This is a genomic window from Herminiimonas sp. NPDC097707, from assembly GCF_044761395.1.
Classification (GTDB): Bacteria; Pseudomonadota; Gammaproteobacteria; order Burkholderiales; family Burkholderiaceae_D; genus Oxalicibacterium.
Genome location: NZ_JBIWCI010000001.1, coordinates 1 through 115,343, shown reverse-complemented (window position 1 = coordinate 115,343; position 115,343 = coordinate 1). Strand labels below are relative to the sequence as shown.

The 115,343-nt window shown below is 54.6% G+C and carries 108 protein-coding genes, 2 tRNA genes, 1 other RNA gene and 1 pseudogene (1 of these 112 running past the window's edge); 55 read left to right on the top strand and 57 right to left on the bottom strand.

Annotation, left to right across the window (positions count from 1 at the left end; all coding sequences use genetic code 11):
- Positions 1–1,797: the 5' portion of a pyruvate dehydrogenase (acetyl-transferring), homodimeric type gene (gene aceE / locus ACIQW9_RS00560; RefSeq protein WP_402331568.1), read on the bottom strand. It extends 900 nt beyond the left edge of the window; the window shows 1,797 of its 2,697 coding nt (coding positions 1–1,797); it begins with the start codon at positions 1,795–1,797; its stop codon lies off the left edge, out of view.
- A 326-nt stretch (positions 1,798–2,123) separates the two neighbouring features.
- On the opposite strand from aceE, the gene folD reads away from it, so the two are divergent.
- The 6 genes from folD to ACIQW9_RS00530 all read left to right on the top strand — a co-directional run bounded on the left by folD (position 2,124) and on the right by ACIQW9_RS00530 (position 8,176).
- A complete protein-coding gene (gene folD / locus ACIQW9_RS00555) occupies positions 2,124–2,975 on the top strand; it encodes a bifunctional methylenetetrahydrofolate dehydrogenase/methenyltetrahydrofolate cyclohydrolase FolD (RefSeq protein ID WP_402331565.1) in 852 nt (283 codons plus the stop codon).
- Positions 2,975–5,050 (top strand): M3 family metallopeptidase, encoded by a 2,076-nt coding sequence (locus tag ACIQW9_RS00550; protein ID WP_402331562.1) that lies wholly within the window; start codon positions 2,975–2,977, stop codon positions 5,048–5,050. Before folD ends, ACIQW9_RS00550 begins: the two co-directional genes overlap by 1 nt.
- A gap of 110 nt (positions 5,051–5,160) precedes the next feature.
- Complete coding sequence (locus tag ACIQW9_RS00545; RefSeq protein WP_402331559.1) at positions 5,161–5,775, top strand: DUF4124 domain-containing protein; 615 nt, start codon at positions 5,161–5,163, stop codon at positions 5,773–5,775.
- A 49-nt stretch (positions 5,776–5,824) separates the two neighbouring features.
- The gene (locus ACIQW9_RS00540; protein WP_402331556.1) at positions 5,825–6,250 is read left to right on the top strand and encodes a DNA polymerase III subunit chi; all 426 of its coding nucleotides are present in this window, start codon (positions 5,825–5,827) and stop codon (positions 6,248–6,250) included.
- Entirely contained in the window at positions 6,247–6,714 is a 468-nt protein-coding gene (locus tag ACIQW9_RS00535; RefSeq protein ID WP_402331554.1) for a hypothetical protein, read from the top strand. Before ACIQW9_RS00540 ends, ACIQW9_RS00535 begins: the two co-directional genes overlap by 4 nt.
- Before the next feature lie 145 nt (positions 6,715–6,859).
- The gene (locus ACIQW9_RS00530; protein WP_402331551.1) at positions 6,860–8,176 is read left to right on the top strand and encodes a D-amino acid dehydrogenase; all 1,317 of its coding nucleotides are present in this window, start codon (positions 6,860–6,862) and stop codon (positions 8,174–8,176) included.
- 89 nt (positions 8,177–8,265) lie between these two features.
- On the opposite strand, the gene ACIQW9_RS00525 is transcribed toward ACIQW9_RS00530, so the two are convergent.
- Positions 8,266–8,775: an Lrp/AsnC family transcriptional regulator gene (locus tag ACIQW9_RS00525; RefSeq protein ID WP_402331549.1), complete on the bottom strand. Its 510-nt coding sequence runs from the start codon at positions 8,773–8,775 to the stop codon at positions 8,266–8,268.
- Between the two features lie 135 nt (positions 8,776–8,910).
- Here ACIQW9_RS00525 and ACIQW9_RS00520 point away from each other — a divergent pair, with 135 nt between their 5' ends.
- The gene (locus tag ACIQW9_RS00520) at positions 8,911–10,056 is read left to right on the top strand and encodes a branched-chain amino acid ABC transporter substrate-binding protein (protein ID WP_402331546.1); all 1,146 of its coding nucleotides are present in this window, start codon (positions 8,911–8,913) and stop codon (positions 10,054–10,056) included.
- A gap of 161 nt (positions 10,057–10,217) precedes the next feature.
- Here ACIQW9_RS00520 and ACIQW9_RS00515 read toward each other — a convergent pair whose 3' ends face one another.
- On the bottom strand, positions 10,218–10,526 hold the full coding sequence (locus ACIQW9_RS00515; protein WP_402331543.1) for a c-type cytochrome: 309 nt from the start codon (positions 10,524–10,526) through the stop codon (positions 10,218–10,220).
- Positions 10,527–10,683: 157 nt separating this feature from the next.
- Between ACIQW9_RS00515 and ACIQW9_RS00510 the strand changes: the two genes are divergently transcribed.
- Entirely contained in the window at positions 10,684–10,899 is a 216-nt protein-coding gene (locus ACIQW9_RS00510) for a TIGR04438 family Trp-rich protein (RefSeq protein WP_011870271.1), read from the top strand.
- Positions 10,900–10,981: 82 nt separating this feature from the next.
- Here ACIQW9_RS00510 and ACIQW9_RS00505 read toward each other — a convergent pair whose 3' ends face one another.
- Together ACIQW9_RS00505 and ilvD are read right to left on the bottom strand one after the other, a co-directional pair.
- On the bottom strand, positions 10,982–11,290 hold the full coding sequence (locus tag ACIQW9_RS00505) for a hypothetical protein (protein WP_402331541.1): 309 nt from the start codon (positions 11,288–11,290) through the stop codon (positions 10,982–10,984).
- A 550-nt stretch (positions 11,291–11,840) separates the two neighbouring features.
- Positions 11,841–13,514: a dihydroxy-acid dehydratase gene (ilvD, locus tag ACIQW9_RS00500; RefSeq protein WP_402331538.1), complete on the bottom strand. Its 1,674-nt coding sequence runs from the start codon at positions 13,512–13,514 to the stop codon at positions 11,841–11,843.
- 238 nt (positions 13,515–13,752) lie between these two features.
- Here ilvD and ACIQW9_RS00495 point away from each other — a divergent pair, with 238 nt between their 5' ends.
- The 3 genes from ACIQW9_RS00495 (at position 13,753) to ACIQW9_RS00485 (ending at position 16,132) form a co-directional block, all read left to right on the top strand.
- On the top strand, positions 13,753–14,646 hold the full coding sequence (locus tag ACIQW9_RS00495) for a LysR substrate-binding domain-containing protein (RefSeq protein WP_402331535.1): 894 nt from the start codon (positions 13,753–13,755) through the stop codon (positions 14,644–14,646).
- Positions 14,647–14,649: 3 nt separating this feature from the next.
- Positions 14,650–15,447 (top strand): prolipoprotein diacylglyceryl transferase, encoded by a 798-nt coding sequence (lgt, locus tag ACIQW9_RS00490; protein WP_402331532.1) that lies wholly within the window; start codon positions 14,650–14,652, stop codon positions 15,445–15,447.
- 61 nt (positions 15,448–15,508) lie between these two features.
- Positions 15,509–16,132 carry a phosphatase PAP2 family protein gene (locus ACIQW9_RS00485; RefSeq protein WP_402331529.1) on the top strand — a complete coding sequence of 208 codons (624 nt, stop codon included), beginning with the start codon at positions 15,509–15,511 and terminating at the stop codon, positions 16,130–16,132.
- A gap of 16 nt (positions 16,133–16,148) precedes the next feature.
- On the opposite strand, the gene ACIQW9_RS00480 is transcribed toward ACIQW9_RS00485, so the two are convergent.
- From ACIQW9_RS00480 to ACIQW9_RS00355, 26 genes are all read right to left on the bottom strand, one after another.
- Entirely contained in the window at positions 16,149–17,594 is a 1,446-nt protein-coding gene (locus ACIQW9_RS00480; protein ID WP_402331526.1) for a lipopolysaccharide biosynthesis protein, read from the bottom strand.
- Complete coding sequence (locus ACIQW9_RS00475; RefSeq protein WP_402331523.1) at positions 17,591–18,805, bottom strand: hypothetical protein; 1,215 nt, start codon at positions 18,803–18,805, stop codon at positions 17,591–17,593. Before ACIQW9_RS00475 ends, ACIQW9_RS00480 begins: the two co-directional genes overlap by 4 nt.
- A complete protein-coding gene (locus ACIQW9_RS00470; protein WP_402331521.1) occupies positions 18,802–20,220 on the bottom strand; it encodes a mannose-1-phosphate guanylyltransferase/mannose-6-phosphate isomerase in 1,419 nt (472 codons plus the stop codon). The genes ACIQW9_RS00475 and ACIQW9_RS00470 overlap by 4 nt, the downstream gene beginning before the upstream one ends.
- Entirely contained in the window at positions 20,217–21,401 is a 1,185-nt protein-coding gene (locus ACIQW9_RS00465) for a sugar phosphate nucleotidyltransferase (protein ID WP_402331518.1), read from the bottom strand. Before ACIQW9_RS00465 ends, ACIQW9_RS00470 begins: the two co-directional genes overlap by 4 nt.
- An 81-nt stretch (positions 21,402–21,482) precedes the next feature.
- Entirely contained in the window at positions 21,483–22,502 is a 1,020-nt protein-coding gene (gene galE / locus ACIQW9_RS00460) for a UDP-glucose 4-epimerase GalE (protein WP_402337792.1), read from the bottom strand.
- Between the two features lie 236 nt (positions 22,503–22,738).
- A complete protein-coding gene (locus ACIQW9_RS00455) occupies positions 22,739–23,962 on the bottom strand; it encodes a WecB/TagA/CpsF family glycosyltransferase (protein ID WP_402331515.1) in 1,224 nt (407 codons plus the stop codon).
- On the bottom strand, positions 23,952–25,139 hold the full coding sequence (locus tag ACIQW9_RS00450; protein WP_402331512.1) for a glycosyltransferase family 2 protein: 1,188 nt from the start codon (positions 25,137–25,139) through the stop codon (positions 23,952–23,954). The genes ACIQW9_RS00455 and ACIQW9_RS00450 overlap by 11 nt, the downstream gene beginning before the upstream one ends.
- Positions 25,133–26,380, bottom strand: a complete 1,248-nt coding sequence (locus ACIQW9_RS00445) for a glycosyltransferase family 4 protein (protein WP_402331509.1) — start codon at positions 26,378–26,380, stop codon at positions 25,133–25,135. Before ACIQW9_RS00445 ends, ACIQW9_RS00450 begins: the two co-directional genes overlap by 7 nt.
- A 32-nt stretch (positions 26,381–26,412) precedes the next feature.
- Positions 26,413–26,979, bottom strand: coding sequence for a serine O-acetyltransferase (locus tag ACIQW9_RS00440; RefSeq protein WP_402331506.1), 567 nt, complete (start codon positions 26,977–26,979; stop codon positions 26,413–26,415).
- Between the two features lie 8 nt (positions 26,980–26,987).
- Positions 26,988–28,418: an Atrophin-1 multi-domain protein gene (locus tag ACIQW9_RS00435; protein ID WP_402331503.1), complete on the bottom strand. Its 1,431-nt coding sequence runs from the start codon at positions 28,416–28,418 to the stop codon at positions 26,988–26,990.
- An 11-nt stretch (positions 28,419–28,429) separates the two neighbouring features.
- Complete coding sequence (locus ACIQW9_RS00430) at positions 28,430–29,416, bottom strand: acyltransferase family protein (protein WP_402331501.1); 987 nt, start codon at positions 29,414–29,416, stop codon at positions 28,430–28,432.
- Positions 29,413–30,882, bottom strand: a complete 1,470-nt coding sequence (locus ACIQW9_RS00425; protein WP_402331498.1) for an O-antigen ligase family protein — start codon at positions 30,880–30,882, stop codon at positions 29,413–29,415. Before ACIQW9_RS00425 ends, ACIQW9_RS00430 begins: the two co-directional genes overlap by 4 nt.
- Before the next feature lie 16 nt (positions 30,883–30,898).
- Complete coding sequence (locus ACIQW9_RS00420) at positions 30,899–31,975, bottom strand: glycosyltransferase family A protein (protein ID WP_402331495.1); 1,077 nt, start codon at positions 31,973–31,975, stop codon at positions 30,899–30,901.
- Positions 31,976–31,986: 11 nt separating this feature from the next.
- The gene (locus tag ACIQW9_RS00415) at positions 31,987–33,018 is read right to left on the bottom strand and encodes a polysaccharide pyruvyl transferase family protein (RefSeq protein WP_402331492.1); all 1,032 of its coding nucleotides are present in this window, start codon (positions 33,016–33,018) and stop codon (positions 31,987–31,989) included.
- Positions 33,019–33,022: 4 nt separating this feature from the next.
- On the bottom strand, positions 33,023–33,922 hold the full coding sequence (gene epsG / locus ACIQW9_RS00410; protein ID WP_402331489.1) for a chain length determinant protein tyrosine kinase EpsG: 900 nt from the start codon (positions 33,920–33,922) through the stop codon (positions 33,023–33,025).
- A 47-nt stretch (positions 33,923–33,969) separates the two neighbouring features.
- On the bottom strand, positions 33,970–35,364 hold the full coding sequence (gene epsF / locus ACIQW9_RS00405) for a chain length determinant protein EpsF (RefSeq protein ID WP_402331485.1): 1,395 nt from the start codon (positions 35,362–35,364) through the stop codon (positions 33,970–33,972).
- A gap of 13 nt (positions 35,365–35,377) precedes the next feature.
- Complete coding sequence (epsE, locus tag ACIQW9_RS00400; protein ID WP_402331482.1) at positions 35,378–36,181, bottom strand: polysaccharide export protein EpsE; 804 nt, start codon at positions 36,179–36,181, stop codon at positions 35,378–35,380.
- A gap of 35 nt (positions 36,182–36,216) precedes the next feature.
- The gene (locus ACIQW9_RS00395; protein ID WP_402331479.1) at positions 36,217–37,620 is read right to left on the bottom strand and encodes an undecaprenyl-phosphate glucose phosphotransferase; all 1,404 of its coding nucleotides are present in this window, start codon (positions 37,618–37,620) and stop codon (positions 36,217–36,219) included.
- Entirely contained in the window at positions 37,610–38,815 is a 1,206-nt protein-coding gene (gene epsL / locus ACIQW9_RS00390; protein WP_402331476.1) for an XrtB/PEP-CTERM-associated polysaccharide biosynthesis outer membrane protein EpsL, read from the bottom strand. The genes ACIQW9_RS00395 and epsL overlap by 11 nt, the downstream gene beginning before the upstream one ends.
- Positions 38,805–38,960, bottom strand: a complete 156-nt coding sequence (locus ACIQW9_RS00385) for a hypothetical protein (protein ID WP_402331473.1) — start codon at positions 38,958–38,960, stop codon at positions 38,805–38,807. The genes epsL and ACIQW9_RS00385 overlap by 11 nt, the downstream gene beginning before the upstream one ends.
- A 589-nt stretch (positions 38,961–39,549) precedes the next feature.
- Positions 39,550–40,023 (bottom strand): EVE domain-containing protein, encoded by a 474-nt coding sequence (locus ACIQW9_RS00380; protein WP_402331470.1) that lies wholly within the window; start codon positions 40,021–40,023, stop codon positions 39,550–39,552.
- Between the two features lie 123 nt (positions 40,024–40,146).
- A non-coding RNA gene (gene ssrS, locus ACIQW9_RS00375) (6S RNA) lies at positions 40,147–40,325 on the bottom strand.
- A gap of 48 nt (positions 40,326–40,373) precedes the next feature.
- Positions 40,374–40,685, bottom strand: a complete 312-nt coding sequence (locus ACIQW9_RS00370; protein WP_011870245.1) for a cell division protein ZapA — start codon at positions 40,683–40,685, stop codon at positions 40,374–40,376.
- Positions 40,682–40,918 carry a DUF904 domain-containing protein gene (locus ACIQW9_RS00365; RefSeq protein WP_402331467.1) on the bottom strand — a complete coding sequence of 79 codons (237 nt, stop codon included), beginning with the start codon at positions 40,916–40,918 and terminating at the stop codon, positions 40,682–40,684. Before ACIQW9_RS00365 ends, ACIQW9_RS00370 begins: the two co-directional genes overlap by 4 nt.
- 154 nt (positions 40,919–41,072) lie before the next feature.
- The gene (locus ACIQW9_RS00360) at positions 41,073–44,363 is read right to left on the bottom strand and encodes a UvrD-helicase domain-containing protein (protein WP_402331465.1); all 3,291 of its coding nucleotides are present in this window, start codon (positions 44,361–44,363) and stop codon (positions 41,073–41,075) included.
- Positions 44,363–47,059, bottom strand: a complete 2,697-nt coding sequence (locus tag ACIQW9_RS00355; RefSeq protein WP_402331462.1) for a PD-(D/E)XK nuclease family protein — start codon at positions 47,057–47,059, stop codon at positions 44,363–44,365. The genes ACIQW9_RS00360 and ACIQW9_RS00355 overlap by 1 nt, the downstream gene beginning before the upstream one ends.
- Positions 47,060–47,356: 297 nt before the next feature.
- Here ACIQW9_RS00355 and trxA point away from each other — a divergent pair, with 297 nt between their 5' ends.
- Positions 47,357–47,683 (top strand): thioredoxin TrxA, encoded by a 327-nt coding sequence (trxA, locus tag ACIQW9_RS00350; RefSeq protein ID WP_011870241.1) that lies wholly within the window; start codon positions 47,357–47,359, stop codon positions 47,681–47,683.
- 115 nt (positions 47,684–47,798) lie between these two features.
- The gene (gene rho, locus ACIQW9_RS00345) at positions 47,799–49,064 is read left to right on the top strand and encodes a transcription termination factor Rho (protein ID WP_011870240.1); all 1,266 of its coding nucleotides are present in this window, start codon (positions 47,799–47,801) and stop codon (positions 49,062–49,064) included.
- Positions 49,065–49,193: 129 nt separating this feature from the next.
- Here the strand turns inward: rho and ACIQW9_RS00340 are convergent, their stop codons facing one another.
- Positions 49,194–49,802: a trimeric intracellular cation channel family protein gene (locus tag ACIQW9_RS00340; protein ID WP_402337790.1), complete on the bottom strand. Its 609-nt coding sequence runs from the start codon at positions 49,800–49,802 to the stop codon at positions 49,194–49,196.
- 218 nt (positions 49,803–50,020) lie between these two features.
- On the opposite strand from ACIQW9_RS00340, the gene ACIQW9_RS00335 reads away from it, so the two are divergent.
- The 4 genes from ACIQW9_RS00335 to ACIQW9_RS00320 all read left to right on the top strand — a co-directional run bounded on the left by ACIQW9_RS00335 (position 50,021) and on the right by ACIQW9_RS00320 (position 55,043).
- Positions 50,021–50,287, top strand: a complete 267-nt coding sequence (locus tag ACIQW9_RS00335) for a type B 50S ribosomal protein L31 (protein ID WP_011870238.1) — start codon at positions 50,021–50,023, stop codon at positions 50,285–50,287.
- Between the two features lie 104 nt (positions 50,288–50,391).
- A complete protein-coding gene (locus tag ACIQW9_RS00330; RefSeq protein WP_402331457.1) occupies positions 50,392–52,128 on the top strand; it encodes an ArnT family glycosyltransferase in 1,737 nt (578 codons plus the stop codon).
- Between the two features lie 143 nt (positions 52,129–52,271).
- Positions 52,272–52,356, top strand: a tRNA-Leu gene (locus ACIQW9_RS00325).
- A 1,022-nt stretch (positions 52,357–53,378) separates the two neighbouring features.
- A complete protein-coding gene (locus ACIQW9_RS00320; RefSeq protein WP_402331455.1) occupies positions 53,379–55,043 on the top strand; it encodes a methyl-accepting chemotaxis protein in 1,665 nt (554 codons plus the stop codon).
- A gap of 178 nt (positions 55,044–55,221) precedes the next feature.
- On the opposite strand, the gene hmpA is transcribed toward ACIQW9_RS00320, so the two are convergent.
- Both hmpA and ACIQW9_RS00310 read right to left on the bottom strand, forming a co-directional pair.
- Positions 55,222–56,415, bottom strand: coding sequence for an NO-inducible flavohemoprotein (gene hmpA / locus ACIQW9_RS00315; protein WP_402331452.1), 1,194 nt, complete (start codon positions 56,413–56,415; stop codon positions 55,222–55,224).
- A gap of 100 nt (positions 56,416–56,515) precedes the next feature.
- The gene (locus ACIQW9_RS00310) at positions 56,516–56,971 is read right to left on the bottom strand and encodes an RrF2 family transcriptional regulator (protein WP_402331450.1); all 456 of its coding nucleotides are present in this window, start codon (positions 56,969–56,971) and stop codon (positions 56,516–56,518) included.
- A 182-nt stretch (positions 56,972–57,153) separates the two neighbouring features.
- Between ACIQW9_RS00310 and ACIQW9_RS00305 the strand changes: the two genes are divergently transcribed.
- Positions 57,154–57,411 carry a hypothetical protein gene (locus ACIQW9_RS00305; protein ID WP_041322157.1) on the top strand — a complete coding sequence of 86 codons (258 nt, stop codon included), beginning with the start codon at positions 57,154–57,156 and terminating at the stop codon, positions 57,409–57,411.
- Positions 57,412–57,472: 61 nt separating this feature from the next.
- On the opposite strand, the gene ACIQW9_RS00300 is transcribed toward ACIQW9_RS00305, so the two are convergent.
- On the bottom strand, positions 57,473–57,847 hold the full coding sequence (locus ACIQW9_RS00300; protein ID WP_402331446.1) for a YkvA family protein: 375 nt from the start codon (positions 57,845–57,847) through the stop codon (positions 57,473–57,475).
- Between the two features lie 157 nt (positions 57,848–58,004).
- On the opposite strand from ACIQW9_RS00300, the gene ACIQW9_RS00295 reads away from it, so the two are divergent.
- Positions 58,005–58,934: a 5'-nucleotidase gene (locus ACIQW9_RS00295; RefSeq protein WP_402331443.1), complete on the top strand. Its 930-nt coding sequence runs from the start codon at positions 58,005–58,007 to the stop codon at positions 58,932–58,934.
- Positions 58,935–58,998: 64 nt separating this feature from the next.
- Here the strand turns inward: ACIQW9_RS00295 and ACIQW9_RS00290 are convergent, their stop codons facing one another.
- Positions 58,999–61,311 carry an NADP-dependent malic enzyme gene (locus tag ACIQW9_RS00290; protein ID WP_402331440.1) on the bottom strand — a complete coding sequence of 771 codons (2,313 nt, stop codon included), beginning with the start codon at positions 61,309–61,311 and terminating at the stop codon, positions 58,999–59,001.
- Positions 61,312–61,911: 600 nt separating this feature from the next.
- Between ACIQW9_RS00290 and ACIQW9_RS00285 the strand changes: the two genes are divergently transcribed.
- From ACIQW9_RS00285 to ACIQW9_RS00265, 5 genes are all read left to right on the top strand, one after another.
- Entirely contained in the window at positions 61,912–62,076 is a 165-nt protein-coding gene (locus ACIQW9_RS00285; RefSeq protein WP_402331437.1) for a rubredoxin, read from the top strand.
- A gap of 97 nt (positions 62,077–62,173) precedes the next feature.
- Positions 62,174–63,385 carry an FAD-dependent oxidoreductase gene (locus tag ACIQW9_RS00280; protein WP_402331435.1) on the top strand — a complete coding sequence of 404 codons (1,212 nt, stop codon included), beginning with the start codon at positions 62,174–62,176 and terminating at the stop codon, positions 63,383–63,385.
- 156 nt (positions 63,386–63,541) lie between these two features.
- Positions 63,542–64,504 (top strand): thiamine-phosphate kinase, encoded by a 963-nt coding sequence (gene thiL / locus ACIQW9_RS00275; protein ID WP_402331432.1) that lies wholly within the window; start codon positions 63,542–63,544, stop codon positions 64,502–64,504.
- 1 nt (position 64,505) lies between these two features.
- Complete coding sequence (locus tag ACIQW9_RS00270; protein ID WP_402331429.1) at positions 64,506–65,030, top strand: phosphatidylglycerophosphatase A; 525 nt, start codon at positions 64,506–64,508, stop codon at positions 65,028–65,030.
- A gap of 12 nt (positions 65,031–65,042) precedes the next feature.
- A complete protein-coding gene (locus ACIQW9_RS00265; protein ID WP_402331427.1) occupies positions 65,043–65,531 on the top strand; it encodes a CinA family protein in 489 nt (162 codons plus the stop codon).
- Between the two features lie 18 nt (positions 65,532–65,549).
- Here the strand turns inward: ACIQW9_RS00265 and pyrF are convergent, their stop codons facing one another.
- Entirely contained in the window at positions 65,550–66,365 is an 816-nt protein-coding gene (gene pyrF / locus ACIQW9_RS00260; RefSeq protein ID WP_402337787.1) for an orotidine-5'-phosphate decarboxylase, read from the bottom strand.
- 59 nt (positions 66,366–66,424) lie between these two features.
- Here pyrF and ACIQW9_RS00255 point away from each other — a divergent pair, with 59 nt between their 5' ends.
- The 4 genes from ACIQW9_RS00255 to ACIQW9_RS00240 are packed head-to-tail and all read left to right on the top strand — an operon-like array spanning position 66,425 to position 69,280.
- The gene (locus tag ACIQW9_RS00255; RefSeq protein WP_402331424.1) at positions 66,425–67,315 is read left to right on the top strand and encodes a DMT family transporter; all 891 of its coding nucleotides are present in this window, start codon (positions 66,425–66,427) and stop codon (positions 67,313–67,315) included.
- Between the two features lie 37 nt (positions 67,316–67,352).
- The gene (locus ACIQW9_RS00250; protein ID WP_402331422.1) at positions 67,353–67,946 is read left to right on the top strand and encodes a LemA family protein; all 594 of its coding nucleotides are present in this window, start codon (positions 67,353–67,355) and stop codon (positions 67,944–67,946) included.
- Between the two features lie 9 nt (positions 67,947–67,955).
- Positions 67,956–68,777, top strand: a complete 822-nt coding sequence (locus ACIQW9_RS00245; protein WP_402331419.1) for a TPM domain-containing protein — start codon at positions 67,956–67,958, stop codon at positions 68,775–68,777.
- Positions 68,777–69,280, top strand: coding sequence for a TPM domain-containing protein (locus ACIQW9_RS00240; RefSeq protein ID WP_402331416.1), 504 nt, complete (start codon positions 68,777–68,779; stop codon positions 69,278–69,280). The genes ACIQW9_RS00245 and ACIQW9_RS00240 overlap by 1 nt, the downstream gene beginning before the upstream one ends.
- Before the next feature lie 48 nt (positions 69,281–69,328).
- Here ACIQW9_RS00240 and dacB read toward each other — a convergent pair whose 3' ends face one another.
- The gene (dacB, locus tag ACIQW9_RS00235; RefSeq protein WP_402331413.1) at positions 69,329–70,753 is read right to left on the bottom strand and encodes a D-alanyl-D-alanine carboxypeptidase/D-alanyl-D-alanine-endopeptidase; all 1,425 of its coding nucleotides are present in this window, start codon (positions 70,751–70,753) and stop codon (positions 69,329–69,331) included.
- Positions 70,754–71,149: 396 nt separating this feature from the next.
- Here dacB and ACIQW9_RS00230 point away from each other — a divergent pair, with 396 nt between their 5' ends.
- Together ACIQW9_RS00230 and ACIQW9_RS00225 are read left to right on the top strand one after the other, a co-directional pair.
- Entirely contained in the window at positions 71,150–72,193 is a 1,044-nt protein-coding gene (locus tag ACIQW9_RS00230; protein ID WP_402331410.1) for a HEAT repeat domain-containing protein, read from the top strand.
- Complete coding sequence (locus ACIQW9_RS00225) at positions 72,190–73,575, top strand: glycosyltransferase family 2 protein (RefSeq protein ID WP_402331408.1); 1,386 nt, start codon at positions 72,190–72,192, stop codon at positions 73,573–73,575. The genes ACIQW9_RS00230 and ACIQW9_RS00225 overlap by 4 nt, the downstream gene beginning before the upstream one ends.
- 40 nt (positions 73,576–73,615) lie before the next feature.
- Here ACIQW9_RS00225 and ACIQW9_RS00220 read toward each other — a convergent pair whose 3' ends face one another.
- The 7 genes from ACIQW9_RS00220 to rpsP form a co-directional block, all read right to left on the bottom strand.
- Positions 73,616–76,489, bottom strand: coding sequence for an EAL domain-containing protein (locus ACIQW9_RS00220; protein WP_402331405.1), 2,874 nt, complete (start codon positions 76,487–76,489; stop codon positions 73,616–73,618).
- Between the two features lie 285 nt (positions 76,490–76,774).
- Positions 76,775–77,731: a CobD/CbiB family protein gene (locus tag ACIQW9_RS00215; protein WP_402331403.1), complete on the bottom strand. Its 957-nt coding sequence runs from the start codon at positions 77,729–77,731 to the stop codon at positions 76,775–76,777.
- Positions 77,732–77,834: 103 nt separating this feature from the next.
- Positions 77,835–78,500: a CoA pyrophosphatase gene (locus tag ACIQW9_RS00210; protein WP_402331400.1), complete on the bottom strand. Its 666-nt coding sequence runs from the start codon at positions 78,498–78,500 to the stop codon at positions 77,835–77,837.
- 198 nt (positions 78,501–78,698) lie between these two features.
- Positions 78,699–79,085 carry a 50S ribosomal protein L19 gene (rplS, locus tag ACIQW9_RS00205; protein ID WP_011870166.1) on the bottom strand — a complete coding sequence of 129 codons (387 nt, stop codon included), beginning with the start codon at positions 79,083–79,085 and terminating at the stop codon, positions 78,699–78,701.
- Positions 79,086–79,218: 133 nt separating this feature from the next.
- Entirely contained in the window at positions 79,219–79,965 is a 747-nt protein-coding gene (trmD, locus tag ACIQW9_RS00200) for a tRNA (guanosine(37)-N1)-methyltransferase TrmD (RefSeq protein WP_402331397.1), read from the bottom strand.
- Between the two features lie 26 nt (positions 79,966–79,991).
- On the bottom strand, positions 79,992–80,525 hold the full coding sequence (gene rimM, locus ACIQW9_RS00195) for a ribosome maturation factor RimM (RefSeq protein WP_402331394.1): 534 nt from the start codon (positions 80,523–80,525) through the stop codon (positions 79,992–79,994).
- Positions 80,526–80,552: 27 nt separating this feature from the next.
- Positions 80,553–80,804, bottom strand: coding sequence for a 30S ribosomal protein S16 (gene rpsP, locus ACIQW9_RS00190; RefSeq protein ID WP_011870163.1), 252 nt, complete (start codon positions 80,802–80,804; stop codon positions 80,553–80,555).
- A 268-nt stretch (positions 80,805–81,072) separates the two neighbouring features.
- Between rpsP and ACIQW9_RS00185 the strand changes: the two genes are divergently transcribed.
- On the top strand, positions 81,073–81,492 hold the full coding sequence (locus ACIQW9_RS00185; RefSeq protein ID WP_402331391.1) for an NINE protein: 420 nt from the start codon (positions 81,073–81,075) through the stop codon (positions 81,490–81,492).
- A gap of 54 nt (positions 81,493–81,546) precedes the next feature.
- Here the strand turns inward: ACIQW9_RS00185 and ACIQW9_RS00180 are convergent, their stop codons facing one another.
- From ACIQW9_RS00180 to ugpQ, 6 genes are all read right to left on the bottom strand, one after another.
- Complete coding sequence (locus tag ACIQW9_RS00180) at positions 81,547–83,337, bottom strand: acyl-CoA dehydrogenase (RefSeq protein ID WP_402331388.1); 1,791 nt, start codon at positions 83,335–83,337, stop codon at positions 81,547–81,549.
- A 146-nt stretch (positions 83,338–83,483) separates the two neighbouring features.
- Positions 83,484–84,413 (bottom strand): electron transfer flavoprotein subunit alpha/FixB family protein, encoded by a 930-nt coding sequence (locus tag ACIQW9_RS00175; RefSeq protein ID WP_402331385.1) that lies wholly within the window; start codon positions 84,411–84,413, stop codon positions 83,484–83,486.
- Positions 84,414–84,485: 72 nt separating this feature from the next.
- Positions 84,486–85,235 carry an electron transfer flavoprotein subunit beta/FixA family protein gene (locus ACIQW9_RS00170; protein ID WP_011870159.1) on the bottom strand — a complete coding sequence of 250 codons (750 nt, stop codon included), beginning with the start codon at positions 85,233–85,235 and terminating at the stop codon, positions 84,486–84,488.
- A 273-nt stretch (positions 85,236–85,508) separates the two neighbouring features.
- The gene (locus ACIQW9_RS00165) at positions 85,509–85,736 is read right to left on the bottom strand and encodes a sulfurtransferase TusA family protein (protein WP_402331382.1); all 228 of its coding nucleotides are present in this window, start codon (positions 85,734–85,736) and stop codon (positions 85,509–85,511) included.
- 175 nt (positions 85,737–85,911) lie between these two features.
- On the bottom strand, positions 85,912–88,521 hold the full coding sequence (gene alaS, locus ACIQW9_RS00160; RefSeq protein WP_402331380.1) for an alanine--tRNA ligase: 2,610 nt from the start codon (positions 88,519–88,521) through the stop codon (positions 85,912–85,914).
- A gap of 139 nt (positions 88,522–88,660) precedes the next feature.
- Positions 88,661–89,431, bottom strand: coding sequence for a glycerophosphodiester phosphodiesterase (gene ugpQ / locus ACIQW9_RS00155; protein ID WP_402331376.1), 771 nt, complete (start codon positions 89,429–89,431; stop codon positions 88,661–88,663).
- 219 nt (positions 89,432–89,650) lie between these two features.
- On the opposite strand from ugpQ, the gene ACIQW9_RS00150 reads away from it, so the two are divergent.
- The 7 genes and pseudogenes from ACIQW9_RS00150 to ACIQW9_RS00120 all read left to right on the top strand — a co-directional run bounded on the left by ACIQW9_RS00150 (position 89,651) and on the right by ACIQW9_RS00120 (position 96,864).
- Positions 89,651–91,249 carry a gamma-glutamyltransferase family protein gene (locus ACIQW9_RS00150; protein ID WP_402331374.1) on the top strand — a complete coding sequence of 533 codons (1,599 nt, stop codon included), beginning with the start codon at positions 89,651–89,653 and terminating at the stop codon, positions 91,247–91,249.
- A gap of 41 nt (positions 91,250–91,290) precedes the next feature.
- Positions 91,291–92,083: pseudogene (locus tag ACIQW9_RS00145) on the top strand (aminoglycoside phosphotransferase family protein).
- Between the two features lie 125 nt (positions 92,084–92,208).
- Positions 92,209–93,957: a glutamine--tRNA ligase/YqeY domain fusion protein gene (locus ACIQW9_RS00140; protein WP_402331371.1), complete on the top strand. Its 1,749-nt coding sequence runs from the start codon at positions 92,209–92,211 to the stop codon at positions 93,955–93,957.
- A gap of 64 nt (positions 93,958–94,021) precedes the next feature.
- A complete protein-coding gene (locus tag ACIQW9_RS00135) occupies positions 94,022–95,128 on the top strand; it encodes a ParA family protein (protein WP_402331368.1) in 1,107 nt (368 codons plus the stop codon).
- Positions 95,129–95,130: 2 nt separating this feature from the next.
- Positions 95,131–95,796 carry a RelA/SpoT domain-containing protein gene (locus ACIQW9_RS00130; protein ID WP_402331365.1) on the top strand — a complete coding sequence of 222 codons (666 nt, stop codon included), beginning with the start codon at positions 95,131–95,133 and terminating at the stop codon, positions 95,794–95,796.
- A gap of 57 nt (positions 95,797–95,853) precedes the next feature.
- Positions 95,854–96,309 (top strand): DUF2214 family protein, encoded by a 456-nt coding sequence (locus ACIQW9_RS00125; protein WP_402331362.1) that lies wholly within the window; start codon positions 95,854–95,856, stop codon positions 96,307–96,309.
- Between the two features lie 174 nt (positions 96,310–96,483).
- Entirely contained in the window at positions 96,484–96,864 is a 381-nt protein-coding gene (locus tag ACIQW9_RS00120) for a glutathione S-transferase N-terminal domain-containing protein (protein WP_402331359.1), read from the top strand.
- Positions 96,865–96,881: 17 nt separating this feature from the next.
- Here the strand turns inward: ACIQW9_RS00120 and ACIQW9_RS00115 are convergent, their stop codons facing one another.
- Positions 96,882–97,556, bottom strand: coding sequence for a phosphoribosyltransferase (locus ACIQW9_RS00115; protein WP_402331356.1), 675 nt, complete (start codon positions 97,554–97,556; stop codon positions 96,882–96,884).
- A gap of 228 nt (positions 97,557–97,784) precedes the next feature.
- Here ACIQW9_RS00115 and ACIQW9_RS00110 point away from each other — a divergent pair, with 228 nt between their 5' ends.
- The 4 genes from ACIQW9_RS00110 to bla all read left to right on the top strand — a co-directional run bounded on the left by ACIQW9_RS00110 (position 97,785) and on the right by bla (position 100,505).
- Positions 97,785–98,168: a VOC family protein gene (locus tag ACIQW9_RS00110; RefSeq protein WP_402331354.1), complete on the top strand. Its 384-nt coding sequence runs from the start codon at positions 97,785–97,787 to the stop codon at positions 98,166–98,168.
- A gap of 370 nt (positions 98,169–98,538) precedes the next feature.
- The gene (locus tag ACIQW9_RS00105) at positions 98,539–98,967 is read left to right on the top strand and encodes a VOC family protein (protein WP_402331351.1); all 429 of its coding nucleotides are present in this window, start codon (positions 98,539–98,541) and stop codon (positions 98,965–98,967) included.
- A 193-nt stretch (positions 98,968–99,160) separates the two neighbouring features.
- The gene (locus ACIQW9_RS00100) at positions 99,161–99,550 is read left to right on the top strand and encodes a hypothetical protein (RefSeq protein WP_402331348.1); all 390 of its coding nucleotides are present in this window, start codon (positions 99,161–99,163) and stop codon (positions 99,548–99,550) included.
- 55 nt (positions 99,551–99,605) lie between these two features.
- On the top strand, positions 99,606–100,505 hold the full coding sequence (gene bla / locus ACIQW9_RS00095; protein ID WP_402331345.1) for a class A beta-lactamase: 900 nt from the start codon (positions 99,606–99,608) through the stop codon (positions 100,503–100,505).
- Between the two features lie 36 nt (positions 100,506–100,541).
- On the opposite strand, the gene ACIQW9_RS00090 is transcribed toward bla, so the two are convergent.
- A tRNA-Pro gene (locus tag ACIQW9_RS00090) sits at positions 100,542–100,618 on the bottom strand.
- 158 nt (positions 100,619–100,776) lie between these two features.
- Here ACIQW9_RS00090 and ACIQW9_RS00085 point away from each other — a divergent pair.
- From ACIQW9_RS00085 to ACIQW9_RS00075, 3 genes are all read left to right on the top strand, one after another.
- The gene (locus ACIQW9_RS00085; protein ID WP_402331343.1) at positions 100,777–101,424 is read left to right on the top strand and encodes a LysE family transporter; all 648 of its coding nucleotides are present in this window, start codon (positions 100,777–100,779) and stop codon (positions 101,422–101,424) included.
- Between the two features lie 211 nt (positions 101,425–101,635).
- Positions 101,636–102,037, top strand: coding sequence for a DUF2721 domain-containing protein (locus ACIQW9_RS00080; RefSeq protein WP_402331340.1), 402 nt, complete (start codon positions 101,636–101,638; stop codon positions 102,035–102,037).
- A gap of 117 nt (positions 102,038–102,154) precedes the next feature.
- The gene (locus tag ACIQW9_RS00075) at positions 102,155–102,550 is read left to right on the top strand and encodes a DUF2237 family protein (RefSeq protein ID WP_402331337.1); all 396 of its coding nucleotides are present in this window, start codon (positions 102,155–102,157) and stop codon (positions 102,548–102,550) included.
- A 43-nt stretch (positions 102,551–102,593) separates the two neighbouring features.
- On the opposite strand, the gene ACIQW9_RS00070 is transcribed toward ACIQW9_RS00075, so the two are convergent.
- A complete protein-coding gene (locus ACIQW9_RS00070; RefSeq protein WP_402331335.1) occupies positions 102,594–103,130 on the bottom strand; it encodes a DUF3617 domain-containing protein in 537 nt (178 codons plus the stop codon).
- A 185-nt stretch (positions 103,131–103,315) separates the two neighbouring features.
- On the opposite strand from ACIQW9_RS00070, the gene ACIQW9_RS00065 reads away from it, so the two are divergent.
- From ACIQW9_RS00065 to ACIQW9_RS00030, 8 genes are all read left to right on the top strand, one after another.
- The gene (locus ACIQW9_RS00065; RefSeq protein ID WP_402331332.1) at positions 103,316–104,488 is read left to right on the top strand and encodes a GGDEF domain-containing protein; all 1,173 of its coding nucleotides are present in this window, start codon (positions 103,316–103,318) and stop codon (positions 104,486–104,488) included.
- Positions 104,489–104,626: 138 nt separating this feature from the next.
- Positions 104,627–104,947: a hypothetical protein gene (locus ACIQW9_RS00060; protein ID WP_402331329.1), complete on the top strand. Its 321-nt coding sequence runs from the start codon at positions 104,627–104,629 to the stop codon at positions 104,945–104,947.
- Complete coding sequence (locus ACIQW9_RS00055; protein ID WP_402331327.1) at positions 104,944–105,819, top strand: HDOD domain-containing protein; 876 nt, start codon at positions 104,944–104,946, stop codon at positions 105,817–105,819. The genes ACIQW9_RS00060 and ACIQW9_RS00055 overlap by 4 nt, the downstream gene beginning before the upstream one ends.
- 10 nt (positions 105,820–105,829) lie before the next feature.
- A complete protein-coding gene (locus ACIQW9_RS00050) occupies positions 105,830–106,798 on the top strand; it encodes a GGDEF domain-containing protein (protein WP_402331324.1) in 969 nt (322 codons plus the stop codon).
- A gap of 35 nt (positions 106,799–106,833) precedes the next feature.
- The gene (gene sbcB / locus ACIQW9_RS00045; protein ID WP_402331321.1) at positions 106,834–108,267 is read left to right on the top strand and encodes an exodeoxyribonuclease I; all 1,434 of its coding nucleotides are present in this window, start codon (positions 106,834–106,836) and stop codon (positions 108,265–108,267) included.
- 78 nt (positions 108,268–108,345) lie between these two features.
- Positions 108,346–108,732: an MAPEG family protein gene (locus ACIQW9_RS00040; RefSeq protein WP_402331318.1), complete on the top strand. Its 387-nt coding sequence runs from the start codon at positions 108,346–108,348 to the stop codon at positions 108,730–108,732.
- Positions 108,733–108,768: 36 nt separating this feature from the next.
- Positions 108,769–109,050 (top strand): hypothetical protein, encoded by a 282-nt coding sequence (locus tag ACIQW9_RS00035; protein WP_402331315.1) that lies wholly within the window; start codon positions 108,769–108,771, stop codon positions 109,048–109,050.
- A 39-nt stretch (positions 109,051–109,089) separates the two neighbouring features.
- A complete protein-coding gene (locus tag ACIQW9_RS00030) occupies positions 109,090–109,311 on the top strand; it encodes an RNA-binding S4 domain-containing protein (RefSeq protein WP_402331313.1) in 222 nt (73 codons plus the stop codon).
- An 18-nt stretch (positions 109,312–109,329) separates the two neighbouring features.
- Here ACIQW9_RS00030 and ACIQW9_RS00025 read toward each other — a convergent pair whose 3' ends face one another.
- Positions 109,330–111,417: a methyl-accepting chemotaxis protein gene (locus tag ACIQW9_RS00025; protein ID WP_402331312.1), complete on the bottom strand. Its 2,088-nt coding sequence runs from the start codon at positions 111,415–111,417 to the stop codon at positions 109,330–109,332.
- A gap of 188 nt (positions 111,418–111,605) precedes the next feature.
- Here ACIQW9_RS00025 and ACIQW9_RS00020 point away from each other — a divergent pair, with 188 nt between their 5' ends.
- Both ACIQW9_RS00020 and ACIQW9_RS00015 read left to right on the top strand, forming a co-directional pair.
- A complete protein-coding gene (locus tag ACIQW9_RS00020) occupies positions 111,606–112,187 on the top strand; it encodes a PolC-type DNA polymerase III (protein WP_402331310.1) in 582 nt (193 codons plus the stop codon).
- 80 nt (positions 112,188–112,267) lie between these two features.
- A complete protein-coding gene (locus ACIQW9_RS00015) occupies positions 112,268–112,906 on the top strand; it encodes a DsbA family protein (RefSeq protein ID WP_402331309.1) in 639 nt (212 codons plus the stop codon).
- A 42-nt stretch (positions 112,907–112,948) separates the two neighbouring features.
- On the opposite strand, the gene phbB is transcribed toward ACIQW9_RS00015, so the two are convergent.
- A complete protein-coding gene (phbB, locus tag ACIQW9_RS00010; protein ID WP_402331307.1) occupies positions 112,949–113,689 on the bottom strand; it encodes an acetoacetyl-CoA reductase in 741 nt (246 codons plus the stop codon).
- A gap of 47 nt (positions 113,690–113,736) precedes the next feature.
- Positions 113,737–114,912 (bottom strand): acetyl-CoA C-acetyltransferase, encoded by a 1,176-nt coding sequence (locus tag ACIQW9_RS00005; protein ID WP_402331306.1) that lies wholly within the window; start codon positions 114,910–114,912, stop codon positions 113,737–113,739.
- Between the last annotated feature and the right edge of the window lie 431 nt (positions 114,913–115,343).

The window sequence follows — 115,343 nt, the reverse complement described above, 5'->3', positions numbered from 1 at the left end:
GCGGTTGTTGGTCGAGTACGAGGTTGCCGCCGCAATCCACGATGCCATCGCACCCGCTTCGTTAATGCCTTCCTGCAGAATCTGACCGGCTTTATCTTCGCGGTAATAGCTGACCTGGTCTTTATCGACCGGCTCATACAACTGGCCTTCGCGGTTGTAAATACCGATTTGACGGAACAAGCCTTCCATACCGAAGGTACGCGATTCATCCACCAGAATCGGCACCAGACGTTGGCCCAGATTTGCGTCGCGCAACAGGATAGAGATCATGCGCACATACGCTTGCGTGGTCGAGATTTCGCGACCTTCTGCGGTTGGATCGAGCACTGCCTTGAATGCAGCCAATTCCGGCACCGGCAATTTTTCATCCGCATGCATGCGACGTTGCGGCAGATAGCCGCCAAGCGCCGCACGACGTTCGTGCAGATACTTCATCTCAGGCGCATCGTCGGCCGGTTTGAAGAATGGAATGTCGGCCAGATGTTCGTCAGCGATCGGCAGTGAAAAGCGGTCGCGCATTTCGCGTACTGCCTCGTCGTCGAGCTTTTTGGTTTGATGCGCAGTGTTGCGCGCTTCGCCCGATTTGCCCATGCCATAACCTTTGACGGTTTTGACCAGCAGTACGGTCGGCTGACCTTTGTGTTCTTGCGCTTGCTTGAAGCCAGCGTAAACCTTGTGTGGATCATGACCACCGCGCAGCAGATGCCAGATGTCGTCGTCCGACATGCGCGAAACCATTTCCAGCAATTTTGGATGCTTGCCGAAGAAATTCTTGCGCACGTATGCGCCATCCTTGGCTTTGTAATTCTGGTATTCGCCGTCCAGCGTTTCCATCATCACGCGCTGCAAGATACCTTCTTTGTCTTTCGCCAGCAGCGGATCCCAGTTTGAGCCCCAGATGATCTTGATGACGTTCCAGCCGGCACCGCGGAATTCGCCTTCGAGTTCCTGAATGATCTTGCCGTTGCCGCGTACCGGGCCATCCAGACGTTGCAGGTTACAGTTGACGACCATGACCAGGTTGTCGAGTTGTTCGCGACCTGCGACGCCGATTGCGCCCATCGATTCGACTTCATCCATTTCGCCATCGCCGCAGAATACCCAGACTTTGCGGTTATCGGTTTTCGCGATGTCGCGTGCGTGCAGATATTTGAGGAAACGCGCCTGATAGATTGCCATCAGCGGGCCGAGGCCCATCGACACAGTCGGGAACTGCCAGAAGTCCGGCATCAGTTTCGGATGCGGATAGGAAGACAAGCCATGACCATCGACTTCACGACGGAAGTTGATCAATTGTTCTTCGCTCAAGCGACCTTCAAGAAAGGCGCGCGCATAGACGCCAGGCGATGAGTGACCTTGAATATAGAGCAGGTCGCCGCCGTGATCTTCAGTCGGCGCGTGCCAGAAATGGTTGAAGCCGGTGCCCAGCATGTTCGCCAGCGAGGCAAAGCTGGAGATATGGCCGCCCAAGTCGCCATCAACGCGGTTGGCCTTGACCACCATCGCCATCGCATTCCAGCGCATCCATGAGCGCAGACGCTCTTCGTATTCGAGGTTGCCGGGCGAGTTTTCGCCAAGATCGGCAGGAATGGTATTAACGTATGCAGTCGTGCTGGAGAATGGAACCTGCGCACCGCGACGACGTGCCAGATCGATCAAACGCTCCATCAGATAATGGGCCCGCTCAGGACCCTCGTTTTCAATAACGGATTCGAGGGCATCAAGCCACTCTTGTGTTTCCATTACATCTGGATCGTTGGCGGCTTGCGCCAGTACTTGGTCGATTTGGGCGGACATCGTTTGTCTCCTGATTTATCTAATGCCGTTTTTTGTAAAAACGGACGTCATTTTTAAAGTCAATAACACGTATAGTCGTGCAGATTGACTTGAGTTTAACAGCTGTTTTTGTTATTTTCAAATGGCGATATCATTTATCATAATGCGAAATTATGTGGCATAGCAGCATTTTTAAAGGCTTTTAGTCCATTTTGATCTATTAGCCACGCATGGCAGGTAAATCGACCTGGAAGCCGCCTGCATACGCCTTTCGCCTCCACCTTTGCATCCTCTGCTTTTCAGTCCCTTATAATCAGTCTTTCTCTTCTATTTCTATTATCAAATTCATGAGCGCACACATCATTGACGGCAATTTGCTTTCCCAACAACTTCGCCAGGACGTAGCAAGCCGTGCGGCAGCACTGAGCGCCAAGGGCAAACAGCCAGGCCTGGCCGTGATTCTGGTCGGCGCCGATCCGGCTTCGCAGGTTTATGTGCGCAACAAGGTCAAGGCATGCGAAGACAACGGCCTGTTTTCCCTGCTGGAAAAATACGAAGCCGATATGACCGAGGCCGCCTTGCTGGCGCGCATTGCTGCACTGAACAACGACCCTGCAATCCACGGCATTCTGGTCCAGATGCCATTGCCGAAACATATCGATCCGACCAAAGTAATCGAAGCAATTTCGCCGCGCAAGGACGTGGATGGCTATTCCGTCCTGAGCGCCGGCGAACTGCTGACCGGCCTGCCCGGCTTCCGTCCATGTACACCGTACGGCTGCATGAAGCTGATCGAAAGCACAGGCACCAAAATAGCCGGCAAGCACGCCGTCGTCATCGGCCGCAGCAATACCGTCGGCAAACCGATGGCATTATTGCTCTTGCAAGCCAACGCCACCGTCACCATCTGTCATAGTGGAACCGCAGATCTCGGTTACCACACACGCCAGGCCGATATCGTCGTGGCTGCAACCGGCCGCCGCAACACGCTGACCGCCGACATGATCAAACCCGGCGCCATCGTGATCGACGTCGGCATCAACCGCGATGACAACGGCAAACTGTGCGGCGACGTCGATTTCGCTGCAGCCAAGGAAGTCGCCGGTCACATCTCGCCAGTACCGGGCGGTGTCGGCCCCATGACCATTACCATGCTTCTGGTGAACACCATTGAAGCAGCAGAGAGAGAAACCAACTGATGAATATTGCCCTGAACCCGCTGCTGGATTTTTCCGACCTTCCACAATTCGAAGCCATCAAACCTGAACACATCGGTTCGGCGATCGACAGCCTGCTCGACCAAAGTCGCACTGTCGTCAAGGAACTTGAAGAGCCGATTGCACAAGTGACATGGGAAAACTTTGTCGAGCCTTTGGAAAACGTCACCGAAAAACTCAGCCGCGCGTGGGGCATTGTTGGACATTTGAATGCAGTCGTCGATACACCGGAACTGCGTGCTGCCTATAACGAAAACCAACCGAAGATCACCGAGTTCTGGACTGCGCTGGCGCAAAACCTGACGCTGTTCACCAATTACAAAGCGCTGCAACTGGGGCCGGATTACGCCGGCTATTCAGCTGCGCGCAAGAAAATCATTGAAAACGCCATACGCGACTTCCGCCTTGGCGGTGCCGAACTGTCGGAAGAACAAAAGCCACGCTTTGCCGAAATTCAGGAAAAGCATGCGGCACTGACCACCAGGTTTTCTGAAAACATACTCGACGCGACCAATGATTACGCTCTGTTCGTTGAAGACGAAGCAGAACTCGCAGGCTTGCCTGACGATGCGAAGCAGGCCGCGCGCGCTGCGGCAGAGAAGGATGGCAAGACCGGCTATAAATTCACGCTGCACTTCCCATCGTATTTCCCTATCCTGCAATCCGCTGACAAGCGCAGCCTGCGTGAAACGATTTATCGCGCCAACGCCACCAAGGCATCCGAGCTTGCCGGCAAACCGGAATGGGACAATACGCAAAATATCGTCGACATCCTGAAACTGCGCGACGAAGAAGCCAAACTGCTCGGCTATAAAAATTACGCTGAAGTGTCGCTAGTATCGAAAATGGCGCAAACGCCGGATCAGGTCATCACCTTCCTGCAGGACCTGGCCCAACGTGCCCGTCCATTTGCAGAAAAGGATCTGGCGGAACTACGCAGCTTTGCACAAAAAGAACTGGGCATAGAAAAACTGGAAGCGTGGGATGTCACTTACGCGTCGGAAAAACTGCGTGAACAGCGTTATGCGTTTTCCGAACAGGAAGTAAAACAGTATTTCCCGGAACCGAAAGTCATTGCCGGCCTGTTCCGCACGATTGAAACGCTGTTCTCTGTCGCCATCAAACCGGACACAGCCCCCGTCTGGCATCCGGATGTGAAATTCTTCCGTATCGAAAAAGACGGTGCGCTGATCGGCCAGTTCTATATCGATCTGTACGCACGCCAGGGCAAACGCGGCGGCGCATGGATGGACGATGCGCGCGGTCGCCGTCGTCTTGAAGGCACGAAGGACGGCATCCAGACCCCGGTCGCCTACCTGACCTGCAACTTTACCGAACCGGCCGTCATCGATGGCAAGACCAAACCGGCGCTGTTCACGCATGATGAAGTGATCACGCTATTCCATGAATTCGGCCACGGCTTGCATCACATGCTGACGCGCGTGGAAGAGCTCGGTGTATCCGGCATCTCCGGCGTGGAATGGGATGCGGTCGAACTGCCATCGCAGTTCATGGAAAACTTCTGCTGGGAATGGGATGTGCTGCAGCACATGACAGCGCATGTCGATACCGGTGCCGCCTTACCGCGCGCCTTGTTCGACAAGATGATCGCCGCAAAGAACTTCCAGTCCGGCCTGCAGACCTTGCGTCAGGTCGAGTTTTCATTGTTCGACATGCACCTGCATTACGATTACCAACCTGACGGCAAGCAAAGTGTGCAGGATGTATTGAACGCAGTACGCGCGCAAGTCTCGGTCATGACGCCGCCGGAATTCAATCGTTTCCAGCACTCGTTCGCGCATATTTTTGCCGGCGGCTATGCGGCCGGTTACTATAGTTACAAATGGGCGGAAGTCCTCTCTGCCGATGCCTACGGCGCCTTTGAAGAAGCAGGAAAAGCCAGCGGCAATGTTTTGTCCGGCGATACCGGTGCACGCTTCCTGCGCGAGATTCTGGCGATGGGCGGATCGCGACCGGCAATCGATTCCTTCAAGGCCTTCCGCGGCCGCGAACCGACGATCGATGCCTTGCTGCGACACAGCGGCATGGCGGCCTAATCGTGCAAAAACAAGCGGGTCATTCAATGAATGACCCGCTTGTACAATAAAGCTGCAATGCAAAAGCTCACATGCAATACGTTTTATAAAACGATACCCGGGACAACAAAATGAAAAAAGGTTTGCTGCCGCTGTCGCTACTGATCACATTGCTGGTGTCGGCCAATGTCCATGCCCAGCTATATAAATGGGTCGCGCCCGACGGCAAGATCACATATAGCGACACACCGCCGCCATCCTCCGTAAAAAAAGTGGAAGAGAAGGCACTCGCTACCGGCCCTTCTACTGTCGGGTTCCCGTTTGAACTTGCACAAGCCGTCAAAAGCAGCCCGGTCACGCTGTATACAACAGCCAAGTGCGAAGCCTGCACGGACGCTCGCAATCTGCTGAGTACACGCGGTGTCCCATACACGGAAAAAACCGTCAACAGTAATGATGACATCGCACGCCTGAAACAGGCTGGCGGCGACAGACAATTGCCATTCGCGACGATAGGTTCACAAAAACAAGCCGGTTTCAATTCCGAGTTATGGGATACCGCATTGAGCAGCGCCGGCTACCCAGCCAGCAGCCAATTACCGAAAAGCTATCGCAATCCGGCGCCAGAACCTGCCGCACCGAAACCAAAGGTGGTAGAAGCCAGGACCGCTGACAATAAGCCTGCTGCACCACTTACCGATACCCTGCCCGCTACCGGCAATGCGCCGCCGGGTTTCCGTTTCTAAATCTCAGTTTCTGAGCGAGAAATTTCTGATTCACATTTAGCCTGATCTTATGACGCGTATCGACTTTCACAGCAATGTCCCAGACAAAATCGCGTATGCATGCCGCCTTGCGCGCAAAGCACGCAAGGCGGATTTCCAGGTAGTGATACTAGCCAGGGATAGCGCGCAACTTGCCGTACTGGATGAAGCGCTATGGACGTTTTCCGAACACGACTTCCTCCCGCATGTCGCGATGGATGATCCTTTGGCTGCGCAAACGCCGATTCTGCTGACCACCGAACAGGCGATGGAGTCGCCGCATCACCAGATCCTGATCAATCTGTCGGATACACCGCCCGAGCACTTTGCACGTTTCGAGCGGATGTTTGAAGTGGTATCGTCCGACGATGCCGATAAATCTTCCGGGCGCGAACGCTATGCTTATTACAAACAGCGCGGCTACCCGCTAACCCATTTTGTGGCCGAACACTCATGAATAAATCCCCGCCAGATTCCGGCATCCCCGTCCTGACCGAAGTCATCCTGACACCGCCACGCGTATCAAACGCGGCATCAACACCCGTACCGCCTCCTGCTCTTGCACCTGCTCAGGTATTTTTCCCTGCCTCAACGCCGACACCAGAGCCTGAAGAGTTGCCAGAGATCCCTGTGCTTCAGGTCGAAATCGAATCCACACTGACACCAATAGAACATGCTCCGATTACCGGCTGGCTGGATGAAGAATGGACGCGCCTGGAACAGAAGATAAGTGAGCGCGTGCTCACACAAATTATGGATCGTATCGATACCGTGCTCGAACAACGCATCAGGGAAAGCCTTGCCGACAGCGTGCAACTGGCCGTGAACGAATTACGGCAGGGTTTGCATGAGACGCTGGAAGAAGTCATCAGCGACGCCGTGGTGCAGGAAATAGACAAAATTCATTTTTCAAAAAACTAAATTTATATTTAATATTTTGTTTTTTAAAACAATTAATAAAAATTAATGTAATTAAATATAAATTATTGCCATCATTATGAACACATAAAAAATAGATAATTTTCTACAATTGAGTCATTGCACAACAACAATGGCGGAAATTGAAATGAAAGTAATTGTCTTGGGTTCAGGCATCATCGGTACTGCATCTGCATGGTTTTTAAACAAGGCCGGACATGATGTAACCGTCATTGATCGTCAGCCTGGCGCCGCACAGGAAACCAGCTTTGCCAATGGTTGCCAGATTTCCGTCTCGCATGCCGAGCCATGGGCCAATCCGGCCGCGCCTATGAAAGTCTTGAAATGGCTGGGCAAGGAAGATGCGCCTTTGCTGTATCGCTTCCGTCCCGAATGGCTGCAGTGGAAGTGGGCCCTGAACTTCCTGCGTGAATGCACGCCGGGCCGCACCAATGAAAATATCCATCAGATCGTCGCCCTCTGCGAATACAGCCGCCAGACTCTGGTCGGTTTGCGCGCAGAAACCGGGATCGAATACGACAATCTGAATCGCGGCATTCTGCATTTCTATACTGATCAAAAAGAATTCGACGATTCGCTGCCGGCAGCCAAACTGATGCGCGATCTGGGTTGTCCGCGCGATTCCATCAGTACGGATGAAGTCATCAGGATAGAACCTGCATTGGCCCGCATACGCGACAAGATCGTCGGTGGCGACTTCACTGCCAACGACGAATCCGGCGATGTCTACAAATTCACTTCCGGCCTGGCAAAAAAGTCAGCCGAAGCCGGTGTGAATTTCAAGTTCAATACCACGGTCACCCGCTTGATCACCGAAGGTGCCGGCGCCAGCGCCAAGATCACCGGCGTGGAAGTCATCACACCGGAAGGTCGCCACGAAGTCCTGCACGCCGATGCATTTGTATTGGCAATGGGCAGTTTTTCTACCGCACTGGCAAAACCATTGGGCATCGATCTGATGATTTATCCGGGCAAGGGTTATTCGGCAACCTACACCGTGATCGATCCGTCCGCCGCGCCATCGGTATCGCTGACCGACGACGGCTACAAACTGGTGGTCTCGCGTCTGGGCGATCGCTTGCGTGTCGCCGGCACTTGCGAATTGAACGGTTACACGCGCGACTTGAATACCGCACGTTGCGAAGCCATCACGCGCCGCACGCGCGAATTATTCCCGGATGCCTGCGATTACGATAATCCGGTGTACTGGACCGGCTTGCGCCCATTGACGCCATCCAATGTGCCTTACATCGGCAAAACCAAATTCAGCAATCTGTTCCTGAACACCGGCCACGGCACACTGGGTTGGACCATGGGCTGCGGTTCGGGCCGCGCCCTGGCAGATATCGTTTCCGGACATCAACCGGAAGTGAATTTCCGCTTCACCGGCATGCCGTATCGATCATCCGATCGCATCATCACGCCGCAATCGATCACCGCCTAAAAAACGAGTCTCAAAAAAAACGCTGCATGAAATAACATGCAGCGTTTTTTTATGCGCGAAGAAAATACCTGCGCTTTTCCCCTGTACTCTTATTTATCGATACGCACCTGTAACGCACTGACCTTCTCGTCCAGCGCAATGCGCGTATCGAACTTCGCCCGCTTCATCGGGAAACGCGACTGAAAATGCCGTACATTGCCGGAGCCCGAAATCGCGCGACGCACAAACTGGTAATAGGCGTCCATGTCCACTACATGCACCACCAGAAAATAATCGTAATCGCCGGAAACGAAATAACACTGCATCACTTCCGCTTCCTTGTTCATGCGTGTTTCAAATTCCAGCATATGTTCGTCGGATTGATTCGCCAGCGACACTTCCAGAAACGCCAGCATCCCGTAGCCAAGTGCAAACGGATCGATCATCGCCACATCGGCGCTGATGATGCCGGCATCGCGCATGTCGCGTATGCGCCGCAGACAGGTCGGCTGCGAAATATGCACCTTGTCCGCCAGGATGCGTGTCGGCATCTGATTATCCTTCTGCAGAAGGTTTAAAAGCTTGCGATCGACTTTGTCTAGGGTGTGAAGTTTGGACATGGGAGCTGTGTAAATCTGGGAAATCGCGCAAAAACGCTTTGCGTCGTATTTTCTTCTGTTGTAAGGTCATCATCTTGAGATGCATGCTCAGTGTTGCAGCTACTCTGTATTTTTACAATCCTCAGGAGAAAATATATGCAGTTCAAGAGCAAAATGATTCCACTGGCAGGCGCACTTGCATTTGCCCTGGCAGGCGGCGCTGCAGCACAGGAGCAGATCATCAAGATCGGCAGCGTGGCGCCGATCACCGGCACCGATGCGCACATGGGCAAGGATAATGAAAACGGTGCGCGCATGGCCGTCGAAGACCTGAATACCAAAAGCATTACGATAGGCGGCAAGAAAGTGAAATTCCAGTTGCTGGCCGAAGATGATGCATCCGATCCGAAACAGGCCACAGCCGCTGCGCAAAAACTCGTCGATGCCGGCGTTGTCGCAGTGATCGGCCATTTGAATTCCGGCACCACGATCCCTGCCTCCAGAATTTATGCCAACGCAGGCATCCCGCAAGTATCACCATCTGCAACGAATCCGAAATATACACAGCAGGGCTTCAAGACCGCCTTCCGTGTGGTGGCCAATGATGCGCAACTGGGTCAGGTACTGGGCCAGTACGCAGTCAAGACACTGGGCGGAAAAAGCGTTGCCGTGATCGACGACCGTACCGCATACGGCCAGGGCGTAGCCGATGAATTTGCCAAAGGCGTGAAAGCAGCCGGCGGCTCCGTCGTTGCCAGCCAATACACCAACAACAAGGCAACCGACTTCAACTCGATTCTGACCTCGATCAAGGCCAAGAAGCCCGACATTATTTTCTTCGGCGGCATGGATGCGGTCGGCGGCCCGATGTTGCGCCAGATGAAGCAGTTGGGCATCAATGCCAAATTCATGGGTGGCGACGGCATCTGCACCGGCTCGCTGCCGGGTCTGGCCGGCACCGCGCTGGGCGATAACCAGGTCGTTTGCGCCGAAGCCGGTGGCGTACCGGAAGCGCGCAGAAAAGGCGTGGAAGATTTTCGCGCCGCCTACAAAAAACGCTTTGGCGTAGAAGTGGTCTACACCGCGGCCTATGCCTACGATGCGACCAACGCCGTCGTCGAAGCAATGAAAAAAGCCAACTCGTGGGAACCTGCCAAATACCTGCCCGAACTGGCAAAGAGCAATTACCCCGGCATTACCGGCACCATTGCCTTCGATGCCAAGGGCGACATCAAGGACGGCACCTTGACGCTCTATACATTCAGGGGTGGCAAACGCGAAATGCTGGCAGTGACCAAGTAATCGGCAAACAGACGCTTCTTTAAAAGCCTCGCGATTTTTCCGCGAGGCTTTTTTATTTCCCACGCTACGACACAATACGCACAGCCAAAAATAAAGCGCTCCGAAGAGCGCTTTATTTTTATCATCGAAACGCTGAGCTCAGCGCGTCCATTCAGGACGGTTTATTTCAACGACAGTATCCATTTCACCAGTGTGTGCGCCTCAGCGTCACTCACTTGCGCATTGGCCGGCATAGGCACGGTGCCCCAGGCGCCACTGCCTCCCTTGATTATTTTTTGCACCAATTTGTCTTCGGCGCCTTTTTGTCCGGCGTATTTGGCACCCACATCCTTGAACGACGGGCCCAATACTTTATTTGTCACTGAATGGCAGGCCATGCAGTTTTTTGCTTTTGCCAGATCAGCGTTTGCCAGCGCAACATTCGACACGCCCGCAGCCAGAACCAGACCTACCAACAAAGAACTTTTCATGCTTTTCTCCACAAGTTTGATCGTCGCCATTCTACCGTGTTTCAGTCGCACGATACATTGCCCGGCATGAATACAACGCGAACATACCATCAGGGTTGACGACAGCAATTGACCGTTACACTTTTTCACAATATGCTGCTGCGAAAAGGGAGAAGACATGCCGCTCATTATCATCATCGTATTGCTATCGGTTTTGAAATACCTGGAAATCGGCCCGCTCGAAAATATGTCATGGTGGTGGATCGTCGGCCTGTTTATAGTCGCTTTTCTCTGGTTCGAATTTTTTGAACGCATGCTCGGTCGCGACAAGCGGAAAGCCCATGAGCAGCTGGAAAAGGCACGCAAGGAACGCGTCAATAAAACGTTCAAATAAGGCATCGTATTTACCTGCCTGCTACCGACCTGGATCATTACTATTGCGCGGTAGACAATTGCCTGCCTGAGTCAAAGAGTCATCATTTAACTTTCCCGGCCAGGCAATCCAGGCGCACCTGATTGCCGAACTCCGGACCTCTGGCATTTGCCAGCGCCTTGTCAAAATAAACTGCCTTGATGGATTCCTGCTTTACCTGAAGCGGGATGCCTTTCACTCCTCGTATCAATTCCAGAGTTTTCTCAGGCTGCACACCTTGATCGCGCCAGGCGGCAATTGATTTAAACATGCCCGCATAACTGGAGCAGTACGATTGCCTGTCCATATTGGCGTCGGCATGCGCAGCTGCAGAAGCCAGTGTCAGTATGATTACTGCGATGATTGTTTTCATGGATTCCCAATTTAATCGGCCACTATACAGACATCATTCCCAGCATCACTGCACGAGACGAAATTGGCAGGCCCTTGCAATATGCGCAAGATGCTTGATCGCCATATGGGCGGCCGGTGTGGATTCGGCAATATTGCTGTCGCTTTCATAACGATTTTTCTCTTTTATTGTTACAACAGAAGGTAATTACCATATCCAAGCTTGAAAACACGAAAAACCATTGACTCTTTTAGAATTAAGTGGATAATGAATTTGTGCGGGTAAAACCGCCTGAGGTTTGTCACTTTCCACTATAGGACTGGACGAATCAAAATATTAGCCTGCTCCCTTTATCGGTTGCGGGCTTTTTGCATTATGGGCCCTGTATTGCAAGTGCCGCCCTGCCATCCCGACACGGGAAGTTTGTATTTCCGCCTACCCGAATCCCCTTGCATGCCATCAGCGTTATTGAACATGCCGTTATTGAGAATACGCTGGCAAAATAAAAAATCCCGCACCAGGCGGGATTTTTTATTTGAAACAATATTAAAACGATTACATCGTGTGAGCATCAGCCGGTAACGGCGCCTTTGCTTGCCGTCGATGCCAGCGCCGCATATTTTGCCAGCACGCCACGCGTATAGCGCGGTGCCGGCTGCTTCCAGTTGGCACGACGGCGTGCAATTTCCTCTTCCGATACATTCAACTGAATCAGCAATTGACGCGCATCGATGGTGACGGAATCGCCTTCTTCCACCAGACCGATGGTGCCGCCGACAAATGCTTCCGGCGAAACGTGGCCAACGACCATGCCCCAGGTACCGCCGGAGAAACGGCCATCGGTGATCAAGCCAACTGATTCACCCAAGCCCTGACCGACCAGTGCGGAGGTCGGTGCCAGCATTTCCGGCATGCCCGGGCCACCTTTTGGTCCGAGGTAGCGCATGACGAGCACATCGCCAGCCTTGATCTGGTTCGCCATGATCGCGTCCATCGCCGAGTATTCATCGTCGAATACGCGCGCTGGGCCGGTGATCACTGGATTTTTCAGTCCGGTGATTTTTGCTACGCAACCTTCTGGCGACAGATTGCCTTTCAGGATCGCGAGGTGACCTTGTGCGTACAAAGCCTTGTCGATGGTGTGGATCACGTCCTGGTCGGCACTTGGGAGCGATGGGATGTGCGCCAGCGCTTCTGCAACGGTCTGGCCGGTGATCGTCATGCAATCGCCGTGCAACAAGCCTGCGTCCAACAACACTTTCATCACTTGCGGAATGCCGCCGGCTTTATGCAGATCGGTCGCCACGTATTTACCGGATGGCTTCAGATCGCAGATGACCGGGACTTTTTTACGCATGCGTTCGAAGTCATCGATGGTCCAGTCGATTTCTGCTGCGTGTGCAATCGCCAGGAAGTGCAACACGGCATTGGTCGAACCGCCGGTTGCCATGATCACGGCTACTGCGTTTTCTATCGATTTACGGGTAACGATGTCGCGCGGCTTCAAATCCTTCTTGATCGCTTCGATCAGCACGCGCGCGGATTCTGCAGCGGAGCCGACTTTTTCATCGTCAGGATTGGCCATCGTCGACGAGTACGGCAAAGCCAGGCCCAATGCTTCGAACGAAGACGACATGGTGTTCGCTGTGTACATGCCGCCGCAGGAACCGGACGATGGACAGGCATTGCGCTCGATACCGTCAAAATCTTCTTGCGACATGCGGCCGGCAGTAAATTCGCCGACAGCTTCAAATGCGGAAACGATGGTCAGGTCTTTGCCTTTCCAGTTGCCCGGCTTGATGGTGCCGCCGTAGACATAAATACTAGGTACGTTGGTGCGCAACATGGCGATCATGCCGCCCGGCATATTCTTGTCACAGCCGCCGATGACGAGCACGCCATCCATCCATTGGCCGTTGACGGCGGTTTCGATACAGTCGGCAATGACTTCGCGCGAAATCAGCGAATACTTCATGCCTTCGGTGCCCATGGACATGCCGTCGGAAATCGTCGGCGTACCGAATACCTGCGGATTACCGCCTGCATCCTTGATGGTCTTGATCGCGATATCAGCCAGTTTTTGCAGGCCGGAGTTACATGGCGTAATCGTCGAGTGGCCGTTGGCGATGCCGACCATAGGCTTGTCGAAATCGGCCTTTTCGTAACCCATGGCGTAATACATGGAACGGTTAGGACTGCGGGACACGCCTTGCGTGATGTTTTTCGAGCGGCGATTGAATGCCATGATGACTCCAGAAAGAATGCAAATCGGTAGTTCATTGCAATAAGGGCTGCAACGATTGCCTGCCCGGTAACAGGGCAAATCCTTGAAAAGAGCGCCTAGATTGCCTTGCGGTGGGCCATGTGTCAAATATATGATTCCATCATGATCAATATGTATAAGATATTGATTGAGAGTGAATTTAAACAATAATCCTATTGCCGATCAGCCATCAATGCCCATGAATTACACTATCTAAGCCATGAATATCGAGCTCAGGCAATTACGCTATTTTGTCACCGTCGCCGAAGAAATGCATTTCGGCCGCGCGGCAATCCGGCTGCACATGACACAACCGCCGCTGTCGCAAGCGATCCAGTCGCTGGAAGCGATGCTGGGCGTGCAGCTCTTTCGCCGCACCAGTCGCAGCGTCGCCTTGACGCCGGCCGGAAACGCGCTGCTGCCGGAAGCGCAACGCATCCTGCAGCAAACTGCCGCGCTGCCTGATCTGATGCGCCGCGTCACATCCGGCGCATCCGGTCGCCTGTCGCTGGCCTTTGTCTCGACAGCCGATTACAGCGTACTGCCGCCTTTTCTGCGCGAATTCCGCGAATCGTATCCCGGTGTCGAGATCGATTTGCGTGAAGCGACGACTGACGTGCAGCTGGACGATTTGATGCAGGGCCGCATCGACGTCGGTCTTTTGATCCCGCCTTTACCGGACAAGGCAAAATTGCAACTGGATTATTTACCGGTGTTATCGGAACCTTTGATTCTCGCTGCACCTAAGGGATTGAAGGCGCTGCGCGGCAAGCAGAGCGTCGCCCTTCAGGCACTGGCTGAATTACCGCTGATTATCTTCCCGCGACGTATTGCTCCCGCTTTCCACGATGCGATTCTGGCTTGCTACCGCGATGCCGGCCTGACACCGCATATCGGACAGGAAGCGATCCAGATGCAAACCATCATCGGGCTGGTGTCGGCCGGCATGGGTATCGCGCTTGTGCCACAATCCGTATCGAATTTAAAACGGCCTGGCGTCGACTACAAACCGCTGGCGAATAAAACGCCGCTGGTCGAAACCGGTCTCGCATGGCGACGCGATAATGCCTCGCCGGTGCTGAAGGCTTTTCTTGAACTGTTGCGAAAGAACTAGAACATGTGGATACATCCTATGCCCGATCCGATTGCACTCTCCATCGGTCCGCTCGCCATACGCTGGTACGGTTTGATGTACCTCGCCGCATTTGCGCAATTCATCTGGCTCGCGCGCATACGCATCAAGCAGCCGCATATTGCCCGCGCCGGCTGGAAGAAGGAAGACATCGATGACATGCTGTTCTACGGCGTGCTCGGCGTCATCGTCGGCGGCCGGCTGGGCGAAGTAATTTTCTACGATCCAGCATACTATTTCTCGCATCCACTGGAAATCTTCAAGATATGGAAAGGCGGCATGTCCTTCCATGGCGGCTTCCTCGGCGTGCTGTTTGCGATGAGCATCTGGGCCCGCAGGCAGGGACGCAATGTGCTGGACGTATGGGATTTCATCGCGCCCATGGTGCCTCTCGGCTATGCATTCGGCCGCCTGGGAAATTTCATCAATGCCGAACTGCCCGGTCGCGTCGCCGACGCATCGCTGCCGTGGGCAATGATCTGGCCGAATGTAGATAATCTGCCGCGTCATCCATCGCCCTTGTATCAGGCGCTGGTCGATGGCTTGCTGATGTTCATCCTGCTGTGGATATTCTCGCGCAAAGCACGACCACGCATGGCGGTCGGCGGCATGTTCGCGCTGCTGTATGGCTCGGCACGCTTCTTCACCGAATACTTCCGCATGCCGGATTACGAAGTCCATTTCGCCGGGATCACGATTTCTGCCGGGCAGATGCTATCCGTACCCTTAATCGTATTGGGTATCGTCATGTTGGTGCTCGCATACCGGAAGAAGGCTGCATGAGGATGCAGACAAGCAAGCACATAAAAAACTCAATATCAATATTCCGTGATGGGCAGCAACAATGATTTCCTGGGCTGCCTTTACCAAACTTGCAGACAGCAATTTCACGATGCCGGTCGCTGCCTTGCTGGCAGTCTGGCTGGCCGGTGCCCGCACATGGAAGCCATTTTTTCTATGGTGTTTTTTGTTCGGTTCTGGAATTGTGCTGGTCGTTGCCACCAAAATTGCCTATATCGGTTGGGGCCTGGGGATAGCTTCGCTTGATTTCACCGGTATCAGCGGGCATGCGATGCGCGCCACCGCGATTGCGCCGGCGTTGATGGCGATCCTGCTGCAAAAACAAGCACGCCAGATACAGCAACTCGGTTTGCTGGCCGGACTCGTTTTTGGCATTGCCATCGGCATTTCACGCCTCGCCATACATGTGCATTCGGTTTCTGAAGTTGTCAGCGGCTGTCTGTTGGGCGCTGTCGTCGGTGTGGGCTTTGCATGGCTGATACGCAACAGACCTGTCGTCTTTGATCGCAAGCTATTGGTGATCGGTGTCGTCGCCTTGCTGCCGATACTCACTTTGAAGCCGGCACCGACCGAATCATGGCTGGAAGGCGTTGCCTATTACCTGTCCGGTAAAGAGCGGCCCGCACAGACAACGAATCTGGAATCAGTAACGACTGAATACCGCTAAGCCGCAAGCTTCCGGCCTAGCGGCTCTTCAATGCAGTGCCGCGCCAGTTCGCCAGCATATCCGGCAAGGCCTTGCGATACATCAGCAATACGACAGCAGCGTAACTGATCACCCCGACGGTCACCGACAGCATCAGCACCGCAAGATTCGACCATCCGGCACGCGCAATCGCCATCTGCGCCGCTTCCACACAAGCCGCCATGACCAACACGCAAAAGAACGGTGTCAGCAATGGCTGCAACTGCCGGCGGAAACTGATGTGCGCATATTTACGCAACAGATAAAGTCCCAATGGATACGTCACCGCGACACGACATGACCATGCTGCGATGATGTAAATCGCCGATTGGTTCGCCGTCAGAAACACCGCTGCTATCGTGCAGGCACTCGCACACACTGCCGGCAACAGCAAGGCGCGCGGATAGCCCAAGGCACGCAAATACGGACTGACAAACACGCGAGTAAAGCTGATCGCCCACACCAGACACAGAATCACGATCATCGGAATGGCTTCCGACCATTTATCGCCGAGCAGCAGCGGCACCCACTGTCCGGTCGTCAATGCCAGGCCGACAAAGATAGGCGTCGAAACAAAAGCCATCACTTCGGTCACTTGCAGGAAAGAACCCTGCAGACGCTCCCTGTCTTTCTGCATCGACGAAAACAGCGGCAAGCCTATGCGACCGGCTACGCTACCCACAATATTCGACAGCGCATCGGTCGCCTTGAATGCCACGCTGACAAAACCCAGCATGCTCAAGCCGTGCATTGCACCGATCAGTAAACTGAACACGCGTGTCAGGAAAGCCCACAAAGCGCCTTCCAGCATCACCGGGAAGCCGAACACGATCAGCTGCCTTGCATGCGCCCATGAAAACCGGCGCAAAGGTTTGCGTTTGTGGCCGTGCCAAAAAATCAGCGTCAACAGAATGTTTTGCACGATGCCGGCAGCCACGATGCTCCAGACACCAAAGCCCGCCAGCGCCAGGCCGATGGCGACAAAGCAGTAACTCAACTTGCCTGCCACCGTGCGTCTGGCGATTGCCTTGGTACGCAGCTTGCGATCCAGCATCGCCGACGGCAACAGATTCAAACCGGTGAACAAGCAGGCACTGCCTTCGGCGATCAGGATGGTCCCGACCAAAGGCTGCTGCATGAAGTAAATGAAGTACAGGCCGACCAGCAGACAGAATACGAAACCGGCCAAGCCGAGCAGGATGGACATCCAGAACGCGCTATCGATATGCAGCATGTCTATCGGCCGGCGCTGGATCAGTGCTTCGTTAATGCCGAGGCCGATCACCAGTTGCGTCAGGACGACGATGGATTGCGCAAACGCGACGCTACCGAAATCGGCAGGCGTCAGTACGCGCGTCATGATCGCCAGCGTCAGGAAACCGAGCAAACCGACGCCGACGCTATCGACGATCGCCCACGGCACCACGCGCCGCATATTTTTCATCGCGGCACCAGTTGGCGTTTTATTTTTCCCAGCGTTCGTCTGATTGCACTGAAGATAGAAAATTGATTCAGAAAGCGATTCTTGCGTATCGTCAGCTTCAATGCGTTTAGCCACGGAGCCTTGATGTTGCGTTTTTCGGCAATCTGCACGATCTCGTCGAGCAACACCAGCTGCGCATGATTGCCTGCGCGCAGCGCACGTATTTGCGCCTCGCTGGGCTTACCGGCCAGCGATTCCGGCAACTCGGCACCGACTGCCATGAAGTTGAGTTTGGTGCGCAGGCATTTTTCACAGCGACCGCAATTCCGTCCCGTGATCGGCCCTTCCCAGCACACGCGCAGATTGCGCAAACCGGTTTCCCAATCGAGGATGCGTTCGGCTTTTTCAGTACGCGCAAATTCGCCGCCGTCATACACGACCTGAAAATCGCGGCTGGACAACATCGCATACGTAATCGGATTGCCGCCCCACGGCAATACCAGTCGTGTGTAATCTTCATCGGAACCGACCAGGCCGGCATGCGCGCTGCCCTGCCAGTTACGCAGGCAAGTTGCGACGCCGTTACCGAATTCCATTTCCCAGTTGACGCATGCAACATCGCGCCAGTTTGTTTTCAGCGTCACCATGGGAACGTTAATCGATTGCAGGGAATCTGCGGCCGAAGCCACCGTGATATTGAATGCGGCATCCGCATTCAATGCAATATCGAAACCCTGTATCAGCACCCCAGCCAGCAGATGATAACTGCGACGGCCGGCGCGGCCGGTCACATGCCGCCACGCAGTAAAGGATGCATCCAGCCCACCGGAAAATGCCGCCACCGCTTGCGGCATAGGCGGCAGGCGGAGTGCATCATCCGCCAATTCATGCGCAGCGCTGACATGAATGTGTTTGTACAGATCGGGACGCCATGCCACCCAGCATGCAATCAGATCTTCCAGATTCTTCAATAACGAAAATGTCACCGGGCCGTCAATATACATATCCTGCCCGCGATGCATGGCGACAAACACCAGCGCCGTTGCCGCCATATCGTGCACCTGCAAGGGTGCCGGCATATACTCATCCTGCCCGGTCAACTCCCACCACACCTGTTGATCGCCAAAACTTGCGATGCGCTTGACCTGGCCGGCGCTGCGTACTTCGCGCAATTGCACGACCAGTTTTCCGCTCGCGGCTTTTATGAAAGGGATATCCTGCTGATCCATCATGCGCGTTGATACACATCGTCGAAACGCACGATGTCATCTTCTCCAAGGTAGGCGCCCGACTGCACTTCGATCAGGTGCAGCGGCATCTTGCCGGGATTTTCCAGCCTGTGCGTCATGCCGATCGGGATGTAGATAGATTCGTTTTCCGTCAGCAGCCTGACGGTTTCGCCGCAGGTGATGCGCGCAGTGCCGGTCACGACGACCCAGTGTTCTGCCCGATGATGATGCATCTGCAGCGATAATTTTTCGCCCGGATCGACAGTGATGCGCTTGACCTGAAAGCGCTCGCCCGCATCGATGGGTTCATACGATCCCCACGGTCGATACACGCGCGTGTGATTCAAATGCTCGCAGCGTTTTTTCTGTTTCAGGAAGTCGACCACATTCTTGACGCGCTGTACCTGATCCTTGTTGACGATCAGCACGGCATCCCTGGTTTCGACCACCACCACGTTGTCGAGCCCGATCACGGCAACGAAACGACTTTCGGCGCGTATCAGCGAATTCTGTACATTGTCTGTGTACACATCGCCCTGCAACACATTGCCTTGCGCATTGCCATCCTGCATTTCGGACAACGCCGACCAGGAACCGATATCGCTCCAGCCTATATCGACCGGGATCACAATCGCCTGTTGCGTATGTTCCATCACCGCAAAATCTATCGACTGCGATGGACATGCTACATATGCCGCTTCATTCAAACGGCAAAAGGACAAATCGCTGTAAGCATCCTGTACCGCAGCCTTGCTGCAAGCCGCCATCTGCGGCTGCAGTCGTTCAAGCTCGGCAAGATAGGTATCGGCGCGGAACAGGAACATGCCGCTATTCCATGAATAATGCTCATCTTCGACGAAGGTTTGTGCCGTCGCCAGATCCGGTTTTTCCACAAAGCGCTCGACCGCAAAACATGTTTCAGAGCGATCTATCGCCGCACCGCGCCGTATATAACCGTAACCGGTTTCCGCAGCCGACGGCAGGATGCCGAACGTCGCCAACCCCTGCTTGCCGACAGCATGCGCGGCCACCAGCACCGCGTCATGAAATGCATCGACATCGACAATCAAATGATCGGCCGGCAACACCAGCATCAATGCATCGGCATCAAGCGCCAATAAATAATTGGCCGCTGCGGCAACTGCAGGCGCAGTATTGCGCCCTTCCGCTTCCAGCAGGATCGCGGTTGGCTGGATATCGATCTGGCGCAACTGTTCTGCCACCAGAAAGCGGTGATCGTCGCCGCACACAATCAGCGGTGGTGCGATCTCGGGCCAGCCGGCAACGCGCAATACCGTTTCCTGCAGCATCGTGCGCTCGGAAACCAGCGGCAGCAATTGCTTGGGCAAGGCTGCTCGCGATAAAGGCCACAAGCGACTGCCCGAACCGCCCGACAGAATGACGGGATAAATTTTCACGCGGCATCCTCTAGCTTGCGTACCGGCGTATCCGGCGTATCCGGCGTGGCCGACGAAGCCGTTGGACGTGTCTGGCCGCGACGGTCGCGCGCATCGCGCCAGGAGTCCTGCACGCAGTCGGATACATGACGCATCTTGCCTTCACGGCTGACGCAGTAGTCGGTGCACACCACCAACTCGGACATGCTGGAATGCGGCGATACGCGTGTGTATGCAAACAGTATGCTGCGTTCAACTTTGGAGCCGCTGCAGATCTGGCTGCCATGACCTATCCAGGTCGGCCCTATGATGGTGCTGCCGGCTTCTATCGTGCTGCCGGAACCGAGATAGACCGGCCCTTCTATCGTCGTGCCTTCCCAGTCGATACTGGTGTTGAGGCCGACCCACAAACCTTCCGCAATTTGCGTACCCGGCATCGTCATGTGCGCCATCTCGCCCAGCATCACGCTTTGCGACACCGCCCAGTAATCCTTGACGTTGCCGATATCTATCCAGTTGAAAAAACGCTTTTGCGCAAAGAAGGGCACACCCTTTTCCACCAGCAAAGGAAACAGCTGCGAACCGATATCGAATTCCTCGCCGGATGGAATCAACTCCAGCACTTCCGGCTCAAAGATGTAAATGCCGGTGCTGGCCAGATTGGATAAGGCCTCTTCCGGTTTGGGTTTTTCCTGGAATGACAGGACACGGCCTTCTTCATCGGTGACCACCATACCGTAATCAACGGTTTTTTCAGGCGCGACTTCTTTCGTGATGATGCTGACCAGCGCACCTTTTTGCCGGTGTTCAAACAGCGCCGATTTGATATCCAGATCGATCAGGGCATCGCCGCAAATCACCAGCGTGGTTTCATCAAAGAAGCCGCCGAATTCCTGAATTTTTTTCAAACCGCCGGCAGAGCCGATAGGCTTGGGCATGACTTCGCCGTCGTCGGTCATATAACCTTCGAAGGAATAACCGATCTGTGCGCCGAAACGCTGCCCTTCGCCAAAGTAGTCTTCTATTTTCTGGTGCAGATAGCTGACGTTCACCATGATTTCCGTGATGCCGTACTTGACCAGATGCTCGACCAGATATTCCATCACCGGCTTGCCAAGTATCGGAATCATCGGCTTCGGTAATTCATAGGTAAGAGGCTGGACACGCGTTCCTTTGCCTGCCGCAAGGATCATTGCTTTCATGTTTTCCCTGTGTAATGTGATTGACTGAAAATGCAGAAATAAAATGGATAGAAGTAAAACGAAAAGCCGGAACCGGCTTGTTCAGGCATAGGCAAAGCGTTCTTCCGACATGCTTTGCCAGCGCCAGGTATCGACGCACATCTGTTCTATGCTGCGCTCGGCGCGCCAGCCTAGTTCACGTTGCGCCAGAGACGCATCGGCGTAACACACGGCAATATCGCCAGGGCGTCGCGCCACTACGCGATAGGGAACGCGTCGCCCGCTCGCCCGCTCAAAGGCCTGAATCATTTGCAGTACGCTGCTGCCGCAACCGGTGCCGAGGTTGTAAGCCTGCACTCCGGCTACACTGGCCAGCAGTTTTTCCAGCGTCTTGACGTGTCCTATCGCGAGATCCACCACATGGATGTAATCGCGCACACCGGTGCCGTCGTCAGTCGGATAATCGTCGCCGTATACCGACAGTAAATCGCGGCGACCGGATGCAACCTGCGCCACGTAAGGGAAAAGATTATTGGGAATATCGTTCGGGTCTTCACCGATCAAGCCGCTCTCATGTGCGCCGGCCGGATTGAAGTAACGCAGCAAGGCAATGCACCATGCCGGATCGGAATGCGCCAGATCACGCAGCATTTCCTCTATCATCAATTTGCTGCGGCCATAGGGATTGGTTGCCGCCAGCGGAAAATTCTCCAGTATCGGCACCGTTGCCGGATCGCCGTACACGGTCGCCGATGAACTGAAGACCAGGCTCGTCACATCGTGCTTCGCCATCACCTGCAACAGCACCAGACTGCCTTCGACATTGTTGTCGTAGTAGCGCAGCGGCTCCGTCACCGATTCTCCGACTGCCTTCAGTCCGGCAAAATGCATGACGGCATCAAAATTGTATTGCGCGAATATTTTTTCGATTGCATTGCGATCACGCAGATCGGCTTGAATGAATGGAATGGTCGCGCCAGTGATGCCAGCGACACGTTCCAGTACCGATGCCTTGCTGTTGCACAGATTATCGACCACCACGACTTGATAACCGGCATTGATCAGTTCTACGCATGTATGTGAGCCTATATAACCGGCTCCTCCCGTTACCAATATTTTCATCATCAATTTATCCAGGAAGCTCCACGAGCGTACCTTTACAAAGAGACATCAGCGGCTGCGAAGTTCACTTTTAGACAAGAGAAATTCGTAACAAAAAGTGTCCTTGTAAAATATGCACGGATAGATGCACGAATGATTTTTTTTTGAAAGTTTTTCAGGACGAGGAAACATTTTTATTCGGAAATGTTTCATGCAATCGAAGAGAGAAATGAGCAGCCTTGATCCTGTGTTCCTACTCAACGCACGGCCATTTTTACAGACTTGTTCGGTTCGAAACGACCACTCGTGATCAGATAATCGGCACAGAATAAATGCAATAAACGTTGCACTGCAGGCTGCACATTGCATAGGGAAAATTCGCAGCCGATTTTCGATTGATGTCCGAACAGCAGCATCAGCAGCGCCATGCAGGCACTGTCGATGTATGTCACGTCAGTGAAGTCGAGCCGGATATGAAATGGTCTTGCAGTCGCGCTGGCAAATACCTCGCGCAGAGCTTCCAGATTGCCATCTTCCCATGCGCCACTGGCTGTGATGGTGCAATTGTTTCCCTCCACTGCCAGAGATACGCGCGCAGTTTTGACTGCATTGCCGTCACGCTTGTGTAAACGCATGGCCACTGCGCACGGAATCACATGCAGCGTCATCAGCTTGAGAAAATTTATTCCATCATTGAAGTAGCGCTTCCACAATGCCGGCTCTTCCTTGATTCGCCATAGCCATTCACCACCCAGCCGGCCTACCCATGCCGGTGCGCGCTTGACGGTGCCTGCGACAAAATTCACGACTGCGCCCAAATGACTGACGACTGGTACCTGAAGTCGCGGCAGATTATGTTCTATCCATGCCTGACCTTTTTTTGCGCCCAGCGCCACCACCAGAAAATCCGCCTTGCTGCCATTGATATCGTCAATGACAGCGTCGCTACTCATCTCTTCTACACTGGCAAAACCCGGCGACTTGCATCCAACACAGACTAAACCGGATGCAGTCGCATTCAATTTATTCGCCGCAATCTCGGCGACACCATCCGGCCCGCCGAAGAAATACACCAGCAATACTTTTCCCGGTCGATGACGCAAAGCCTCGAACAAGGTCGAGCCGGCAACCCGCTCGCTGATCGGCAATCCCAGCAATTTGGCAATCCAGACCAGCGGCATGCCATCGGCCACCGACAAATCACTGCGTATGACAGAATCGCGAAACGCGCCGCCATCCAGGCTGGCAACCGCAAAGTTCAGATTCGGTGTGGAAAAGAAGCAGCGCTGGTGGCTGCGTGCTGCATCGGTAATTTTTACCGTCGCCTGCTCCATCGAAATCGCATCGAAGGGAAGACCGAGGATGCAGTAAACAGGACGCTGAAAATCGGTGCTGATCTTGCTGCTGGTGCTGATTGCAACATTCTCGATGTCTGTATCAAGCTCGGCTTCAGCTTGCCGTCGCAGGCGATTAGTCTGCATCGCGTTTGGCCCTCACCCATTCGACCTGGCGGCTGACAAAGAACTTCAGATACAAAGGCAGCTTCCAGAACACATATGTCACTGTGGAAAACAGATCCTTAAGACTGAGCACATGCCGACCGAAGCGCCGCCATGCGAGCAAGACCGCCAGCATCAATCCCGACAGACTGCAAGCAGCCAGTATCAGTGGCGCGATCCAGGCGAACATGAAATACGCAGCGGCAGCAACAATGAATAGCGCGAAGGTAAGCAGCGTCAACAAGGCTACAGGTGGCACGCACATATCCAGTGCCAGCGCGATCAACATGCGATCGCCCCGCCGCAGGCCTTGAATCAACAAAGGCAAACCGTCGTGCAAAATCATGCTCATGTGCCCGTGTTCCCAACGCGTTCTTTGCATGCGCACCGCTTCTTCACCGACCGGGAAATAACTGATCACGCAAGCCTCAGGGCAAAAAATAGGGGCCGCATTCTTGCGCGCCATCTCTATCCCCAGTTGCATGTCTTCCGCCAGATTGCCATTCGCCAGGCTGGCCTGGTGTATCAGGCTCCAGGGGAACGCCATACCGGTTCCCATTAACTGGCAAGGCAAACCCAATCTGAGAAAACCTAATGGTCGCACATGGTTTTTGACTATCCATGCGAACTCGGCGATCCGCATTTTCAGACCGGAATTTTTCTTGGCTTGCATCAGATCCAGCGCCTGTACCGGTCTTTGCGCGGTCATCGCCAGACAGGCGAGTCTGTCTACAGTCCCTTCAAGCAAGCGGCAATCGGCATCGATCATGATCACGACTTCCGGTGGACTGTGTGCAAGCTGCTGCATGCCATAATCCAATGCATAGCCCTTGCCGCGCTGCTCCAGATTGCTGCGCTCCAGCACAGGTGCACCGGCCGCAAGCGCCACGGCGACCGTATCGTCCGAACAGTTATCTGCAACGACAAGGATGCGATCGCCGTCACGCAGTTGTTCGCGTATCGAAGCAATCGTGGCGGCAATACCTTGCGCTTCATTATGTGCCGGCACTAACACCGCAACGCTGGGTCGCCAATGAGTAGTAATAGACATCACACGCGTCTGTTTCAATGCCGCCAGAGTCTGAGTCAGCAACACGGCAACCGGTAGTGCCGCCAATGCCAGCACGATGATCAATGCGATATGCAACAAGCTCACCATTTCACCACTCCTGTCAGTCGGTTTTTATCGTCATCGGCCTGCTGAAACAGCGCATGCAGCTTGTCCGCCTCATGATCGATATCGTGGCGTTCCAGCACACGGGCACGCGCCAGCCGCCCCATCCGCGATAAGTCTTCGATCGAACTTGTCAGACAGCGCTCCATCGCCAGCGATAACTCTTCCACCGAACCCGGCGGATACAGCCAACCGTTTTCGCCGTCTATCACCAGCTCCGGCACGCCTGTAATCCATGTACTCAGAATCGGCCGCTGCAGCGACATCGCTTCCATGATCACGACCGGCAAGCCTTCGGCGAAACTCGCCATCACCATCGCGCGTGCATCCAGTATTTCCTGCTTGACCTGATCGCTGCTGATCCAGCCGGTAATGCGCACGTGTGATTCCAGATTGCATTTGGCAATCAATGCTTCGATTTCCTTGCGCATTTCGCCATCGCCTGCCAGCACCAGTTCAAACGCGATGCCTTTTCTTGCAAGCATGGCCGCTGCCTCAATCAGGATCAGCTGGCCTTTTTGTTCGCACAGCCGACCGACGCAAATGAAACGCGGGCGCGCAGGCAAGCTCATGTAGACATTGTTGTAAAAAGCCGGCTCCAGCCCGCAATGCACGACATGTACCTTGTCCCATTGCGCATACGGCAGGCTGCGATACAACTGACTGCGGCAAAAGGAAGTGATAGCCGCAACAAAGGTCGCGCGTCGCAATTTTTCAGGCAGGCCGATGAATTCCGGCTTGTCGAATTCTTCCGAGCCATGAATCATCAGGCTGTATGGTATGCCGCTCAATTCACTTGCCAGCATCGCGACTTCGGCCGAGTTGGTGCCGAAATGAACGTGCAGATGCGTCACGCCATCACGCTTCAACCAAAGCGCAAGACGGCATGCTTCAGCCAGATAGATCAGGTGATACGGCAAGGGACGATCAGCGCGCCGGCTCATGCGAAAGGCCAAAGCCAAAGCCTTGATGTATCTGATGGGCGAGGTTAGCTTGATCTGAAGCACAGAAAGCAGCAGCCCCAATACGCCACGCTGCAGGATGTAGCGCGTGCGTTCACGCTCGACGAAATCCTCGGCATCCACCAGATCGCCTTCCCAGCCGCGCAGGGCAAATCGATTGATCACAAGACCCTGCCGTTCCAGCGCCAGGATTTCCCGGCGGATGAAACTATGGCTGACCTTCGGGTACTGATTGATCAGGTAGGCTATACGTAGTTCGCTCAAACCAATTCCTCTCACCATTCTTTATTATTTCTTTATGCTGCTTCGTTTTCCGCTGTAACTTGCGCCTGCTGCACGACAGCGGACTTCGGAATTACTCTGGCCGGTACGCCCACTGCGGTTGCGCCATCCGGCACATCGCACAAGACCACCGACATCGCACCGATATGGCAACCGTTGCCGATACGCACACCACCCAACACCTGCGCATATGCACCGAAATCAACGTCATCACCAATGACCGGCACCGGACCGTCTGCGACGCGATTGCCTATCGTGACGCCTTGCCGTAATGTGCAGTTCGCTCCCATGCGTACCCCGGGATGCAAAAAAATCCCGCCGAAATGCCATATCCTCAAGCCGGGGCCGATCAGCGCAGCCTTCGGCAGGCTGATGCCGACTGCCGTTTCAATCAGGCGAAACCACAACCAGTAAAAAGAGGTAAGCACCTTCTTTTCCAGGCCGGCCGACATGCGATCGACACGACGGCCAAAGCGATAGGCCCACACCGCCCAGATCGACTGCTCTTTTAAAAATGGACGGCGCAAGGCATATCGCTGCACATCAGCTTGCCAATCGCTATCTTGTGAAGATCGGTTCATCTGATAGCTCAATCCTGTTGCAGTAACTCGCCGCGTACCGTCGATGGCCCGCCCACGCCGCTGATTGCATATACATACACAATCGCCGTCTTTGAAGGCCAGCTAAAACTTTTACTCTCGCCGTTGCCCAGCTCACCGCTATCGAAATGCACGGATGTGCCGGACGGTTCACGTACCTGCAGGCGCAGTTTTGCATCGCCCGTCGTCTTCGCAGTCAGCCTGTATGTCTTGCCGACTTCCACTGCTGCCCACGCCAGGGAATGCAAGCCGCGCGAAGAATAATTGCCTTGCGCGATGCGCGTGCCGGTGGCCGGGAAAACCACCGCCTGCTGCCATGTATCGAACGTCCCGGCAGTGCCGCCTGTCTGCAATTGCCACGGACCGCGCATGGAAAGGAGATTCATTTTTTTCTGCGGCACTACAGGCTTGCCGTTGCCATCCAGCCAGCCCTGAACCGCAGTAACCTGGCGCATCGCAACACGCATGCGTTCCAGATCGTCGGCCACCGTCTTGTTCCAGCCGCCCTTGTGCAAATCAAAACCTGCACCGTTTTCCACATAGATGAAGAATGGCGTACCGAAGTTGCGATCGACTACATAGGCACCGTAGGTTTTCAAGGTCTCTGCCACTTTGCGCAAATCCGGATTAATGATTTTTTGCGTGTCGTAAGATGCCGGCAACATCATCAATGCGCCTTCGGGAATCTTGCCCGTATTGGTCTTGGCAGCATCGGTATCCGCTGAGGTAGCGGGAAAGATGTAAGTCGGATTCGGCGACAAGGCGTTATAGGTCAGCGACATCGCCAGCGCATGGCGATACATCGTGTCGCCATCATTGATTTCATGTTTGCGTATCAGGCCGGCCGCCGTCGGCACTCCCGCTGCCCGCGAACCCTGGAAATACTGCGCCGGATCACCCCAGCCGCGGCCGTCTATACGCGTCCATGCATATTGCGCAGCGACCCATTTCCCGTTTACTTTTTTGAGTTGCCAGAACGAGTGGACGATGCCGGTCACAGGATCGACGATATCGGCATGACCATCGCTGGCGCTGGCCGCCACTACGTCAGCCGGCCAGCGCGGTACGGTCACATCATGAAAGGCTTCTGCATCCGGATCCCACAAACCCTGGGTTTTCGGCAAACCGGTGACGGTCACCGGCGCATCGCCGGCATGAGCGAGAAAAACGCCGGTCGACCATTCACCGCCAGCCACGCCAGGTTTATAGGTCGAAGCGGGAATGACGAAATCGTCGAAGACAGGCGCCACCGGGCGACTGTTCCAGGGTGAAGTGGCAGCAAACGGTTTGCCATACGTTCCCCACTGCGCAGTGTCGGCTGCATGCACAGGAACGGCAAACAGCAAACCGGCCAGCACTGCTGCGGAAGCGAAAAAGACGGACTTCAAATGAGATTGACTGCATACAAATGTTTTTTTCATGGAGTTTGGCTTCAGGCTGTATTGAGTTTCAATTTTTTTATCAGGGTCTTGCCGCTTCCCGTCCACCAGCTTTCGTAATAGAAAGTGGAGACATGCGCGAGCGCAAAGAGGACGACAAACAATAGTGGGCGCTTCAGGTATTTGATGATCACGTCGCCGCTGCCCAGCCAGGTACCGACGGCCAGCATCGGATGGATGACGTACAGCGCATACGAAATTGTTGCCAGATAAACCAGCACGCGATTGTCCAGCAGCGACGCCATTGCACGACCCGGATTCAGGATGGTGGTGCCGATCAGTAAAGCCGCCAGATACGGCCGCAGATAATTCAGCGCTGCGCCCTGCTCGTGACAGGAAATCAGCAGCAGCAGCAAGAGTGGCCATTGCGGTATCCGTTGCAGCCATGCCAGCAAACGCGATCCTAGGCGATGATGAATAATCAGGGCGAGCGTGCAACCGGCCAGAATTTCATCCATGCGGTAATAACTGACACTGGATGCATACACGCCGTCCGTCACGCGCAGCAAGGTGAACAGCAAGCCGATCAATGGAATTGCCAGCAGGCTGCGCACGCCGAACACGGAAAACATCAGGGCGATGCCGATATAGAACTGCATCTCCATGCACAGGCTCCAGATATGCTCGGTCAGGCTTACCAGATGCGTGGGCGGCAGGTTTGCATAGAAAAAATAATGCGCCAGCCAGATATCCGACGATGCACCGGCCATACCCAATGCAATCGCCAGATACAACCACGCCAATGGAATGATGCGAAAGAAACGACGCACCAGAAAATCGAGCGTGGATGGATTCTTCAGCAGGAAGGAAGTGATCAGGAATCCGGACAGCGTGAAAAACAATGCCATCCCCAACAGGCCGAACATCGCATTGAGTTGCAGGGATTTCGGCCCGACCGGCAGCAGATGCGCCGCCAGCACGCACAGGATGCTGATGCCGCGCCAGCCATCCAGCACTTTCAGATGCGGGGTTGATGTCATGGCTGCTCCAACGGACGCGCTTGCCGGCCGGCCTTGTTATCGGGCAAGGTGACACTCGTTGCCAGCGCACAGCCTATGCCGACACTGAACCAGAAGTACCAGTTGAAAACCAGGTAGCCGAATATATTGTCGGACGACGATACGAGCAGATAGCTGAACACCAGAGCCAGCGTGACAAAGGCTGCCAGCCTGTCGATACGCGTCAGCGATTTGAGCATCAGCGCTACCCTCGCATACAACCAGAGATAGGCCAGCAAGCCGACCATGCCGGCATCGAAGAACCATTGCACGTACACATTGTGCGCACCCCAGTTCATGTGATTGGCCGCAGGAAAAAACGTTTGCGAATAATGGCGGAAGGCCTCAAGGCCGTAGCCGAACAGATAATGGCTGGGCCGCATCCACTGCAAGCCGCTTTCCCATATCGAAAGCCGCCACGCAAATGAATTCAGCTTCGCATAAGCGACCGCTGTCGTGCCGCTGCCCAGATCGAGCAGGCGCTCGCGTATTTCCGGCACCAATAGCGCCACCACCGGCAGCAGCATCAGGTATAGCAGGTAGCGGCGCTCGAACAGCAAGGCATACGCGAAGAAAACGATCATGCAGGCCAGCCACGCACTTCTGGTTTGCGTCAGCACCAGCAGCGCCAGCAGATAGAACAGATACAGCGTCAGTACAATGCGGCTGCCGCTACCCAGGACCGTCGTCTTGTCCTTGAGCACATACAAGGTCAGCGGAATGATCAGCGTCAGGTAGAAGGCAAAAATATTCGGATGGGTAAATGTCGATTGCAGACGAAAACCTTCTGCACCGCCCGCTGCACCGTGCAGGGCGATATCCACCAGCGCATACGCAGCCGGCAAGACGGACGACCATAAAACCAGTTTCACGCAACGCCGGAAATCCTGCGCCGAGCGCACGAAATAGAAGGCGATGATAAACATCGCAAAGTAGGACAACAGGGTCAGATAGCTGCGGATGGCATCGCCCTTTTCAGGCGAAATCACCAAGCCGAACAATGCCACCAGCAGGAAAGGCAGCCATGCCATCGTCATTTTTTTCGGCAGGCGGGACGGCTTTTCAAAGACCAGCATGCACGCCAGCATGATCACGCACAGATTGATGAGGCCGCCTATGCCGGTTTCATAGCCGCCTATCGAAAAACGCGTGGAGTCGAGAATCACGTCGCCGGCCGAGCGGAACACAATAATCAGCGCCAATAGCAGCAGACGGTTGAACAGTAGCAGCAGGCCGAACACCAGCACGGCCGGCAAGGCCAGCAAGCGCGCCGGCTTGTAATCCATGAGCTCGGCATAAAACGGCACGATGACGCCGATCGCCAGCGCCAGTGCAACAACGACAAATAGCGCGACGTACAGCGTATGCGCATCGCCGGCAGCAGGCAGCCAGCGCGTATGCACTTTGGCGCTGCCGGATTGCATGGCTGATTCGGTTGGCATATTCATCGCAGCATGCATCCCGTCATGCGGCCAGCTCTTGCGCCACGCTCATTTGATCCTTGCCGGGAAAATGCCGGATCAGCCACGAACGTATCGCATTCCACTCACCGGTTTCCGGTGCATTGCGCGACTGGAAGCGGAAGTAACGCCACAACAGGCGCGCTTCCTGACGGGTGCTCGCCATTTTTCTGAACGCCAGTTCGCGCTCCAGCTCCTCCGAATCGCCGAGGCCGCGCCGCAAGGTATACGCCATGCGCTCGAAGTCATCGGAAAAATCCGTTTGCCCGGCCACATCGAACAGGATGCCGCCGTGATTGCAGAACGGCGCAGGATCGAAGTACGGCAAGCCGTGCATGATGCTGAACGAGCGCGCCAAATAACGCGAAATATCCAGCGACACCTCCACCTGTTCGCGGAAGCGGGTCGCGCTGACGTTGCTGCCGTGCCAACGATACTGAATCAGCTGCGACGGTACATTGGTGCATTTCCCGAGTATCGCCAGCTGGCCGAACAGGAAGTAATCTTCGGCCAGTGCATTGACGGTCAGGCGTTTCCCGGCCGGCATGACATTCAGAAAATCGGCGCCGTAACGCACGCCCAGCTTTTGTATCGCGGGAAAATCCATCATGGCTGCCGGATGCGTGATCGGATTGCGGAAAAAACTCGCAGCCGCCACACGCTGTCGGCCGATAGGCATTTTGATATTGCCGCTCACGGCGCCGCTGCCATCAATCACTTCCGATTGCCCGCTAATGGCGATGCAGTCCGGCTGGCGCTTGAAGGCAGCCAATACAATTTCCATGCGATCGACGAAACACACATCGTCGGCATCATGCCGCATCACATATTTGCAATCGCTGATCTCCAGACCGCGATTGAGCAAACCGGCCAGACCTTCCGCCTCGGGAAAACTGTGCACCTGTATACGTGCATCACGACGGTGATAATCCTCTGCCAGTTCCAAGCTACCGTCGGTAGAGCCGTGATCCAGCACCAGCAAACGCCAATCCCTGAAGGTTTGCGCACAGATGCTATCGAGCGAAGCCGCAAGAAAATCGATGCCGTTTTTTACCGGCAGTAATACATCGATGGTTGCCAAAATAATGTTCCTTATATTGCGGCCGGCATCTGGCCGGTCCGTGTCGTAGACGATGCCGATTTTGATTTCTGCAACATGACCAATTCGCTGCCGCCTGTCCATGCTTCGACGTAACGCGAATTTTTTCCGTAGCTGTTGTCCAGCACGATGTTTTTCCTGCGCAGCAGGCAGGCCAGAATATGACCGTGCAGGCGGTCAGTAACGATCAGCTCATGCTGCGCAAAAAGCCGCGCGGCATCCGCAATCAGGCGTCCCGAATAGGCTATCCATAAAGGCACCAGAAGACGATTGGCCTGCCGGCCCAGGCCGCGGCGAAAGAAAGCACCTATGGCACGCCGGAACAAATTGATCTGCGCTTCGCGCGCACCGACAAACTGCGGCCAGTCCGTGACCGTGCTAGACACCGTAGACAGCATACGGCTGTGATCGCTGCTTTCGTCATCGACTCGACTGATGCGCAAACTGCCTTCGCCTGACGGCAGCCCATGGACATCCATCGGATGCAACTGATGCGCCATATCCGGCAATAAATAAACGTGGTCGGTGAATTCCTGCGCCATCGCGAACGAAACCTTGTCGCGCACACAGAGATGCATATCGGCATGCGAGCGAAATATTTTTGCCGACTGCGCCATCTTTTCCGGCGTGGAAAAATGCAGCGACTGCGGCAAGACGATGATGCGGTTCTCCGGGTGACTCTGCACGATCCGCTCTCTCAATTCCTGGAAATACGGATACAGATCGCCGAAGTTGCCGCCGCCGTGGAATACGATCACATCTTCCGGTGCAATCCAGCACGCATCGTAGGCAAAGTAAGGGGCAATCAATTTCGGCTTCAGTCCCTGCTTGCGAAAAAATGCCAGCGTGCCGTGCATGATCAGCAAGTCGCCGATATTTCCGTGCACAGGAATATCGACGTAATGGAAAGGTGCGCAACCGATCAGATCGCGCAGCACATCGTGTCGGGCCATCAGTTCTGCACTCAGTTTTTCGTGCGTGCTTTCAGCGTGATGCGATTTCGCTGCCTGCGAGGCAATGCTCATGAAACTAGTATTCATTCAGGACAGCTCCCACCACCATCACACCGGCATGCTTCATCGAATCAACCAGATTGCTGATCGCGCCGGCATGGCTGATATCCTTGCGCGCCACCACCAGCGCAGAGCCGGCCCGTGCAGCGGCAGTCTGGCTGTCGGCATAATCATGATCGGGCGGCGTATCGATCAGGATCACGTCGAATTCAGTGCTGAACTCGCGCAGCATGTGCGGAAACGCCGCACGTCCCAGCAATTCCTGAGGATTTGGCGGCGTGGCGCCGCTGGGCAAAATGGAGAGATCAACCAGCGATGCAATCCGGTGCACGTCGGCTACGCCGCTGCGACCGGACAGGATGGAAGAAAGGCCGCTGCGGTTTTCAATACCGAACAATTGATGCTGGCTCGGGTTGCGCATGTCTGCATCGATCAGCAAGGTGCGCTGGCCCAGCTGCGAAAACAGCACCGCAAGATTGGCTGCAATAAAGCTGCGACCGTCACCGCGTTCGGCACTGGTGATGGCCATCGTCGAACGTTTTTCGCCGGCGTCAAACCAGCGCATGACCAGCTGGCTGCGCAAGGCGCGCAAGGCCTCGACCTGCTTGCTGAACGGATCGTAGGCAGCAATCACATCTTCACTGACATTGCTTTGACCGCGTATCAGATAGGGATAGGAAAACTGGTTCGACAAGGCAAAGTCGATATCGGCCGGCGTCAGCAAACCCAGGGCAATCCCTGCATCGCCAAAGCGCTGGCGACCAATGGACTGTTCCTGCAAAATTCTCTGCATTTCATCGGCAGTCAGACGGCCGTTATCGACCAGAATGCTGCCCATCTGACTGCTCGTAAGACGCGCGGTCTGCTGATGCTGCAACCTGGTCGCATCCTGCAATTGATTCGATGTTCTGAACATAATGTTTTCCTTATTTCAGATGTTTACTATCGGCAAAACGCGCCTCGTCAAGCCGGCAGGAGGCCGCCCGGACGACGTTGCGGTCGATGTTTTATGGTTCGCGATTTTTCGATCACGCCCAGTAGCGGCAAATCGAACAGCAATGTCAGGTCTTCTGCCGAACGCACCCGATGATCGAACAGCTCCATCGCAATCGCCGCGGCGATACCGAGTATGCTGCCCACGACAAGCGCAACCAGCAGGTTCAGCAGCAAGCGCGGCGAAGCAGGACTGCGCGGTACGGCGGCAGCGGTCAGTACCGAAATATCCGATTGCGTCGATTGCGCTTCCAGGCTGGTTTGCGTCAGGCGCTGCGATGCAGTTTCATAGGCACGTTTGGCGTTTTCCATTTCATTGGCCAGCACGCTCAACTCGTCGCGCGCACTATTGAGGGCCAATACCTTGGCCTTTTGCGCATCCAGTGCAGCCCGCACTTCCGCTTCACGTTGCTGCAGAATGCGCGCGTTGCTGGCAACGCCGGTTGACGCCAGTCCTATCTGCTGATTCAGGTTGGCGCGCAACTGATCCACTTCGGATTTGGCGGCGATATATTGCGGATGATTGACATTGAGTCGCGCTGAAGTATCGGCAAACTTGGCTTCTGCTTCCGACAATCTTGACTTCAGCGACTGGATCAGCGGATTACTCAGCACATCGGGCGAACCGCCTGCATTTTTTTGCACCTGACGCTGACGCGAACCTGCTTCCATCGATTGCCCTTGCGCCATCACCAGCTGACTGGACAATTCATTCAAACGCGCAGTCTCGACATCCAGCTTGTTGTCGCTGCTAAAAATATTGTTTTTCTTTTGATAGGCAGACATCCTGTTTTGCGCAGCCTCGAATTTTTCGCGCAGCAGCTTGATCTGTTCGTTGATGTAACCGCTGGCTTTTTGCGCCGGCGCCACCTTCAGATCAACGCTGACCTGCTGATATGCTGCCGCGAAGGCATTGGCGATTCTGGCGACATACTCGGCATCGTCACCCTTGAAGCTGATGTTCAGCACGCTGCTGTCGCGCGCCGGCTCTACCGTCAGGTTGGCGCGCAGGCCATCGGCCAGCCAGTCCTGTATCGTCGCGTGCCCCGGTTCCAGTCTGGCAAAGCGTTCCTGAGCGGCGGGATCTTCCGCCAGCTTCAGGTCCTTGACCACCTGCAGCGCCACCATCTTGCTGTTCACCACATCAACCTGGGTCGGCATGTAGCCCGGCGTCAGTTGCGCCGGTACGCTCAGGCCGGTGACCGGATCGATACCTTTGTTATTGATGACCACTGAAGTCGTGGCCTTGTAGGTTTTCGACATCACCAGGCTGACTGCGCAGGCGGCGATTACCGTCACCACCAGCAATAGCAAGGCGATCTTGTAACGGGCGCGCAAGGTGCGCAGGATTTGTGCAAGAGTCATGACATTTTCCGCTTCAAAACAGGCTTTCTTTTACATACACGATGTCGTTCGGCTTCAGCAGATCGTCATGTTTGACATTGATGATTTGCAGTACGCCATTCGCATCGCGCCGCTTGATGCGCACGTCGCGTTCAGTACCGCGCGGACTGAGGCCGCCACCGGAAGACAGTGCCTGCAAGACCATCATGTCGCGCTCCAGCTTGTAGGAGCCGGGCTTCTGTACTTCGCCATAGATATAGAAACGCGGTGCGCGTTCGACAAACAGCGAATCACCGGCTGTGAGCTGACGATTTTTTGCCGGATCACCGGAGCGCACCAGTGCCAGCAGATCGATGGTTTCCTTGCTGGTCTTGCCGTCCTGCGTATGGGTGAGAATCACGGTATCGCCCGCCTCTTCATTGGCGCCGCCGGCCAGTGCCAGGATGTCGGTCAGGCTGCGCTTGCCATCAACCGGATAGCGCCCCGGCTTGTTGACCTGCCCCAGCACCGAAACCTGCTGGCTCTGCATCTCCGTAACCATCAGATTGACCTGAGGCTTGCGCACGAAACCGCCCTTGTCCAGCAGCTCGGCAATTTTTCTCTCGGCTTCATTCGACGATAGTCCGCCCACCTTGACATCGCCCACCAGCGGATAGGTGATGCTGCCGGCTTCGCTGACGCGCGTTTCCAGTGTCAGGTCCGGATTGCCGAAGACGGTGATCTTCAGCACGTCGCCAGGTCCGAGCGGCACATCGGCTGCGTATGTCCAGCTGCCCACCGTCACCATCAGCACCATCAACATGGCTTGCCGCACATTTTTCAATATGATCTTTTTCATTATTCGCTCCATCTGCATGAATTTAATTTTTGCCATCAGTACGCGTTATCACGTTTCAATACGACGCCTACCGTGCGCGCGATAATCCACAAATCCAGTGCCAGCGACCAGCGCCGCAGGTAATCCAGATCGTAGGCAATGCGCGCTTCCATCTTGTCCAGCGTGTCTGTCTCACCGCGAAAGCCATTCACCTGCGCCCAGCCGGTAATACCCGGGCGCACCTTGTGGCGCAGCATGTAACCCTTGATCTTCTTGCGGTACAACTCGTTGTGCGCAACGGCATGGGGACGTGGGCCGACGATACTCATGCGCCCTTGCAGTACGTTGAAAAACTGCGGCAATTCGTCCAGTGAAGAACGGCGCAGAAAGGCCCCCACGCGCGTGATGCGCTGATCATTGCGGGTTGCCTGCACTACGCGCGCGCCGTCTTCGCATACGGTCATCGAACGAAACTTGTAGACGATGATTTCTTCGCCATCCAGGCCGTAGCGACGCTGGCGGAAGATCACCGGGCCCGGCGATGTCGCCTTGATCGCAATCGCAATGCCCAGCATCACCGGCAGCAGCATCAGCTGAATGATCAGTGCCAGCACGATGTCGCTGCCGCGCTTGACCATGCTGTTGATGCCGGTAAACGGCGATTCGCAAATCGCCACGACCGGCAAGCCGGCCACGCTGTCGAAGCGTGCCTGTATCAGGTCGAATACATAGATGTCCGGCAAAAAATAAATGGATGCCGTGGTGTCCTGCAATTCATTCAGCAATTTGCGGATGCGCGGCTGTGCGGAAATCGGCTGGCTGATGAAGATCGTGTGGATATTGTTGTTGCGTACATACGATGGAATATCCGACATGCCACCCAGCAGCGGGACTTGTCGATCTTCCGGTTGACGCGAGCTATCCCGGTCGTCGAAAAAACCGCTTACCTCCATCCGCAAATCCGGATTCTCATCCACGCGCTCCGCCAGTTTGACGCTCAGTTCGTTGACGCCAACCATGATGACCGAACGCATGCTTTTCCCATGCAAACCGAAGCTGGCCTTCTGCAGAACGATCTGGGCAAGCAGCAGGGCGGGAGGCGTAATTGCCAGCCAGATCAGCGTCTCGCGTTGCAGGAACAAGGCAAACAAGCCGGCGACATACGCAAAGAACAGCAGCAGCACAACGACGGCCATCCACGCCAGTGCGATGGATTTTCCCAGCATCAGAAAGTTGCCTGCCGATGCATCGCGCCATGGATCGCTCCAGCCAAAAATCGTGCAGCTGATGAGGAAGGTCAAAATCGCCAGCACCACATGATTGGCACTGAAGACATGTCCAGACAGTACCGTGATCAGGTACAGCAATCCGATCGCAATCAGAGGATCAAGCAAGCGTCGGTAAAACTTGCGGGCCGGCATATCCGCCGGATACTTGATTTGACTAATGTCAGAATTCATAGCGTGTATTAATCTGAATGCCATTCGTCTTGTAGGACGCCGCGGCGATATTTGAATCCAGAGTCGTGCGATAGACGGAAGCGCGCACGCGTAAATGCAAAGTCGGTTTGTAAGTCACGCCCAGCATTGCGTTGCGATAGCGATCATCACGATCCGATGGCGCTATGCCTTGCATCACCGCCACGCCGTTGTAGTCGCGCTTCTCGGTCATGATCAAACCGTCGACACTGATCTTGCTGGTGGCATCCCAGGTTGATCCCACACTGATACCTTGATTGCGCGCATAGTTGGCGGCCAGATCGTCGGTCGCACCCAGCTCACGCCACACTCCCAGCGAAAAGGCCGTCTTGCCAGTGGCCTTCCAGTACGCAGTCAGGCGTGCGCTAGGCACACTGGAATCGCGTTGCGGATTGGTAGCGTATTCGCGCTTGGCCCAACCGCCGAGAAACTGCAGATAGGTCTTGCCGGTTAACTGCCAATCGACCTTGGCCTTCAATTCATTCTGGTCGTAGGAATTGATATCCGCATATGGATAACGACCCTCGATGTGGCGCGCAACCAGACCAACCTTGTTGCCGCTTTTTGCCAGATAGTCGATCCCGATATCGGTCATATCGAGATTACGTTCAGAAGGATTTTGCGCTTGCGTGTCGTAACGCAGATCGAAGCGATTGTATGCAGCGTTCAGTTGCCAGCTTGGGTGGAAGCGCCATGAACCATCAACATAATTCTTGCGCTGGGTGCGGATGCTGCGATCAAAACTGCGGTAGTCGTCGAAAGGCGTCAGGCCTTCCGAATAACTGGTGCCGACATTGCCGGAAAATTGATTGCCGGCCGCCCATTTCCAGTTCGCCAGCAAATCCTTGCCATCGTTATTGAATTGGCTGAAACGATCGTATTCGGCATGATTGGCAGACAGATCCGCAGTCAATCTCTGTCGACCCAGTTCCTTATCCATGCGCAAGCCGATCGCAGCACGCGTCCAGCGATCGGAAAGCGCTGCACCGCTTTGCTTCGCTGCTTCCGGCTGGCGCAACAGATTGGCATCGTAGTAGGCACCGAAAGTCGCATACGGTGTAAACGTATCGACAGCCGCGCTCTCTTCCGCCGCCTGCACCGATGTACACGTCAGTGCGCCTGCAAGCAGTGCCAGCACATACGAACCGGCTGCCGGATTTTCGCGTCTATGCTTCATGATGAATAATCGCAATCAGACGACGCGAAGCGTGCGCATTGCTGTGATCGAAAAATTGCCCGGCAATATTGCGCAAACCAAGGCGCTTGATCTGTGCGCTGCCGGTTCTGCCTTGTATCCATGTCGACATCATTGTTTTCACCATTCCTATTCCAGCGTCGTCACTGCGGCGCGTTCATACGAGGCGATTGCGATAACGACGGTAATTTTTTGACCTGCGATAAAAATTGTTCCGTCACGCAAGCATCGCTGTGTATGCCTTGTTGACGTATTGATATGAAATGCGGGGGTATGAGGAGCACAAATGTGAATTAGTTCCACGACAAAAAATGGAAGTGCGCGCAGAGAGAATGGAATTATTTCTTTCCAGAATTTATAAGAGTGATGAGAGGAAACTGCCTGATCTCAAGAATAGAAAAGAATGAAAAAATATCTTGTAGGACAAGCAGAAGGGCATCACGCAGGCCACAACGATATCTCTTTGACGCAGCAGGGAAAATTGAAAAGTTCACAGAAAGCATGCCGCGCATCACTGCTTAAATTTTAAGCAGCACATTATCCGCGTTTGAAAATTTTACACAGATATATGCACGCACCGTTTCCAGGCATGTGGTTACACAAGGTTACAAATGGGTGCTGATTTTTCGCAACTGCTGAGTGACATCGCAGCACGTGCCGATGATGAGTCGCGGAAATGAATGCAGATAAAAAACTGCGAGAGAGAAAAATTCTGCTTATTTATTAGCGCCTGCCAGCAACTTCTTGCAAATGAATTGCCACTCTTGCGCCGTGACTGGTGTGATAGACAAACGGCTGCCTTTTTGCAGCACCACCATATCGGCCAATTCCGGCTTCGTGCGTAATTCGGCGAGGGAAAGCAGGCGCGTCTTCTTGCGGATGCGGACATCGACCAGCATCCAGCGCGGGGTTTCGCGCGTGGCTTTCGGATCGAAGTAATGGCTGGCCGGATCGAATTGTGTTTCGTCCGGGTAAGGCGTACTCGCCACCTCGGCCAATCCGACTATCCCCGGTTCTGCGCAACTGGAATGATAAAACAGCACTCCATCACCTACCTGCATGGCATCACGCATGAAATTACGCGCCTGATAATTACGCACGCCAGTCCACGCCACGGTCTGATTGAGCGCCGCCAGTGCATCATCGATGCTGACTTCGCCGGGTTCGGATTTCATGAGCCAGTAGCGCATATGCTTTTATCTATTCGTGATAAAAATAAGAACAAGGGAATGGAAACAAGGAAGTACCTGGAGATATTACAGAAAAACGGGCAATAAAAAAACGGCTGCATTTTCATGCAGCCGTTTCAGCAATCAGGTCCCGCCAATGCCGCTTTGCCGGCATCCTGAACCAAGAGGTTCAAGTTGGCCACAGTTAGTTCAACTTCGGGTTCATCGAGCTAGCGACGCGCACTCCCATCGAACAAAATTCCGCGGCCGTTGCGCATAAATGGTTCAAGGAATTATGGCAATGGCGAACACGGCAGGAACGCTTAGTTTACTCCAATCGGCGCCTGCGGGGAAAGAATTACTGCAGATATTTAAAATAGATTTTCTTGCGGTGCAAGTGCAGCATCGAGCGTCTCGTGCATCGCCGCAATTTTCTGTTTAACTTCCGACATTGTCATGTCGGACAAGGGGCCATCCGGCGATTTGGTCGCCAGTAATTCAGCAGTCACACCCAAGGCGGCCATCACGGCTATGCGATCGTTACCTTTCAACTTGCCGGCATCGCGTATCGCACACATTTTTCCGTCCAGGTAGGCGACCGCTTCCTGCAATGCGCCTTCTTCGCCTTCCTTGCACGCCAATTTATAGGATTGCCCCATGATGGATACATCGAGCTGAATCATGCTGCTTCCTCATCTGGTTCTGGCGCTGGAATTTTTTCAAGCAAGGCGGCGACGCGCTCATGCGCTTCCTGCATGCGGCGCGTCAGTTCGGCGTTTTCGGCGGCGAGCGCAATCGATGTGATGCGCAAATCCGCATTTTCGCTGCGTAGCGATTGCGTCAAATCAGCCAGTTGGCTGATTTTTTCGGAAAGTTGGTGGAAGTCGGAAATCATGTCGTCACTATAGTTGTGCATGCGAATGGCAGTCAATAGATAGCATGACCGGACCACGCGTTTTTCGCTGCCGGCGGTAAATTTGGCACCGCTGATGCAGCAATAAGTCAGGGATTGCCAGATTTACACGCTTATCGATTGTACCCGGATGTGCGCATGCAGCACGTGAACCGGTTTACGCCAACTCCGTCAAACGCCCATCCACTGTAATCAATCCGCTGCGGATACGCGCATCGGGGAATACCTGTTGCGCCGCTACACGGTAGCGTTCGAGTTGCGCGGCGTACGCTGCACGCTCACTATCCAGCAGATTGCGCTTGTAATCGAGTATCCACAATTCATCGTCGAACATGACGGCGCGATCGAAACGCGCAACGCCGGTGCTGCTGACAACTTCTATTTCGTTGCGTGCAAAGCGATGCTGAGCCGGATCGAAAAAACGCGCCAGCTCCGGCTGCGCCAGAATCACACTAGCCTGCCCGCTGATTGTTTCCGCCATTTCATGCGTACACGCCAGCCACTTCGCGATCAACGCCGGCGCATGCATGGTAATCGGCCAGACTTGCGGTGGCGTCAACAGCTCCATCAATGCATGCAAGGCGATACCTTCGTCAATTTCCGCACTGGAAAAAACCGCCGTCGACTCAAGCTGCGGCGCCGGCAAGGCAGGCGGATTGAATATAGCTAAGGAGAATTCAGTTTCGCTGGCAGTAGTCGCTGTCGAAGACAGTGCATCCGGCTGCACAGGCTGCGCGCCCTGGAAGCGCGCATACCAGCGTCCATCTGCCACGCCATCCACCGTGGCGCTGCGTTTGTCAGCCACACCGCTGACGATCAGCAGGTTTTTCGCACGCGTGGTCGCGACGTACAGCAGATTCCAGTCTTCCTGCTGCTTCAACTGTTCTTCCTCGGTAAACAGCGCATCGCGCGCTGCGCCGCGTTCGGCCTGGCGACCGAAGACGGAAAAATGCGTAGGCGCATCGCGATCCTGCGGCCATTCGCACAACACGCCGACATCGTCGCGCGCGCCATCGCTGTGATTCGCATCCAGCAACACGACGATGGGTGCCTCCAGTCCCTTGGCGCCATGTATCGTCAATATGCGTACCGCATCCATCGCGGCATCGATATCGGCTTCATCCGGCGCATCGCTGTCGGCGGATTTTTGCAAGCGGCGCAAGGCATCGATGAATTTCGGCAGGCTGGGATAACGTCCGGCATCCAGATTCAAGGCCAGTTCGGTAAACGCTTCGATATTGCCCAGCACCTGACCACGCACCAGCGGCGAGGCTGTCTGCGCATAACGCGCGACCACATCGCCTTCATGCAGAATACGATCCAGCAAATCATGCACCGGCACGCGCGGCGCCAGTTGCAGCCATTTTTCCAGCAGACCGGCAGCGCGCAACAAGGCCGGCGATGACAGCTCTGTCACCTCTGCCTGCAAGCGCAGCCACCATGTTTTTTCGCGGCGCGTTGCCAGTACGATCAGCTCATCGTCGCATACCGCCATGATCGGAGATTTAAGTACGTGCGCCAGCGCCAGATTATCGTGCGGCGTAATGAGAAAGTTCAGCAAGGCGATCAGATCAGCCACTTCCAGCGACTCCAGCAAACCGCCGCGCTTGTCGGAGGCAAACGGAATTCCGGCTTCGCGCAAGGCGCGCTCATACGCGCGCAAATGCGTACGCTTTTTGACCAGCAGCATCACGTCCGACCAATGTTTGCTTTTCAGTTCCGTCCGCGCCTGCAGGATGGCCAGCGCCACGGCACGGCCTTCTTCCAGCCGACGCGCATCCTCTTCTTCCTCGCGCGGCGTGGTCAGCGGGTCGCGCAACTGCGCCGGCGACCAGACAACTTTTTCCAGCTTGTCCTGTTGCACCAATGGTAGCTGCCACACGGCGCCCGGCGATTTTTCCAGCGTGGTTTGCGGCTGGTAAATCGGGTTGGCGACAAAGCTTGCATTCAGGACCTCGACGATGCCGGCCGCATTGCGCCGCGTCTGGTTGGTGCGCAGGAAGTCGGCGCCCTGCGCCACCAGCGTTTCCTTCGCGGCGGAAAACACGCGTGGCTCGGCGCGACGGAAGCGATAGATCGATTGCTTGGGATCGCCGACCACAAACATGCTGGGCTTGTCGGCATCGTCGCCGTAGGCATTCAGCCACGCCTGCACGATGCTCCACTGCAGCGGATTGGTATCCTGAAATTCATCCAGCAATACATGACGGTAACGTGCATCGAGACGGCTTTGCAGATAAGCCGCATGTTCTTCATTGGTCAGCAGGCGATAGGCTTGCCATTCCAGATCGGCGAAATCGAATACCCGCTGTTCGGCCTTCACCGTCTGATAGATTTCCAGATAAGCGGCGCCGACTGTAAACAATGCGCGATTGAGCGCAATCACCATCGGCTCCATGCTGCGGCGGAGTATCGTCTTCAGCGCTTCGCCCTGCCGTTCAAATTCCTGTTCAAACGCATGCAGGCCGTTTTCACCGAGATTGTCTTCCAGCGCCTTTACAAAGCCCTTGGTCGAACCGTTTCTGCGGAAAGCACCTTTGTCATCGAAAAATTCCTTGCACAGCTCAGTAAAATTTTTCACGCTGGCGCCAGCGGACATGGCGCTTTCAATAGCAACAGCGCGTTTCTGATTGGCGACGCCACCGTGTCCGAGCAGGCGCGCGATCTGACCGATACGCGCGACAGCATGCGCATCGTCCCACAGCGTCAGGCGTGCATCTGCCTCTCCATCTTCGCCGCATAATTCACGCAGCCATTCAATCGGCTCGCCGTTCTGCACCGAGGCCCACCATTCGGCGCGCTTGGCAATAAACGCATCCAGCAGATTGCGCGCATTACTGTCACCGACTTGTGCGTACAGCGCGATCAGCGCATCTTTCACATCCTGATTGTCAGCCTCGTTCACCGTTTGCATGAAACGGCTGTAGGCATCCGACAATAATTCTCCGGTGGATTCCGTCAGTGCATAGCCGTGCGGCACGCCGGATGCCAGCGGTGCAATCTGCACCAGCCGTGCAAACCAGCTGTGAAAAGTATCGATGGAGAGCGCTTGCGGACTGCGCAATACACGCTCATACAAACCGCGCGCCACCGGCAACAGCGCTGGCAGTTCGTGCTCTGCAACGCCGCGTTCGCGCAGCAGCGTCAGCACATCCGCTTCCGGCTTCAGCGTCAGTTCATGCAGCAATTGCATCAAGCGCTCGCGCATTTCCTGCGCCGCCTTGCGCGTAAACGTAATCGCCAGTATCGCTGCCGGCTCGGTGCCGGCCAGCAGCAGGCGCAACACGCGCGCCACCAGCAGCCAGGTCTTGCCGCTGCCGGCGCAGGCTTCCACCACCACCGAACGCGCAGGATCGCAGGCCAGGGCGACGAAACGTTCTGCGTCGGCCTGTGCACCGTTAACTTCATATGCGCGCGGCGCAGACGTATTCATGTGTGGCTCATTCATTACCATGCTCCTTTACGGCACAGTCCGCGCACATCGCAATACTGGCAAACCGGTTCTGGGCCGGTGGCAGGCAGAGGCGCACCGTGCGTAATCGCCTGCATGTTGCGGACAATTTGCTCCTCCAGATTGTGCTGCCATACTTCATAGTCGGGTGCTTCGACTTCCTTGATCTTGTCTCTGGTCGCTTCCAGCGGTACGTACAGGGCTGCACTCAAGGCGGTACCCGACAGCAGGCCGTAAAACGGTAATTGATGATCTTCGCCCTGCCTGAGCTTGTCGCGCAAAGCGCCCTGATTCGTGCTTTTGTAATCGAGCACCGCACGCTCGCCCTCGGCATTTTCATCCATGCGATCGACGCGGCCGTGCAGCACAATTTCGCCGCCGTCCCAACGCAACAGCTTTTCGAATTTTTCTTCGCCGAGGACAAAATGCCAGCCCTGACTTTCCCGCTCGCCTATCCATTCCAGATAGGCCGGCATGGCTTTTTGCCAGCGCGCGTAATAACCGAGTGCAGCCGCGCTCTTGTCGAGCTCATGCGCAAAGATGCGATCCGATATTTGCTGCAGCAAGGGCGCACGTTCCGCCAATGGAACCGGTGCTTCCTGCAAAGTCTGATGGAACTGCGCCAGTATCTGATGCAGCCAATCGCCGTAATCGCGCTTCTCCGGCATATCCGATACATCATCGATACCGGACAAACCCAGCATGCGGGTGGCGAAGAACTGATACGGACAGGCGACCAGGCTGTTGTAGCCACTGGCGGAAAGTTTTTGCGGCAGCAATTGCGGCGCAGCAGGCGCAGGCATCAGCACTGGTGTCGGCTGCAGATGGCGTGGCGCAATCTGCACTTCATGCTTTGCAAGCGGCGCCAGGCCGGCGCGCGCCAGACACAGCTCCAGTCGCTCTATCCACGGACTGACCGGATTCGGTTCGCCATTCTTGTGCGCCTGCCACGACAGAACCACGCAATCATTGGCCGACAATAATTCCGTCACATCGCGCAATTGCTGGCGCTGCCGGCTTTCGCGCGTGGCCAGCCCGAGTTCGCGCCGCACCACATTGGCAAAAAACAGTGTCTCCATCGGCTGCGAAGGAAGATGCTCGGCATCCGCGCCCACCATCAGGACGGCATCGAAGCTGCGCAGGCGCGCGCCGTTCAAGGGCAGCATCACGACGCGTTTGTCCTGATTGACTTGCACAAAGGCTTTCGCTTCCAGTTGCAGATTGAGGAAGGCGCGCCACTCTGCAAAGGAAAATGTATGACCGACCTGCACGCAATCCTGCGCAACATCCTGCAGCAATTGAATCAGCTGTGCACCGGCGGCATCGGCCTGCAAGGCGTCGCGCATGCCGAACACAAGCAGCATCTGCTGCGTGGCGGCTATCCATTCGCACAGCGTCTTGCGGCCTGTAAAACCGGATGCCTGCTGCGCCAGCAGTGTCATCATCTTTTGCGCGGCCGGTGCTGCAGTCAAGGCATCGCTGACCGCTTCCCAGCCGCTCAATACTTTCGCGCGTTGCAATGCAATTTCGCTGACCATCACCTGCTCTGCCTTGTCAGCCATGTCGGCGAACACAAAGGGCGATTTCAGGAAGTCCAGCAAGCCTGCCGTTTCAGCGCGGGCTGCGACCAGTTCCAGCCAGGCCGCAATGGCAGAGGCCGCGCGCGTCGTGGAGAGCTTCCAGCCGGTTTCATCGGCCACCATAATCTGTGCGCGCTCCAGCAAGGCACGAATACGGCGTGCCACAACGCGATCCTGCGCGACGATGGCGATATTCGTTTTGCCCTGCTGCAGCCAGTCGATCACGGTTTGTGCACCGGCCCTGGCTTCCGCTTCCATATTTTGCGCCGCATGCAATTTCAAACCTGATGGCGTGGCAATCGGCAATGCCGCGCTGCCCGTCTCATCGACCAGCATTTCCGGCCAGGCTGCCGCATACGTACTATTAATAGAGTGCGCATGCCAATCCAGCGTCAGCACGGTCAAGGCCTGCCGTGCGCCATATGCGTCGAGAAAGGCCTGCTCCATTGCATCCGGCGCAACCGGGCTGATCCAGAACAGAGGCTGCTGCATGTGTTCCACCTGCTGCACCAGGCGCATCATCTGTGCATAACGCATGACATTCGCATCGCTGGCGTCGAGCTGGCTTTTCCAGATCGTCCACACCAGTTGCGTTTCATCCGACAGCAGATTGCGCGCGACCGGCGACAATTGTTCCAGCGCCGCCTGCCAGCGCGCATAACCGGCATCCGGCGACGTCTTCAACGACGGCAGCATGGCTTGCGTCAATTCATCGGACAGCGCCAGCAGAATTTCGGCCAGCGGCAGCAAATCGGTATTGCGCCGTGCGCTGAACAGTTTTTTCAGCCATGCATGCTGGCGCAAGTCCGCATACAGCGACATCAGTCGCTCGCTCGCCGCAGTCGCCGCCGTACCGCTTGGTGGCAACTGGCGGATATATTCGGACAGCGAGGTAATCGTCGGCGGAATGAAGGCGCCGCCTATCTGGCGCGCCAATGCATTTTTCAATAACTGTATATGCGCGAAGGTTGACACCAGCACGCGCAGCGCGGAAAGATCGCTGATCGCTGCTCCCTGATTCCGCCCATGCTCGTCGCTTTGCAGTAATGCGCGCGCAGCATCGTCCCAAAAGACAGTGGAAGGTGGAATCAGTATGGTGGCGCTAGACGGCATCGGGGCTCGATGTGAAAGGTAGAGGGCGTCAGAAAATACAGTCATGACAGGCAGAGTAAGGGGCATTTTATGCGAGGCGACGCAAAATTTTATAGGCAATGCCCTACTTTTTATAAAATAGGTTATGATTTGCCCAGACCCCGCCTGATTACCTCTTGCCTCACCTTCAAAACTTGAATTAAAACGCAACGCCTCCATCTCTGTTCCAGTACCCGGAGGCGCTGCAGGAAAATACCGACAAGAACGGTTATCACCAAGGCGCTGATTTATTCTTTTCTTCTCAAACTCGAGACACACATGAGCGAAAACATCACACATATTACCGATGCGTCTTTTGATACAGACGTACTGAAATCCGATACGCCTGTCCTGGTCGACTTCTGGGCCGAATGGTGCGGTCCATGCAAAATGATTGCGCCTATCCTGGAAGACGTCGCCAAGGAATACGCTGGCAAGATTCGTATCGCCAAAATGGACGTTGATGCGAACCAGGCTATTCCAGCCAAATTCGGCATTCGCGGCATTCCAACGCTGATTCTGTTCAAGAACGGCGTACCGGCGGCACAAAAAGTCGGTGCATTGGCAAAAGGCCAATTGACTGCTTTCATCGACAGCAATATCTGATATAAAATAAAAAACGCAGCGATGCGCCCGCATCGCTGCCTTATTAAACAAGCTAACACCACCACGCAGTCCCCTCCCCTACCTTTTTATATCCCATCCCGGGAAACTCAAACATATGCATTTATCCGAATTAAAGGCGTTACACGTCTCCGCTCTGCTAGAAATGGCAATCAGCCTGGACATCGACAACGCTGCGCGCTTGCGCAAACAAGAACTGATGTTCGCGATTCTCAAGAAACGCGCGAAATCAGGAGAACAAATTTTTGGCGATGGCGCCCTCGAAGTATTGCCTGACGGCTTTGGTTTCCTGCGCTCGCCCGACGCCAGCTACATGGCGTCCACTGACGACATTTATATTTCACCTTCTCAAATCCGCCGCTTCAATCTGCACACCGGCGATTCGATCGAGGGCGAAGTACGCACGCCAAAAGACGGCGAACGCTACTTTGCATTGGTCAAGGTCGACAAGGTCAACGGCGAGGCGCCGGAAGCATCGAAGCACCGCATTCTGTTTGAAAACCTGACGCCGCTGCACCCGAACAAGCCTCTGCTGCTTGAACGCGATATGCGCGGCGAAGAAAACATCACCGGCCGCGTCATCGATCTGATCGCGCCTATCGGTAAAGGCCAGCGCGGCTTGCTGGTGGCATCGCCTAAATCCGGCAAATCCGTGATCCTGCAACACATCGCACATGCGATCACCACCAATCATCCGGATGTCGTGATGATCGTGTTGCTGATCGACGAACGCCCTGAAGAAGTGACCGAGATGCAGCGTTCGGTACGCGGCGAAGTGGTGGCATCGACCTTTGATGAACCGGCTACACGTCACGTACAAGTTGCGGAAATGGTTTTGGAAAAAGCCAAGCGTCTGGTTGAAATGAAAAAAGACGTCGTGATTCTGCTCGACTCGATCACCCGTCTGGCACGCGCCTATAACACCGTGATCCCGGCCTCCGGCAAGGTATTGACCGGTGGTGTGGATGCCAACGCATTGCAACGTCCAAAACGCTTCTTCGGCGCTGCACGTAATATCGAAGAAGGCGGCTCGCTGACCATCATCGCTACCGCGCTGATCGAAACCGGCAGCCGTATGGATGACGTGATCTACGAAGAATTCAAGGGTACCGGCAATATGGAAGTGCATCTCGAACGCCGTCTGGCCGAGAAGCGCGTCTACCCTGCGATCAACCTGAACAAATCCGGCACCCGTCGCGAAGAGTTGCTGATCAAGCCGGATCAACTGCAGAAGATCTGGGTCTTGCGCAAACTGCTGTACGGCATGGACGAGATCGAAGCGATGGAATTCATCCTCGACAAGATGAAGGCGACCAAGAACAACGCAGAATTCTTCGACATGATGCGTCGCGGTAATTCGTAATCAATACACGACATCCTGTTTGAGGATTTTCAGCCGACAAGGCTGAAATCAAAAAGCCCGTTTTCCTTGCATGCTCTGCAAATGAAAACGGGCTTTTTTATTGCCGTGTTCTTTTCAAGCCTGCATCGTTCAACCCGGCAATTTCAAATCCAGCCTGACCGCCAGCAAACGCATCGCCGATGTCACGACTATGCTGGAAATCAGCGCCAGCGCCGAGGATATCTGCAGCAACTCCATTAGCAGGTAAACCCAGCAACCGACAAATGAACAGGTGGCATACAACTGGCCGCGCCGGAATACCATCGGGATTTCATTGCACAAGACATCGCGCAGCACGCCACCGAAAATACCCGTCGTCACGCCCATCATCGCGCAGATGAAAATCGGCATCTGCGCTTCCAGCGCCAGCGATGCGCCAACCGCGCTGAATAATCCCAAACCAAACGCATCGGCAATCACAATTATCTTTTCAGCAACGGCTGAACGCAGATGCGTGAAAAACGGCCAGGCCAGCAGCGCCAGAACAAAAACCAGAATCGCGTATTCCTGATGCTCAACCCAGAACAGCGGACGCCTATCTAGCAGCATGTCGCGCAACGTGCCGCCGCCGAATGCCGTAATAAATGCCACGATAAACACGCCGACCAGATCCATTTCCTTGCGCCGCGCCTCGATAAAGCCGGAACAGGCAAAGGCGATGATTCCGCAGACTTCCACCGCCTGCAACAAGGTACTCATGCCATCCTGCAAACCAATTGCCACAAACCCTCCTGAACATGACGTGATTGCAACAGTGCAACGATATCAGCAAACTTGTCGCAAACCCATGATTTTATTGATTTTTCAATGTATAATTCTCGGCTCGTTCCAACCTCGGCAAGTGATAGGCAATCGGGTCAAGAAGCAGTGCGACCGACGAAGTGCTCATTGGCTACCAAAACTATTTAAGGCAAATCATGAAAGCTGGCATTCACCCGGAATACCGTGAAGTTTTGTTCCACGACGTTTCTAACGATTTCAAATTCATCACCCGTTCGACCATCAACACCCGTGAAAAAATTGAATTTGAAGGCACAGAATACCCACTGGTAAAAATCGAGGTTTCGTCGGAATCGCATCCGTTCTACACCGGCAAACATAAAATCGTTGATACCGCAGGTCGCGTGGACAAATTCCGCAAGAAGTTCGGTACCGTCGGTTCCAAAACGCAAATGGCTGAATAATTTCGTCACCGCGTTTCAAAAAGGCAGCTACGGCTGCCTTTTTTGTTCGCAAAGTATTTTTCCGGCACAATACGCCGAACCCAATAAAAACAGCCATCGCCTTCATGAAGCCAGTCCGCCTCCCCGCCTCCGCTACGCATGCTCTCCCGCGCTGGGCGTTGTTCGCACTGTGTTTGCTGTACATTCTGCCCGGCCTGATCGGACGCGACCCCTGGAAGCCTGACGATGCTGCCGGTTTCGGCATCATGTGGACGATGGCGCACGGCTCGCTGCTCGACTGGCTCGCACCGAACATCGTCGGCCTGGCTATGCCGGACGAAGGCCCGCTGGCATTCTGGCTGGGCGCCATCTGCATCAAGTTGTTCGGCTGGCTGCTAGGCGATCCGATGGCTGCGCGCATCGCGCCCATCAGTTTCTTCCTGCTCGGCTCGACATCAGTCTGGTACACCACCTATCTGCTCGGCCGTCGGCCGGAAGCACAACCGCTGAAACTCGCCTTCGGCGGCCAGCCGGAACCGCGCGATTTCGGCCGTACACTGGCCGATGGCGCACTGCTGATTTACCTCGGTTGCCTGGGTTTGCTGGTACATAGTCACGGCACCACCACGGAGGCATTGCAGGTATCGCTGATCGCATTTTCGCTCTACACCGTTACGCGCCTGTTTGAATCGCACTCGCTGCGCAGCGCAATGGCATTCGGCCTGGTGCTGGGCTTGCTGGTGCTGTCGCGCGGCTGGGTGGTTCCGCTCGCCTTGTGGCTAGGCGTACTGGTGCTGGCATCTGTACGCGAACGCGCACTCCTGCTGCGCCTGATACTGGTTGCATTGCCGCTGGCAGCCCTGGTGGCAGGCGCATGGATATTTGCCAGCCAACAGGTTCAGCCTTACGGCAATGCGCCAAGCGATGCGTGGATGGCATGGAATGTCCGTCAGATCGGCATGCCATCGTGGTCCACTCTGCAATACTTCCTGAAAAACGCGATCTGGTTTGCGTGGCCGGCATGGCCGTTTGCAATCTGGGCCATCTACGCCTGGCGTCGTCAGCATGAAGCACTGCATATCACATTGCCGCTGACCTTTTTTGCCGCCCTGCTGGTACTCGCCTTGCTGAATCCGCGTGGCGAAGAAGCGATTTTATTACCGCTGCTGCCTATGCTGGCCATCCTCGCCGCATTCGGCTTGCCCACGATGAAACGCGGTGCCATCAATGCGGTGGACTGGTTCTCGGTCATGATGCTGAGCACCTGCGCCAGCTTCATCTGGCTGGGCTGGGTCGCCAAGCAAACCGGCTGGCCGGCACAGATCGCCAAAAATGCATTCAAGATCGCCCCCGGCTTCAAACCGGAATTCAATCTGCTGTCTTTTATCGTGGCCGCTGCCGCAACCGCAGGATGGATCTGGATCGTGCACTGGCGCATATCGCGCCGCCCTTCCGTGCTGTGGCGCGCCGTGGTGCTATCGTCCGGCGGAATTATCCTGTGCTGGCTGCTGCTCATGACCTTGTGGCTGCCATGGGGCAATTACATCAAGAGTTATGCCGGCGTTGCGCAACAGGTTGACGCTGCATTGCCGAAAGTAAAACGCTGCGTCGCCAGCAATGTCGGCGCCTCGCAACGCGCCTCGTTCGCCTATTTCGGTAACGTTCCGTTCGCCCGCTTCGGCGACAAGAATTGCGATTACCTGCTGCTGCAAGACCATCATCGCGGCAATGATGCAGCACAGACCATCACGCGCGACAAATTGCAATGGCAACTAATCTGGCACGGCCGCCGCCCCGCCGATCGCGACGAGCGCTTCCGGCTTTATCGACGCATCTACGCGACGCAGCCCGGGCAGGAATAATAGATACGCACCGTTGTCGTTTAATGAATGACAAGGTGGCCTTTGCGACCGGCATCGCATGGAAGCAATCGACAGACCTCAATATTCCTGCACGTGAATCTTGCTCAAATTCCGCAAATCGAGCATAATGCTCAGCTTGCGTTGCCGAGATGGCGGAATAGGTAGACGCACGGGACTCAAAATCCCGCGCCGCAAGGCGTGCCGGTTCGATTCCGGCTCTCGGCACCAGTAGCATTCATGCGGTATAGAAAGCGGTTCTCACATGTGAGCGCCGCTTTTTTATTTCCGCAAAACAGAATCTTTTCCGCAAAAATGGGAAATTAACTCGCGGCGCCTTCTTGGTAGAGTCCAGGATTGTGATTCCTGTTGTCGTGGGTTCGAGCCCCATCAGCCACCCCACTGACCTGTTTTAAATCAATGAGTTATCACATGTGGATAACTATCTCGCAGCAAACTTTCCAACGGTTTTACGAAGTTTCCAACGGCATTGCGTCGTTTCGAATCGCTATTCGCTATTCTTTTTTGCGGAACATGCCAAGCGATCGATCTGTATTTGACCAAGCAATCGCGCTACTTCAAGGTCGCGTCGCTCAACGATTCCGATACTTTCCGTAACCAAGCCCGCGCCGCCTGTAAGTAGTCCGCCGAAGGTTTTGAGTCGATTTCTTGTACGCTCGATGAAAGTGGCGTCAGATTCACCTGGTCGCCGACTAATGGCGGCGAACTCTTCAATGGTCCCGCGCAAGCGCTCGTTGCTAGCGCGATCCACAGCACGGTCAGCCTGCCACTTTTTATAAGCTTGCGCATACGCACAGTCAACCAACGCAACACCTCAAGTCCGCATGCCCACTGAAACAGCAATAATGATTATTTTTTCATCATTGATGAATATTTTCGGTATTCATTCACGCCTGCACAATTTGATTAAACGCAAAATTTTGTGACATTCCCCCCTATTTGTTGTTTTTGCCGACCATGTATAAAAGGATGGCATCGACGAAGAAGTGATTGCTCGATATACTCAATTTTGTTTCCAAGAGGGAATAACCATTGATCTGTGCACTCGATTGTTGGTAAAAATTCCACGCCGTAACCCTCCATTCTGAAGACGATCCGCCTGCCCTGCCCTGCCCTGCCATGCAGGTCGGCAGATGATGTATGGATAAATAGCGGCACGACAACTCAGATTTAATTCGGACTTCTCACTTTTACATTCAACGTCAACCAAATACCGCTTTCACGGAAAATTCATGCTGAAAAACATTTCTATCAAATTGCGTTTGCTGCTCACCATGGCATTCATGGGCATCATGCTGATTGTCGGTGGAGCGATGGGCGTTCTGGGTGTGCAAACAACCAACAACACGCTGCAAAACATTTACGTCAATCAGATGCCCTCCTCCGATGCAATTCGCCTGATGATGACGCGTCTGCTGCAGGCTCGCGCAGGGCTCAATCTGGTGGCGATGCGCCCTTATGAAGAGGGCTCGGAACGCATTCTCAAGCGCGCAGAAAACTTCTATCAGCAATCTGAAGAGGAATGGAAAAAGTACCTGAGTCTCCCGATAGAAACCCTGGAGGAGAGAAAAGTAGCCGATGAGGTGACAGCCAAGCGCGTGCGATATCTCAAGGAAGCGGAACAGGGGTTGATCGCTGCGCTGCACGCCGGACGCAGTGAAGATGTGGAAGACATTCTGGTCAATAAAATGCCGCCTTTATTCCAGTCGCTGACTAAAAGCACTGACGAATTGGTCGAGCTGCAAATGAAAAGTGCAGAAGCCGGTTATCAAGACAGCCAGACTCTGTTTCGTTACTTCCGCATCCTTGCCGTGGTCGGCGTGCTGCTCGGTTTGATCGGAGTCGCCATTTACGCCTTCTTCCTGATTCGCGCCATTACCGGGCCGCTGAAGGAAATGCTATATCACTTCGACACCATAGCCTCAGGCGATCTGACCAGCCGTATTGAAGTCAAGTCCAAAAACGAAATGGGCACGCTGATGCTCGGGCTGCAAAAAATGCAGAAACGACTGACGGATACGGTGGCGCAGGTGCGCGAAGGCAGCATGGCCATCAGTACAGCAACAACGGAAATCGCGGCCGGCAATCTGGATCTGTCCAGCCGTACCGAACAGCAGGCAGCCTCGCTGGAAGAAACTGCATCGTCGATGGAAGAACTCACATCGACAGTCAAGCAAAATACCGACAATGCGCGTCAGGCCAATCAACTGGCGACTTCGGCATCTGCCGTTGCAGTCAAGGGCGGTGTCGTCGTTTCCGACGTGGTCAATACGATGGATGCAATCAATACTTCGGCCAAGAAGATTGTCGACATCATCGGCGTCATCGACGGCATTGCATTCCAGACCAATATTCTGGCCCTCAATGCAGCAGTTGAAGCGGCTCGTGCCGGCGAACAGGGCCGCGGTTTTGCCGTGGTAGCGAGCGAAGTAAGAAGCCTGGCCCAGCGCTCTGCTGCTGCTGCAAAAGAAATCAAGCACTTGATCGACGACTCTGTCAACAATGTCGATGCCGGCACCAGACTGGTTGCAGAAGCTGGCACCACGATGACCGAAGTAGTCGATAGCGTCAAACGTGTAACCGACATCATGAGCGAAATTCTGTCCGCTAGTCAGGAACAAAGTGCCGGCATCGAACAGGTCAATACCGCCATTGTGCAAATGGATGAGGTGACGCAGCAAAATGCCGCGCTGGTGGAACAAGCTGCCGCTGCCGCTGCATCGCTGAGAGACCAGGCGACCAATCTATCGGCTGTCGTCAGCGTGTTCAAACTGGAAAGCCATCAGTCCGCTCTGCAAAATCTTGCACCGCAAGCACGTCCGAAAGCATTGGGAAACCGCCCGACAGCGATTGCGCATGCCGGCCAGGGAAATGATGGCGACTGGGAACAATTCTGAATGCAGGAAGCGCGTCTGACCGGCGCGTAAAAATATTCAGAGCTCCATAAAAAAATCCGCTACGGCGGATTTTTTTATGGGCGATGACAACGACGCAGTATCGAAACTGCGACCATCGTTTTGAAAAAAAACGACCGCCCTTGTTTTCAGCAAGGGCGGTCGCGCTACGCATTTATTTTCAAATCAAATGGTCCAGCATATCTGGGCCAAACACTTCACGATGCAGGTGCTGCGCCGGTACGCCCTGCGCAACCAGATCTGCCCATTGTGCCTGCATGAATGGCAATGGACCGCACATATAAACCTGGGATTTTTTCACATCCCATTGCGGCAGTTTTTTCAATTCCATTCTTCCTGCCAGGCTGGTTTCATCATCATGCTCGGCTTCTTCGTAAAAGGTCACGCTGTGCAGATTCGGCATACTTGCTACGGCCTTTGCGATATCAGCGCGATGCGGATGATGGTGTGCATTGCGTGCGGCATGGGCAAAAATAACGCGGCGGCGCGGCGACACTTTTGCAATCCGGTTCAAGGCTGAAATCATCGGCGTGATACCGACACCGGCAGACAGCAAAACGATAGGGTCTTCGCCATCGGTATCCGGCGTAAAGTCGCCAGCCGGCATGCTGACAGGAAGAATACTGCCCACCACTACATTGTCATGCAGCCAGTTCGATACCACACCGGCTGGCGTTTCCGCACCCGCCACTTCGCGCTTGACCGAGATGCGCAGATGTTGGTGATCCGGCGATTCCGACAAACTGTATTGACGCAGCTGACGCAAGCCGTCGGGCAGGAATACAGCGACGCTCACATACTGGCCAGGCTGGAATTCCGGCAATTGCCTGTCTACCGCCACCATCGAATAGGAGGTAACCTGCGCACTTTCCTTTTCTACTGCCACCACGCGCATATTGAATAAATCGCCCGGCTCTACACCAGCGGCCTGATATAAACGGTTTTCTTCATCGATCAAGGCTTGCGCCAACAAACCGTAAGCCTCCGCCCACGCGGCAATCAGGGCCGGCGTTGCAGCATCGCCCAGTACCTGTTTGATCGCCGCCAGCAAATGCTCGCCGACGATAGGGTAATGCGCAGCCGTAATGCCCAGCGAAACATGCTTGTGCACGATGCGCGAGATCACCGGCGCCAACGCAGCCTGGTTATCAATATTGGCTGCATAAGCGAACACAGCCGATGCCAGCGACTGCTGCTGGGAACCGTTAGCCTGATTGCCGGCATTGAAAATATGGTGCAGCTGCGGATGCGATTCAAACAGATTCTTGTAAAACACCTGCGTAATGGCAAGACCATGTTCACGCAGAACCGGAACACTGGCATCGATATACGGACGGGATTCAGCAGATAACATTCATACTCCTATGTTGTATTTGAAATACCACTTTACAAACTTAAAAAAAGGACCTTGCGGTCCAGTCATTTCACACGAATCGCGCGCTGCGGTTTGCAAACTACAGACTGACACGATCCATCAAAAAAACCTTATGCATATTGCCGATGTGCTCACCGACATTGCCCTCTACGATATCAGCCAGCGTGTACAGGTTCATCGTGTCGTAAAAAGCCTCGACACCGACTTTCAATGCATGACGCAACAGACAATCGCTGGAAAGACGGCAACCGATGCGTTCGCAATCAACCATTTCGGTATCGCCTTCCAGCATGCGCAAGACGTTACCTATGAGCAGTTTGTCCGCACCCACCGCGAGGTGTATACCGCCATTGCGTCCGCGCACCGCATCGATGCAACCCATCTTTGCCAAGGCGCCTACGACCTTGACCAGATGATTATGCGGCACGTCGAACTGCATTGCCACTTCAGCAACCGTCACGGCCGGGCTGCGCGCCTCCCGTGCCAAATACATCAGCACACGCAATCCAATATCAGAAAATCGGGTTAATTTCATCAGCCAGCGCGCTCCAGTGCGAACATTCTATTAAATATGCATTTAAAAAGCAACTTATTCCATCACTCATCTATTGATGGGAAAATAGCAAGAACAACAAACCCTAGCCTCGCACACATTAAACGGGCATTGAAAATTTCAAATGCTAGAATGCGCATACTATCCGTATCGGGGGACACATCATGCTGTTAGGTTTTATCGGGCTCTTTATTGTTTACGCATTGTCGCATTACTGGATTACGCTGAACAAGCGCGATTTCTTCTCGACCGTGCTGGTTATCGTATTACCTTTTGTAGGCGTCTACTACCTGGGCTGGATGGCACTGCTGTATTGCCTGCTTTCCGCCTACCTCGGCACCAAGGCCGGTTTGAAAAAACTGCAGCGCACACGCGCTGTACGCGTATCGTTTTACGACAAAGACGAAGAAGAGCAAAAATAACACAGACGGCAAGACGGCCGATTTCGGCCTGCCTTGCCGCTCATTTCTCCGCATCAGAAATTTATATCCAGCGCCAGAAAAGATAAGCGACAACACACCAAAGCAGCACCACAATGACAGCGCCGATATAGCTTGTTGGCTTGCTGTCTTGCCGGCTCATCCAGTCGTTTGCCTGTTCCCGGCAAGAAACAAGCACATGCGACGGCAGCAAGCGCACGGCAAGCCAGATCAGCGCCGGTAGTAAAAGCATGTCGTCTACATAACCGAGTATCGGCACAAAATCCGGCACCAGATCGATTGGGCTTAAGGCATACAGCACGGCCAGCACGCAAATGACTTTTGCCAGCAGCGGCGTATCCGGATGTTTGCGCGCAAACCACAGCACCATCACATCACGCTTGATGCGTCTGGCCCACATTCTTATTGTTACCTTCATTACGCCTCTATCGGATGCGGGAAAAGATTGTGCAAGGCAGGAATGCTTATAATGATTCCAGACTTTTCAGGCAACAGCATGCGGCATCCATTTTACTTGCCTTCGCTTCGCCTGCTCTTGCCTGCCAATACAGAATAACCAAAGAGAAAATCGCATCATGCCTGTCTCACTCGATCGCTTGCTGGTAGTTGGAATTTCCTCGCGTGCGCTGTTCGACCTGGAAGTGGAAGAAGCCATTTTCCGCACCCAGGGTCTGGAAGCGTATCGCCGGCATCAACTCGACAATGAAAACGAAATTCTCAAGCTCGGCGCCGGTTTCGCGCTGGTGCGCGCACTGCTCAAGCTCAATGCATTGACGCCGGAGCAGCGTCTGGTCGAGGTCGTCATCATGTCACGCAATTCGACTGAAACATCGATGCGCATCTTCAATTCCATCAAGCATTACGATCTCGACATCACGCGTGCCGTACTGTCGGGCGGCGCTTCGCTGGCACCGTATCTGCAGGCATTCAATGTCAGCCTGTTTTTATCCTTGCATGAAGACGATGTGCAGGCAGCCGTCAACTCCAATGTCGCTGCTGCACTGCTGTATCAGAAACCTGCAAATGCGCTGGAAGAACTGGATCAGATCCGGATTGCATTCGATGGCGATGCCGTGATTTTTTCGGACGAATCGGAACTGATCTATCAAACCCAGGGCATCGAGGCATTCGCGAATCACGAACGCGAAAATGCCTTGAAGCCACTGCCGGAAGGACCATTCGCACGTTTGCTGAAAGCCTTGTCCTTCATCCAGAACAGCTTCAGGAATGCACAAGGCATCGCTACGCCACCGATACGCACGGCGCTGGTCACTGCGCGCTCGTCGCCGGCGCACGAGCGTGTCATCCGCACCCTGCGCGCATGGGATGTGACGATAGACGAAACTTTTTTCATGGGCGGCGTTGCAAAGTCGGATGTGCTCGCCGCATTCAAACCGCACATGTTTTTCGACGATCAAGCCGGCCATTGCGATCGCGCCTCACCGCTGGTGCAAACCGGCCGCGTACCTTTGCGCGGCGAAGCCGGGAACAGCAAGAGTAACTGAACCCGCAGCAATAAAAAAAGCCGCCCGGTATCGCTACCGGGCGGCTTTTGTTTTTACGGACGATCTAGCGCTCCGCTACCGCATCCGCCACACACAATGCCGTCATGTTGACTATGCGCCGCACGGTTGCCGATGGCGTCAGAATATGCACCGGTTTATCGCAACCGAGCAATATCGGCCCGATCGCCACACCGTTGCCGACTGTCGTTTTCAGCAAATTGTAGGCAATATTGGCGGAATCGATGTTCGGAAAGATCAACAGATTGGCGTCACCTTTCAAACTCGAATCCGGCATCGCCTTTTTCAATTCCACCGCATTCATTGCAATGTCACCATGCATCTCGCCATCGATCTCCAGATCGGGGGCGCGCTCTCTGACCAGTTGCAGTACCTTGCGCATTTTTTGTGCCGATTCACTATTGCTTGAACCGAAATTGGAATGCGACAGCAAGGCTGCGCGCGGCGGCATACCGAAGCGGCGCATTTCCTCCGCTGCCAATATCGTGATCTCGGCCAATTGCTCCGCGCTCGGATTTTCATTGACGTGCGTATCGACCAGGAACAACTGGCGATCCGACATAATCACGCAATTCATCGCCGCATACGAGTTAACGCCGGCACGCTTGCCCAGCACCTGTTCGATATACTTGAGATGCAGATCAGTCGTACCGAAAGTGCCGCATATCATGCCGTCCGCGTATTTCTTGTGGATAGCCATTGCGCCGATCAGGGTATGACGGCGACGCATTTCCAGTTTCGCGTACTGTTCGGTCACGCCTTTGCGCAAGGTCATGGCCAGATACGTTTGCCAGAAATCGCGATAGCGATCGTCGTGCTCGGGATTGATGATGGTGAAATCGACATCCGGCTTGAGACGCAAACCAAAGCGCTCGATGCGCTGCGCCAATACGGCTGGGCGACCGATCAAAATTGGTTTTGCCAGCTTTTCGTCGACCACTACCTGCACCGCGCGCAACACGCGCTCTTCTTCCGCTTCTGCATAAACGATGCGCTTCAAATCCGGCGGTGTCGACTTCGCAATCTGGAAGATAGGCTTCATGAAGGTACCGCTGCGATAAACGAATTGCTGCAATTTATCCGCGTAGGCTTCCATGTCCTTGATCGGACGCGCAGCCACACCGCATTCTTCCGCCGCCTTCGCCACTGCCATTGCGATCTTGATCATCAGACGCGGATCGAAAGGCATCGGAATGATGTAGTCGGGGCCGAAGCTCAGATTATTGATGCCGTAAGTAGTGGCAACGATATCTGATTGCTCGGCTTGCGCCAGTTGCGCAATCGCATGCACGGCCGCGATTTCCATTTCACGCGTAATCGTGGTTGCACCGCAATCCAGCGCGCCACGGAAAATGTAAGGAAAGCACAGGACGTTGTTGACCTGATTCGGATAGTCGGAACGTCCCGTCGCAATCACCGCATCGCTACGCACCGCACGTACTTCTTCCGGCAGAATTTCGGGAGTCGGATTGGCCAGCGCCAGAATCAGCGGTCGGTCTGCCATCGCAGCCACCATGTCGGGTTTCAATACCCCGCCGCCGGACACACCGAGAAAAACATCCGCGCCGCCGATGACATCGGCCAGCTTGCGCGCATCGGTTTTTTGCGCAAATCTTTCCTTGGCCGGATCCATCAATTCGACGCGCCCCTGATACACGACGCCGGCCAGATCGGTGACAAAAATATTTTCCAGCGGGAAGCCGAGATCGACCAGCAAATCCAGGCAGGCAAGCGCGGCAGCTCCTGCGCCCGACACGACCAGCTTGGTATTGTGTATGGTTTTTCCGACGACTTTCAATCCATTCAGGATCGCGGCTGCAACGATGATCGCGGTCCCATGCTGATCGTCATGAAAGACCGGAATCTTCATCCGCTCGCGCAAGGTACGCTCGATGTAGAAACATTCCGGCGCCTTGATGTCTTCCAGATTGATGCCGCCGAAGGTCGGTTCCAGCGAGGCGATGATGTCGCACAATTTATCGGGATCAGTTTCATTGATTTCGATATCAAATACATCGATACCGGCAAATTTCTTGAACAGCACGCCTTTGCCTTCCATCACGGGCTTGGCCGCGAGGGGGCCGATGTTACCCAGACCCAGGACTGCGGTGCCGTTGGTGATGACTGCGACCAGGTTGCCGCGCGAGGTATAGCGATAGGAATCGGCCGGATTGGCAGCAATTTCTTCGCAGGCAACCGCTACGCCCGGCGTATATGCCAGAGCCAAGTCGCGCTGATTGGTAACTTGCTTGGTGGGGGTAACGCTGATTTTCCCCGGAGTGGGAAACTCGTGATATTCCAGTGCTGCTTGACGTAACTGAAGGCGAAGTTCTTCTTTTTTGTCGATGTTCGAATCCATACTAGGCTGCCGTCCTTTTTAAGCGTAGGAAAGCATTTCATTCTAGCAGAGCCGCAATGCCTGATTTTTATTTTTATACGTGTTTCTACTTATTCTTGCGATTCAATATTTGAAGCGGGCAAAGACAAAACTATCAATTCAACATTTTCAATTGATTTTGCATATAAATATTATTTCCCTATGAATCAACAAGGAATAACAGCGTTGCCGACGATGGCGCAAAAAATCTCAGGCACAAGGAAGCAGAACTCATGCATGCGTACGGCCATCTCGCTCTACCGCACCCAGAAGCACCAATAACGCAGGAAAAAACATTTGAAATTACCATCGAAGACAATGCATTCAAAGTCCCGCCATCTTGCAATTGAAGAAGGTAATATGACAACCGTGAATGAATGTGATGAGCAATCGATGCATCCCAAGTACGCGTACTCGCACGCCAACGCACGCTGGAAATGGCCGCCAAACGTTTTGCCGCCTTGAGCAGAGGGCAGCACGCCAACCGCGATTGCGCCGTACCGGCTGCTGTGCAAGCGTAACAAAACAGGATGTACCTGTATTCATCACAACTCATTCACAATGATCAATTAAGGAATTATCATGAACACGTATCAATGCATCGTTTGCGGTTTTATCTACGACGAAGCGGCAGGCATGCCGGAAGACGGTATTGCACCCGGCACCAAATGGGGTGACGTACCAGCCGACTGGGAATGCCCTGAGTGCGGCGTTGCCAAAGTCGATTTTGAAATGGTGCAGATTTAAAATAACAATTCCAAGCGTAATTTGATAGCGCTTGCAGTGATTACGGACATGCCGTGCCGGAAAATTCCGGCGCGGCATTTTGACATTAAGGATGTACATGAAACCCATCATCATTATCGGAGCAGGACTCGCCGGTTACACCGTCGCACGTGAATTTCGCAAACTGGATAAAACGACGCCGCTGATCATGATCACGGAAGACAGCGGCGGCTTTTACTCGAAGCCGATGCTGTCGAATGCATTTGCGCAAGGCAAGGGCGCACAGCAACTGATCACGCACAGCGCAACGCAGATGGCCGAGCAACTGAATGCCACGCTGATGACCGACACCCGCGTCAACGGCATCGATACCACAGCGAAAACGGTGGACACCAGCGGCGGCACATTCGAGTTTGAAAAACTGGTGCTCGCGGTGGGCGCGCAAACGATACAACTGGGCCTCAAAGGAGATGCTGCAGATCAGGTAGTGTCGGTTAATCACATTGACGATTACGCAGCATTTCGCGAACGCATCAATGCACCGAAAAATGCGAGCCCGGTACGCATCACCATCCTCGGCGCCGGTTTGATCGGTTGCGAATTTGCCGACGATCTGGCTGGCTCGGGGCACGCCATCACGCTGATAGATCCAAGTACGCGACCGCTGGCAGCACTGGCGGCCCCCGCCTTATCGGAAGGCTTGCAAGCCGCGCTGATCGCACGCGGCGTCACCTTCCATCTGGGCACAGTGGCAGAAACCGTCACTCATGCGGGCACCGACCTGCGCGTAGCGCTGGCCGACGGCGATACGGTAGAAACCGATGTTGTGCTGTCCGCAGTCGGTCTGCGGCCGGACCTGCGTCTGGCGCATGCGGCGCAACTCAAAACCGGTCGCGGCATCATCATCGATCGCACCGGACAAACCAGTGCTGCAGACATCTACGCTCTGGGCGACTGCGCCGAATACACCTGGCCGCTTGACGGCAGCACGCGCATTCTGCCGTACATCGCACCGATCATGACGGCCGGTCGCGCCATTGCCCGCACACTGAGCGGCGAACGCACCGAGATCGATTTGAAACCGGCGCCGGTCCTGATCAAAACGCCAAGCTATCCGCTGGCATTGATTCCGCCAATGCCACAAATCGTCGCGACCGGGAACTGGATAGGCGAAACCACGGAAACCGGCCGCAGAATCTGCCGTTTTTACGATGCCGACGGGATCATGGCTGGCTTCGGCGTATCGCCGCATGACAATGCCATTCGTCAGGAACTGCTCGCTGCACTGGGGCAAGCGGCCAGCATCAAGGCGGACGAAACCGCCAGTTGATATGGCGTAATGCGCCAGATATTCCACGTCCCATCCACTAGATGAAACGCTGCGCCATATACGAATAAGGCCGGCGTTTCATCTACTCTGCCCTTGCATATCCGGTCAAATTGCATAGTCTGCAAAGACCGGTACTTCCTTCTGTACAATTACAGCATGTTGTCCGAATTCGATTTGATCGCACGTTATTTCGTGCGTCACGCTCACCCCAAAAACCGCGCCACGCTCGGCATCGGAGACGATTGCGCGCTGCTCATGCAGCAGGCAGACATGCAAACTGCGATTTCCTCCGACATGCTGGTTGAAGGACGGCATTTTTTCGCCGGCGCCGATCCCTATAAGCTCGGCCACAAAGCGCTGGCCGTGAATCTGTCCGATCTGGCAGCAATGGGTGCCGAACCGCAGGCATTTACCCTGGCATTTGCCTTGCCGCGTGCCGACGAGCAATGGCTGGAACAATTTTCTGCCGGCCTGTTTGCGCTAGCGGATATGCACAACTGCGAATTGATAGGCGGCGACACGACCAAAGGTCCGCTGAATATCTGCATCACAATTTTCGGTCACACGCCGGTCGGTCAGGCATTACGGCGCGATACGGCACAAATCGGCGACGATATCTGGGTCTCCGGCACACTGGGCGATGCACGGCTGGCACTCGGCGCACTACGCGAGGAATACCCGCTGAATGCCGCTGCACTGGAAGCCGCTTGCGTGCGCCTGCATACGCCACAGCCGCAGATCGCACTTGGCCTGGCTTTGCGCGGGATTGCGCATTCTGCACTCGATGTATCCGACGGCTTGATCGGCGATCTCGGCCATATCCTGAAAAAATCCGCTGTCGGCGCCACGCTGCATGTTGATGCACTGCCGGTCGGTACCGTACTGCAGCAACAAACGCTGGAGATGCGTCGCCGTTTTTCACTGGCAGGCGGCGATGATTATGAATTGTGTTTCACCGCACCGCTATCCAAGCGCGATGCCGTGCTCGGCGCAGCCCTGTCTGCCGCAACGTCGGTCACGCGCATCGGCACGATTGAGGCCGAGTCCGGCACGCGCCTGATCGATGGCAACGGCAAACCCCTCGCCTTGCAACTCGCTTCATTCGACCATTTCGCCTGACATGAGCTCACCTTCCACGCAATCTTCTAACCCCCTCGTCAAATCCAACTCCGGCTTCATGCTGTCACACCCGGCACACATGATTGCGCAGGGATTCGGCAGCGGCCTGTCGAAAATCATGCCCGGCACTTTCGGCACGCTATTCGGCTGGCTGTCGTTCAACGTACTGTCCTTGCGCTGGCCGGAATTCTTCACGCCGTTCAACTGGTGGGTAGTGATCGTCGCCGGTTTTTTTGTCGGTGTCTGGGCCTGCGCCAAAACCGGCCGCGATCTCGGCGTTGCCGATCATGGCAGCATGGTGTGGGACGAAGTCATCGCCTTCTGGCTGGTGCTGCTATTCATCACGCCGGCAGATTTGTGGACGCAGTTTTATGCCTTCCTCATTTTCCGCTTCTTCGACATGGTCAAGCCGCCGCCCATCGCGTATTTCGACCGACGTTTCAAGGGTGGCATGGGCGTGATGTTCGACGATATCGTGGCAGCATTTTTTACGCTGCTGGCATTCGCCATCTGGCGCTCGTTCTAGGCAGGAAAAACCATGCAGAACATTCTGGAACTGGCCGAACGCACAGGCCGGTGTTTGCAGGAACGCGGTTTGCTGCTGGCGACCACCGAGTCCTGCACTGGCGGCGGCGTGGCGCAGGCGATTACGGAAATCGCCGGTTCGTCAGCATGGTTCGAATGCGGCTTCGTCACCTACTCGAACGAATCCAAAATGAATTTACTGAAGGTGCCGGAAACCCTGCTGGCGCGACACGGTGCGGTCAGCAAGGAAACTGCGGCCGCAATGTGTCAGGGTGCGCTCGCCAATAGCAAGGCCACCGTGGCGCTTTCCACCACCGGCATTGCTGGACCGGACGGAGGAACTCAGGACAAACCGGTTGGATTAGTGTGCTTCGGCTGGGCGCAGGGTGAGCAGGTACACGTCGATCAAATGATATTCAGCGGCGATCGCCATGCAGTACGCGAACAAAGCGTCGCGCATGCATTGCAGGGCTTGCTGGACTTCCTAAATACTACGCAATGACACGAAAGCCAGGCAGCATCAAACGCAAAAACGATTGATCGCGTCCCTGGTTTCCAGCGCTACCTGACGTGCGGCTTGCGCAAAAGCCTCATCCGATTTGGCATACAGAATGGCGCGCGATGAATTGATCATCATGCCGGTACCGTTCGCCGTGCGTCCGGCTTCCACCGTGGCCTTGATATCGCCGCCCTGCGCACCGATGCCGGGAATCAGCAAAGGCATGTCGCCGATTATCGCGCGCACTTGCGCCAGCTCGTTCGGGAAGGTTGCACCGACCACCAATGCACATTGACCATTGGTATTCCACTTGTCCGCCACCAGATGCGCCACATGCTGGTACAAAGGCTGGCCACCCACATCCAGAAATTGCAAATCGGAGCCGCCCGCATTGGAAGTGCGGCACAGCACGATCACACCTTTGTCCTGCCGTTCCAGATAGGGTTGCACCGAATCAAAGCCCATATAGGGATTCACCGTCACTGCATCAGCGCCGTAACGCTCGAAGGCTTCACGGGCATATTGTTCGGCCGTTGCACCGATATCGCCGCGCTTGGCATCCAGCACAACAGGAATATGCGGATAACGTTCGCGCAGGTATGCGCAAATTTCTTCCAGCTGATCTTCCGCCCGCAAGGCGGCGAAATAGGCAATTTGCGGCTTGAACGAACAGGCGGCATCCGCCGTTGCATCGATGATCGCCTTGCAAAAATCAAGGATGGCATCGGGTTTACCCTGCAAATGTGCAGGGAATTTGGCCGGATCGGGATCGAGGCCTATGCAAAGTTGCGAATTTTGCGTCTGCCATGCAGCAGACAGTTTATCGATGAAGGTCACAGCAGTTTCTCTCTTTTTCAGGCAGAACGTATTGTAACTCGTCATGATATTCTTCCCGCATGACATCACTTTCACGCAAAGACTGGGTTTTACTCGTCCTTTTGACCCTATGCTGGGGCATCAACTGGCCCATCATGAAAATAGCAGTACAGAATTTCCCACCTATCGCATTCCGTGCGCTATGCATCATCGGCTCCATTCCGATTCTATGGGCGGCCGCCCGCATGCAGCGCGCATCCCTCAAAATTTCGCGCGAAGATCTGGGAACCATTTTTACGCTGGCCATTCCGAATCTGATGATCTGGAATATTTTCATGATCGTCGGCGTCAAAATGCTGTCATCCGGACGCGCAGCCATCCTGGGTTACACGATGCCGGTGTGGGCGATACTGTCTGGCCTGATTTTTTTCCGCGACCGGATCAGTCGTCTTGGCTGGTGCGGTATCGGCTTTGCATTCAGCGGCGCACTGTTGCTGCTATCGAGCGAATTTGCCACGATGGCCGGCCAGCCTATGGGCAGCGTGGTCATGCTGGTCGCTGCTGCATCCTGGGGTTATGGCACGGTATTGATGAAGCGCACGCAAATAAAAATTCCGACCATTACACTGACATTCTGGATGCTGGTACTGACGGCGATATGCATGACCGTGGTATCGGCTTTGGTTGAGTATCGCTACTGGCGCCTGCCTACGTCCGGCGAAGCGGTGGCAATGACGTATAACGCCATCATGATCTTCGGTTTCGGCCAGGTGGCCTGGTTTACGCTCGCGCGCAAGCTGCCGCCGCTGGCATCGAGTTTGTCAGTCATGATGATCCCGGTACTCGGTGTTTTTTCCGGCGCCTGGGTGTTGGATGAAACGCCGCACTGGCAGGATTACGCAGCGATGTTATTGATACTGGCCGCAATGGGCACGGTACTATTGAAACCGCGTACCGGCACCATCAAATAAGCACCGCAAACAGAATTCTTATTCACGGAGAAATGCAATGACGAAATTACTGAAATGGCTGGCGATTGCCGCATTTGCTTCCATGCTGAGCGCATGCGGCTACAACGACTTCCAGGCAAAAGATGAAGCAACCAAAGCCGCGTGGGGCGAAGTCGTCAATCAGTACCAGCGCCGCGCCGACCTGATTCCCAATCTGGTGAATACGGTCAAGGGTTATGCATCGCATGAACGCGAAACCCTGGAGGCCGTGACCAAGGCACGCGCCGCTGCGACCAGCTTCCAGATCACACCGGAAGTGTTGAACGATCCGCAAGCCTTCAGCAAATTCCAGCAGGTACAGGGCGAGTTGTCGTCAGCCTTGTCGCGCCTGATGGCGATCTCGGAAAACTATCCGCAACTGAAAGCCGACACCAGCTTCCGCGACTTGCAGTCGCAACTGGAAGGCACGGAAAACCGCATTACGGTTGCACGCCAGCGCTACATCACAGCAGTACAGGAATACAACGTACTCGCGCGCAGCTTCCCGACCAACATCACGGCGAAAATTTTCAGCTATCCGGTGAAGCCGTCGTTCACGGTGGAAAATGAAAAAGCGATCTCGGCGCCGCCTGCCGTCAACTTCGGCAAGTAACTGCAAACCATGAAAATCCTCCGCCATCTGCTGGTTTGCACGCTCGCGTTTTTTTGCGTGCTGGCCAGCGCACAGAATCTGGTCCCGGTGCCGCCGCTCGCTGCGCGCGTCACCGATCAGATCGGCATGTTGAATGCCGGCCAGCGGACCACGCTGGAAAAAGTGTTGGCGGATTACGAAACGCGTACCGGTAGCCAGATCGCCGTGTTGCTGGTCAACAGCACAGAGCCGGAAACCATAGAGCAATACAGCATACGCGTGGCCGATGCATGGAAACTGGGCCGCAAAGGTGTGGATGACGGTGTGATCCTGCTGGTCGCGAAAGGAAACTCTGCCGCGTCCGGCCGCATGCGCATAGAAACCGGGCGCGGCGTGCAAGGCGTGCTGACTGACGCTCAATCGAAGCGCGTATTGCAGGATGTGATCGCACCGCATTTTCGGCAGAACGATTATTACGGCGGCCTGGCTTCCGGCATCTCTGTGATCACCAGCCTGCTGGATAAAGAGGCATTTCCCGAGCCGGCACAAGGCGGCAAGGCACAGAACAACGATGGCTTTGGCTGGGGGCCATTTATTTTCTTTGCTTTCCTGATCGTTATGACGATGCTGCGCAGCCGTGGTGGTGGTGGTGGCAGACGCGGCCATAGCAGCGACGGCTGGGGCAATTCTGCCGGCGTGATTCTGGGCGGCATGATAGGCAATGAAATCGGCCGTCACTCATCCGGTGGCGGATTCGGCGGTTTTGGTGGCGGTGGGGGCTTTGGTGGAGGCGGCGGATTTTCCGGCGGCGGCGGTGGTTTTGATGGCGGCGGCGCCTCAGGAAATTGGTAATGAATAAATTTTCACGCGCACTGCAGCATGCAGGCACTACAAAATCGCACGGAAAAAAAGCGTTCCCAAGCGCCACTCTGAGCGCCATTCAAACCACGATCGCTGCCGGCGAAACGCAGCATCGCGCCGAAATTCGCCTCATCGTCGAACCCTCGCTCGATCTGGCAGAAGTATTGAGCGGCATGACCCCGCGCGAGCGCGCCCGCGAATTGTTCAAGCACTACCATATATGGGATACCGAAGAAAACTGCGGCGTACTGATTTACATCAACCTGGCCGATCATCAGGTCGAAATCATTGCCGATCGCGGTATTGCACGCCTCGTACCGCCGGCTGATTGGCACGCTGTTTGCAAAACCATGACCGACGGTTTCGCACAAAAAAATTATCACGACAGCGTACTGAACGGCTTGCAGCAACTGAACACGCTACTGCAAAAATATTTCCCCGAAGGCGAATCGCCACAAGAAAATCAGTTGCCCAATAAGCCTATCCTGCTCTGAGTTTTTTGCAGGCATACAGTTGCGACAACGCTTTGTATCCAGGCGAACTCAACCATTTTCATATACCCATTGCAGCAAGGCGTCATGCGCCGCTTGTCCGCCAGGCGCATTGATATGATTGATGATGCAGACGACCGCATAACGTTTGCCCGAAGCGGCCAGCACATAGCCCGCCACCGCACGCACATCATTCAATGAACCGGTTTTGATATGCGCGCGTCCGGCGACCGTTTGCGTCAACAGGCGCTTGCGCATCGTGCCATCGTAACCAACCAGCGGCAACGCAGACATCAATTCCGGCATGACCGGCGATTGGTAGGCCGCGACCAGCATGCGTCCCATGGCTTCCGCCGAGATACGTTCGATGCGCGACAAACCCGAGCCATTTTCAATCACCAGCTGGCTCGTATCGATACCTTTGGCAGCCAGCCAGGTCTTGACGACTCGCCCGCCCCGCTCCGGGGTCGCCGGCAACTTGAGAACATCCGATGCCAGCGTCAACAACAACTGTCGCGCCATGACGTTATTGCTGTACTTGTTGATGTCGCGCACCACTTCCGGCAATGCCGGCGATTGCCACTCCGTCAGCATTCTTGCGCCGGGCGGCAATACGCCATCGTTGACCTCGCCCTTGAATACACCCCCGACATCTGCCCACAATTGACGGAATACGACATTGAAATATTCTGTTCCACTCATCTGGTAAGGGTGCAGATACCAGGTTTTCTCCCCACATGCCGCCGCAAATGAGCCGACGAAACTGGCACCCTTGCGATCCAGCGTCGGCAACGATTTTGCCTGCCAATCGGCACAGGCACCATCCAGCAGTACGGGCGGCGTAATCGGATAGCCGGCCAGTGGCGGATCAACGCTGACATCCACCAGATGACGCGCCGGATCAGGCAAAAAATGAAAGGCGAATACCTTGTAATTCAGCAGCAAGGCATCCGGCCCGACGTTATATGGCTTCAATGGGTCACCATCGAATCGCGCTGCATCGTAGGTCATGCTGTCAAAAGCACTGCGATCCAGGATCAGATTGCCGCGAATTTCGCGTATTCCGGCGGCGCGAATCTGGCGCAGCAATTGCCAGAATTTTTCCGTCACCAGTTTGGGGTCGCCGCTGCCCTTGATCACCAGGTCGCCATTCAATACATCGCCACTTTGTGTTCCGGTGGCATAGACCTGGGTTTTCCAGGTGAAGGCCGGACCCAGCAAATCGAGCGCGGCATTACTGGTCACCAGTTTCATCGTCGAAGCCGGATTGAAACCGACCGTACTATTGACGGCAATGCGCGGCACCGGCCCCGAAACCTCTTGCACGTAGGCACCCACCGCATTGAGCGGAATCCCGCTGCGCTTCAATGCATCGGTGACGGGCAAGGGCAATCCCGCTGCATGGACACAAGAGAAGCAGGAAGCGATGGGGAAAAACAGGGAAATGGCAAAAAAGAGCTGTTGGACGATTCGCATGGCAGTGAAGAGTATGAAGTCCGTCGATTATTACATGGCGGGAAAAATTGCCCATGCTCATACTCGAAAATTACTTGTCCCTTAATGTTGTGCAAAAGAGTCGGATTTGCTACCCCTGTCCCGGCAAGCGCATAGAATCTGCCGATATGCATATCCTGCCGGCAATCGGCATTACAATAAGATGCTCCAATGCATGATGTCCAATCGCGCTTAGACGACCATATTATGTTGCTGACCATTCATCCACTTCCCCGCTGTGCTGATACTTCAGCAAAAAATAATATCTTGCGGACGGGCTGGATGGGCGCAGGTATGCAGCAGCATATTGAATTCTGTCGCGGACGCCTTGTCCTGCAGTGCCCTCCAACAACACTCCATTCAGCAGCGTTCCATTAAGTGCCTGCCACCCCACTCTTTACATACATTGCCTGGATAGGCATCAGCGCAGTCGGCCTGACACTGCTACTGGCACTGATGATGGTTTATCTGCGCATCTCGCTCAATCGACGGCAGCAGGAAGAACGCGCTTTTCTGGACGTCTGGCGACCGCTGCTGTTGAGTGCGCTGGACTCCTCCGTTTCTGCGGTTTTGCCAACGCTGGCCGTACACGAGCGCGTGCATTTTCTAAAACTCTGGAACAATTTGATACACAGCGCGACTGGTACCGCTGCCGATAATCTGATCAGCATTGCCTATTCCGTCGGCGGCGATTATTTTTCGCGTCGCATGCTCAGACACGGCAGCCGTGTCGAATGCCTGCTGGCGACGCTGGCCCTCGGCCATATGCGCGATCATCCGTCGTGGGAATTGCTGGTGACACAAACGCTCTCCGCCGACAGCGTCACTTCCATTAATGCCTTTCAGGCTCTGGTGCAGATCGATGCAGAAACCACTGCCCAGCAATTGATACCGCTGCTGCTGGCACGCGACGACTGGCCGATCGCCCATGTCGCGGCCATCCTGCAATCCGCACATGGTGCATTTCTGCTACCCCTGCTGGAGGCAACCGCAGAAACAAAATCCGTACATCTGGTGCGTACCCTGCACCTGATCGAAGCGCTCCATCTGGCAGTGCCGCAAACGACGGTGCTGCGTCTGCTGGATAAGGCCAACGATACCGAAACGATTATTGCTGCACTGCGCATCGCCAACGATGCCGGCTTGCTGGGACATATTCGCGCTTACTTAAGCCATCCAGACTGGCGCGTACGGGTACAAGCAGCAAAGGTATTGGGACGTATCGGCGAACACGCCGACGTCAACCGGCTGATCCCATTGCTCGCCGATGCAGAATGGTGGGTGCGTTACCGCGCTGCACGGGCTCTGGTGGGGATGCCGTTTTTCAGTATCGCGGAAGTGGAACTGCTGCGCGACAATCTGTCCGACCGCTTTGCACGCGATATGCTCGGCCAGGTACTGGCGGAAAGACGTCCAACATGAACCTGCAATCATTCGTTGCTATAGCGACCTGGTGCGTGATCGGCTACTTCATCGTTTCCAAAATCAGTTATTTTTTTCTGAACGTGCTGTCGATATTCAACATGCATCGCATCGAGCAGGGAAAAGTGCTGGCGGATCTGCCGCAAATCTATTCCGGGCTCGAGCCGCCTATCAGCCTGTTGCTGAGCACACGCAATCATGCAACGACCATTGCCGCTTCGGTACAGGCCTTGCTGCAACTCGATTACCCGACCTTTGAAATCATCGTTGTCAATGACGGTTCGGACGATGCCAGCCTGGATACCCTGATCGCGGCCTTCGACCTGCATGCCTTCCCGGAAGCCTATCGCATCCAGCTGGCGACGCAGCCGGTACGGCGCATTTATCGTTCGACACGCTATCCGAATTTGCGCGTCATCGACAAGGAATACGGCGGCCAGGCAGATGCATTGAACGCCGGCATCAATGCTTCACGCTATCCATTATTTTGCAGCGTCGATGACAGCACGATCCTGCACCGCGACAGCCTGCGCCGCATCGTTGCACCCTTCCTGAACGACAACAAGGTCATCGCAACAGCAGGTGCGGTGCGGGTCGCCAATGGCTGCGAACTGAAAAACGGCTTGCTCGACAAGATAGTCTTGCCACAACACTGGCTGCCCTTGTTTCAAATCATTGAATATCTGCGCACCTCGCTGTTTGCACCGCTGGGTTGGTCTATCCTGAATGGCATGCTGATCGTGCCGGCTGCGGGTGTCGGTCTGTTCCGCAAGGAAGTGGTACTGGAAGCTGGCGGCTACCGCACCGACACGACCATCGAAAACATGGAACTGATCGTGCGCATGCACCGCCTGATGCGCGACAAGCGGCAAGCCTATCAAATTACCTTCGTTGCCGATCCGGTGTGCTGGCATCGGGTGCCACAAGACCTGATGGCTCTGAAAAACCAGCGCATACGCTGGCAGCAAGGCCTGCTGGACAGTCTGAGTCAAAACATGGGCTTGCTGTTTTCCCGCAATGGCGGCGTCCCGGGGCGTGTCGCGTTCCCCTTCTTCATTCTGTTTGAATGGCTGGGCCCGGCCATTGAATTATTCGGTTATATATTCATCCTGCTCGCCTACGCAGGCGGCCTGATTTCAGGACAAACCTGTCTGGCATTCTTTTCTGTGGCGATCGGGCTGGGAATCCTGCTGTCGGCGTCCGGCTTGCTGCTGGAAGAAATGTCTTTTCATCTCTATCCAAGAACAGCCGACATTGCAAAACTGGCGGGCATTGCGATTATCGGCAATCTGGGTTATCGCCAATTGAATCTGGCATGGCGCTCACTCGGTATGGCTTGCTGGCTGATGGGACACAAGAACGGCAGAAACAGAATCGAATAAGTGCAAAGTCGGATGGTCTGTGCGCGAGGCGCCCGGATCCTCAGAGGGTGGTCGTTTCAAGCTGCAAACGCTTGCCGTCTTTCAGCATGACGCTGAATGCTTCTGCAGTAACCGGACGACTGAAGAAGTATCCCTGGATTTGATCGCAATTGTGTTCGCGCAAATAGGTAAGCTGCTCCTCGGTTTCCACCCCTTCTGCAATCACGTCCAGTCGCAGGCTGTGCGCCAGTGAAATGATGGAGGCGACGATCGCCGCATCGTCCGGATCGATCGTGATGTCATTGACAAACGAGCGATCGATTTTCAATACATCGATCGGAAAACGCTTCAGATAGGACAGGCTCGAATAACCGGTGCCGAAATCGTCAATCGACAGTTGCACGCCCAGTGCTTTCAACTCGCGCAGAATCCCGATCGCACGATCGACATCTGCCATCACCAGACTTTCAGTCAACTCGATTTCCAGATATTCCGGCGCCAGCTCCGCTTCACACAAACTGGCCGCAATCGAATCCACCAGATCCTGCTGGGCGAACTGACGCGCAGACAAATTGACCGACATGCGCAAATATCCGAGTCCGCTCTCCTGCCATGCCTTGTTCTGCAGGCAGGCGGTACGGATGACCCACGCGCCAATAGGCACGATCAAACCGGTTTCCTCGGCCAGGCCGATAAAACGTATCGGCGGCACCATGCCCAGCTCCGGATGCTGCCAGCGTATCAATGCTTCGACACCGACAATTTTTCCGCTGCGCAAATCCACTTGCGGCTGATAATGCAGCGTGAATTCCTCGCGCTCCAGCGCATTGCGCAAATCACCCTCGATATGCAAGCGTTCCAGCGCACGTTCATTCATCGCCGGCGTATAAAACTGGAAGTTGTTACGTCCGGTTTCCTTGGCGCGATACATCGCAATATCCGCATGCTTGATCAATTCTTCCGGCGTTTCACCATCTGCCGGATAGACGGCTACGCCGATGCTGCCACTGATGAAAAATTCGTGGCCCTCTATCGTCAGCGGCTGCGCAATCGATTCCATGATCCTTTGCACGATGCCGGTCGATAGACCGGCGTCGGTGCGCTCGGGCAGAATCAGCACGAACTCATCGCCACCCATGCGCGCGACCGTATCCGTATCGCGCACTGCCGCCTGCAAACGCGTCGACACGGCTTTCAGTAATATATCGCCGGCCTGATGTCCCAAAGTATCGTTGACGAATTTGAAGCGATCCAGATCGACAAACAGAATCCAGATCGGATGTCCGTAGCGATGTGCATAAGACACTGCCTGCCCCAGACGATCGCGCATCAGGCTGCGATTCGCCAGTCCGGTAAGCGCATCGCGATTGGTCTGAAATTCCAGTTCCGACTCATAACGCTTGGTGGCGGTGATGTCGTATTGCACCACAATGAAATGACTGACCGTACCGGTATCATCCTTGACCGGCGCGATATACAGATCGCTCCAGAACAGCGTGCCATCCTTGCGGTAGTTGCGCAGAACAGCATGACCTTCCCGTTCTGCGCTGGCAGTAGCGCGGATTTCTTCAATGCCAGGCTGATCGACATCCTTGCCCCACAAGAAACACAGGTTGACGCCGATCGCCTCTTCCGCAGAATAGCCGGTGATGCGCTCGAATGCAGGATTGACATATTCAATCGCATAATGCGGCGCGACGGCACTGATAATGATGATGGAATTTGCGCTGGCCTCGATCGCACGCTCGCGCAGTTGCAGCGCGTATTCAGCCCGCTTGCGTGCTGCAATATCGGCGCTCAGATCTTCATTGGCGATGCGTAATTGTGCAGTCCGCTCATTGACCAGCAGTTGAATACGCCGCGACCTGTCCAATACCGTCTGCAGGTAAATCGCTGCCCCTGCTGTGAAAAGCAGGCCAACCAGGAAGGCCCACAATGCGTTGCTGCCTCCCATCGTGAACCAGGCGGGCGGCGTTGATACCAGCATATGCCAGGTCTGCCCTGCGACATTGAATGTATGGCGGTAAGGTTCGGGTTGATTGTAAAACAGCCATGTTGGGAAAACAGACAGCGGCTGGACAGTTGGCTCGGCACTGCTGCCTTTATAAAAAACCAGGCTGCCCTGATCGCTCTTCTCGCTCGCATATACGCTGATATTCATATCGAGATCGACCTTCGACACCAGCAGAAATCCTTCTGCCGCCAGCGATTTGGCAATCAGGTCGCTACTGCGAAACACCGCTGCCGTATCGCCGATGAGCGCCTGCCGTCGTGCGGCAACATCGGTCAGCGGAGCGCCTTTGCGATACACCGGCATCAGCACGATGATGCCTTTTTGCATTTCACGTTCCTGCGTCAGAGGCAGCAGGCCGGTAGCTGAAGGTTCGCCGGTATCCACCGCGCGCTGCATGGCCACCGTCTGGAATGGATAGGAATCGGCATCCACCCCGAACGCCGCTTCGTTGCCCTGCACGGGCTCGATATATTCCACCACACGATAATGATCGCGCTCCCCGACAGGCGCCGGTACCGGCTTCCCATGCGATATATCCATGATCGTGAAATCCGGATACTGCGCACGCATGGCCAATTCATACTGTGGCCGCCCTTGGGCGGAGACAATGCGATGAAAATTAAGTGCCTGGATATAAGGGTTGCGCACCAGCAGCGGCGTGGCAAAAGAACGGAATTGTTCGTGACTTACCGTATCGAAGGCGACGAACAGGCGATTGACGTCGCGTAATACACTGAGCGAACTATCGAGCCCATTCTGCACGGCAGCAACACGCACTTTCGCCTGCTGCTGGAAATCGATATCGACTTTGTCGTGCTCAAGCCGACGTAGCGACGTAAAGAGCAACGCGCTGATCAGCACCCCCAGCAATAATGTCAGCATGGTTGCCGATGACAGGGAAAAAACGGGGCGACTACGCATCAATGGAATTTTCCATGCGGAATTGTCTCAAAGTCGAGAGAGTAATGATGATTACAGATTCAATATCGGATAGGCGCAACATACGCCAATAATTTCCGTAGAGCAACTTATTTACACCAGCAGGATAAGACGCACGCTAAAAATTTTCACTCACCCGCCACTACTGAACCGGGACGAATAAATACGTCCGGGCGGCATCCGATTTTTCACAATATCCTTCTGTATCAGATACATAGCATTGCCGGATAAAAAAACGCGCTATTCAAACGCGTTTTTTAATATCACTCAACCGAGCCATTTTGCGATTGATAATAGCAGTACCAGCAGCATCCACAACAGTAGCGCGCGCCATACCAGTCCAACCGTGCTTTGCAGGGCGCGAACGGATGCCTCCTCACCGACCGGGGCCTCGGTTTCCAGAGTAATGGAATCCACCGTGCCCGCATCGACTGGAATCACATCGGCTGCGTTTTCCACCGAAGCGCCAAGGCGTATACCCATCGCGCCGCCGCCGGCGGAAAGGATGATGCCAACCCCCTCATCCTGCCAGCGTCCGGCAAAATTGCGCCATGCATAAATCGCATCCTCGAAATTGCCAACCACCGCAAATGCGGCAGCAGTCAAACGTACCGGAATCCAGTCTATCCAGTAAAATGCCTGCGCCGCAAAACGGCCGAATTCTTCACGCTCCGCCGTTTTCGGTTCGCTCCATGCGCGCGCCAGATATTCGGCCACACGATACATGATGGCGCCGACCGGGCCCAGCGGTGTCAATATCCAGAAAAAGACGCCGAACACATTTCTATGCGTGGTGACCAATGCCTTTTCCACTGCGATGCGTGCGACTTCGCTCACATCCATGTCGGCGGTATCGCGCTTGGTCCATTCAGCCAGCAAGGAACGTGCAGTCGCTTCGTCGCCGTTATTCAGTGCGAGCTGAATGGAAGTAAAAAAATGACTGTAATGACGAAACCCCAGTGTTACATACACCACTGCGATATTCACGATCAGGGCCGCCAGCGGGCCGATCTTGAGGCTGATCCAGTAGAGCAAGGCAACCGGGACGATGAATGCCGCAATCATCAGGAACCAGGCAATGCGTCCATGTTGCACCTGTCCGGCATTGAACGATTTTTCCAGTTTTTCAGCGAGTGCCCGGGCACCGGCATAGACCGGATTATCCGCACGCAGAGGTTTTAATTGTTCGATCAATAGCGCAAAGAGGATGGAAAAAAATGTCATTAAAGCGCCTTATGAGTCAGTCAACCTATACGATAACGCAGCACTTCGCCGGAATCAAATAAACAACAGGGTAAGGAAAGCCGTGCCGGCTCAATCGTCTCGCCTAGGCACGCAAAAAATGGAACAGATTACGCAGCATACCTGCTGTTGCGCCCCAAATGAAATGGCGCTCGTAAGGCATCACGTAAAAGGTACGGCTGCCGGTTTCAAATTGAGCGGTGCGACGCTGATGATGAGTACCATCCATCAGAAAAATCAGAGGGACTTCAAAAATCTCCGCGACTTCAAAGGTGTCGGGATGCACATCGAATGGCGGTTGCACGATGCCAACCACTGGCGTCACGCGAAAACCGGTGCCGGTATGATAGTCGGGCAGCGCGCCTATCACGTCAATGTGGCGACGTGCGAGGCCCACTTCTTCTTCCGTTTCGCGCAATGCGGTTTCTATCGGCGAACCGTCGCCAGGCTCGACACGCCCGCCAGGAAAGCTGATTTGTCCGGCATGATCATGCAAATGCGCAGTGCGCTGTGTCAGCAACAGCGTCGGTCCCGCATCACGCATCACGATAGGCAGCAGGACGGCCGCATCCATCAGCGGCCGGCTCAGCGGTCGCACCAAACGTTCCACCCTGATCTCCGGCGACCATACTGGCGGGTTCAAGAACCGCGCACGCAATGCCTCTGCCTTCAATTGTTCCAGCGTAATCGCTTCCTCTCCCCCGAGCGAATCAACGGGGAGCAATTCCGGATCGAAATGCAATGTGTTCAAGTAGTCTTCCCGCGCATAAGAATAATGAAATCTGCCAAGCTGTTTTAGCGACTAGTTACATTTGCTCTGATAGTAAACCTGCCACAATTTTTCCGCCAGATTTAACAATCGAATATTGTGCTGTTAAAACAAAAAAGACACCCGAAGGTGTCTTTTTTGTTGATGCCGATGAATTGCACGGACGAATCCGCAATGCAATTACTCTGCCGCGGCTTTTGAAACGACGCGACGTTGTGGCAATTTTTCTTTGATACGTGCCGATTTGCCCGAACGTTCGCGCAAGTAGTACAGTTTTGCGCGACGTACGTCACCGCGACGCTTCACTTCGATCGAAGCGATCAGTGGCGAGTACAGTTGGAATGTACGTTCTACGCCTTCGCCCGACGAGATCTTGCGAACGATGAAGTTCGAGTTCAAGCCGCGGTTACGACGCGAAATAACAACACCTTCGTAAGCCTGGGCGCGCTTGCGCGTACCTTCGACTACGTTGACGTTAACGATCACTGTATCGCCAGGAGCGAAGTCAGGGATGTTCTTTGCCAGGCGAGCAATTTCTTCTTGCTCTAATGTTTGGATCAGATCCATTTTTATTACTCCAATAACCATCTTGCCGGCGCCAGGTATTTCTAATATGCCCGGTAGAGGATGGGGTTACACATTGCAGGAACATACTGCTTTCCTGCTCGATACTACAAACTACTGAACAACTTATTCGGTATTACATACTGCTCAAAAACTTTTCGTCGGAACGCGTCAGCAAACCTGCCGCGCGTGCCTTGATAATCATGTCCGGACGTTTTTTCGCGGTTGCCTCCAACGCGCGTTCACGTCGCCATTTTTCAATCTCGACATGATGACCGCCCATCAAGACTGCCGGCACCGCTGACCCTTCATATACTTCAGGTCGCGTGTAGTGCGGGCAATCGAGCAAGCCATTTACAAAACTGTCTTCTACTGCGGATGCATCATCGTGCAACACACCTGGCAATTGTCGGATCACTGCATCCATCAAGGCCATCGCCGGCAATTCACCGCCTGACAACACGAAATCGCCGAGGCTGATTTCTTCATCGACACAAGTATCGAGAAAGCGCTGGTCGACTGCTTCATATCGACCGCACAATAAAACCAGACCAGGTTCAGCCGTCAACTGCATCACACGTTCATGCGTCAATGCCTTGCCTTGTGGCGAAAGATAGATCACGCGTGGTGCAGGCAGATCAGTTGCTATCTGACGCTTCTTTGCTTCCAGCACCGCTGCTTCCAGCGGCTTGACCATCATCACCATGCCGGGACCGCCACCATAAGGCCGATCATCGACGGTGCGATGCCTGTCGCTGGTGAAATCACGCGGATTCCAGAGCGCCAATTCACATTTTTTTTGTTCGAACGCACGTCGCGTAATACCCGACTGCGTAATCGCGGTAAACATTTCCGGGAACAGCGTGACGACATCAAATTGCATCTCGCCCACTCCTCAAAACGAACTGACTAATAGTCAAGTCCCCAGTCCACCGTAATTTTTTTTGCTGTTCGATCAACCGTAATGACGAACTGCTCGACAAACGGGATCAGCAATTCCTGCGCAGCCTTAGGATCGGCCTCGCTTGTTTGAGGCACAGCAACGCGCAAGATAGGATGCGCGCCGTTGTCCATCATGTCGCTGACCTGACCCAGACGCACGCCCTGCAAATTCTCGACTTCCAGACCGATCAGATCGACCCAGTAAAATTCATTGTCGGACAGTGCCGGGAAATGACTGCGCGGAATCTGTACGGTTGCACCTTTCAGCGCCTCCGCAGCATCTCGCCCTGCCACACCCATCAACTGCGCGACTACATCGCCGGAATGAATCTTGGATTGCATCATTGCCACGTCACGGAATTCAGGCTTATCCAGCCACCATGTTTTGGCATTCAACAACGCATCCGCATCGGCTGAGTAGGGTCTGACCCGCACCCAACCATTCAATCCATATGCACCGGAGATGTAACCAACCAGCACCAAGTCTTCAGGAACTTTCATTCCCGATGCCGTCTGATTGGACAAAACTTAAGCTGCTGCTTTGCCAGCTTGCGCTACCAAACGAGCAACAGTCGGCGACAGTTGCGCGCCTACGCCTTGCCAGTAGGCCAGACGGTCTTGCGCAATACGGACGCTTTCTTCTGCGCCTGAAGCTACCGGATTGTAAAAACCGATGCGTTCGATGAAGCGACCATCGCGGCGATTGCGCGAATCTGTAGCAACAATGTTAAAGAAAGGGCGCTTTTTTGCACCACCACGAGCTAAACGAATGACGACCATAATATTTCCAAAAAGTGTCTGAACACGGAAAAAGCCGCAAATTATAGCCCAAGTACCGCTACACCTGCAACCTCATTCACCGCCTTTACGGTGCCAACGTGGCAAATCGTGTGCTCTGCCGGGGACGAAAGGTGCGCACCGGGGCGACGCGTATGGCTTCTACCCTTACAATGCGCAGCGGGATACTGAATATCCATCGCGAATTATCCATCTTTTCGACAAAATACGCCGCTGCAAAGCCACTTTTACCAGATCAAAGTCTCAATATATGACCACCAGCCACAAGAACAAAACCTTCAGCACCCTGCTCGCCACCTTGTTTGGCAGCCTGGGCGCGCATCGATTTTATCTTTATGGCAAGAAAGATTTGTGGGCCTGGGTCGCCGTGCTGATTTTTGCCGCGCTTTTTGTCATTGTCATGACGCAATTGCCACAAACCCTGTTCATTGCTTTCTTAACCCTCTTTTTGATTTCGTTTTTTGCCGGTCTGATTGCCGCACTGGTCATAGGCCTGACTCCGGATGAGAAGTGGGACAAACAGCACAATACCACCAGCGGTTACGCATCGAACTCCGGCTGGGCCGTGATTCTGCTGGTCATCCTCACATTTGCACTTGGCTCTACCGCCCTGATCGCCGCGATTGCACGTGCCTTTGACCTGTACCTGACCGGCGGCGCATTCGGCTAAAACGCAGCAAGCACCCATCGATGAGAAGGACTTGCTGGCGGTCGGCACACATCTCTAAAACTGATCTTCGTGCAGCGCCAGCACACCGCTGCTGCCGGCCACAATCGCACTGCGATAAGCGCCGGCCTGCGACAAATAATAATCAGCAAAGAAGCGCGCAGTCGCGATCTTCGCCTGATAAAACTTCGCATCGCCCTCTTGCGCATCCAGCTTCTGTTGCGCAATCAGCGCAGCACGCGCCATCTGCCAGCCGCCGAGCACGATGCCGGCCAGTTTCAGATAGGGCACGCTGCCGGCAAATACGCCCTTGATATCGGATTGAATATTCGCTACGACATAAGCCACGACATCTTCCAGTGCGATAGTCGCTGCCGCCAGATGTGCGCCTATCGCCTGCAGCTCCGTTGACGCTGCAGCCGCCAATTCCGCTTCCGTTTCCCGCACGCGTGCAATGATGCCGCGCGCGACAACCCCGCCATCGCGCACCGTTTTGCGTCCAACCAGATCGTTAGCCTGGATCGCTGTCGTTCCTTCGTAAATCGTCAGGATGCGGGCGTCGCGGTAATACTGCGCGGCGCCGGTTTCTTCGATAAAGCCCATGCCGCCGTGTATCTGCAAACCCGTCGACGCCACATCGATAGACATCTCGGTGGCCCAACCCTTGATAATCGGCACCAGGAATTCATAGAAAGCCTGATTGCTGCTGCGCACTTTTGCACCGACATGATGATGCGCAATATCGAACGCGGTTGCGCCGACATACGCCAGTGCGCGCGCCGCTTCGATCTGCGCCCGCATGCTCATCAGCATGCGCCGTACATCCGGCTGATGAATGATGGACACTGCTGTCGCCGAACCGTCCAGGTCTTTCGACTGCACGCGATCCTTGGCGTAGGACACCGCTTTCTGATACGCGCGTTCGGCCACTGCAATACCCTGTATGCCGACCGCAAAGCGCGCGGCGTTCATCATGATGAACATGGTTTCCAGCCCGCGATTTTCTTCACCGACCAGCGTACCGATGGCGCCGCCGTGATCGCCGAACTGCAGCACTGCAGTCGGGCTGGCCTTGATGCCGAGCTTGTGTTCTATCGACACGCAATAAGCATCGTTGCGCGCGCCTAGCGAACCGTCTTCATTGACCATGAACTTCGGCACCACGAACAGCGAGATGCCCTTCACCCCTTCCGGCGCATCCGGCGTGCGCGCCAGCACGAGATGGACGATGTTCTCCGCCATGTCATGTTCGCCATAGGTGATAAAGATCTTGGTGCCGGAAATTTTGTAAGTGCCATCGCCCTGCGGTACTGCGCGCGAACGCACCAGCGCCAGATCGGAGCCGGCTTGCGGCTCGGTCAGGTTCATGGTGCCGGTCCACTTGCCGGCAATGAAATTCGGCAAGAAGGTTTCCTTCTGCGCATCCGAGCCGGCCGTCATCAGCGCCTCGATCGCGCCATCGGTCAGCAAAGGGCATAGTGCGAATGACAGATTGGCTGCATTCAGCATCTCCATGCAGGGCGTCGCCACCAGCTTGGGCAAACCCTGCCCGCCAAAACGCACCGGATGCTGCACGCCCTGCCAGCCCGCAGCGCCATATGCCTTGAACGCTTCCTTGAAACCCGGCGTGGTGGTGACGACGCCATCCTTCCACGCGCTCGGTTGCCGGTCGCCGGTTTGATTCAGCGGCGCAATGACCTCACTACAGAATCGTGCATTTTCTTCCAGCACGGCTTCCACCGTTTCCGGCGTCGCATCTTCGCAGCCCGGCAAGGCGTTGACGGCTGCCAGATCGGCCAGCTCGTTCATCACGAACAGCATGTCTTTCAATGGGGCGACGTAGCTCATGCGAAACTCCTAAAGAAAATGGGCAGGACGTTCAGGTAAATTGCAGTGTGCCAGAAAATCCCGCTCACACTACAACTCGCCTAACGTACTGCCCATCTGTGCTGCCACTTCGCACCTCGTCGCTTGGCGACGATTGTTTTTTCTGCTTAGCCGAGTTCCTTGACCAGTTGCGGCACGATCTCGAACAGATCGCCGACGATGCCGTAATCGGCCACCGAGAAAATCGGCGCTTCCGGATCTTTATTGATCGCAACAATGGTTTTGGAATCCTTCATGCCGGCCAGATGCTGGATCGCACCGGAGATGCCGACTGCAATGTACAAATCAGGCGCGACGATCTTGCCGGTCTGGCCGACTTGCCAGTCGTTGGGCACGTAACCGGCATCGACTGCTGCGCGCGAAGCGCCCATCGCCGCACCGAGTTTGTCAGCCAGCGGCTCAAGAATCTTGAAGCTTTCTTCCGAACCCATGCCGCGACCGCCGGAAACGACGATCTTCGCTGCCGTCAGTTCAGGACGGGCCGAGGTTGCCAGCTCACGCGAGACAAAAGACGATTTGCCGGAATCGGCAACCGCTGTGACGTTTTCAACTGTCGCTGAACCGCCTTCTGCTGCCAAATCGAAAGTCGTTGTACGCACGGTGATGACCTTGATCGCATCCGACGATTGCACGGTCGCAATCGCGTTACCGGCATAGAACGGACGCTCGAACGTATCGACGGAAACAACCTTGGTGATTTCCGAAATTTGCGCCACGTCGAGCTTGGCAGCCACGCGCGGCAAAATGTTTTTACCGTAAGCGGTGGCCGGTGCGAGGATGTGCGAATAATTCGCAGCCAGCGCCAGCACCTGGGCGGCTACATTCTCTGCCAGTCCATCGGCAAACTGTGCGCCGTCGGCGACCAGCACCTTGGTAACACCGGCAATTTTTGCAGCGGCTTGCACAGCCGCATCAGCCTGATGGCCGGCGACCAGAACGTGAACGTCGCCGCCGCATTGAAGCGCGGCTGTGATGGTGTGCAGAGTGCTGCCTTTTAAAGAGGCATTATCGTGTTCGGCTATGACGAGTGCGGTCATGATGATTTTCCTGTGCTTGTTTCAACTAAACGTCAGCGGCGTATGTGATGCGCCAGCGACTGTCGCAGATGATTAAATGACTTTGGCTTCGTTGCGGAGTTTTTCAACCAGCGTCGCAACGTCCGGCACGATGATGCCGGCAGAACGCTTGGGCGGCTCGCTGACTTTCAGCGTTTTCAAACGCGGCGTCACATCAACGCCCAGATCGGCCGGCTTGATGTTATCCAGCGTTTTCTTTTTCGCCTTCATGATGTTGGGCAAGGTCACATAACGCGGCTCGTTCAGACGCAGATCGGTGGTGATGATCGCCGGCAGCGTCAGCGAGACGATTTCCAGTCCGCCGTCCACTTCACGCGTGACCTTGACCTTGTCGCCATCGACTTCGACTTTCGACGCATAGGTCGCTTGCGGCCAGTCCAGCAAGGCTGCCAGCATCTGCCCGGTCTGGTTGGCATCGTCATCGATCGCCTGCTTGCCGAGGATGATCAGCTGCGGCTGCTCCTTGTCGGCGATTGCCTTCAACAATTTGGCGACGGCCAATGGCTGCAACTCGACATCGGTTTCCACCAGAATGCCGCGATCGGCACCGATCGCCATCGCGGTACGCAGGGTTTCCTGCGATTGCAGAATGCCGCAGGAGACAGCAATGATCTCAGTCGCCTTGCCGGCTTCCTTCAGGCGCGTCGCTTCTTCCACTGCGATTTCATCGAATGGATTCATCGACATTTTGACGTTGGCGATATCGACACCGGACTGGTCCGATTTAACGCGAACCTTGACGTTGTAATCGACCACACGTTTGACTGGAACCAACACTTTCATAGCTCTGCCCTTGAAAAATCAGAATGAAACAAATTCAAATTGGGTACGATTATAAACGGAAGTGAGGGGCGTTTTCCGCGTCGCTGCGATGCAGGACTTGCGGCAAGCAGTGATTCAGCGCGCGAACATAGAAAATATCCGCGCTGCGCGTCGCAAAAAACCGGCATTGCAAAGAGGAAAAAAAGGCACAACAAGAGCCCGGACAGTGCATTTCTGCACCAGGAAAAACGTCTATTCAAACAATGCGGCAAGCGCGATCAGCTGATCCGCGCCTTATTTCCGCCTCATGAAGAAAGTGAATATCTCGTTTTCTTCGCTTTGCTCCAGCAGCTGATTGCCAGTCTGCTTTGCAAAGGCCTGAAAATCGCGTACGGAACCGGGATCGGTTGCCTGTACTCGCAGCACCTGGCCGGTCAGCATCTCCGCCAGTGCCTTCTTCGTCTTCAATATCGGTAACGGACAATTCAAACCCCGTGCATCGAGGTCCTTGATAAATTCCATGGATTTGCTCTCACATCAAAATGCTATTGCATAATCAGCCGATTCTACTCTCAAACACTGATCGGTGATGCCCTAGGGCGTGACAACCATCCCTATTTAACAATTCCTTGCATCAAGAAAAGAAAACGGCAGGGAATGATGAACATTCCCTGCCGTTGCGGATAACAAGCCAAGTCTAGGCGCGTTCAGCCACCCACGCAGCAACACCCTGCAAGGCAGCCGGCAAGCCGCTGGCATCGGTGCCGCCGGCTTGTGCCATATCGGCGCGACCGCCGCCTTTGCCGCCAACCTGTTGCGCGACAAAGTTGACCAATTCACCCGCCTTGACCTTGCCGGTTGCGTCGGCTGTCACACCGGCGATCAGGCTGACCTTGCCGTCGTTGACGGCGGCCAGAACGATGGCGGCGGTTTTCAGTTTGTCTTTCAGCGTGTCCATCGTCGTGCGCAAAGTACCGGCATCGGCATTTTCCAGTTTTGCCGCCAACACCTTGATGCCCTTGATCTCGACTGCCTGCGACAGCAGCTCATCGCCCTGCGACGATGCCAGCTTGCCTTTGAGCGCATTGATTTCGCGTTCCAGCGTTTTTACCTGATCCAGCACCTGCGCCAGACGCGGCTGCAATTCTGCAGGCGGCGACTTCAGCGTGGCCGCTGCGCTGTGCACGGTCGCTTCCAGATCCTGGAAATAACTCAACGCGTTCGCGCCGGTAATCGCTTCGATACGACGCACGCCGGCAGCAACGCCGCTTTCGCCAACGATCTTGAACAAGCCGATATCGCCGGTACGTGACACGTGGGTACCGCCGCACAATTCGCGGCTGGAGCCGATGTCGAGCACGCGTACGGTTTCACCGTACTTTTCACCGAACAACATCATCGCGCCGGTTTTTTGTGCCGATTCGATATCCATCACACGTGCTTTCGTATCCGAGTTCGCGAGGATTTCCGCATTCACGCGTTTTTCGATTTCCAGTAGCTGTTCGTGTGTAACAGGTGCATTGTGGGCGAAGTCGAAACGCGTTTTTTCTGCATCGACCAGCGAACCTTTTTGCTGCACATGATCGCCCAGCACTTCGCGCAAAGCCTTGTGCATGATGTGCGTGACTGAGTGATTACGCATCGTGGCGGCGCGACGTGCGCCATCCACTGCCGCTTTCACCTTGTCGCCCACTTTCAATGTGCCTTGTGTCTGCACGCCATGATGACCGTAGACATCCGCCTTGATCTTTTGCGTATCTTCGACGCCGAACTGCACGCCTTCTGCCGAGACAAAACCCTGATCGCCAACCTGGCCACCACTTTCCGCATAGAACGGCGTGGTGTCGAGCACGACGATGCCGGCCTGGCCTTCCGTCAATTGCTGAACCGCAGTGCCCTCGAAGTACAAACCGACCACAGTTGCATCTTCTTGCAGATTTTCGTAACCGGTGAAAACGTTGCCCGCGCCGGTGTATTCCACCGCGCGCTCCATCTTGAACTTGCCTGCTGCGCGACCGGCTGCCTTTTGTTTTTCCATCGCGGCAGCGAAACCGGCTTCATCGACGCTGACGCCGTTTTCGCGGCAAACGTCGGCCGACAAATCGAGCGGGAAGCCAAAAGTGTCGTGCAACTTGAATGCGACTTCACCCGGCAATACCTTGACGCCGCCAGCCAGCGCTGCGTCGAGGATTTCCATGCCGTTGGCCAGCGTTTCAAAGAAGCGCTCTTCTTCTGCCTTCAACACTTCGGTGATGCGTTGCGCGTCGGCTTGCAGCTTTGGATATGCGTCGCCCATTTGCTCGACCAGATCTTTCACCAACTTGTGGAAGAAAGGTTTTTTCTGGCCCAGCTTGTAGCCGTGACGAATCGCGCGACGGATAATGCGGCGCTGTACATAGCCGCGACCTTCGTTCGATGGAATCACGCCGTCTGCAACCAGGAATGCAGTCGCGCGGATGTGATCGGCAATCACTTTCAACGAGTTATTGCTCAGGTCTTTGGTATTCGTTTCGCGGCCTGCAGCCTTGATCAATGCAGCGAAGGTATCGATCTCGTAGTTGCTGTGCACACCTTGCAGAATCGCAGCCAGACGCTCCAGGCCCATGCCGGTATCGACGCATGGCGCCGGCAACGGTTTGACCGTACCGTCTTCCGCCATGTCGAACTGCATGAACACGTTGTTCCAGATTTCGATGTAACGATCGCCGTCTTCATCCGGGCTGCCCGGAGGACCGCCGGCGATGTGCGGGCCGTGATCGTAAAAGATTTCCGAACATGGGCCGCAAGGGCCGGTGTCGGCCATCATCCAGAAGTTGTCCGACTTGTAGCGACCGCCCTTGTTGTCGCCGATGCGAATCACGCGCTCAGGCGGCAGACCGATTTCCTTGGTCCAGATGTCGTAGGCTTCCTGGTCTTCGATATAGACCGTGGCCAGCAGCTTCTCGCCCGGCAGGCCGTAGACCTTGGTCAGCAACTCCCACGACCACATCAGCGCGTCGCGCTTGAAGTAATCACCGAAGCTCCAGTTGCCCAGCATTTCGAAAAAAGTGTGGTGACGCGCGGTGTAACCGACGTTTTCCAGATCGTTGTGCTTGCCGCCGGCGCGCAGGCAGGCTTGCACCGAAGTTGCGCGCACATACGGGCGCTTGTCTTCGCCCAGAAACACGTCCTTGAACTGGACCATGCCCGAGTTGGTGAACATCAGGGTCGGATCGTTGCCTGGCACCAGCGGGCTGGATGCCACGATGGTGTGGCCTTTGGACTCAAAGAACTTCAGGAATTTTTCGCGGATTTCGGACGATTTCATGTTCTGGGCAAAGTAAGGAAGTGGGTGCTGCAAAGCGGCGATTATACGTTATTAGCGCGCAATAGCCCTGTCGGCTTGATGGCTGAAACAACACTGTAAACACCCGTTTTTTCGCCTGAACAGCCTGTTCTAAGCCGTTTCAACGCATAGCCGCAGTTGCGCTGCCGAAGGTCGGCCCGATCACATCGATGCGATCGGTACAAAACGCATCGACGCCCCAGGACAGAATTTCCGTTGCACGCGCCGGCTCGTTGACGGTATAGCAAAACAGGCCGAAACCCGCATCCTTGATGGCCCGTGCGAGTAACGGCGTCAGATTGTTGTGGTTGGTATGCAGCGCAATCGCACCCAGGGCGAGCAGCCGTTCATGCCAGTCGGGCGGGATGTCATCGACCAGCCATCCGCGCGGAATATCCGGCGCCGCCAACTGCGCCGCCTGCAGCGCCTCGAATGAAAAGGAAGAAAGCAGCGGCAAGGCGCCCGGCGATCTACCCAGCACGCCAGAAAATAAACGATGCGTTGCCTGCGCCACCGTCCAGCCGGTCTGATCCTCAAATCCCGGCACCGGCTTGATCTCGATATTCATCCAGATATGGTGCTGCATGCAAAATGCTGCCACCTGCTCGAAGGTCGGGATAGGTTCGCCTATATATTCCTCGCCAAACCACGCGCCCGCATCACGCGTCGCCAACTCCTGCGCCGTGTACTCATTCACATTGCCCTCGCCTGCCACCGTGCGGCCGAAAACCGTATCGTGCATGACGACAGGCACGCCATCCCTGGCCAGCATCACATCGAATTCCACCGCGTGAAAACCATGCGTCAAGCCGCAACGCATGGCTGCGATGGTGTTTTCCGGCGCCAGCGCACCGCCGCCGCGATGCGCCACTATTTTGGGATAAGGCCACATGGCTGATTCCAGTTGTCGAGTTGGTGCAAGTGAATTGGCATCATATTAACAGCGCATTTTGCAAGCCCGGCGCAAGACTGAACGCGCGACAAGAGATAAAATGCCTGCACTCCGCGCACGTTTGCCGCCGCATGAGCAGCAGACATGCAAACACGGTCAAAATTCATTCCTGCAGCTCCGGCTGCATGAGCACTCAATCAACATCATCAGGATCACAGCATGTCTTCATTTGACTGGAACAATCCCTACCCATCGATCCGCCAGCCGCTGTTCGCGCGCAATACCGTCGCGACTTCGCAACCGCTGGCCGCGCAAGCAGGCTTGCGCATGCTGCTCAAGGGCGGCAATGCGGTCGATGCCGCGATCGCCGCCGCCGCTGCACTGACCATCGTCGAACCTGTTTCCTGCGGCCTCGGCAGCGATGCGTTTGCGCTGGTGTGGGACGGCAACCAGTTGCACGGCCTGAATAGCTCCGGCCCTTCGCCGGCCGGCTGGACGACCGATTATTTCAAGCAGAAACACAATGGCGTATTCCCTGAGCGCGGCTGGGATACCGTTACCGTTCCCGGCGCCGTCGCCAGCTGGGTCGCGCTGTCGGACAAATTCGGCAAGCTGCCCTTCGCCGATCTGATGGAACCGGCGATCGAGCTGGCCGCACGCGGACACATGGTGGCGCCAGTGGTGCAAAAAAAATGGGTGAATGCAATTCCGATTCTGCAAAATCAGCCCGGCTTTGCAGATGCCTTCATGCCGCACGGCCGTGCGCCGGAAGTCGGTGAAAACTTCGTCTTCAAGGACGCTGCCGAATCGCTGAGAAAAATCGCCGAAACAAAAGGTGAAGCCTTCTATCGCGGCGAACTGGCCGAGGCTATCGTCAAGTACGCGAAGGAACACGGCGCGCAAATGACGCTGGCCGACCTCGCCGGTTTCACACCGGAATGGGTCACGCCTATCCAGAAAAATTACGCCGGCCATACCGTGCACGAAATCCCGCCTAACGGCCAGGGCATCGCCGCACTGATCGCACTCGGCATCATCGACAAGCTGGACATCACGCGCTTCCCTATCGATTCCGTCGAAGCCCAGCAAATGCAGATCGAAGCCATGAAGCTCGCCTTTGCCGATACCTACAAATGGGTCGCCGATGAAAAATACATGACGCAAGTGACCGTCAAGGATTTGCTCGACGACGGTTACCTGAGCGAACGCGCCAAACTGATCGACCTGAACAGCGCAAGCCGCTTCAGTCACGGCACACCGCCAAAAGGCGGCACCGTCTATCTGACCGCAGCGGACGAAAGCGGCATGATGGTCAGCTTCATCCAGTCGAACTACATGGGCTTCGGCTCCGGCGTGGTGGTTCCTGGCACCGGCATCAGCCTGCAGAACCGCGGTTTCAGCTTCAACCTCAGCCCCAATCATCCGAACTGCGTGGCGCCGAACAAACGTCCTTTCCACACCATCATCCCCGGCTTCCTCAGCAAGGATGGCCAGCCGCTGATGAGCTTCGGCGTCATGGGCGGCAATATGCAACCGCAAGGCCATGTACAAACCCTGGTGCGCATGCTGTCCTACAACCAGCAACCGCAAGCTGCATGCGATGCCCCGCGCTGGAAGGTCAACGTCGGCCTGTCGCTCAATGTAGAAGCGGCCATGTCGCCGGAAATACACGCGGCATTGCTGGCACGCGGCCACAAGATAGAAAAAGTCGCCGACTACTACATGGATTTCGGCTCCGGCCAGTTCATCTGGAAAACCGAAAACGGCTACATCGCCGCCAGCGATCCGCGTCGCGACGGGCAGGCAGTCGGCTATTAAGTTATCCATTAAGCAGCCAACAGCGCACCATCGCCACCAGCATGTTTGAAGGCTACCTGAAAAAATTCAACGTACAGGCTGATGGCGCTCCCATCCTTAGGCACAGCAGTCATCTGCTGCCGGTTCGCATGGGTGATACGCCTGCAATGTTGAAGGTCGCCATCGAACCCGAGGAAAAGCGTGGCGGCATCTTCATGGCATGGTGGGAAGGGCAAGGTGCAGCGCGGGTGCTCGCCCATGACGGCGATGCCATATTGATGGAGCGCGCAGAAGGGCCGAATTCCCTGCTCGATATGGCAATGAATTGCAAGGATGACGAAGCCACCCGTATCCTGTGCCAGACTGCTGCGCAACTGCATGCGCCGCGCAACAAGCCCTTGCCCGAACTGATCCCGCTGCAACCATGGCTCAAGGATCTCGAACCCGGCGCGAAAAAATACGGCGGACTGATTGCAGAGTGCGCGGCGCATGCACGCAGCTTGCTAGCTACGCCACAGAATGTCTGCATATTGCATGGAGATATCCATCACGCCAACGTTCTGGACTTCGGCACACGCGGCTGGCTCGCCATCGATCCCAAGGGATTGATAGGTGAACGTGGCTACGACTACGCAAATATTTTCTGCAACCCCGAGCTTGCAACTGTCGTCCTCCCCGCGCTTTGAAAGACAGCTGGAGATAGTCATCGAAGCTTCGGGCCTGCAGCGCAAACGTCTGCTGCAATGGATCATGGCTTATGCAGGTTTGTCTGCAGTCTGGTTTCTTGACGACGGGCAGGCTGCCGATTCTGCTTTGGCGGTTGCTGCAATGGCATCCGCACAGTTATCGTATTAGCCGCATCCAGCCTGTAATGGCACGCCAATTCCGTTGCGCTGCCATATAGTGCGCAGGCAGCGTAGCCGCTACGGTAAAATGCCCTTTACTTCAACATTGCGCACCACAGCAAGGTACAAGCACTCATGAGCAACGATACAAAAAACGGCAGCACCAATCCGACCCCGGCTTCTTCCAATTTCCTGCGCAGCATCATCGAAACCGATCTCGCCGCCGGCAAACATGAAAACCGCGTCGGCAAAGACGGCCAGCCGCTGCCGACCGTCATCACCCGCTTCCCGCCGGAGCCGAACGGTTACCTGCACATCGGCCATGCCAAATCGATCTGCCTGAACTTTGGCCTGGCGCGCGATTACGCCGGCCGCTGCAACCTGCGCTTCGACGACACCAATCCGACCAAGGAAGAACAGGAATACGTCGACACCATCATCGACAGCGTCAAATGGCTGGGCTTCGATTGGCACGTCGGCGACAAGGAACACCTGTACTTCGCCAGCGACTACTTCGACCAACTGTATGCAATGGCCGAATACCTGATCACCGCCGGTCACGCCTACGTCGACAGCCAGTCCGCTGACGACATGGCGAAGAACCGAGGCAACTTCGGCGAAGCCGGCAAGAACTCGCCGTTCCGCGATCGCCCTGCGGCAGAATCGCTGGATCTGTTCCGTCGCATGAAGGCCGGCGAATTCAAGGACGGCGAACACATCGTGCGCGCCAAGATCGACATGGCCTCGCCCAACATGAACATGCGCGACCCGGCGATCTACCGCATCCGCCACGCACATCACCATCGCACCGGCGACACATGGTGCGTCTACCCGATGTACGACTACGCGCACCCGATCGAAGACGCGATTGAAAACATCACGCACTCGATCTGCACGCTGGAATTCCAGGATCACCGTCCGTTCTACGACTGGGTACTGGAACGTCTGGCCGAAGGCGGCTTCTTCACCAAGCCGCTGCCGCATCAATACGAATTCGCCCGCCTCAACCTGACCTACGCCATCACCAGCAAGCGCAAGCTGCTACAACTGGTGGAAGAAAACATCGTCGACGGCTGGGACGATCCGCGCATGCCTACCATCGTCGGCATCCGTCGTCGCGGCTTTACGCCGGAATCGATACAACTCTTTGCAGAACGCATAGGCGTCGCCAAGGTAGACAGCTGGATCGACATGAGTACGCTGGAAGGCGCACTGCGCGATGACCTCGACGACAAGGCGCCACGCGCCATCGCCGTACTGCGTCCGCTCAAACTGATCATCGACAATTTCCCTGAAGGCGAAACAGTCGAATGCAGCGCACCCGTTCATCCGCATCACCCGGAACGCGGCAATCGTACCTTCCCGATCAGTAAAGAACTGTGGATAGAACAGGAAGACTTCATGGAAGTGCCAAGCAAAGGCTACTTCCGCCTCTTCCCCGGTAACAAAGTACGTCTGCGTTACGGCTACGTAGTTGAATGCGTGGGCGCGGACAAAGATGCAGACGGCAACATCATCGCCGTCCATTGCACCTATTTCCCCGACAGCAAATCCGGCACCGAAGGTTCGGCCAATTACAAAGTCAAAGGCAACCTGCACTGGGTCAGCGCAGCCCACGCGCTCGAAGCAGAAGTGCGTTTATATGACCGCCTCTTCACCGATGCGCATCCGGATGCAGGTGGCAAGGATTTCAAACTGGCGCTGAATCCGAATTCCAAGGAAGTGATTACTGCATATGTAGAACCGGGCGTGTCAGCAGTACAACCGGATGAGAAACTGCAGTTTGAACGTCATGGTTATTTTGTTGCGGATCGCGTGGACAGCAAGGCTGGGAAGCCTGTGTTTAATCGGGTGGTGACGCTGAAGGATAGTTGGGGGAAATAAGTTCAAAATTTTGATCGACATGTCCGAATGAAAAGACGGCTATAAACCTATGCGGAGTTAACAAGTGAAATCTATTTCAGTATTTAATAACAAAGGCGGGGTAGGGAAAACGACGCTAACTTACCATGTTGGGCATGCACTCTCGGAAATGGGCTACAAAGTCTTAATGATTGATGCAGACCCACAATGCAATTTGACTATTTACTCCTTAGATCAAGAATTAATTCATAAAATCTGGGAAAAGGAAGATAGGTTTATTGATGAGGGATTTGAATCATCAAAAAATTCCTTAAGCCCTTTAGAATTTAACACCTTAATTTCAGAACAAAGAAGCCTCCATTTCATACTCAAACCAACCGAGGAAGGTACTGGTGACTTAGAGTCTTTGCCACCCCCAGTAAAGTTATCAAGTTCGCTGGATATCGTGCCAGGCAGGCTCACATTACATTTGTACGAAGACAAAATTGCCGAAAGATGGGCTGGAATTTATCGTGGCGACCCGCTGGCAATACGAACCGTTACCAAAATCCGAGAAATCAGCGAGCGATACGCCGCACTGCACAATTATGACTACGTAATAATAGATACGTCACCGAGTTTAGGCTCATTGAACAAAGTAGTAATCTCAACAGTAGATGGATTCTTTGTACCTGCGGCTCCGGATTTGTTCTCGCTGTATGGGATACGTAACATTGGCAAATCGCTCAGCGCTTGGAAAGCGGAGTTCAATGTTATTTATCAACTTATCTCAGAAGAAAAAAGACATTCTTTTCCTAAAGAATTTGTTTCATTCTTAGGTTACACACTATATAACGCGAAAAAATACTCAGGCGTAAATAACACTTGGAATTTAGCGCATGCGCACTTTAATTATGCAAGCCGAATACCAGAGACTATTAAGCAATGCATAGAGAAAGGACTAAGGAGTCATTTAGACGATAAAGCGCTAAGTGAGCCAATAGGTGAAACCGCCGTTATGCACTCACACAATACTTTCCCAACGATGGCTCAGCACTATCACACTCCGATGTGGAAGGTACCTTCGTTGCCTATGATTGAGACGGAACATATAAATACACTAAGAGGCGCTAGCGCAAAATACGTAGAGACCGGTAAAGCGTATCGCGGATTCTGCGAAGCACTCTTAAAGAGAATTCAATTGTTAGGATGAATATGACAAAAGAAGACAGCATCGCCTCAGCAATCGACAAGTTTGGTAAAAACAAACATCTCTTTGAGCGATTCTTAAATGGTGTTGTAGATTTTTTTAAACTTGAACCCACACTCAATCAATATGGAACCCCAGTCATCCATACAATAAAAAGCAGACTCAAAAACGAAGGCCATTTAAAAGACAAAATCACACGCAAGTGGGAAGATAAGAATCCAATATCTGGGGATAATATATTTGAGCAAGTAACCGATCTTGCTGGCGTAAGAATTTTACATCTCTATCAAGATCAGTTTCCAGACATTCACGCCCATATTCTTCAACAGATAAATAATCGGGAATGGTTTTTACACGAACCACCAAAAGTATATTCTTGGGATCCTGAAGCTACTGAATTTTTTAAAAGCTTGGGACTTATTACAGAAATTAAGGCTTCCTACTACACCAGTATCCATTACGTAGTAAAGCCACAAGAGCATTCAAACATCTGCTGCGAAATTCAAGTTAGAACTCTTTTTGAAGAGATCTGGGGTGAAATCGATCATGGCATGAATTATCCGCACCCGACAGACAACAGAGCGTGCAAGGAGCAACTAAGAGTTTTATCTAAGCTTGTTTCTACTGGAACTAGACTTGCGGATTCAATCTATCGCACAAAGCAGATTTGAATATGCATTCAAGTAGCAGCGGCTATTTTTACAAAAGATGATAATGAGGAATTTGAAATGACTGCTATATTCGCATTCCTTCATCACATTGCTTTTGTAGTAATCATGCTAGTCCTGTCAGCAGAAATGCTGATGCTGAAACAGCAGCTAACGCTAACCTCCGCAAGAAAAATACAGATCTACGACGCCATCTACGGCGCATCCGCCGTCCTGGTGTTGATCTTCGGCGGCTTGCGCGTGATGTATTTTGAAAAAGGCGCGGACTACTATCTACATAGCGCGCCCTTCATCGCGAAAATGATTCTCTTCCTCATCGTCGGCCTGATCTCTATCCAGCCGACTGTCACCTTCATCAAGTGGGGCAAGTCTATCAAGCAAGGTGTCGTTCCCACATTGAGCGATGCGCAAAACCGCAAGCTGCGCATGATCATTCATGTGGAACTGACCTTGCTGGGATTGATGATTCTGTGCGCTGCGCTGATGGCCAAGGGCATTGGCTATTTCGACAATTAATGGAAGCTGTTGTTGAAACTAAAAATACTCGGTTCGATATTTGTTAATCCAGTCACATGACATTCGACCAACTCGCCTCATTGAAAATATCAGGCTACAAATAACGCACACTCCACCCACCCGACTGCCTGATTGTCTATTACTATCCTGCACTCGAATCACCATAAGGCATTGATGAAATATTTTTTTAAACTGGTACGTCTGATTCTTGGCCCTTTTATGCTCTTGCATGAACAGATGACCAAACCGAAGGGCTTGGTGCGCGCCGCCGCTGATCAGGCGCGCGTCGATGCCGAGTGCCGGCAATTGGCTTTGTATCAATTTTCTACCTGTCCGTTTTCCATCAAGGTGCGTCAGGAATTGCGTCGGCTTGCATTGAAAGTGGAGCTGCGGGATGCACAGCATTCGACAGAAAATCGCCAAACCCTGTTGACGCAAGGCGGCAGCAGCAAGGTGCCGTGCCTGAAAATCACCGACGAAGAGCAAAAGACGCGCTGGCTGTACGACTCGCGCGAGATCATTGCCTATCTGCAGCAGCGCTTCGCCGCCGCGTAGACGGACCAGATCATCATTCAGCCATTCGGCAATGAAGTCGGGACTGTCGCACCGCTGCCTGCGGCGAGTATCTGCCTGACTTCCTCATCATCCACCTGAGAAAACTGCGCATAAAACTGGCTGATGGCGCCGAATTGCCATGTCTCATGCAGGCACACCACCTTGTCGACCAGCGGTGTGATTTTTTCCAGGCTGTCTGACGCGGCGACCGGGATCGCGCATATCAGCTCGGCAGGCTGTCTGGCGCGCACGGCATGTAATGCGGCAATCATGGTCGCACCGGTCGCCAGGCCATCGTCCACCACGATCGCAATCCGGCCCTGCGGATCAATGGGACGCATGAAGGGTGCATACAGAATGCGTCGCTGTCTCAGTTCAGCCAGCTGCCGTTCCCTGATTGTTTCAGTCATGGCGATCGTGTCTTCATCTTCTTCGCCGGTGGACGACAGATAAACCCAGCCCGTCTCGTCGATGGCGCCAATCGCGAACTCCGGATTGAAGGGGCTGGCCAGCTTGTGTGCCAGCACGATATCCAGCTCTCCATGCAGGCGCTCCGCGAGCACTTTCCCCATCGGCACCGCGCCGCGTGGAATCGCCAGTATCAAGGGGTTACGGCCCTGATACTCTTGCAAGCCTGCCGCCAACTGCTCTGCAGCGTCCATGCGATCTTTAAAGATCACTGACTCGTTCATTTGCTTCGCCTGCCGTGTGCGGAATGGATCAGCGAACACTGCCTCGCATGATCACTCCGATTGAAACTTCATATGCCCAATTAAATTAGATTATTCCGCATGGCTGCAAGTTCGATCCGACCGAACATTTAACAGCACCTTCCGCCATGCATGGCGACAGATATGCGCAGATCTAACAGGAAGAGAAGTCGGCCTCAACATTTGGCGACAAGCATTTAAAATAAGCGCATGAAACTCGATCACGCAACCGTCGTTACGCCGCATCTGGAAGAAGTGCGCCACTTCTTCTGCCATATCGTCGGCCTGACTGAAGGCGAGCGCCCGCCTTTCAGCTTTGAAGGTTACTGGCTGCACCACGACGGCAAACCCGTCATCCATCTGATCAAGAGCAATTCCGATCGTCCACTCGCCAAAACACCATCGCGCATCGATCACATTGCATTCAGGGTAGAAGATGATGCCGGGTGGAACAAACTCATCGCCAGACTGCACAGCGACAAGTTTGCATATCAATCCTCAGAAGTGCCGGCTACCGGCGAACGACAATTGTTTGTCTCCCCGACACCGGGTGTGATGATAGAGTTTGTGACTGCAGCGACAGGCGCGCACTGAGCGGCGTGACCGTGGAATTCAGTGCAAGTTAGCCAACACCTACCCGAAAACACCGCAAACAGATATTTCGCTGTGCATAGGGCTTGGGTATACTGCGCACTCACATTGCGAATGGAGTAAGCATGAACACGAAGTGGAAAATTATCACTACGATATTTGTTATCGGCGTCACCGCGCTTTCTTTATACATGAATCCTTAAAGAGCGCGAGCAGATCGTTGCGCTGTGTCGAAGACCAACGACGCCCACAACCAGCTCCGGCTGGTTTTTTTGTGCGCCAGATTTCCCCGGTGCCTTGCAACGTCGTTAGCACCGCAAGCCTGCGCTAGAATAAAACTACAGGGGAACGTTCATCTTGATTGGAGTGCACTATGGAAACACAAGAACTTCATCGTGGTCGCTTGATTGACCATATTCAACTGGTGGTAAATGATCTCGCGACGAGCCAGCAATTCTATATGGCCATACTCGATGCTCTTGAAGTCCCGCTGGGCGGTAGCGGCGAAGGCTATTTTTGGGCCGACGAACTGTTTGTCTCCACCGCCGATAGTCAGGCCGCGCAAGGAAAGCTAACCGGTCGGTATCACCTTGCATTTCAAGCCAGGAACGAAGCCATGGTCGAGGCGTTTCACAAAGCGGCGCTAGCCAACGGCGGCACCGATAATGGCGCGCCGGGACTGCGCGACTACCACCCCGGCTACTACGCCGCCTTTGTCATTGACCCCGATGGCAATAATATAGAAACCGTGTTCCACGGCGACGCCAGGCGCAGCGCCGCTTCGGTCAAGATCAATTTCTGATTTCGTTTTTAATCAGATTCGCTTGCGTTTCTGCGTATGCGCAAAGACTGAATTCGGCTACGCCTGCTGGCGGTAGCCGAACATCCTTTTTCGGCTGTTGCTCACTATTCGATATGACTCGATTTCACAAAGACAGCCACTCGCGATCCTTCGTTTTGTTTACAATTCCTCTCTCCCTATTTCATAAAATGCCATGACCACTTTCAAGCACATCATTCTGTACACCGACGTCGACGGTTACGCAAAATTTCGCGAAGAAGACCTCGCATTGCCGGACGGTTCGCCTAAGGCCTTGCTGTCCGAACTCTTCCCGTCCAATGGATTTCAGGTACGGAAAAGTCCAGCGGGCGTGAGCAGCGATTTCCATTGCACGACCACTGCGCAATGGCTGGTGGTATTGAGTGGCCAAATGGAAATCGGTTTGCGCGATGGAACGGCTCGCATCTTCAAGGCGGGCGATCATTTCTTCTCTAACGATCTGTTGCCGGAAGGCGCGAAATTTGACAACAGCCTGCACGGTCATCGCAGTCGGGTTGTTGGTGATACCCCGCTGGAAACCTTGTTTGTCAGAACCGGTGAGTAAACCGCCTGCGCTGCCAGTCTTTACCGCGTTCCGAAAAAAATTTGCAGAGAAAGCCATGTCCCATTCCGTACACAGACGCGCCCTCTTGCTGGCCACCATCGCGGCTCCATTTTCTGGTGTATCCATGTCGGCATTCGCCAGAGATCAAAGGATCGCTCGCAGCGCAATACAGCAAGAATTGGCAAGGCTTGAGGCGTCCGCTCATGGACGGCTTGGTTTATCTGCGCTCAATACAGCCAACGGCATGCGCGTGCAATATCGCGCCGATGAACGCTTCCCTGTGTGCAGCACATTCAAGGCCATCGTTGCTGCGGCCATCCTGCAGAAGGGCACAACAGACAAGAACTTGCTGAATAAACGCATACGCTACAACAGGGACGAAGTTGAGAAGTCAGGCTACGCACCGATTACACAAACCCACATCGCTGACGGCATGAGCATCGCCGAGCTTTGCGCAGCGACTTTGCAATATAGCGATAACGCAGCGGCGAATTTTTTGATGCAAGAGCTGGGTGGGCCGGCAGCGGTAACCGCCTATGCGCGCACTATCGGCGACGATACCTTCCGTCTGGATCGCTGGGAGCCGGAATTGAACACTGCCATTCCCGGCGACTTGCGCGATACGTCCACACCGGCAGCGATGGAAAAAAGTGTGCAGCGACTGACTCTTGGCGACGCCCTGGCACTGCCGCAACGCGAACAGCTGACGGCCTGGTTGAAAGGCAATACAACCGGCGGCAAGCGCATGCTGGCTGGCGTACCCAAAGACTGGATAGTCGGCGACAAAACCGGCACCGGCTCTTACGGCACGACCAACGATGTCGGCGTCATCTGGCCGGCGACGGGCGCACCCATCGTCGCAGCAATCTACTTCACACAGCATGAAAAAGAAGCGCGCCCTCGTGACGATGTCATCGCATCCGCGACGCGCATTGTCGTCGCGGCCTTGAGCTGAAGCTGCGCAACAAACGAAAACTTTGATGCATCAATGTGGTCGGGGTGAGAGGATTCGAACCTCCGACTCCTGCGTCCCGAACGCAGTACTCTACCGGGCTGAGCTACACCCCGACGTGTAGTAAGCAGACCTGCAATGGCAGACAATTCCAGTGTAATCAATTTGGATACGTTTGTGGAGAGCGTGCGCATCACCCTGTCAACTGGCCGCACAGAAGAAAGCAGACCACGCCGGTACGGTTTATCATGTTGGCTTTGCCGTATCGCCCATCATGACTCTCACCCTCTGGCTCACCTTTCTTGTTGCCGCTGTCCTTATCGCTGTTTCTCCCGGCTCCGGTGCAGTGCTGTCCATGTCGCATGGCTTGTCATACGGCGTGAAGAAAACCACCGGCACGATTTTCGGCCTGCAAGCCGGATTGATCCTGCTGTTGCTGATCGCAGGCGCCGGCGTCGGTTCCTTGTTGCTGGCATCGGAAGTTGCCTTCAATATCGTCAAGACCATCGGCGCCTTGTATCTGATGTATCTCGGCTGGAGTCAGTGGCGCGCAAAAGTAACCATCCCGCCGGATGTAAGCGCACCGGCAGCAACACCCGCGCATGTGCCAAGCTGGCGCAAACGCTTCCTGCTTGGATTTTTTACCAACGCGACCAATCCCAAAGGCGTGATTTTCATGGTGGCGGTCTTGCCGCAGTTTATTGTGCAGGGTGCGCCGCTGTTGCCGCAACTGCTGATACTGGCGATAACGATGTGCACCATCGATGTGATCGTGATGCATGGTTATGCACTGGCAGCCTCTGCGATGCAGCGCTTCTTCCGCGACGCACACGCCTTGAAAAAACAGAATCGCTTCTTTGGCGGCTTGCTGATGGCGATCGGCGCCGGCCTGTTTTTTGTCAAACGCAACCCTGCGGCGTAATCCTGCCGTCAGCCTTCGCTATTACAATAGCGACACGGTAGTATCAACAGATACTATCGTCAGGTTGAAGCTGCTCACCGGCCTTTTCTCCTGCTGCGCAACTGGGCAAACCCGTTTTTCACCCTGACGGATGCACTTTTGTGTGATTGACCATGCTGCGCCACAAGCGCGGATATGCCTTTTTCTAGACCAACCCTTACTAGATGAACTTATGGATCTGACTACTCCTGCCCTGCTCTTCCCCGCCATCTCGCTCCTGCTGCTGGCGTATACCAACCGCTTTCTGGTAACGGCACAATTGATACGCCAGTTGCACGTCAAGTATCAGAATGGCGCCCGGGAAGAAGTGATACGGCAAATTTCCAACCTGCGCCAACGCGTACTTTTGATACGACGCATGCAGGCGATGGGCGTGATGTCTTTTTTGCTGTGCGCACTGTCCATGCTGCTGGTTTTTATCGAACTGATTGTGGTCGCGAAAGTCATCTTCGGCCTCAGCATCTTCATGCTGGTGTTGTCGCTGCTGGTGTCGCTGCATGAAATCACGATCAGCACCAAGGCGATCGAAATCGAGATGGAAGATATGGAACAAAGTCTGCGCCAGCACGATTGAAGCTGCGCTATTGCACATGCGAAATCGACGCAAAACCGTACTGACTTTACAGCCCGTTTGCGCGTATAGTTGCAAACTCCGGCCTGACCTTACCATGCCATATCCAGCAAATTTACTATGACGCAAGCCACTCTACCCATAGCCAAAAACGTATTTGGCGAACCTCTGGTGCCCTGTTCCTTCAAGCCGCTGACCGGATATTTCCGCGATGGTTGCTGCAAGACAAATGAAGAAGATGTCGGCACGCATATTATTTGCACCGTGATGACGGCTGCATTCCTGGAGTTCAGCAAGGAATGCGGGAATGATTTATCCACACCGCGCCCGGAATGGAATTTCCCCGGTTTGAAGCCGGGCGACCAATGGTGCTTGTGCGCCAATCGCTGGGTGGAAGCATGGCACGCCGGCATGGCACCCAAGGTGGTGCTGGAAAGCACCAATCAGACGATCCTGCAAATTGTCAGTCTGAACGATTTGCGCCAGTACGCGCAGACCATGCCGGAAGAAGAATAAATCGTCATCGGCGGCATGCACATCTCCCGCCGTTCCCGACGTCTTATTTTTTCTGCATCGGATCCTGCATCGGTTTGACCAAGCCGCAGTTGGCACTTAGCCACTTGCCGCTACTGTCATTGCGGTCATCGACCGGCCTGCCGCCAACGGCTCCCTTGAATGTCGAACTGGCGCTGAAGCTCTGATCACTGGCATAGACGGTTTTGATCGTCCCCTTGCCTTTCATCGCAGGACCATTGCACACCATATCCACCGTATAAGTCGCGCCGCTGCGTTGCGCATTTTTGAGCTCGCAACCGGTTTCCTTCGCACTCATCTGCGGCACCTCATCGCGCTCAGCCATTTCCTTCGTGATGCATATCTTGTTGACGATGGCGCCGCTTTGCAACTGCGCCATATCGATGCCCATCTTGCCCATTTGCTGGATTTGTTCCGGCGACATCTTCGGCATGTTTTTCATCATGTCCGATTGCATCGTCATCTCCCACAAACCCGGTTTTATATTGCCCGCAGCGAAGCCCGGCATGGTCAGCAGGAGCATAGGCGCGGCAACAAGAACGGCAATAAGGGGCTTGGACATGATGACTCCGACTTGACATGATTCCAGCATCCTACCCCCGGTTTTTACAGGCGACAATAGCGCCGGAATACGTTGCCTGGATTGACGTTTTCGGCAGCTGTTTTTTCTATTTCTTTGCGGCACAATAATTAACAATATTTCCCATGAGAATCCGCTAGACTTGTTTCAAGCCCGCAAATTTCAGCATGCTTTTAGCTTCGGATCGCACCATCATGGATGCACTCACTGCCGGCACCGTATTGATTCTTGTGCAATTTTGTATTGCACTGGTCATGGCCGGCGTTTTTTTTGCTGCACCCAGCGACAAATGCACCCGCTACTGGGCCATATCCGGCAGCTGTATAGCGCTTGGTTTGTTGATCGCGATCCTGAGCAGTCGCTTGCCTCGTGCTTTGGCCCTGCTGAGCGGCATCGGCCTGATCATGGCCGGCTTGATTTATCAATGGCACGGCATCCTTGTTTTTTATAAAAAGCAGCCATCCAAATGGGGCTGGGGTATTGTTGCCGCATTCCTGCTGGCACTTTCCATGCTGCTGTATGTCAATGCAACCGCCGCTCAGCGCTCCATCCTGTATTCCGTGACCACATTGATCCTGCTCGGATTAAGCTTCCACGCGATCTGGCAGGGACAAGGTGGTTGGCCGCGCTCCTTTGTCCAAAAGCTGGTGCAAGGTGCGATCGTGCTGCTGATGGTCAGTTACACCCTGAAAATCGGTATCGCGGCGAGCTATATCAGCCGGGGCCTGACGGTTACTGCACTCACTACCACCCCGGAAGTCATCGTGACTTACCTGATTCCTACCATCGGCACGGTACTGTTCTCGATTGGTTTGCTGTTGCTGTATTTTGAACGCACGGTCGACGAAAACCGTCATTTGGCAACGCACGATGAATTGAGTAAACTCTTCAATCGCCGTGCCATTGTGGAGACTGGTGAACGCGAACTGCATCTGTCTATCCGCCTACAACGCGAAATGGCGATCGCATTTATCGATATCGATCTGTTCAAACGCTTTAACGATGAGTTCGGCCATGCTGCCGGCGATACCGTCATTACCGAAGTTGCCGCCATCCTGCAGCAAACCTGCCGCGCCATCGATCTGGTGGGACGCTATGGCGGGGAAGAATTCCTGATTATTCTGCCCGGCGTCGATAGCCAGGGCGCAGCGCAGATCGGCCAGCGTCTGGTCGAGGCGATGCGTGAATACCGTTTTCTCGGCACCCATCCCGTGACCATCAGCGTGGGTATGGCCATTTTGCCCAAAAATATCGAGTGTTCGTGGCCGCAACTGCTACGCCGCGCAGATGCTGCCTTGTACGAGGCAAAAAATCTGGGGCGGAACAGATACTGCGTGTAACGTGCCTCTTTTTTTCCATCTCATCGCGCTTGTGCTTTCCGCCAGGCGTCTGCATACAACACGCAAACTATTTCCAGATAGATACATCCTGTGCCCGGTGGTAAGCTAGCTTGACATCAGAAAAATGAGATTGCCATCGTGACCACCATCAAGACTCAACTTGCATTAGCAGACGTCAGCCCCGGCATGATTCTGTCGGACGATCTGCTCGATTTGCAAGGACAGGTGTTGCTGCCGAAAGGCGTAACGCTGACCGAGCAAACCATCGAATCGCTGCGCAGGCACGATGTCGTTTCGCTTAGCATCATGACGGGAGAGTTAACGCCGGAAGAAGAGGCAATACAACACGCATATTTCCAGCAACGGCTCGAGCGGCTTTTCCGTAAATTGGACGATAGTCCGGCCAATGTTTTATTGCAGCGCTATGTACGCGATTTTCGCCTCGGAGGACAGTCATGACGTCCCAGCTTCCTGAGCCGAATATCAGCACGCTGCATTTTCAGCGGGTGCTTGACCAGATTCGCGATCTGCCAGCCTTGCCGGCCATCGTGCAGGATTTGATGAAAAGCATAGGCCCCGATGACGACGATATCAACATCATTACCCGCAAGGTGATGCTCGATCAGGCGCTCGCCGCCAAAACGCTGCGCTTTGCCAACTCTTCTTTTTACGGTGTGCAAGCCAAGGTCACGACGATTCAACAGGCCATCACACTGATAGGCGTGGATTCGGTACGGCATGTCGTCACGGCAACGGCATTGACCGGCTATTTCCCTTCGTCCGACTGCGCCAGCTTGAATTTCATCGCGATATGGCGACATGCGATCGCGACCGCAGTCTGTGCACGTGTATTGGCGCGGCATCTGCACGTCAATCAGGATTACGCATTTACTGCCGGTTTGCTGCATGATGTCGGTCGCCTGCTGCTCGTCACGTATTTCCGGCGTGAATACGATGCCGTCATCGCCTACCGTAACCTGCATGATTGTCAGTGGCTGGAAGCCGAGCAGACGATCATGGGCATGGACCATGCGATGGCAGGCGAGGCACTGGCCGCGCACTGGAATTTTTCCGACACGATCCGCTTTGCAATTGCCGGCCATCACCAGCCGGAAGGGCAGAAAATCAATTCGCTCGCCTCCATCGTGCATATTGCCAATGCCATCGTGCACGCTCTCGATCTGTCCGGACAGGAAGATGATATGGTGCCGCCGGTATCGCCAAGCGCATGGGAAGGATTGGGGCTGAGTGAAGAAGTTTATCTACAGGTATTTCATGAAACGGAATTGCAGTTCGATGAAGTAAGTCGCGTACTGCTGGCGGAAAAATAGAAAGACGAAGTTGGAACAAATTACGTATTTTGGCGCGTCGTCTTACACGATAGACAAGCTGCATTTATTCGACGGCGTTACCGACCCGGCTGTCGGCACGCTGCTGGAACAGTGCGCAATACAGCGGATATCGAGTGGCGAGGCACTGCCGAACATGCACGGCACCGCAGCATGCGTGTACGTAGTCTTGCGCGGCGTGCTGGGCAACACGCTGCTGGCCGACGATACGCAGCAGGTGCGTAGCGATAAAATCCTGCCCGGCGAAAGCATAGGCGAATTATCGGTACTGGATGAGGCGGTGCATGCCAATACCCTGATGGCACTGGAAGAAACCGATCTACTGGTCATTCCATCGCGCACCTTGTGGAAACTGATCGATGAAGTCGATGGTGTGGCACGCAATCTGTTGCGCCAGTTGTCATTCCGCCTGCGTGCAGCCAATGCGCAATTGCGACGACGTGAAAAAGTCGGCGAATTCTATCGCCAGCTATCGATGCTGGACGGCCTGACCGGTTTGTATAATCGTGCCTGGCTGAATGACAAGCTGGCGGAATTGGTCGAGGAAGCACACCATGCCGGCCGGCCACTGTCGCTGATCATGATCGATCTGGATCACTTCAAGAAACTCAACGATCAATACGGTCACCAGATGGGTGACCACGCCTTGCGCATTGCAGCCGGAGTATTGAACGCGGCATTGCGCCCCAGCGATTTCGCCGTGCGCTACGGCGGCGAAGAGTTGACCGTCATTCTGCCGGACAGCAATGCGGCGACCGGTAGAATGGTCGCGCAGCGCCTGTGCGAACGCATGCGTGAAGCAGTGGTCTTTGAAGATATGCATGTGCCGCTGCCGCACCTGACTGCGTCCTTCGGCATCGCTACACTGGATGCGCAACACGATCAGGAAGACCTCATCACGCGGGCTGATGCAGCCTTGTACCGCGCCAAGGAAGCCGGGCGCAATCAAGTATCGGCTTAAACCAGCGCCGCCTTACCATTTACCCATTATTCACGATGTCCACGCACACCTTTCTCTGGCACGACTATGAAACCTTCGGCATCAATACGCGTCGCGACCGGCCAGCGCAATTTGCCGCCATCCGCACCGATGCCGAACTCAATGAAATCGGCGCACCCATCATGCTGTACTGCCAGCCCGCCAACGATTTCCTGCCCGATCCGCAATCGTGCCTGATCACCGGTATCACGCCGCAAGTCTGCCTTGAACGCGGCATACCGGAATATCAGTTCGCGGCAAAAATCGAAAGCGAACTGGCGCAAACCGGCACCATAGGCGTCGGCTACAACACCATCCGTTTCGATGACGAAGTCACGCGCTTCATGTTCTGGCGCAATCTGATCGATCCGTATGCACGCGAATGGCAAAACGCTTGCGGTCGCTGGGATATCCTCGACGTCGTGCGCACAGCCTATGCCTTGCGTCCGGATGGCATCAACTGGCCCAAACATCCGGACGGACGCCCCAGCTTCCGCCTGGAGCAACTGACCGCTGCCAACGGCATCGCGCATGAAGCCGCGCATGATGCCTTGTCCGATGTGCGCGCCACCATTGCACTGGCGCGCCTGATCCGCGACCGGCAACCCAAGCTGTTCGACTTCTGTTTTGCCCTGCACAAGAAAGACCGGGTGGCGACCGAAATCGGCCTGCCCTTGCGCCGTCCATTCCTGCACATTACCGGCATGTTCCCAGCCGAGCGCGGCTGCATCGGCATCGTCTGGCCACTGGCCGTGCATCCGACCAACAAGAATGAAGTCATCGTCTGGGATCTTGCCGCCGATCCGAGCGAACTTGCCACGCTGGATGCCGAGACGATACGCACCCGCATGTTCAGCAAGGCGGATGCTCTGCCGGAAGGCATGAGCCGGCTGCCGATCAAATCCATCCATCTGAACAAATCGCCTATCGTCATCAACAATCTGAAAACGCTGTCGGCTGAAATGACCGCACAATGGGGACTGGATGTCGAGACGGCATTGCGGCACGCGGAAATCGCCGCCACCACGCCGGACATGACAGCGATCTGGCAGGATGTATTCCACCGGCCGCAAGAAGGCACGCCGGATGTAGACGAAGATCTGTATGGCGGTTTTGTCGGCAACAACGATAGGCGTCTGCTGCAGGAGTTGCGTGCTCTGTCGCCGGAAGCACTGGCCAAGGCCACGCCGAGTTTTTCCGATGCACGGCTGGAAGAACTTTTCTGGCGCTATCGTGCGCGCAATTTCCCACACACACTATCTGCCGAAGAAGCTGAACGCTGGGAAGAACATCGTGCAGCGCGCCTGTTCGATGGCGATGGCGGCGCCCGCACCATCGAAGGCATGTTTGCCGAAATCGATCAGCTGTCCGAAACCGCAGATGAGCGCGGCGAGGAAATTCTGGGCGCCCTGTACGACTATGCGGAAGCCATCGCACCGGCGCGTGACTGATCATCTGCAGATGGTCGCGCATGCTAATCTGGGTGCCGGTCATCTATTTTTATCCCGGTTTACTGTGCGGAGCGCAAGATGAATCTTTCTTACTGGTGTGTGCTGGCTGCGGGCGTGATGCCAGCAGTGACGGTTGCCATTGCAAAGTGGGGCAAGCGCGACTTCGATAATTCCGAGCCGCGACGCTGGCTGGAAAAACAGGAAGGCGTACGACGGCGTGCCGATGCTGCCCATCGCAATCATTTTGAAGCGTTCCCGTTTTTTGCCGCCGGCGTACTGGTGGCGCAACAACTGAACGCGCCGCAGGATACAATTAATATGCTGGCAGGCGTCTTTATTGTCGCCCGCATCGTCTATACGGTGCTGTATCTGACGAATCACGCCACGCTACGCTCCCTCTCATGGGCGGTCGGCTATCTGTGCGTGATCACGCTCTTTTTAATCGCGGCATTCCACGGCGCCTGACAGGCGACGGGGCGGCTGTACTTTTTATTGATACTCATGTCTCACGATCAGACACTACATGTGCTGCAAGACTCGCTGCATGCAATACGCCAGAATCGCCTTGCGATCGCTGACTTCTGCCAGTCATGGCGCGCACAAACCGCACTATTGTCGGCCTTGCCGCCGCGTTATGCCGAAGTGATGGAAGATTTGCTGGTGCGCCTGGAGACCGGCAGTTTGTTTACGGAAGAAAGTTGCTCGTTCAGCCAGGTGGATCTGCTGGCGAATCTCGATCTGTGGCTGGACAAGGCACAGCAAGTGCTGGCAAAAACAGCTTGAACGTTGTGCATTTTCACTTCTTAAAATATAAAAAACATCATGCAACAACTCGAATTTGAATTGAACGACGAATACGTCGAATTGAACCAGCTACTGAAACTGGTTGGCGTATGCGACAGCGGCGGCGCCGGCAAAATGCTGGTCGCCAGCGGCCAGGTCAAGGTGGATGGACAAACCGAGTTGCGCAAAACCTGCAAGATACGCGCAGGCCAGCTGGTGGCCCTGGGCGATATCCGCATCAAGGTCCGCGCAGCAGCATAAGCTGCAACGCACGCTCTTTCAGCGCGAACCGTTTGCCACTGCCAGTTGAGGATGCTCTGGCAGCATTGCCGTCTGCGCATCGTGTGCAATGCTCGTTGAGCGCCTGGGCAGAATTTTCACGTTATTGTGCGCAGACTGCAACGCCGGTTTTTCAAGACCGTGCTCATCGTTTGCCAGCTTGAATACGGCAACCGTCGCCGACAATGCGAGCGTTTGCTCGTGCATGCTTTCCGCAGCGGCCGCCGCTTCTTCGACCAAGGCGGCATTTTGCTGCGTAATGCCATCCATCTGGCCGAGCGCCTGATTGATATGTTCAATGCCGCTCTGCTGCTCCTCGCTGGCCGCCGTGATTTCCGCCATGATGGTGGTCACGTGCGTAATCGATTGCACGATTTCATTCATCGTCTTGCCTGCCGCATTCACCTGCTTGCTGCCGGCCTCGACCTTCTCTACCGATGCAGCAATCAGCACCTTGATTTCCTTTGCCGCAACGGCACTACGCTGGGCAAGATGACGCACCTCCGCTGCCACGACCGCGAAACCGCGCCCCTGCTCACCCGCACGCGCCGCCTCGACTGCTGCATTCAAGGCCAGAATATTGGTTTGAAAAGCAATACTGTCGACGACGCCGATAATATCGCTGATCTCTCTTGAAGACTGCTGGATCGCCTGCATGGTATCCACCACTTGCGACACGGCATTACCGCCCTGCTCGGCAATTCCGGACGCCGTTTTTGCCAGACGATTGGCCTGCTGTGCATGCGCGGCATTCTGTTTGACGGTACTGGTCAATTCTTCCATCGCAGCCGATGTTTGTTCCAGTGAACTGGCTTGTTCTTCGGTGCGCGTCGACAGATTCAGATTGCCGGTGGCGATCTCGTTCGAGGCCTGTGCAATCGTATCGCTACCCAATCGCACTTGCGTGACCAGTCGCGTGAGTCCGTCATTCATGTTGCCAAACGCATTGAGCAACTGGGCGATTTCATCTTTACCTCCAGATGTTATTTTATGGCTCAGATCGCCGGATGCCGTGCGCATGACAGCGGCTCCGAGACGTCGCACTTCCGTCGAAAACGATATATAGAATCCAAGCAGGAAATAAGCGGCGATCGCCATCGTCAAACATATCGCCAGCATGATCATGCTGCGATGAAAGGCATCGCTTTCCATCCGGGCCTGCAATAATTGATCGAGCAGATTTGCCGAAGTAGCTGCCGCTGCATACAGGCCATCGATAGCGGCATTGCCGGCTTCCGCAAATTGATTACCGGAAGTTTGATCGACGCTGCTCAGCACTTCATTTTTTGCCCGATCCAGGTAGGCTGCCGCAACTGGCACGGCAGCCAGCACCGATGTCATTTGCGGCTTGAGTGCGGGGCTGTGATGAAGCAGGGTTTCTATCTTGCCCGGAATGCCGGACAGATCGCGCTGCGTCAGCAAAACGGTGGAGCCCAGCAATACTTCTTCATTCGCTTCCATCAAACCGCTATCGATATACGCGGCACCGCGCCCGGCCACTTCCGATAATCCTTCGGTGATTTGCGGAAAATCCCGGATAAACAGTTCGGCCAGATAGTAGCTGGCGGTTTCCGGGTCATGCGTGAGGTTAGTACGATCGGCGATCATCGTGTTGAAACGCGCCAGTTGCGTAATCAATGCGGATTGTTCGTTGTAGATTTTTCTTTCTTTGGCCGCCGCCAGTTTTTCCTGCAATGCGAGCCAATTTTTCTGGATTGGCGTCCACGCATCGCCGACATACAGTGCAGGCTCTTCCTTGCGCATGGCATCGAAGAGAGCGATTTGCTCATTGATATTTTTTTGCAGCCCTTGCGCCTGCTGTTCCGCACTCGCATTACCCATGATGAACATATGCTGGTAGCTACGATGCTGCTGAGCCAAGCGTATGATTTCCTGCACCTTGCGGACATGCTGGACACCCAGACGTTCCTGCTTCGTGAATGCGATCGATTTATCCAGCTCGCCCAGCAAAAGCATGGTTGCCAGTATCAGCGGTGTCATGAAAATAAGCGTCAAGACAATAAACTTCGGCAATAAACGCAGGCCTTGCATCAGTTTGACGGCGGGTGCCAGCAAAATATTTTTCATTTTTATACTTCCCATAAACAGCATGCTGCAAGCGATATCGAGGATGGAAAATCCTCGATAACGGCACACTGGAATTTCTCTGGTGTAATTCTGGCGGGGAAATATGACAGGCTGATGAATCGTTTTTTTAGCTACCGGCCTGGCCTCTGCAACACACCGCCTACCCGCCGGCATGGGACAATAGCGCCATGACACTTCATGAAAAATTGATATTTATCGATCTCGAAACGACAGGTGCAAACCTGATCAACGATCGCATCACGGAGATCGGCATCGTGACCGTGAATGCCGATGGCGGCATTGACCGCTGGTCGAGCTTTGTCAATCCAGGCCGGCCGATACCGTCTTTTATCCAGGACCTGACCGGCATCAGCGACCGCATGGTCGCGACAGCGCCGACGTTTGAATCCCTAGCGGATACGGTGCGCGAACGACTGGAAGGCGGCTTGTTCATCGCGCATAATGCACGCTTCGATTACGGCTTTCTGCATCACGCGCTCGCCCGGACAGGACACGTCTTGTCTACGGACGTGCTGTGCACAGTCAAACTATCACGCAGATTTTCCCCCGAAGAAAAAAGGCACAATCTGGATACGCTGATTGCACGCCACGGTTTGGTTCCCGAAGCGCGCCACCGGGCATTGGCGGATGCGGATTTGTTATGGCAATTGTGGAGAAAACTGACTGCCGGCATGCCGTCCGAGATTTTTAGCCAGGCGGTCAAGACTTTGCGTCAGCGGCCTGCCCTGCCGTCAGCAACGGATGTGTAGCAAAAACAGATCGCCCAGTCTTTTCATTACCTCGGTTCACGCAAGCAAATCAATCGCAGCCTAAAAAAGAGAGACCACCCATGACCAAACTCATCTATATCGCCGACCCTATGTGTTCATGGTGCTACGGTTTCGGGCCCGAGCTGACAGCGCTGCTCAATGGCATTCCGGATACGCCGCTGGAGATCGTGCTCGGCGGCTTGCGTGCCTACAATCCGGACTTGATGGATGAAAAACTGAAAGCCAGTCTGCTTGCGCATTGGGAAAAAGTCGGGGAAGCCAGCGGATTACCGTTTTCCAGCGATGCCTTATCGCACCCGAATTTCATCTACGATACGGAGCCCGCCTGCCGCGCCGTCGTTGCCGCACGCCTGCTCGCACCACATACGGCACTCGATGTATTTCACGCCATTCAGCATGGATTTTATGCGGAAGGACTCGATACAACGAAAGGAGATGTATTGGCCAAGATCAGCGTTGATGTCTTGAACAAGGCAGGAATCGATATCGAACTGAAGGATTTTCTTGCTGCATGGTCGTCGGAAGATACGATCACTGCAACGAATAACGATTTTCTGCAAACGCAACGCTGGGGAGTAACAGGATTTCCAACGCTGGTATTTGAAAATGCAGGTGAACTGCATCTGGTGACATCCGGCTTCATACGCACCGAGGCATTGGTCGAGCGCTTGCAGGCACTGGTTGATCAAACCGGCTGATCTACCAGCGCTCGCGATATGTCTCGATGATCAATACCCGCATCAATACATGTGCTGGCCACCATTGATGGCGATATTCGCGCCCGTCACAAATGCCGCTTCGTCGGAGGCGAGATAGGCAACCAGGCCGGCAACTTCTTCCGGCTTGCCCAGACGGCCCATGGGAATTTGCGGCACGATCTTGGTATCGAGCACATCTTGCGGAATCGCCGTCACCATCTTGGTACCGATATAACCGGGGGAAATCGTATTCACCGTGACTGCCTTGCGCGCGACTTCCAGCGCCAAAGCCTTGGTGAAGCCATGCATGCCGGCCTTGGCAGCAGAATAATTTGTTTGTCCGAACGCGCCCTTTTGCGCATTCACCGAAGAAATATTGATGATGCGCCCCCAGCCACGCTCGACCATGCCGTCGCATACCGGCTTGGTCATATTGAAAACAGAATCCAGATTGGTGCCCATGACAACATCCCAATCCGTTTTTTCCATTTTCTTGAACGTCATATCGCGCGTGATGCCGGCATTGTTGACCAGCACATCGATGGCCCCGATTTCCTTTTTTATCAAGGCAACGCATTGTTGCGCTGAATCATAATCAGATACATCACAGGGATAGGCGCGAAAATCGTAGCCACTTTCCTTCATCGTCGCCAGCCACTCCCCAGCTGTTGTGTTGGATGGCGAATACGTTGTAACAACCTGATATCCAAGCGCAGCAAGTTTGATGCAAATTGCTTCACCCAAACCACCCATACCACCGGTCACCAATGCAAGACGCGTCATGTCGCTCTTCCTTGTCTGTCTGATTTTATAATTCGCGCCAACAGATGCTAGCGCTCTATCGCCAGTGCCACACCCATGCCGCCACCTATACACAGACTTGCCAGTCCACGCTTGGCGTCGCGCCGAATCATTTCATGCAGCAGCGTGACCAATATCCTGCAACCGGATGCACCTATCGGATGACCGATCGCGATGGCGCCGCCATTCACATTGATCTTGCTGGTATCCCAACCCATTTCCCGATTCACTGCAATCGCCTGCGCGGCAAAAGCTTCATTGATCTCCATCAAATCAACATCCTGATGCGACCATCCGGCCTTTTTCAGACATAACTGAGCTGCCGGCACCGGCCCCATACCCATGATTGCAGGATCCACCCCGGCGGAAGAATATGCCTTGATGCGCGCTAATGGCTTGAGTCCAAGTTCAGCCGCTTTCTTTGCCGTCATCATGATCACTGCAGCCGCACCGTCGTTAATGCCGGAAGCGTTGCCCGCTGTAACTGTGCCGTCTTTTGAAAATGCAGGACGCAGTGCAGAGAGAGATTCCATCGTGGTGCCGAACTTGATGTACTCATCCGAATCGACGAGGAGCACGCCTTTCTTGCCCGGAATTTCAAGCGGGATAATCTCATCCTTGAATTTCCCTGCCTTCTGCGCAACCTCCGCCTTATTCTGCGATGCCAGAGCGAATTCATCCTGTTCCTGGCGTGAAATACCGAATTTTTTCGCAATGTTTTCCGCCGTTGTACCCATGTGATACTGGTTGTACACATCCCACAGGCCATCGACGATCATGGTGTCGACCAATTTCGCATCACCCATGCGAAAACCTTCGCGTGAATTCGGCAATACGTGCGGCGATGCGCTCATGTTTTCCTGGCCGCCTGCGATGATGATGTGCGCATCGCCGCATTGAATGGCTTGCGCAGCAAGATGTGTCGCCTTCAAACCGCTACCGCAAACTTTATTGATGGTGAACGCCGGCACCATATCGGGCAAGCCGCCGCGTATCGATGCCTGCCGCGCAGGATTTTGCCCGCATCCGGCAGTCAGCACCTGGCCGAGTATCACTTCACTGATCGTATCCGCAGCCATGCCCGTGCGCGACAATAAACTTCTGATGACATGTGCGCCCAGATCCGCGGCGGATATTTTTGCCAGTGCCCCACCGAATTTTCCGACCGCAGTGCGGCCGGCAGCAACTATGACGACTTCCTCCATTTAACTCTCCATAAGAAATGACATCATTTCAATGAGCCAGAAGATGCAAAAAAATCGGATAGCCGACAAACTGACGTAGTGATTTTCAGCTATTCAGCAGATACCTCTCAACGTATATAAAATTTATCAAAAGCGCAATGGCTCACGAACAAATCATTGAAGTTGATTGAATAATTTATGCGTATTGATGAAGGTTTGCTGAAGAATGAATGAGGTGAAGCAGGGATCGACGATTCGAAATAAGAATCGTGAGTAAAGACTGCCTCGCTAGCTGAATCGGCGGACTCGAAGAGGGCATGTAATCAGCAGCACCCTTGCGCTACAAATCGTTCGCGCAAAGCAAAAACCCCCTAGCCGTTAAGCTAGGGGGTTTTCTAATAAAAGCCTGACGATGACCTACTTTCACACTGGTTGCAGCACTATCATCGGCG

Coding starts and splice junctions, on each gene's coding strand:
- ACIQW9_RS00480 (WP_402331526.1), bottom strand. CDS start 17,594: ATGAAAAATATGCGGCGCGTGGTGCCGTGGGCGATCGTCGATAGCGTC.
- ACIQW9_RS00540 (WP_402331556.1), top strand. CDS start 5,825: ATGACGCGTATCGACTTTCACAGCAATGTCCCAGACAAAATCGCGTAT.
- ACIQW9_RS00395 (WP_402331479.1), bottom strand. CDS start 37,620: ATGAATTCTGACATTAGTCAAATCAAGTATCCGGCGGATATGCCGGCC.
- ACIQW9_RS00340 (WP_402337790.1), bottom strand. CDS start 49,802: ATGAGTACCTTGTTGCAGGCGGTGGAAGTCTGCGGAATCATCGCCTTT.
- trxA (WP_011870241.1), top strand. CDS start 47,357: ATGAGCGAAAACATCACACATATTACCGATGCGTCTTTTGATACAGAC.
- ACIQW9_RS00015 (WP_402331309.1), top strand. CDS start 112,268: ATGACCAAACTCATCTATATCGCCGACCCTATGTGTTCATGGTGCTAC.
- ACIQW9_RS00020 (WP_402331310.1), top strand. CDS start 111,606: ATGACACTTCATGAAAAATTGATATTTATCGATCTCGAAACGACAGGT.
- ACIQW9_RS00290 (WP_402331440.1), bottom strand. CDS start 61,311: ATGGATTCGAACATCGACAAAAAAGAAGAACTTCGCCTTCAGTTACGT.
- epsE (WP_402331482.1), bottom strand. CDS start 36,181: ATGAAAAAGATCATATTGAAAAATGTGCGGCAAGCCATGTTGATGGTG.
- hmpA (WP_402331452.1), bottom strand. CDS start 56,415: ATGTTATCTGCTGAATCCCGTCCGTATATCGATGCCAGTGTTCCGGTT.
- ACIQW9_RS00225 (WP_402331408.1), top strand. CDS start 72,190: ATGAACCTGCAATCATTCGTTGCTATAGCGACCTGGTGCGTGATCGGC.
- ACIQW9_RS00105 (WP_402331351.1), top strand. CDS start 98,539: ATGGAAACACAAGAACTTCATCGTGGTCGCTTGATTGACCATATTCAA.
- ACIQW9_RS00150 (WP_402331374.1), top strand. CDS start 89,651: ATGTCTTCATTTGACTGGAACAATCCCTACCCATCGATCCGCCAGCCG.
- ACIQW9_RS00240 (WP_402331416.1), top strand. CDS start 68,777: ATGAATAAATTTTCACGCGCACTGCAGCATGCAGGCACTACAAAATCG.
- ACIQW9_RS00525 (WP_402331549.1), bottom strand. CDS start 8,775: ATGTCCAAACTTCACACCCTAGACAAAGTCGATCGCAAGCTTTTAAAC.
- ACIQW9_RS00170 (WP_011870159.1), bottom strand. CDS start 85,235: ATGAAAGTGTTGGTTCCAGTCAAACGTGTGGTCGATTACAACGTCAAG.
- ACIQW9_RS00485 (WP_402331529.1), top strand. CDS start 15,509: ATGATTTCCTGGGCTGCCTTTACCAAACTTGCAGACAGCAATTTCACG.
- ACIQW9_RS00415 (WP_402331492.1), bottom strand. CDS start 33,018: ATGAGCATTGCCTCGCAGGCAGCGAAATCGCATCACGCTGAAAGCACG.
- epsL (WP_402331476.1), bottom strand. CDS start 38,815: ATGAAGCATAGACGCGAAAATCCGGCAGCCGGTTCGTATGTGCTGGCA.
- ACIQW9_RS00515 (WP_402331543.1), bottom strand. CDS start 10,526: ATGAAAAGTTCTTTGTTGGTAGGTCTGGTTCTGGCTGCGGGCGTGTCG.
- dacB (WP_402331413.1), bottom strand. CDS start 70,753: ATGCGAATCGTCCAACAGCTCTTTTTTGCCATTTCCCTGTTTTTCCCC.
- ACIQW9_RS00530 (WP_402331551.1), top strand. CDS start 6,860: ATGAAAGTAATTGTCTTGGGTTCAGGCATCATCGGTACTGCATCTGCA.
- ugpQ (WP_402331376.1), bottom strand. CDS start 89,431: ATGTGGCCTTATCCCAAAATAGTGGCGCATCGCGGCGGCGGTGCGCTG.
- ACIQW9_RS00120 (WP_402331359.1), top strand. CDS start 96,484: ATGAAATATTTTTTTAAACTGGTACGTCTGATTCTTGGCCCTTTTATG.
- ACIQW9_RS00005 (WP_402331306.1), bottom strand. CDS start 114,912: ATGGAGGAAGTCGTCATAGTTGCTGCCGGCCGCACTGCGGTCGGAAAA.
- ACIQW9_RS00465 (WP_402331518.1), bottom strand. CDS start 21,401: ATGAAAGCAATGATCCTTGCGGCAGGCAAAGGAACGCGTGTCCAGCCT.
- ACIQW9_RS00085 (WP_402331343.1), top strand. CDS start 100,777: ATGACTCTCACCCTCTGGCTCACCTTTCTTGTTGCCGCTGTCCTTATC.
- ACIQW9_RS00300 (WP_402331446.1), bottom strand. CDS start 57,847: ATGAAGGTAACAATAAGAATGTGGGCCAGACGCATCAAGCGTGATGTG.
- ACIQW9_RS00075 (WP_402331337.1), top strand. CDS start 102,155: ATGACGCAAGCCACTCTACCCATAGCCAAAAACGTATTTGGCGAACCT.
- ACIQW9_RS00360 (WP_402331465.1), bottom strand. CDS start 44,363: ATGAATGAGCCACACATGAATACGTCTGCGCCGCGCGCATATGAAGTT.
- rho (WP_011870240.1), top strand. CDS start 47,799: ATGCATTTATCCGAATTAAAGGCGTTACACGTCTCCGCTCTGCTAGAA.
- ACIQW9_RS00365 (WP_402331467.1), bottom strand. CDS start 40,918: ATGCACAACTATAGTGACGACATGATTTCCGACTTCCACCAACTTTCC.
- ACIQW9_RS00165 (WP_402331382.1), bottom strand. CDS start 85,736: ATGGAATTTATCAAGGACCTCGATGCACGGGGTTTGAATTGTCCGTTA.
- epsG (WP_402331489.1), bottom strand. CDS start 33,922: ATGTTCAGAACATCGAATCAATTGCAGGATGCGACCAGGTTGCAGCAT.
- lgt (WP_402331532.1), top strand. CDS start 14,650: ATGTGGATACATCCTATGCCCGATCCGATTGCACTCTCCATCGGTCCG.
- ACIQW9_RS00475 (WP_402331523.1), bottom strand. CDS start 18,805: ATGATGGATCAGCAGGATATCCCTTTCATAAAAGCCGCGAGCGGAAAA.
- ACIQW9_RS00295 (WP_402331443.1), top strand. CDS start 58,005: ATGCCTGTCTCACTCGATCGCTTGCTGGTAGTTGGAATTTCCTCGCGT.
- ACIQW9_RS00545 (WP_402331559.1), top strand. CDS start 5,161: ATGAAAAAAGGTTTGCTGCCGCTGTCGCTACTGATCACATTGCTGGTG.
- rimM (WP_402331394.1), bottom strand. CDS start 80,525: ATGAAAGTTCCTGAAGACTTGGTGCTGGTTGGTTACATCTCCGGTGCA.
- rpsP (WP_011870163.1), bottom strand. CDS start 80,804: ATGGTCGTCATTCGTTTAGCTCGTGGTGGTGCAAAAAAGCGCCCTTTC.
- thiL (WP_402331432.1), top strand. CDS start 63,542: ATGTTGTCCGAATTCGATTTGATCGCACGTTATTTCGTGCGTCACGCT.
- ACIQW9_RS00265 (WP_402331427.1), top strand. CDS start 65,043: ATGCAGAACATTCTGGAACTGGCCGAACGCACAGGCCGGTGTTTGCAG.
- ACIQW9_RS00220 (WP_402331405.1), bottom strand. CDS start 76,489: ATGCGTAGTCGCCCCGTTTTTTCCCTGTCATCGGCAACCATGCTGACA.
- ACIQW9_RS00385 (WP_402331473.1), bottom strand. CDS start 38,960: ATGGTGAAAACAATGATGTCGACATGGATACAAGGCAGAACCGGCAGC.
- ACIQW9_RS00100 (WP_402331348.1), top strand. CDS start 99,161: ATGACCACTTTCAAGCACATCATTCTGTACACCGACGTCGACGGTTAC.
- ACIQW9_RS00185 (WP_402331391.1), top strand. CDS start 81,073: ATGACCACCAGCCACAAGAACAAAACCTTCAGCACCCTGCTCGCCACC.
- ACIQW9_RS00450 (WP_402331512.1), bottom strand. CDS start 25,139: ATGGTGAGCTTGTTGCATATCGCATTGATCATCGTGCTGGCATTGGCG.
- ACIQW9_RS00510 (WP_011870271.1), top strand. CDS start 10,684: ATGCCGCTCATTATCATCATCGTATTGCTATCGGTTTTGAAATACCTG.
- ACIQW9_RS00495 (WP_402331535.1), top strand. CDS start 13,753: ATGAATATCGAGCTCAGGCAATTACGCTATTTTGTCACCGTCGCCGAA.
- ACIQW9_RS00065 (WP_402331332.1), top strand. CDS start 103,316: ATGCTTTTAGCTTCGGATCGCACCATCATGGATGCACTCACTGCCGGC.
- ilvD (WP_402331538.1), bottom strand. CDS start 13,514: ATGGCATTCAATCGCCGCTCGAAAAACATCACGCAAGGCGTGTCCCGC.
- ACIQW9_RS00125 (WP_402331362.1), top strand. CDS start 95,854: ATGACTGCTATATTCGCATTCCTTCATCACATTGCTTTTGTAGTAATC.
- ACIQW9_RS00270 (WP_402331429.1), top strand. CDS start 64,506: ATGAGCTCACCTTCCACGCAATCTTCTAACCCCCTCGTCAAATCCAAC.
- ACIQW9_RS00255 (WP_402331424.1), top strand. CDS start 66,425: ATGACATCACTTTCACGCAAAGACTGGGTTTTACTCGTCCTTTTGACC.
- ACIQW9_RS00335 (WP_011870238.1), top strand. CDS start 50,021: ATGAAAGCTGGCATTCACCCGGAATACCGTGAAGTTTTGTTCCACGAC.
- ACIQW9_RS00280 (WP_402331435.1), top strand. CDS start 62,174: ATGAAACCCATCATCATTATCGGAGCAGGACTCGCCGGTTACACCGTC.
- ACIQW9_RS00215 (WP_402331403.1), bottom strand. CDS start 77,731: ATGACATTTTTTTCCATCCTCTTTGCGCTATTGATCGAACAATTAAAA.
- ACIQW9_RS00115 (WP_402331356.1), bottom strand. CDS start 97,556: ATGAACGAGTCAGTGATCTTTAAAGATCGCATGGACGCTGCAGAGCAG.
- ACIQW9_RS00435 (WP_402331503.1), bottom strand. CDS start 28,418: ATGAAAAAAACATTTGTATGCAGTCAATCTCATTTGAAGTCCGTCTTT.
- rplS (WP_011870166.1), bottom strand. CDS start 79,085: ATGGATCTGATCCAAACATTAGAGCAAGAAGAAATTGCTCGCCTGGCA.
- phbB (WP_402331307.1), bottom strand. CDS start 113,689: ATGACGCGTCTTGCATTGGTGACCGGTGGTATGGGTGGTTTGGGTGAA.
- trmD (WP_402331397.1), bottom strand. CDS start 79,965: ATGCAATTTGATGTCGTCACGCTGTTCCCGGAAATGTTTACCGCGATT.
- ACIQW9_RS00130 (WP_402331365.1), top strand. CDS start 95,131: ATGACAAAAGAAGACAGCATCGCCTCAGCAATCGACAAGTTTGGTAAA.
- folD (WP_402331565.1), top strand. CDS start 2,124: ATGAGCGCACACATCATTGACGGCAATTTGCTTTCCCAACAACTTCGC.
- ACIQW9_RS00080 (WP_402331340.1), top strand. CDS start 101,636: ATGGATCTGACTACTCCTGCCCTGCTCTTCCCCGCCATCTCGCTCCTG.
- ACIQW9_RS00030 (WP_402331313.1), top strand. CDS start 109,090: ATGCAACAACTCGAATTTGAATTGAACGACGAATACGTCGAATTGAAC.
- ACIQW9_RS00430 (WP_402331501.1), bottom strand. CDS start 29,416: ATGACATCAACCCCGCATCTGAAAGTGCTGGATGGCTGGCGCGGCATC.
- ACIQW9_RS00025 (WP_402331312.1), bottom strand. CDS start 111,417: ATGAAAAATATTTTGCTGGCACCCGCCGTCAAACTGATGCAAGGCCTG.
- ACIQW9_RS00245 (WP_402331419.1), top strand. CDS start 67,956: ATGAAAATCCTCCGCCATCTGCTGGTTTGCACGCTCGCGTTTTTTTGC.
- ACIQW9_RS00055 (WP_402331327.1), top strand. CDS start 104,944: ATGACGTCCCAGCTTCCTGAGCCGAATATCAGCACGCTGCATTTTCAG.
- ACIQW9_RS00370 (WP_011870245.1), bottom strand. CDS start 40,685: ATGATTCAGCTCGATGTATCCATCATGGGGCAATCCTATAAATTGGCG.
- ACIQW9_RS00505 (WP_402331541.1), bottom strand. CDS start 11,290: ATGAAAACAATCATCGCAGTAATCATACTGACACTGGCTTCTGCAGCT.
- ACIQW9_RS00535 (WP_402331554.1), top strand. CDS start 6,247: ATGAATAAATCCCCGCCAGATTCCGGCATCCCCGTCCTGACCGAAGTC.
- ACIQW9_RS00250 (WP_402331422.1), top strand. CDS start 67,353: ATGACGAAATTACTGAAATGGCTGGCGATTGCCGCATTTGCTTCCATG.
- ACIQW9_RS00040 (WP_402331318.1), top strand. CDS start 108,346: ATGAATCTTTCTTACTGGTGTGTGCTGGCTGCGGGCGTGATGCCAGCA.
- ACIQW9_RS00355 (WP_402331462.1), bottom strand. CDS start 47,059: ATGCCGTCTAGCGCCACCATACTGATTCCACCTTCCACTGTCTTTTGG.
- ACIQW9_RS00330 (WP_402331457.1), top strand. CDS start 50,392: ATGAAGCCAGTCCGCCTCCCCGCCTCCGCTACGCATGCTCTCCCGCGC.
- ACIQW9_RS00455 (WP_402331515.1), bottom strand. CDS start 23,962: ATGCAGACTAATCGCCTGCGACGGCAAGCTGAAGCCGAGCTTGATACA.
- sbcB (WP_402331321.1), top strand. CDS start 106,834: ATGTCCACGCACACCTTTCTCTGGCACGACTATGAAACCTTCGGCATC.
- ACIQW9_RS00175 (WP_402331385.1), bottom strand. CDS start 84,413: ATGACCGCACTCGTCATAGCCGAACACGATAATGCCTCTTTAAAAGGC.
- ACIQW9_RS00070 (WP_402331335.1), bottom strand. CDS start 103,130: ATGTCCAAGCCCCTTATTGCCGTTCTTGTTGCCGCGCCTATGCTCCTG.
- ACIQW9_RS00305 (WP_041322157.1), top strand. CDS start 57,154: ATGCTGTTAGGTTTTATCGGGCTCTTTATTGTTTACGCATTGTCGCAT.
- ACIQW9_RS00425 (WP_402331498.1), bottom strand. CDS start 30,882: ATGAATATGCCAACCGAATCAGCCATGCAATCCGGCAGCGCCAAAGTG.
- epsF (WP_402331485.1), bottom strand. CDS start 35,364: ATGACTCTTGCACAAATCCTGCGCACCTTGCGCGCCCGTTACAAGATC.
- galE (WP_402337792.1), bottom strand. CDS start 22,502: ATGAAAATATTGGTAACGGGAGGAGCCGGTTATATAGGCTCACATACA.
- ACIQW9_RS00310 (WP_402331450.1), bottom strand. CDS start 56,971: ATGAAATTAACCCGATTTTCTGATATTGGATTGCGTGTGCTGATGTAT.
- ACIQW9_RS00320 (WP_402331455.1), top strand. CDS start 53,379: ATGCTGAAAAACATTTCTATCAAATTGCGTTTGCTGCTCACCATGGCA.
- ACIQW9_RS00440 (WP_402331506.1), bottom strand. CDS start 26,979: ATGAACCGATCTTCACAAGATAGCGATTGGCAAGCTGATGTGCAGCGA.
- alaS (WP_402331380.1), bottom strand. CDS start 88,521: ATGAAATCGTCCGAAATCCGCGAAAAATTCCTGAAGTTCTTTGAGTCC.
- ACIQW9_RS00180 (WP_402331388.1), bottom strand. CDS start 83,337: ATGAGCTACGTCGCCCCATTGAAAGACATGCTGTTCGTGATGAACGAG.
- ACIQW9_RS00380 (WP_402331470.1), bottom strand. CDS start 40,023: ATGCGCTACTGGCTCATGAAATCCGAACCCGGCGAAGTCAGCATCGAT.
- ACIQW9_RS00035 (WP_402331315.1), top strand. CDS start 108,769: ATGTCTCACGATCAGACACTACATGTGCTGCAAGACTCGCTGCATGCA.
- ACIQW9_RS00140 (WP_402331371.1), top strand. CDS start 92,209: ATGAGCAACGATACAAAAAACGGCAGCACCAATCCGACCCCGGCTTCT.
- ACIQW9_RS00110 (WP_402331354.1), top strand. CDS start 97,785: ATGAAACTCGATCACGCAACCGTCGTTACGCCGCATCTGGAAGAAGTG.
- ACIQW9_RS00550 (WP_402331562.1), top strand. CDS start 2,975: ATGAATATTGCCCTGAACCCGCTGCTGGATTTTTCCGACCTTCCACAA.
- bla (WP_402331345.1), top strand. CDS start 99,606: ATGTCCCATTCCGTACACAGACGCGCCCTCTTGCTGGCCACCATCGCG.
- ACIQW9_RS00520 (WP_402331546.1), top strand. CDS start 8,911: ATGCAGTTCAAGAGCAAAATGATTCCACTGGCAGGCGCACTTGCATTT.
- ACIQW9_RS00285 (WP_402331437.1), top strand. CDS start 61,912: ATGAACACGTATCAATGCATCGTTTGCGGTTTTATCTACGACGAAGCG.